This is a genomic window from Pelistega ratti (assembly GCF_009833965.1).
Lineage (GTDB): Bacteria > Pseudomonadota > Gammaproteobacteria > Burkholderiales > Burkholderiaceae_B > Taylorella > Taylorella ratti.
Map to the genome: position 1 here is coordinate 1,441,790 of NZ_CP047165.1, position 115,343 is coordinate 1,557,132.

A 115,343-nucleotide genomic window follows, 5' to 3' on the forward strand; every position below is an offset into this window, starting at 1 on the left:
ATTTCAGTACGTAGGTAATCAATCTTAGCAACAGTCTCTTTAATCTGTGCATTAAGGACAGTAATATCAATTACCTCTCGGTTATCTTTTTGTTCAACATAGGTACTAACCGCAAGGTTGTAGTCATTTTCAGCAATTTGGGTATTTTCAATAGATATACTCAGATGAGGAACATCTTTTTTATCACCAAATAGGCGAATAATTTGTTCTATATGCTCATCAGTAAGGACATTATTATTCGTTTCTTTTTTAAATAATCCTGTTGCATCAATAAACTGTGTTTTATTCTCTACTTTATTTTTAGAGAGAATAAGAATGTTCACCGCAATAGTTGTTCCATAGAATAGATTAGGGGCAAGAGCAATCACGGTTTCTACATAGTTATTATCAACCAAGTATTGACGGATTTTCTGCTCTGCACCGCCTCGGTAGAAAATCCCCGGGAAAGTAACAATTGCAGCTTTTCCTTTAGGGGATAAATAGCTTAATGCGTGTAGGATAAAGGCAAAATCTGCTTTAGATTTTGGGGCAAGTACACCCGCAGGGGCAAATCGTTCATCATTAATCAATGTAGGATCATCTGAACCAATCCATTTCACTGAATAAGGCGGATTAGACACAATGGCATCAAAAGGCTGTTAAAAACTCAAGCGTTGTTTACACTATTTGCAAAATAAATTTCTAAATATTCGTAAGGTGTCAGTGTCCGTTTATGACCAAGTTGATCTTGGTAAACAAGAGCACTATGTGGTTTTACGGTGTTGTAGAAATTAATAAATCGGGTAAGCTCCTGTTTTCTATGCTGGCTATCGGTAAATTCATGTTTATCATGCCACATTTGCATCAAGGTTCTAATTACCCGTTCTGCTTTTCCATTGGTTTTAGGATTGGCGACTTTAGTAAATTTTTGATTGATATGATGTTGATAACAAGCTTTACCAAACTCATGTTCTTTTGTTCCTTTATATTCTGTTCCATTATCTGAGTAAATAACCTCTATGGTATAAGGACAAGGGTCTATCAGATGTTGGGTTAAGAACGTAGCTGCGCTAAAGGCGGTTTTATCTGGCATAATAGCCGCATATAATTCACGCGAGTAATCATCGATAGCCACAAACAGATATTCCCTTTGACTTTGCGTGTGTTGTCCTTTCAGTAAAGGCAAGCGTTTTGTATCGACATGAACCATTTCGCCAGGATAGGATTTATTATAGCGTTTAGCTTGTTTCTTTAATCGTTCTTGGATGGACTTTTCTACTTTAGCTAAGCGCTTAATCCCAAATTTAGCCTGTCTAAACCGATTATTGATACTGGTCTGAGGTTTTAATAATCGACCACGAGCGAGTTTGAGTATCTTATAGATAGTGGGGCGAGAAACCTTGTATTCTTTCGCTAAAGAAGTGACATTTTGTTTGTTTTGAGTATAGGCTAGCCAAATCTCTTCTCTTTGGCGAGGTAATAAGCGAGTGTTTTTGTGTATATTCATCGTACTATTATCTTAAAATAATGTAAACAACGCTAGTTTATTCTACATTTTATCATTTTTTAATCATTGATAATCTTTTATGATATATAACTCAAACTCTACTGAAACCCAAGAGGCAAGTTTAAAGGCAATATCCTTGTGAGCAAAAGTCCCTCCTCCTCTTCCCAATTTTACAATTTCAAAAAAACTATACACACAACCTAAAAACACCCTCACCAATCCACCTTTTCCGCATAATAACAACATAGATAAAAGCTTATGGAAAATACTGATATAAAAGTCCCCCTAAAGAGAGTACAATAATGTTTTCCGACGGTGTATTCTTTAACGTCTAATAGAACGATATTATGAAATTTTTTCAGCTATTTGTTTATGGTACGCTTAAAAAAGGATTTCGCAACCACGCAAAATATTGTAGTACTGCCATTAACATAGAGCTTGCTTATGGATGGGGACGCGTTTATTCACTTGATGAAGGTTATCCTGTCATGGAAGTACCTTCTCAGTCTATTTTAGCAAGAGGTACTGACTCCCCCTCCTCTGATGTTTTTTTACAAAAGCATCAGTATTTTTTTGAATCACCGACAGGCGACTGGGATATGGTACAGGGTGAGCTTATCCTATTTAAATATCCCGACAAAGAGATTCCCCCCATTGATGCACTAGAAGATTTTAACCCTGAAGGGCAAAAAAACCTCTATGAACGTGTTCTCATTACCGTTAAAACAGATAATGGCTTTGTGAATGCGTGGACTTATATTATGAAAGGGTCTCGTCATCTCGGCAAGCGTGTCCCTCTCAATAAGGAAGGGGTTATTGAATGGGGCTATTCGGCTATCTCAAATGAAACACTCTCTTATCATTCTTAGCAGGTAAAACGGGTATTATAGTAGGATAATATTCGCTACAATAATAAGAACAGCTGGTTTTTTATGATGAATGCAAACGATATTCTCTTTTTTGGTGACACTCATGGCGGGTTTTATCATTGTTTAAGTGTAGTTGAGCAGATAAAGCCAAAAGCAATTATTTTCTTGGGTGATTTACAAGCCCAAACACCCTTACATGATATCTTAAAAGATGTCATGACGCTCACCGATGTTTGGTGGATTCATGGTAATCACGATACAGACTCTGTCGATATTTATGATAATTTATTTGAAAGTCAGCTAGCCGATAAGAATCTTCATGGTCGTGTAGTCACTATTGCTGGTTGGCGAATTGCTGGTTTAGGTGGTGTTTTTAGAGGTAAGATTTGGACACCTATTCAACGTGGGTGGAGCTTTTTTTCTCAACAAGAATTATTTGAACAAACCTCTCCTCGTACCCATTTCAGAGGAGGAATAGGGCTTAAACATCGTAGCTCCATTTTCCCTGAAACATATATGGCACTACGAATGCAAAAAAGTGATATTTTAGTTTCTCACGAAGCACCCTCTTGCAATCGATTTGGTTTTTTAGCAATAGACCGCTTAGCACGTCAAATGGAAGTCAAAAAAATTTTTCATGGCCATCACCATGATACTTATGATTATTCAGGGCATTTCTCTCGTATGCATTTTGAAGCCTATGCGGTAGGCTATCGTGGTGTTAGTAATTTAGCAGGAGAAATTATACGTTCAGGAGAAATGGATGGTGAGTTTAGTGACCGAGTAGCGGTTTATCGTTCATAAATCAATTAGAAAATATGACTCTTTCTCTGCATATTTACCTAAGCTCTTTTTAATTCTCTCTATCCATTAAAATACCGCTTTACCCAATCCAGTGTTTGCTGACTTTCAAAATAGCGTTTTTCTTGGGTTATGGGATCAATAAAAGTAATAGATCGTGCTAATAACTGCAAGGGTTGCGTGAAATCATCTTCTGCTCGGGCAGGCAATAGTGTAGGATAAAATTCATCATTTAAAATGGGCAATCCTAAGCCATTCATATGTACACGTAATTGATGCTTCTTCCCACTTAATGGGATTAAGCGATAATGCGCCATACCTTGATAATGCGTAATTACATCAATAATCGTCTGACTATTTAGCGATTTATCTCCCATTAACCTAGCAATAGTTTTTTGTTTAGATGACAATAAAAGTATGTGTTTTTCTTCTTGTGTTAAGGGTGTTTGTCTAGCCATACGCTCTTGCATAGTAAAGTAAGTGGTACTCTTTTCAATATCACTTTCTCTTAATAAAGGAAAGTTTATACTTGAACAAAAAGGTGCAACACATTCATATACTTTATCAATATCTCTACTTTGAAAAAGGGTCTGATACATCCCCCGATAAGCAGGATTCACACAGAATAACAATACCCCTGCAGTATCCCTATCTAAGCGATGCAAGGGGCTAATCTCATCATTACCTAACATTTTGCGTAAACGGATTAATGCCGTCTGCTGCAAATAGCGACCACCAGGAATACTGGCTAAAAAATGCGGTTTATCCACCGCCACCAAGTACTCATCCTGATAGAGAATTGTCAATTTAAACGGCACTTCAACTTCTTGCTCTACTTCTCGATAGTACCATAACCAAGTATCAGCAAGGTAAGGACTATTCAGGGTATAAGCAACACCCTTTTCATTTACCATATCCCCTTTTTGTAATCGTACTTTAATAATATCAGGGGATAAATGGGGAAACCGTTCCAACAAAAAATCTATTAAATATTGCCAATCTCCCTTAGGTAAATATAATCGACTAGCACTCACACCATCTCGGATAGGCAGAGGGCTTTTGATAGGATTACTGTTCATCAACAACCCCTAAATGATTAGCAACAGCTCGTTCAAAAAACATCTGTTGAGAAGGTAGTCGATTAACTCGTTTATTATTAATCACCATCGTTGAGCTTCCCCCTCCATCAAGATTAATCGCATGAGGGACGTTGAGTTGTTTAAATAATTGTGCTAACTGGTTTAGTGTATAGCCCTTAAATTTATCTAATCGTCCTTCCACAACAACAAGATATAAAAAACGCTTATCTTGACTAAGACCAACTGCTGTACGAGGATGACGGCTCTTAGCATTACGATGGCAAATGGCAGGACTACTTGGCGCACAACGATACAGTCCATTTTGTAGGCTTTGCCAACCACTGATAACAATATCCCATTGCTTTTGATAAGGTGTTAATTGGTTAAATGGTTCAATTAAACATTGATTCTCTTTTGTACACGCTAAAAAACTATACTGCTTTTGATCTTTTTTAGACGTACGCCATGTTCTTTGATGTGAATAATTTAAACCTAAAGGATTCCGATTTTCATCAAAAAAAGAAGCATTAATAGCAACAGTGGTTTTATTTTTATAGGCAAAATTACTCGTTGTATCACTATTATGCGGTAATGTTCCAAGCAATCGAATAGAAGGGCAACTCAAATCTATCTTACTAATATGAATATGCCCCTGTTGTCGTGTTTCATAGTGAATACAAGGGGTTATTTCTCGACTGATAGACGGTTCAGCCCTAACAGATACACTACTTATGATCAATATTATTAAACATAATAAGTGCTTTATCATATTTTTCCATTCTTAAATAAATAGTAAAAGGTAGATTATATCGCTTTAACAATAAATTAAGAATTTTAGAATCAATAAATTATTTACTTTTACATAGATTATCTATAAAACAAAATATTCACAAACCCAGTTTCTATACGATATAAATTAAACACCTAATACCGTATATCAGCAGCATGAATAATCTGAATACCATATTCTTGACACAATTGTCGCGTTATTTCATCATGATCAGGTGTCACAGGTGCACATAAATCCCAAATTAAAAACGTATTAAATCCTTGTTCTTTTGCCCCTTGTGCTGTCCATAAGACACATACATCTCGTGCTAAACCCACGGTATAAACATTTTTTACCTCTTTTTCTTTGAGATAGCCTGCTAATCCTGTTGTCGGTCGCTCTCCCTTTTGATTAAAATTTTCTTGGAAAGCACTATAAGAATCAACTTGGGGATGACACCCCTTACGCAAAATTAAATCCATATTATCCCAGTTAATCGTAGGATCAAGTGCCGCCCCTGCAGTCCCTTTTATACAGTGATCAGGCCATAGCACTTGAGGATGTCCATAGAGAGAAATTGTATCAAAAGCCTTTTTCCCCTCATGCTGACTGGCAAAAGAAATATGATGCGCAGGATGCCAGTCTTGTGTAGCGATATGATAGTCAAAATATTGTGCATCAACCAAATCCTTAACCCCTTTCAGAATACTATCCGCTTGATAACACGCTAATGCTCCCCCAGGTAAAAAATCAGTTTGAATATCCACTACAATAAGTGCTGATTTAGCTAAAGACATCATATACTCCTTTTATCTTTGTATAGTTAGGACTTTACTATTAATTAACCTATATAGAACATTAAAATAATAGAGTAATTGACTAAATATAGTATTTCCATCATAAGATACTATTCAATTTAACTGAAATAGTGTAGTAGAAGATACTCTATTTTTTATACAGATAAAAATACTATTATGCTATATTAGGAACAAAGATAAATACTGAAAATAATCATTAATAGAGTGATTTTTATGTATAAAATCTATATTTATACCCTATTTTTCTAATACTATGGCTTCCTCTAACAATATATCCTATTACTCAATACATCTTACTAATTGTTGAATATTAGGTAATTGTGCATCTAATTGAGAAGGATTAACCATCACTTCTTTTCCAAGGACATTTCGCTTCCCTGATGGTAAACAACCAATAGGAATACCCAGTGCACCAGATACAACAGAGGCTGTATTTGCATCTCTTACCTCATATTGGAACATCTTTTTAAAACTAGATTTACTTGTTGGTGTACCAGCCCCTTCAGGATGGATACAAAATAAGTTAGCATTTTTTGTCCATACTTCATAAATCTCATTACCAATTTCCTCTACAACTGTTTTAAAGGCAGTAGCAGATGCTTTTGCCATGGTTGTTAAACGATTTCCCACATACATATAAATCTGAGGTAATGCAAGTTTACTTCTTAGTGCTTCTGTATAAAAATAAGAACTGACATCACCCACATGACGCTTAACTCCATAAACAAGGGATAACACTGATCTTACTGCTCGTTTTGAAGAACCATCAGCCGAAAAAGGAATAATCAATCTATCCGCAGCAGAAAGTGCTAATTCGGTATAAATAGTAAAGCTTGGATTACAGTCAATAAATACAATATTATCCTCATAATTCCATGCTTTTTGAATATCACTAATAAGATCTCTTACCCAAAGATGGACTAGTCGCCAAGCATCGCTCACATTAGGTGCTTGGGTAGCATGTAAAATACCAGAAGCTTGAATTTCTAACTCTTCATCTCCAACAACTAAATATACATTATCAGGTACATAATGATTAATCTGATTGACCTGTGTAATGTATTTGATAGCACTATTAATTTGTTTATAAGGACTGATTAATCTTTCTGAGATATAGCCAGAGATAGTATTCTTATTAGGCTGAGAATGAATTTTTTCAAGCTCTTGTTCTCCTTTCTCAATACCCCCTAATAACATAGAAGAGGAATTAGCTTGTGGACATAAATCAACTACTAATACTTTTTTTGATGGATGTTGCTTAGCATACTCACAAGCAATTTGAAAGGTAAGATAGCTTTTCCCTACACCACCTTTATTATTCCAGATTGCATAAATAGACATCATATTTTCCTATCAAGTGTATTGAGTTGTATTACCTTTTTGTTAAGTGTACTACTTTTTCTGTTTAACATATCATATTTCTCTTAAAGATACTACTTTTTCTAGTTTTTTATTCTTATTATCCATTTAAAATATTACTAGGGTATGTAGATACTAACCCTCATCACTCTCTATACGATTTTTTTCTAATAAAGCCTCTCTCATTTGTCGCAATTGCTTTAAAGCTTCTGCTTTAGATAAAGACACAGAAGGTGTTATACCATTTATTGATAAGGCTTGTCGATGGTCTATCACCGTTGTATCAGGTGATAAATGTGTGATTGCTTGAGGAATAGCTTTTGCATCTACACTATCATCAAGGTAGAAATACAGTGTTTTCTTCGCACGCGTAATGCCAACATAAAAAAGATGTTGAGATAACTCATCCATCATATCAAAACCTTCTTTGGAAACACCATAAAACAGCACTTGATTATATTCACGTCCTTTTGCTTGACTAATAGTGGCAAATCGTAACCCTTCTCGCTCATTCCATCGTTTACTAAGCGCTATCGCTCGCTCTTGCCATTGTGCAAGGGTATAACCATATTGTCGGGCATCTGCTTTTAACCCTTCCCAAGAGGCTCTACTTATTTGATCATATATACGGTGAGTATTCAGCTGCCAAAGTCGGGCACTTTGTTCTAACCATTGCATAACCTCATAGACAGGTGTATTTTCTTGATTTGTTGCACACCAATAAAGTAGTGCTTGCCTAAAATGCTCATCATAGGCTTTCTGACGGTTTTCTTGTAAATGTATATCAAAATACATTCTTATACTTTCCATACTAGGCTTATGCAGTATCTCTTGCTTAGCTGTCTCATCTAATAAGCACTGTGGCAACTGTAAAAATTGGGTTAAATCAAGTGCCAAATTTTTAGAAAAATGAGGAGCTTTAGTATTCAATAAATAGGGGTAACGTAATACCATTAATATATTCAAAATAGCAGGTGCTATAGAATGGTTTATCCCTAAAGCTAGTTTATGGTTCGTTTGACTAAATAAGGTAAAGGCAGCTCTCATCTGTGTTGGAAAATCTTTGGTGATAATAAGCGTTTCTTTACTGATTTTGGTAAGCTCTTTTACAGATAGCGTCTTAATCGTACTACTATGCTCTGCCAAAGATTGGATAGGGCGATGAATAATTGAACTGGCTAAATTAGCAATATTTTGTGCATAGCGATAAGATCGATTGATTTGTTCTGTTTCTGCATTTAATTGACGCACAAACTGATCAAACACAAAACTCGTATTAGTCCCTCGCCAAGCAAAAATATTCTGAAAGCGATCACCCACGGCAATAACGGTTTGTGCTTGTTGGTTAAGCTGTAACAAAAACTTTAATTGTAAAGGGGTAGTATCATGAAACTCATCAATACACTGTAAACGGTATTTTTTACCAATTCGAGCAAGTATTTCACTATCTTCAATTAATTGCAGTAAATCAAAAACTGACTCACTGAGTAAGCGAAACCCCTGTTCACCTTGTTGGTATGAAGAGGAAATCTCATCATGCTCAAAAACAGACTCTGACTGATAAGGTGAAGGTCGCCATGTTTCACGGTAATTATCATACGCATAAAATACTCTTCGTACTAACCGCCAATCATGATGAAGTTTTCCTAATAGAATTTCTTCTAGCATATCATCATCATGATACTCAAAAGCACATGATGCACGGAAAAAATCAATATCACTCATTAGTGCTTGCATTGTACTAGGCGTGATAGGGGCAGGAGGAGCGATATCCATAGAGGAAGAAGTCATTATTTGTGCTACCACTTGTTGATAAAGCAATGGTAAAAGCTCTCGTTCAACCTCTTCACGACGTAGAATAAACCGCGTATCCCCTAACTGCCTGAGAATACGCATAGCAAAGCCATCAATCGTATAAACCGTACTATTTTTAACTTGACGACTTTCAAGATATTGTTGCAGCACGGCATAACCCGTACGGCTAAAAGTCAATAACAACGCATCATTGGGGTTTAATGAGTGTTGCACAGTATCGGCGATATAACTTGTTTTACCACTACCAGCAACACCTTCAACTAATAATGCTTTCATCAACGCTTCCTTTTGGATGGATAATACTGTTATTAACAACCTAATACAGGTAAAGTGCTATTTGTTGCTTAGATTAAGAGAAATATAAGAAGATTCTATTTCCTGCAACAAATAAAAAAGTATCAGTAGCTTATTTTGACTACTGATACTTTATTTTATAATTAAAATGGTTATTGACTCACAAAAGCCCGTTCAATCACAAAATCACCCGGTGTTGAAGTATTACCCTCTTTAAATCCTCGTGCCTCACAAATTGCTTTTAAGTCAGCTAACATAGCAGGACTACCACAAATCATCACACGGTCTTCCGCTGGGTTAAGTGGGGGAACACCTAAATCTTCAAATAATTTACCATTTTCAATTAAGGTTGTCATACGACCTTGGTGATAGAACGGTTCACGCGTAACGGTAGGATAATATTTAAGTTGCTTACTCACCATTTCACCTAAAAACTCATGTTCTTTCAGTGTTTTGGTAAACATATCATAATAAGCTAATTCATTGACTTGACGCACACCATGTACCAGAATCACTTCTTCATAGCGCTCATAGGTTTCAGGATCACGAGCAATACTTAAAAAAGGTGCTAAGCCTGTACCCGTTCCTAGTAAATAAAGTCGTTTGGCTGGTAATAGATAATCCAATACCAATGTACCAGTAGGCTTACGACCAATAATAATCGAATCCCCTTCTTTAATGTGTTGTAAGCGAGAAGTTAGTGGACCATCTGGCACTTTGATACTTAAAAACTCAAGATGCTCTTCATAATTAGGACTTGCAATACTGTATGCACGCAATAATGGTTTACCATCAACCATTAAGCCAATCATCGTAAAATGCCCATTGCTAAAACGTAATGAAGGGTCCCGAGTAGTTGTAAAACTAAATAAACGATCCGTCCAATGGTGAACGCTAAGTACTTTACCTTCTAAAAATGCGGATGCCATAACGCAACTAACCTTTTCGATTAATAAGAATAATTCTCTATTGTAACCAAGAAAACCTTTTTAGGTCTTTGAGATAAGTCAATTGAAAAGAAATAGCCACTTGGTAAAAAGTGGCTGTCTCAATATTCTCCTTTCTAAAATAGTCAATTACTATTTAAAAGAAGAGGTAGATTTAATTACTCTGCTGGATTTTGAAAGCGTTCTACTAACTCATCCCAACGAGATTCAATATCACGTTCTTCCATTAACTTAATAAATTGTCTGCCACGAGTAGTAAGTATTTCTTCAACATCCTCTTTTGTATAAACCTGTTCGTTATAACTTATTTTTTCAACCTGATCAATGGTTTTACCCTCTGGAGCTTGAGCAGTAACAGCAAATAATAAATCGTTATCTTTCATCTGGAAGAACTGACTTTCTATCGCCGACTTGTGCATATCATCAATAATTAAATCAATATCTGCTTTATCCTTATCGGTAGGTAGAGGCATTTTTTCTGATTTAGCCATTACCGTAAGCACATCAAATGTAAATTGTTTTAACCATGCTGGGTTTAGAACGAATTGTAAATCTAATTTTTTGAGTGATTTTAAATAGATTTCCTCTGGAGAAGTCACATTGAGGTCTTTTGGTAAGACAAAATCTAATTCTGCCTTCACACTAGAAGCACCAGCTTTATTACGCAATTGGATAGGCCCATATTGAAGTTTCGGATTTTGATTAAATATCGCAATAGCCTGCATACCTAATTCAAATAGACGTGACTCTAAGAATGGTTCAGGGCTTAATAATTCTTTTTGTGCAATAGCAGCATTAAAATAGTTAAATGCAATTGCATAAATTGTCCGCCCTAATGACTTAATAGCACCTGAATCTAATTGATAGTAACCAGCATCTACTGAATACGATCCCAAATCTACATCATTAATCAGTACTTGCTCTGCTTTTTGTGTAGCCGAAATATCAAGACCTTTACCATCATCTGTTACTTTTTGGGTATCCTTAACACGATGAATAGCAATAGACGTTTCTTTATCGCCAAATCGATAATAATCAGTATCTGATTGCGTTTCTACTGAAAGATTACCCTTTTCATCTAATTTATAATGCATCTCCATATCAATTTTACCCAAGTGATTAAATTCTTGAGGAATGAAGCCACTTGTGTTTAACCAAGCAAACTTACTTGGTTCCATTTCGATATGGAAATAACTATCCGTTAAATCCTTTTTGGCATTAAATGAAATTTTTGTTGCCCCTAACTGTAGATTTTCTTGAGAGATATTAATCGGAGCAATACCAACATAGCCCTTGGCTTTACTGTCATAACCATAAACATACTCAATCACAATAGGTTGTTCTGATTGAGTCACCGTAAAAATAGCTTTTGTTAAATCATTATTGATGAGGGTAATTTTGCTCGCATAATTAACAGGTAAGAAATGTCCTTTTTTAAGGGCATTTGGTGGGAATGGACCATGATCAATACGTTGTTGAAGCAAAGGGATTTCTTTTCCTTCTTCATCTTTAAATTTAATCATATATTGGCTTGTAAAAATACCAGATTGCGTTTGTTCATAAGAGAAACGAACAGACTGTTGAAGCTCTTGCTCAATATACTGATTAAGTTGTTGAATATCGCTATCTAGTCGTGCTTGGATTGTATTACCATGAATATGGCTAGCCACTGGATACGCAATAATAAGGGCAATCGCAAGCCCACCCATAAGATAACGTTTACGCATAATATGTCCACTGAAAATAATTAAAAGATACAGTATTTTACTCTAGTTTTTATTTTAAATTATTTATGTTCTCAGTCAATTAGCGTAATCATGCTATTTTTATAGCAAATACTTTTTGAATCGTTTGAATGAAAATAAAAAAGAAACTGATAAAATATTCAAAGGCTATTTATTACTTATTTTTACTATTTATCAGACAATAATAGGATTCTTTTATATGAAAACCATTTATTTAGCTGGCTTTGATGTTTTCCGCCAAGATGCGGTTGATCATGGTCTTTTTCTTCAGCAGTTATGCCAGCAATATGGATTTAAAGGAAGTTATCCCTTAGATAATACCGCACCAAGCCATTTAACAGGGCAAGCATTAGCTCAATGGATTTATGAGGCAAACATTCAATTAATTCAGCAAGCTGATATAGTCATTGCCAATGTAAACCCTTTTCGAGGATTTGAGCCTGATTCAGGTACTGTTTTTGAAATCGGTTATGCCAAAGCACTCGGCAAAACAGTCTGTATTTATACCGAACAACAGAAAGACCTACGTACGCAAGTCCCCCACAAAAATGGGATTGACCAACAGGGTTTTATCGTAGAGAATTTTGGTTTAAACCTAAACTTAATGATTGCTTGCAGTGTTGATTACCAAGCCCCTACTTTTGAAGCCTGTTTACAATACCTTGCCAAACAATTATTAATCGGTAAATAGTGCCACTAATCGTTATCCTTTCACAAAACGATTCAACTACTTTTTCAATGCCAACATTGTGCCTCGACATTGATGAGAACCACAAAGACAACGGTATTCCTGTTTACGTTTTTGGGTAAGTCGTCCTTCTATACTCAAGCAGTAATCATAAAAAAGCTCTTCCCCTTTTTGAATATCTCTCAAAGCATAGATAAAAACACGTTTACCCTTTTTACTTTCTTGTGTTTCACAATTTGGGTTACAGCTATGATTTATCCATCGAGCATCATTGCCTGCTTGTCCTCCATCAATCACGTTTCCATTTTGAAGAGAGAAGAAAAAGGTATGAAAGGGGTCATCAGGATTAACCGGAAATAAGGCATCCGCTTGTTCTGCAGTAATACGTTTACCACCATATTCCATAATTCGCGTACCCGCAGGAATATCTTTAAGGGCAAAGACCCCTGTTCCATGCAAGGTAGATTGTTTTACCTCATGCCAAGGGTAGCCTTTAATTTTTTTTAGCTTAGGGGTTTTAATCATCTTTTTTTACACCAAAACAATGTGCTAGTGTTGGAAATGTTCCTGCTCGGACTTCTTCAGCATATTGTTTAAAGCCTGCTCGTATGCTGGCTTGTGCATCAGCAAATTGTTTTGCAAATTTAGGAATACGAGGACCACTCAAATTAAGAATATCTTCTGTCACTAAAATTTGACCATCACAATCAGGAGAAGCACCAATACCAATCGTTGGAATAGGCACATTTTCAGTAATACGGCGCGCCAATGGTTCAGCACTCCCTTCAATAAGTAAACCAAAAGCCCCTGCTTGTGTATGTACCATCGCATCATGATAAATACGGTCTGCCATTTCGGGACTTAATCCTTGCGCTTTAAAACCACCCATCGTATTAAAATATTGTGGCATTAATCCAATATGCGCCATAACGGGAATGCCTCGCTCTGTTAAGAACTGTACCGTTTCTGCGAGAAATTCACCCCCTTCCATTTTGACCCCTTGTGCATTACTATGTTTAAGAATGTAAGCGGCATTACGAAAGGCTTGCTCTTTGGATTCTTGGTAGCTACCAAAGGGCATATCCACAATCACACAGGCTTTTTCGGAAGAACGTGTTACCGCTAAGGCATGAGCAGTCATCTGCTCAACGGTAATTGCCAAGGTATTTTCCATGTTATACCCAACCATTGCTGTTGAATCACCAACAAGGATTAAATCGACAAATTCATCCATCATACGAGCAAAGGGGGCGGTATAAGCCGTCAAACAAACAATTTTTTGTTGCCCTTTCATCACTTTAATTTGAGGGATTGTGGTTCGTTGTATTGTGGTATGTGCACTCATCTTTAAACTTCCAATGGATAAGCTAATCAGTCAATAGCATAACGCAATTTGAGGGAATAAGATAGCCCCCATAATACCTGATTCTCAATCATAAGCAAATCGCTCTTTTAGTGCTAATAAATGGTATTGCTCTAAAATGGCTAATTGACGTTCACGAGCGCTTCTTTTAAAACCACCTACTTTTTTGGCAATAATTAGCTCATTTTTCATAGAATGTTCCCAACCAACTAGCTCGGTAACTGTTACTTGATAACCTCTAGCCTCAAGCTGTAAGCACCGTAATACATTTGTTAAGTGTGAACCAAACTCTCGTGTATGAATAGGATGCCGCCATAATTCAGATAGCGGTGTTTTCCCCAGTGTTTGCCCCTTGGTTTTGCGGAAGATAGAAGCAACCTCTGCTTGACAACAAGGAACCAAAACCATATACCGAGCATGACGAGCCAAACCAAAACGAATCGCATCATCTGTCGCTGTATTGCACGCATGTAGTGCAGTTACTATATCAACTTTATCAGGAATATCTTGTGTTGCCATAGATTCTTCTACAGACATGGCTTTAAAAGACATTCCTTGTGCAAAACCTAGTCGCTCTGCAAGATGCTGTGATTTCTTTACCAAATCGGCTCGTGTCTCAATACCATATACATGAACATTCGCTTTATTCTTTAAATATAAATCATAAAGGATAAACCCCAAATAAGATTTACCTGCACCATGATCGACTAAATTAAGGCTATTCTTATGCTCAATAACATCTGCCATTAAGGGCTCAATAAACTGATATAAGTGATAAACCTGTTTGAGTTTGCGGCGAGTATCTTGATTTAATTTTCCCTCACGCGTCAAAATATGGAGTTCTTTTAATAACTCAATGCTTTGCTCTGGTTTAATCTCAGGAATAAGTGCTTGATTCATTGTCATTACTTTATATTTAAACAGTCATTGAGAAAATTCGTGTCTGTGGTTTATCTGCTAGCATACGCAAATCAAATGCCATACAAATATTTCGAGCAAAAACACGCCCTAATTCAGTAATATAGAGGGCATTCTCTTTAATCTCAATTAATCCATCTTGTTGCATTTCTTTTAAGCGATCTAATACTGCTGGTAAAGCCGTAAATTGTTGCTCTGGTTTATCCCAATGGGTTTCTAATAAACACATTAAATTAAGAATATGACGGCGAATAATCAAATCTTCTTCCGTTAAAATATGCCCTCTAAATAAGGGAAGTTCATTGGCTTCTAAACGAGCATAATAGGCTTCGAGCTCTTTTTCATTTTGTGCAAAACCATACCATGAATCACCAATTGCCGACATACCCAACCCTACCATTAACTGTGTAGAAGAAGAGGTATATCCCATAAAATTACGATGGATTTTTTTATTAATCATCGACTGGTATAAATCATCTGTCGGTAATGAAAAGTGATCCATACCAATTTCAATATAGCCAAGCTCTTGTAGCAAGGCTTTACCATTTTCATAAAGGGCACGTTTTTCTTCACCCGAAGGAAGGTCTTTTTCATCAAATCCACGTTGTCCTACCCCTTTAATCCAAGGCACATGGGCATAAGAATAAAAAGCTAGGCGATCAGGTTTTTGTGCAATAGTACGGCGAATGGTACTTTCCATCGATTTCCATGTTTGGAAAGGTAAGCCAAAGACTAAATCATGGCTGATACTAGTATAGCCAATCTCCCTTGCGGCTGATGTTGCACTCTGTACATTCTCAATAGGCTGAATACGGTGAATGGCTCTTTGTACGATAGGATCATAATCTTGCACACCGAAACTAACACGTCTAAACCCTAGATCATATAAGGTTTGTAGGTGTGTTCGTCGCGTATTATTGGGATGCCCTTCAAAGCTAAGCTCAGGTTTTGCATCTATCTCAGCAGATGCAAAAATGGTTGTTAATAAGTGTTTAAGATTTGCTTCACTAAAGAAAGTTGGCGTACCTCCACCAAGGTGTATTTCTTTAATATGGGGTTTACGTCCAAATAGGTTTAAGTACATTTGCCATTCTTTGAGTACGGCTTGGATATAAGGTTCTTCTACCGTATGTTTTTTGGTAATGCGTTTATGACAGGCACAGAAAGTACAAAGGCTTTCACAGAAAGGCAGATGGATATAAAGGCTAATACCTTCTTTATCATTGGATTCATCAAAACTACGTTTAAGTGTTTTTAAATAAGCTTCTGTCGAAAAGCTTTTTTCATCCCAATAAGGTACAGTAGGATAACTCGTATAGCGAGGCCCGGGGATATTGTATTTACGGATTAATGCTGTTTTTTCAGGAAGATTGCTCATAAGTAATCGTATAGACATAAACGGTTTTTTCTTATCTATTTTGATCAAGAAAAATAGGTTTAAGTAAATATTATCAATATGGCGTATTTTAACAGAAGGAAAATTGCAATATAGGGAATATATAAGATAGGTATGGGGATATTAAATAGGTTTTGTTATCAACTATTTTTCTATATGTTAAAAATAGCGCTAATATTACTCTTTTTTAAAAAATATTTATAAAAAAGCGACTTAATAGATATTTACTAAGTCGCTTATAATTAAAACAGATAATGTGTTTATAGGCTATTTTTTACTTGTTGATTGTCGTGTTGTTTTTTTAGCGACTGTTTTTGAAGCCGTTTTACTGACCGTTTTACGAGCAGATTTACTTGCTGTCCCTCTTTCTTCAAACTCAAACCCTATTTTACCTTTAGCATCAAGAACAAGATAGGCCTTAAATTTACGGTTAGTACGGTTAGAAACAAAGTTTTCCAATAAATCTGTTTTGCCTGTTGCTAATAATTTACTCATCTGCTCTTCAGAAATTTCTTGCTGTAGAATCACTTTACTAGATTTAAAATCACACGGTTTTTCTGTATTAGCAGATTGATCACAAATATAATTCATACCTACATCAAAGATATGCCCCTGACCACATTTAGGGCAGCTACCTAATGGACGTAAAGCCGAGAAATCAATATCTTCTTTGCTGTCTTCTTCACTCTGACCAAAATCAAACTCAAGTTTATTATCTTCCGTTAATCGTAAAATAGCAGAAAAGGGTCGTCCTAGTTTACTGATAAAGCCTGATAATGGCCCAATACTTCGTTCATTCAGTAACGTTTCAACCTCTTCTGTTTCAAAATTACGTCCACCTGGATTTTTGGTAATTGAAAAATCACAATGCGTACACGCATAACGGCGATAGTTCTCTTTAACAACATGACCACATACAGGGCAAGGAGTTTTCAGGGTAACATAATCCCCTGGAATCGTATCATGCTCATATTCCTTGGCACGTTTTACAATAATTTGAGTACTCTGTGCAATTTCCTGCATAAAGAGTCGTCTATCTAATGTACCCTGTTCAATTTGTTTCAGCTTATGTTCCCATTCGCCAGTAAGTTCTGGTGAAGTTAATTCCTTGATATTTAAACCATTCAATAAGGTCATTAGTTGTCGCGTTTTAGTCGTAGGGATTAAATCTCGTCCTTCACGGCGTAAATACTGATCGGCAATTAAACCCTCAATAATCGTTGCTCGTGTAGCAGGTGTACCTAAGCCTCGTTCAGACATGGCTTCTCGCAATTCATCATCTTCAACGAGTTTACCCGCTCCCTCCATTGCACTAAGTAAGGTCGCCTCAGTATAGTGTGGTGGTGGTTTGGTGGTAAAGGCTTCAATACGAACTTCTTCTGTTTGTACTTGTTCATGCTCAGCAACAGGAACTAAACTTTCTTCCCCTTCTTGGGTTGTACGTCCATAGACTTCTAACCAACCTGCTGACACCAATACTTTCCCCTCTGTTTTAAAGGGAATTTCTCCTACTGTCGTTATTCGAGTAGTCACTAAATATTCAGCAGGCGGATAAAATATCGCCATAAACCGTTTGGTAATCAAATCATATACTTTCGCTTCAGCATCACTTAATTCTTTAGGTACTTGTGAAGTCGGAATAATCGCAAAGTGATCAGATACTTTTTTATTATCAAAAATACGTTTATTGGGTTTTACCCATGCCTTACTTAAAATTTGTTTTGCAAAACGAATATGCGGTTGGTTAATACTTGAAGTGCTTTCAGCAATTTCATGCAATGTCTGATTCACCGTATTAATATAGTCTTCTGGTAAATAACGTGAATCTGTACGAGGATAGGTAATGACTTTATGTCGTTCGTACAATGCTTGTGCCAATGCCAAAGTTGTTTTAGCAGAAAATCCAAAGCGAGAGTTGGCTTCACGCTGTAACGAAGTTAAATCATATAATAAGGGAGAAGCAGAGGTTTGTGGTTTGGACTCTTCTGTTACGTGTCCTGTTTTATGCTGGCAAGCCATCACTATTGCTTTAGCAGCTACCTCAGACCAAAGACGGTTCTCTTTTTTATCGGGATCATTTGGATCTTTTTTGAAGTTTTTATCAAAATAAACCCCTTCATAAATGCCTGCTTGTGCAACAAAGCTAGCATGGACTTCCCAATAATCTTTGGGTTGGAATTGGCGAATTTTTTGCTCACGACCATAAACAATCGCCAATGTCGGTGTTTGTACTCGCCCAATCGGTGTTTTAAAAAAACCACCATCTTTACTATTAAATGCCGTCATGGCACGTGTACCATTAATACCAACTAGCCAATCGGCTTCAGCTCGAGAACGGGCAGCCGCTTCGAGCGGTTTCATACTTTCATCTGATCGTAAATGATGAAATGCATCCACAATTGCCTGCTTAGTCATTGACTGTAGCCACAATCGTTGAATCGGTTTATTCACCTTGGCATATTGCACAATATAGCGGAAGATTAACTCACCTTCTCGCCCTGCATCACACGCATTAATAATCGCATCAACATCTTTACGTTTAAGTAATTTCACCAACAGCTTTAGTCGATCTTGCGATTTTTTATCAGCAGGTTGAATATCAAAACCATTTTTTGGAATAGCTGGTAAATGGGTAAATGACCACTTACCTCGTACCACATCATCAGGATTAAAGAGCGTTAATAAATGCCCGACACTTGACGATAAAACATATTGATCATTTTCAAAATAACCATCGTGCCGCTCAAAACCACCCAATGCCCTTGAAATATCTTGAGCGACAGAGGGTTTTTCTGCAATAATTAAAGTCTTAGCCATATATGTCCTGCTGAGTGGAAAAAGTTGAGGGTATGCATTAATATGCCTTTTGAGCCTATCTCTCTATACCTTCTCAATACCAAATAATTGGGATAATACGAGAGATAAAATACTTTTGGCAAGTGGAAAAGCATTTTTTAAAAAATAAAGCATTTATTTTTGATAAAAGTTCAACAAAGTAAACTTTTTATCATGGCTCCTCTATACATAATAAGAAAAATCTATACTTCTTAAATTCATTCGCCTATTATCCACTAGGAATAAGAAAAATAGGGTATATCAAAGTAGGTTTTATCAATACAGTGAGAAAGAAGAAAAGCAACTCGTTTCTATTCCTATTATTTTTGATCTGTATATTTTCATCATAAACTTATATGATGATTACTTTTATACACAATCACGCTAAGCGGTTTAAAGACCAAACCGATTTGCCCATTGCAATATAGCCTGTGCCCAAAAATGATCGACAGAATGGCTTTTAAATGACGCAAATCCTAAAGCTAACCATGCTTTCTCTAAACTGCTTAGTGCATTATCTAAACAAATCGCTGGAGCATGATTCTGTTTAGATAGTTTACGCCCTTCATTATCTAAAACAAGTGGTATATGCAAATATTTAAAAGGTTTAAAGTTAAAATAATTTGCTATCACTATCTGTCTTTGTGTGGAATCCAATAAATCCTGCCCTCTGACAATATGGGTGACTCCTTGATCATGATCATCAATCACCACAACAAGTTGATAGGCAAACAAACCATCTGTGCGCTTGATAATAATATCACCAATCTCTTGCTGAACATGTTGCTGTTGTAAGCCTACATAACGATCCTCAAAATGGATATATTCATCAGGCATTATTAATCGCCATGCACGAATCGGCTTATTTGTCCCTACCCGACAAGTCCCCATATAGGGGTATTGCCCTTGCTCATGACGCTGATGCGCTATTGCACTATCGGCAATTTCTTTACGCGTACAGGCACACCCATAGACAAGTCCTTTTTCTTTTAATTGCACAAAACACGCTTCATAACGACTTACTCGTTGAGACTGCCAAATCGGTGATTGATCCCATTGCATCCCTAAACTTTGTAATTGTTGCATAATAATATGATCAGCTCCTTTAACCACTCTAGGCGTATCAATATCCTCTATGCGTAGTAACCATTGCCCGTTATTTGCTCGTGCATCAAGATAACTTGCCATTGCTGCTACTAATGATCCATCATGTAGTGGCCCACTTGGACTAGGTGCAAAACGACCAATATAGGGAGCATATGTATTAGAACTTGTCATAACTATTTTTTAAAATAAGACCGTATATGAATAACCCTGTTAATGTAGCGCTATTATAGTGGTAAATACCCAGACTATTAATAGCTATATACAAAAACTTGTTTTACCATCCACTTTTTTTGAGATGATTAAAAGGAATATCAAGCGAGATATCGTTAAGGGGTTTCTATCGCAACATAATTTCTTTATATTCAGCAAATAGGGGTTTCATTTATATCCCTATTGTATTTCACAACAAAACATTTACAATAAGAAAGGTTATATAGATTATTACACAGGTATAAAGTACTTTATACTTTTATCAGCATATTTTTATAAGGGTTTCCTATGTCATCAACCATCCCATCTACTCATGCATTAATGGATATTACTGCTCGCCCTGATATTATCTTTACCAAGGGAAAGGGTTCTTGGTTAGAAGACCATACTGGCAAGCGTTATTTAGATGTGATTCAAGGTTGGGCAGTTAATTGTTTAGGGCATAATCCCCCTGAAATTATCACTGCCCTTGAAAAACAATCTCACTTATTAATTAACCCCTCCCCTGCTTTTTATAATGAGCCTTCTCTTGCTTTGGCTAATCGCCTTGTGAATGCATCTGTTTTTGATCGTGTCTTTTTTGCTAATAGTGGTGCAGAAGCCAATGAGGGTGCGATTAAATTAGCACGAAAATGGGGACAAAAATATCGTCAAGGGGCTTATAAAATCATCACCATGGATCATGGTTTTCATGGTCGTACACTCGCTACTATGTCAGCCTCAGGAAAAGAGGGTTGGGATAAAAAATTTCCCCCTCAAGTCGATGGTTTCCCTAAAGCAATACTCAATGATATTGCATCAGTACAAGCCTTAATAGATGATAAAACAGTTGCTATTATGCTAGAACCAGTACAGGGAGAGGCGGGTGTTATTCCAGCAACGGTTGAGTTTATGCAAGCCTTACAGACACTGTGTCAAACCCATGGAATATTACTGATAGTTGATGAGGTACAGACAGGCTATGGACGGTGTGGTGAGCTATTTGCCTATCAATATTATGGTATATCACCCGATATCATGACACTGGGTAAAGGTATTGGTGGTGGTGTTCCTCTTTCTGCTCTGCTCGCTAAAGAGTCTGTGGCAGTTTTTGATCATGGTGATCAAGGGGGTACTTATAATGGTAATCCTCTGATGACAGCAGTAGGGGTTGCGGTATTTGATACCCTTATGCAAGAGGGATTTATGTCAACTGTCCGTCAGCGCGCGGAACAATTATCAATAGGATTAATGGCTTTGTCTAAATATCACAGATTACAGGGAGAACGGGGTATCGGTTTATTACGAGCCTTATGTTTAGATGGAAATTATGGCAACGATCTTGTACTAGCCGCCAGAGAAGCGATACCAGAAGGATTGCTTTTAAATGCTCCTCGTCCTAATCTACTACGCTTTATGCCAGCACTTAATATCACTGCAGAAGAAATTGAATTATTACTCAGTCGCTTAGATACATTAATAACCACTATTCGAACTTAACTTAATTATATTTATTACTTAAAAGGATATACCTTATGCAGAACCATCTATCCCCAGCATTCAGTGCCAATGGTTGGCGGCACTTATCTAATGGTCGCTTACAACATATCAGTGGGATTGAGTTTGAAAAAAACTTTAATGAACCCGTACATTGTGTGAAAGAATCTCTACCCGTCTTTTTTCAGAATCTTAAACAAGAAGGGGTTGATGTGGTTATGGCAGAAAAACTCTTTTTTAAACTTAGCCAGCAAGCACAAGAACATTTCATCGGTTTACATTAATAGACATATTAAATTATTTTGAACTTAAATTATTAAAAAGATAAAGTCTGTATTAGACAAATATGACTGTTTATCTAATACAGTCCTAAAATACGCTATCTCTATAGCATAAAGTCGCTATCTTACATTATTTAAGCATACCCTCTTCTCTATTAATAGGTATGAGAGTTTAGGCTATTAAGTATTACTTTTATACTTTTTAATTATAGATAGATATTTGGTATTAAAGACACTTATATATTTTCTCATATATCCTTTGAATTTAAACTTATAAAGCCGTTTTTAAAATACTGTTATACTGAATACATATTTATTCACTTTTTATTAATGATTATGACAACATTACTCACCCAACTTTCCCACCTAGGCACAGCTGTATGTGATGAAAAACACCCAAGAGCGCCTGTTGCCTTACCCGCTATCCGTACAAGCACCGTACGATTCAATGATATTGATACATTACACGATACCTATCGCCGTCAAGCAGCTGGTGAACGTATTGTTGGCTATGGTCGTATGGGGATGGAAACGCATGCTGCTTTTGAGGAGATGATGTGTGCCTTAGAGGGTGGTAAACGTGCTTTTCTTGCACCATCTGGTTTAAATGCCATTGCGATGGTTTTACTCAGCCTTTTAAATGCAGGTGATCATATGCTTGTAGCGGATTGTGTCTATGGCCCTGTTCGCCAGATGGATGAAACCGTTTTAAAACGTATGAATATTAGTAGTACCTTTTGCTCTATGCGAGATATGGTAGAACTAGAATCAAAAATCCAATCGAATACCAAAATTCTTTACCTAGAATCACCGGGTTCTTTATTATTTGAGATGCTTGATTTACCTGCTATTGCCGCTGTGGCTAAAAAGCATAATCTTTTAGTGATTGCTGATAATACCTGGGGATCGGGGCTTGCCTACCGCCCTCTTGATTTAGGGGCTGATGTGAGTATTGTTGCAGTAACTAAGTATATTGGGGGGCATTCTGATTTATTAATGGGAGCAGTGGTTGCCAAAGATGATGCCATTATTAAACGTATTGATACGAATCAATATGCTTTAGGGTTTTCAACCAGTGCTGATGATGTATGGTTAGCTATTCGAGGGGTTCGCACTTTAGATGTACGCATGAAACGTCATGCTGAAAACGCCTTAAAAATTTGTGAATTTTTTGATCAACAAGCAGAAACACTCCAAATCTATCACCCTGCTTTTGAGAAAGATGCACATCACGATTTATGGAAACGTGATGCCCTTGGCTCTAATGGTATGGTATCAGTTGCTTTAAACTTGACAAAAGCACAGACCAAAGTATTTGTCGAATCCCTTAAACTCTTTAGTATTGGCTATTCATGGGGTGGATATGAAAGCCTTATTGATATGGTTAATACGGACTTTCTAAAAAATCATGCCTATTGGAATCCAAACTATCCACATTTAGTACGTATGCATATTGGCTTAGAGTCACCAGAAGATTTAATACAGGATTATCAGCAAGCCTTGGAAAAGGCGAGAAAGGTGTAAGTTGAAAGATAATGCTGAATAGTTACTTATATCATTCAGCATTATTTAGTCTTGGTAATAACACCTTATAAATAGATAGAAATTTATTATAGACAAGTTAAATTCATAGCTGAAGAGTAACACAGTCAAAACTAGATTTTTACTTTAAGAGATGTCTTATAGCTCTAAGCACTTTATGATAGCAATTATTCAAATTGTCCTCTATTACCTAGATCATCTATACCGTTAATTTATCTAATCGTATCCCCTTAGGAAAGAACTAATGGATTAATCAATTAATATTTCCTTTAGTTTCTCCCTCATAAATGGTAAGGATAGGTAATAAATTATTGTATTTAATGTTTAAGCCATTTGTTCATGTAAAGCAAACACCTTTCCAGTATAAAAGTGACGCTATTTTTCTTGAGAAAAAGATTCTACACAATCTTGATATATTTGTATATATTACCTTATTTGCTAATAAAGTTGAAATTTGATATCTTTGTTATTATGTAAGATACATAGAATATTTCATAACGTTTTGATATATTGTCGTTGATGATCAACGTGCAATACTGTACATCTTGTACCATAAACTTATCAAAACATTGCTCTTCTATTTTAAATTTAAGCAACTCAGTAATCCTTAATACTCATAATTATTAGTTTAAATAATGAAAAACTAACACATTATCTTTTTTCATCAAAACATTCATCCCATCTTTCTAACTTCAGGAGTATTTGTTACATGCACAAGAATTTATTGAAGAAGAGTGAATTATTTGTTTAGAAATTATGACTTTAACGGTTTCTTATCCCATACTGTTTTTTCAGTATAAATGAAAAGGGGAGCGAGTAGTTGCCCAATGGTAGCATTTGATGTACGTTATGGACCAAGTGCTACGATTGAAAATGGTTATAACGTTTTTTTAATCGAGTCAAATAATTCAGATACTTTTATTGACAAAATCGTTGAACTACTATTAAACAGTGAAATGAATCAGCTCTTTTCAGAGAATGCCTATGCTAGTATGCAGAAAGTTTAGTGAAAAACAAGTTACACAGCTTTGGCAAGACTTTTTCAAAAAAGAAGAAAGTAAAACATCTATCATTGAATAATATCTACCCTTTATTACAAAAAAATGCCGTCAAAAATAACCGTACTTTTAAGTGATGAATTGTGAAATGATGTAAGAACAGGTTGTGTGTGTCCGTTATTACATAAAAATAGCTATTTTGTGTATTTATTACATCATAAAAAAAACGGTATGGCTTTTAAACCATACCGTTTTAATATCACCATTACCGCCCTTTTTAAGCAGAACGGTAAGGGTTGGATTAGATAACTGCGATAGCGTTATCGATATACACTACATAACCGCCATCATTGCTGTTATAAGCAGTGTAAGTATGGCCTTCAACGCCATTCTCAGCAGAGCCATTTACGGTGTTAGTAGATTTAACAAATCCACCTAGGCTATCAGAGCCGTCTCCACCTAGATCTACTGTATCGCCCGTAGCACCTGAGATGTAAAGCACTTTATCATCATCACTGTTATTCACGAGATCTGCTAATCTCAATTTAACAGTTTGTGCAAGTGACTCTGTCATATCAATGTGTTCAAAACCTCTGATACCTTCATCACTAATGTGATCCTTAATACCATTGCTTGCTAAATCTACGGTAATACCGCCTTTCAACACTAATGTATCTTTGCCTTCACCACCAAGGATAAGACCTTGGTTTTCCCTTTTGCTTGTATCATAGTTTGAATTTAGCTCAACTATATCATCGCCTGCACCAGCCTTAATACTCCATTTATTAGCATTTGACAGGTTTGTCACATCTAAATTACCTAATTTAATGGTGTCATTACCTTCGCCAGTTTGAATATCTTTCAGACCATCGATACTATAACCTTTGGTTTGAGATAAATCAACGATGTCATTACCTGCCCCAGTGTTGAGGGTAACTTCACCAAAATAGCCATCGGAAATGATTGTAATCGTATCATCGCCACTACCTGTGGTGATTGTAGCTTGGCTTAACCATTTTCTCGGATACTGTTTGCTACCGATGTTCAGTACGTTATTACCATCACCTAAGTCGATATTAACATAGGCAGCTGGCACACCATTCACACCCTGATTAAGTGTTACGATATCATCACCGGAACCCGCTTTAATGGATGTTAAGGCATTTGCTGCAGTCGCTAATACCTCTTTCTCTACGGTTAAGGTGTTATTCCCCTCACCTAAGTCGATCTTGCCACCGGTTTGGAGACGACCACGAATAATTACCGTATCATCGCCTTCACCAGTTTTGATATTAGCGTTACTTTGTACATGACCACGGATAGTTACAGTATCATCGCCTTCACCAGTATTGATATTAGTGTTATTTTGTACATGACTGCCCACAACAAGAGTATCATTACCATTACCTGTATCAATTAGGGCCGTATTACCAGTAACAAAACCTGAAACTTTAACAAGGTCATTACCGTCTCCTGACTTGATGGTTGAACGATCCACATTACCACTCACCTGAATTCTATCATCACCGGCACCGCTATCAATGGTAGAAGTTACTAAGTTCATACCACGTGGTAATGCACTTAACTGATCAATCGTATCGTAGTGGCTATTTCTTCCTACAATGATAGTGTCATTACTTTCATCAGTCTTCAACATACCCTTAGTAATTGAGCCTGTTGGTGCACCTGGGTTTTTCTCAACTATTTTCTTAATAAGAGCATCAGACAGAGCACCTGTAAATGTACGACCTGTGATAATGGTATCAGGATAGTTATGCGGTTGATCATCGTCACTCGTATCAATTACCGGTAGCTCTTTATCCTCTAATGCGTCTAAGCAATTTTCAAAATTATCAGCTATAGCTTTTGGTAACTGAGCTTTTGCATCTTCAACTGCTTTTGCCGCATCCGCTTTTGCTTGTTTAGCTTCTGATAACTCTTTATTGAATTTGTTTCTCTCAGCTGGAGGATAAACACCAGTATTATAGTTCACTTTCTCCAATGCGGTATCATAAGCTGCTTCCATCTCCTCATATTCGGCTTCAGCTTTCGCAACTAAATCTTCAAGATCGCTAATAAGTTTTGCGATTGAGTCCTTAATACCATCACTGTCTGCATCGTCCACTGGTGGAACTTCTTCATTTTGGATGGCATCAACACGATCTTGTAGCCCGCCTTTCGCTGATGCAGTATCCGGTAGAGCTTTAACTGCGTCATCTGCGGCTTTTTTAGCTGCTTCAGCTGCATCTCTAAGTCTTGTTAGATTCTCTACTTCAGATGGGTTAATCGCATCATCTGCTTTAGCTGCGTCAAGAGCTGCTTTATAGATCTCAGCCGCTTTTTCTGCTTCCGCAACAAGCTCTTCTGCGTCTTTAAGTGCTTCTGGGGTCGGGTTCACTGCGTCAATCGCGGTTTTACCGTCATCTTTCGCTGTATCTACCGCTTCTGTGCTGTCCGCTTTGTCGATGTTGTCTTTCGCTTTCTCTAACTCAGCGTCTGTGCTTGGTGTCGGGTTAATCGCGTCAATCGCCGCTTTACCGTCATTTTTCGCACTGTCTACTGCGTCTTTATCGGCTGCGTTGTCGATATTCTCTTTCGCTTTGTCCGCTTCTTCATCCACTTTCGCTTTCGCCGTATCTTTCTCTTCTTGAGTTAGATCCGGATTGTTGTCAATTGCGTCTTTCTTCGCTTGAGCAGCATCGTCGATCTCTTGCTTCGCGTCGTCTTTCGCTTTCTCTAACTCAGCGTCTGTGCTTGGCGTCGGGTTAATCGCGTCAATCGCGTCTTTACCATCATTTTTCGCCTGGTCTACCGCGTCTTTGTCGGCTGCGTTGTCGATATTCTCTTTCGCTTTGGTCACTTCGTCTTCAACTTGCTTAATCGCTTCAGCTTTCTCTTCGTCTGAAAGTTTGTCATTGTTGTTAATTTCATCTTTCTTCGCTTGCGCTGCGTCGTCGATCTCTTGCTTCGCGTCTTCTTTCGCTTTCTCTAACTCAGCGTCTGTGCTTGGCGTTGGGTTAATCGCGTCAATCGCCGCTTTACCTTCATCTTTCGCACTGTCTACCGCGTCTTTATCTGCCGCGTTGTCAATAGCGTCTTTCGCTTTGTTCACTTCGTCTTCAACTTGCTTAATCGCCTCGGCTTTCTCTTCGTCTGAAAGTTTGTCATTGTTGTTAATTTCATCTTTCTTCGCTTGCGCTGCGTCGTCGATCTCTTGCTTCGCGTCTTCTTTCGCTTTCTCTAACTCAGCGTCTGTGCTTGGCGTTGGGTTAATCGCGTCAATCGCCGCTTTACCTTCATCTTTCGCACTGTCTACCGCGTCTTTATCTGCCGCGTTGTCAATAGCGTCTTTCGCTTTGTTCACTTCGTCTTCAACTTGCTTAATCGCCTCGGCTTTCTCTTGCTCTGAAAGGTTTGGATTGTTGTTAATCTCGTCTTTCTTCGCTTGCGCAGCATCATCGATCTCTTGCTTCGCGTCGGTTTTCGCTTTCTCTAACTCAGCGGCTTCATCTGTGCTTGGCGTCGGGTTGATCGCGTCAATCGCCGCTTTACCGTCATTTTTCGCTTGATCTACCGTCTCTTTGTCCGTCGCAGCATCAATGGCATCTTTCGCTTTGGTCGCTTCGTCTTCAACTTGCTTAATCGCCTCGGCTTTCTCTTCGTCTGAAAGTTTGTCATTGTTGTTAATTTCATCTTTCTTCGCTTGCGCGGCGTCGTCGATTTCTTGCTTCGCGTCGTCTTTTGCTTTCTCTAACTCAGCGGCTTCATCTGTGCTTGGTGTCGGGTTAATCGCGTCAATGGCGTCTTTACCGTCATTTTTCGCTTGATCTACCGCATCTTTATCCGCAGCGTTGTCGATCGCGTCTTTCGCTTTGGTCGCTTCGTCTTCAACTTGCTTAATCGCCTCGGCTTTCTCTTGCTCTGAAAGGTCTGGATTATTGTTAATCTCGTCTTTCTTCGCTTGCGCGGCATCGTCGATTTCTTGCTTCGCGTCGTCTTTCTCTTCGGCTAATGCTTGATTACTATTATTATCAGTGTTACCGCTGTCACTACCGTTATTATTCGCATCAGGATTTTCTACTGGTTTAACGTTATCAACACGATCTTTTAAGTCACCTTTTTCTGCAACATCATCAGGTAACGCATTCACCGCTTCATCAGCTTTATTTTTAGCTTCTTCTACCGCTTTATTAGCATCTTCGATTGCTTGTTTTTCATCTGGCGTAATTACACCGTCAGACTTAGCATCTTCTAAGACTTTTTCGGCATCTTTTTGGGCTTGCTCTGCCTCTTCTACCGCTTTAGTAGCATCTTCAACTTGCTTGTCAATCGTATCGTCACGACCGTTATTGTTGCTATCGTTCGCTTCCGGTACGTCAACTGGGTTCACGTTATCCACACGCTCTTGTAAACCACCTTTCTCTGTTACAGAATCAGGTAATCCTTTCACTGCTTCATCTGCTGCTTTCTTCGCATCTTCAACCGCTTTGTTCGCTTCTTCGATCTTCGCTTTTTCTTCAGGCGTAATCACACCGTCCGCATTCGCGTCATCTAATATTTGCTTAGCATTTTCAGCAGCTTTTTCAGCTTCTTCTACAGCGCTAGTCGCTTCATTCACTTGTCGATCAATAGCATCATCGCGACCATTATTATTGGTATCATTATTATTACTACCGCTGCCACCGCTACCGCCACCACTACTTGCCGCCGCAGCAATAACACCAGCTAACGGAAGCAATGCTAATAACCACCATGGATTAAATGCCCAAAAAGCGCTCGCTAATTCTTCTCCGCCTAATGCTTGTGGTGCAACGGCTTGATCCGCTAATAAGCTAACAGCATCCGCTTGTGCCCAGACTCTGGCACATACGCATAGATATTACCATTTTCATGCTGACCAACAAGTAAGTTACTTGTTTCGCCCATTTCATCTTGGTAATAATCTTTAATAATAATATCTTCTTTTGAATCACCATCTTCCAAGAAGATTTTTAAATCTTTTCCATCACGTTGTGTGACGATATTTTGAGGGCCTAAGCCTGTTGTATCATCAATCAGTTGATAATTTGAGTTTTCTCTTGCATTAATCACTAACGTCTCACCAGGATTAACTTGATGAGATGCAACTACTTTTTTTGCACTTAATACTTTTAAAGTTGTTGACATAAGTTTTTATTCCTTTTTACTTGTTACCGTAAACTGTAATTTCAACACGGCGATTTGGTTGGTTACACTCTTGTTTAGCCACACCGTTTAAACTGGCACAATGCGTTACCACAGGTTGGTTTTTTCCATAACCTACTGCTTCAATCGGTAAAGTGATACCCGCATTTTGTAATGCTTTTTTAACTGTCTCTGCACGTTGCTGAGATAATCTTTGGTTATAACTTGCTGTACCTTCTGGGTCTGTATGCCCACTTACAACGACTTTAGTTGCTCCAGCAAGCGTAGCAATTTTTGCTGAAAAATCAGCAATTTCTTTTTTACCTTGAGGCAAAATGTCTTGATAGCTAGATTTATTAAACTTAAATAATGCTCCAGCTCCTAACTCTGCATTTGCTAATACCACTTCGCCACAATGCGTTTTCACACGAGAAAGCGTTTGTGTTCCTCTCGGTAATTTCGCAATAACCTGCTCTGCAATTGCTTTTTCAACTCGTACAAAACTTAACTCACCATTAACATCTTGACTCACTTTCACATAGGTCACTTCATTAACGGGTGATGTGTAATATACCCCTTGAGTACGATTACCAAAGCCTGGCAATGTAAAAGATGATGTCATAAGATTTCTTGTAGCACACACTGCTACTGTGCTATAGGCATTTGGTAATAATGATGCTTGGTAATCACCATTAACATAGACATTAACTGCTGGGCCTTGCACATCATCTTGACGATAAAAAACAACCATTGATTGGTTTTCAGCAAGTTGTGGTTGACTTATATTAGGAGCATCAAAATTATGCCAAACCTCTAATGGTTTAGTCATATCTCTTGATGTGGCACACGCTGTTAAGGCTAATGCCAAGCTAGCACCAACAAGGGTTCTTTTCATATAAAAACTCCAATAACTAGTTTTCGATTAGGTTTCAATTATTGATTTACTCTTTATTTATAGAAATCACAGTAATGATTTCTTGCTATTGCCCTTTGTTTACTGTATAAAAACTAAACAGTAAACTGAAAAAACAAAAAGGATAAACCAAAACGGTTAAAACCGCTTTGGTTTATCCTTTTTAAGCATCTATATCGTCTTAATACGCTGTCTGCTGTCTAAAGCCATTATTTCCTTACTTTTTGGATATGTCAATTTTAAGTTTGAAGATTTTAGTAGAAATATTAATTAATATCCAGACATATTGCTTTTTATTATATTTTTATGATTTTATAAATTTTTTGTAGTATTTATAAACAACTATCATAATTAAGTGAATCTCTATTGTTTTATTTTTATCTGTATCATCAACAAAATTTATGATAGAAAGAAACCCTAAGTAAATAGAAGAACTATTGGCTAAATTTTTAATATAAATAGTTATTTTTAGTATAAGCCAAAGAGATAGAATATCCCCATTCTGTAATAAAAAAGTTACTTATGCAAAGTAACTAAATTTCACCTACCCACTACTCCCACTTAACCAAATACTATTTAGTATTAGTAAAATATCCTCTTCTTTTTTACATACGAACTTAAAAGATTTTTACCATAAAATAAAAAAGCCTCACAAAACTGTGAGGCTTTAAATCTTGGTGCCGGCTACAAGAATCGAACTCGTGACCTTCTGATTACAAATCAGCTGCTCTACCTGCTGAGCTAAGCCGGCGATAAAATAGAATTATATAGAGTCTTCTTTTATTTAGCAATACCTTGTGTTAAAAAACAACAAATTTAATCCACTAAACGGAAAGGATTGACTCTTTTTGTTGTTTTTTCGTCTTTTTGAGGTGTTTTTTCTACCTTTTCTTGAGGAGCAGTAGTGTTACCCTCATAACGTGTTACCTCAAACCCCATCCCTTCTTGTGTTTCGCGTGCATAAATAGCTAACACAGCAGTAATAGGAAAACTCACCATTTGGGCAACACCACCAAAACGAGCAGTAAAACCGACCCACTCATTATCCATAAAGAAGTCTTTAGTCGCTAAAGGCCCTACATTTAGGGTAATATCCCCATCACGGACATATTGCATAGGTACACGACAGTGTTCATCTACACGCACAACAATATGCGGTGTATAGTTCTGATCAACACACCAATCATAGATTGCTCGTAGAAGATAAGGCTTCATACTGGGTGGTAGCATAGTCATTTCCCTCAAATAATTATTAGCGACGCATCACTTTTTCTGAAGGAGTCAATGCTTCAATAAAAGCAGGACGAGAGAAAATACGCTCAGCATATTTTTGTAATGGTGCCGCACTCTTAGGTAACTCAATACCATAATAGTCTAAACGCCAAAGCAATGGCGCCATTGTAATATCTAACATTGAAAATTCATCACCCAACATAAAACGATTCTTAATCATTAATGGTGCAATTTGTGATAAACGATCACGGATAATCGCTCGCGTTTTTGTCAATAGTGCTTCATCTGTGCGTTTACTACGATCCTCAAGCACAGAGACATGCACAAAAAGTTCACGCTCAAAATTATGCAAAAATAAACGCGTACGCGCACGCATAATAGGATCAGCAGGCATAAGTTGTGGATGAGGAAAACGCTCATCAATATACTCATTAATAATATTTGACTCATAAAGAATCAAATCTCGCTCAACCAGAATAGGAACAGTACCATACGGATTCATTAAAGCAATATCTTCTGGTTTATTAAATAAATCAATATCTTTGATTTCAAAATCCATGCCTTTTTCATAAAGCACAAATCGGCAACGTTGAGAAAATGGACACGTTGTACCTGAGTAAAGTACCATCATAGTGTAGCAGTTCCTTTCTAAAAAACACTTTTCAGCAAAATCGCTGACAATAACCCTCCTATTCTACAAGAAACACCCCTGCCATTACCACTCAATCTAGAGCATTAAAGAAAATACTCTACCTATCTACAAATATCAGCCATACAATAAGATTATTTATCGATAAAAACCACAAAACCCTACCCAATAAAAGACCATTTCTTATTGCACCATTTAAAACACTATATCGGTTTATATATAAACAACAAAAAAGGGTGAATATAAATATCCACCCTCCGGTCTTCGTCATTGGGTCACCCTAAAAATATTTTTGACAAATAGCCAACAATTCTTGTTGTTCTTTATCCATTTCTAAAAGGACTTTTTGCTTTTGTTTTAAATCAGGAAGCATAATATCAACCTGATACATAGTTTGTGTGATTTCACTTGCCCGTTTTAACGAGAGTGTAGAGTGTTCCTTTTTTAAAACCGTTTCCAATGTTTTACTGATACTATAGGCAGCAAATACTAAAGCAATATGAGCACGAATTCGATGTTCTAAACGGTGGTAAATAGGACGTATCCGTAAATCTGTTTTTGAAATACGGAAGGCTCGTTCTATTTGCCATAACTGTCCATAATGGGCGAGTAATTCTTTAGGGGGTAATGTTGTATTCGTTATAAAACCTTTTAATCCATCCCATCTTTTATCTTGTATAAATTTTTCATAATCAATCTCAATACTGAGTTCTCCTTGCAAGCGTAAGTATTTATTGTATCCTCTCTTATTAAGATGTCCCTTTGTCAATTGTCCTGTTCGGATACGTTTCTCTAAGCGTTCAAGCCCCTTTCGGCGATTATCTGCATCACGATAGGCTCTCTCATGGCTGTAATGCACTATTAAACGCTTTCCCTCTTTATCTAATTCAATGATTTGATTATCATTATAGGGATAGTAAGCAAGCATAGCCTGTTTCAGTTGTTCATTCTCTGATTTAATTCTTGCACCAATAATATATGGATAGCCAAGGGTTTCTAAGTGGATAAGATTGTGTTTGGATAGTAAACCACTATCAGCAACCACTACTGGCTTATGCAGATTAAATTTCTGACGTATTCGCTCAATAAAAGGAATTAACGTACTCCCCTCATAGCTTTTACCCTCATAAATATCATAGGCAATAGGATAACCCTGCTGACCCACCAACAACCCCAGATAAATCTGAGGATGTGTATGTTTGCCTACCTTAGAGAACCCTGTACGACGTAAATCATCCTCATCTTCCGTTTCAAAGTGTAATGTTGTCATATCATAGAACACAATATGAATTTGATTATCTAACATACGTTTTGTATGCATAAAAGAAATTTGCTCTAACTGCTCTTTATATTTGTCTTCTAATTGATCTAAAAAACGATAGATAGCACTAATTTCTAATTGAACCCCTTGGTAACGTTCAAGATAACTGACGGTTTTCAGTTTACTTAAAGGAAAGGTTAGGCGAGCTAAGACAAGATGACGAAATAGGTCATTTTTGATTTGATTAAAACCAATCCAATCATAGATACGTCCAAAAATAAGCTCTGGACCAGCCATACTGACATCACTATTACTGAGTGTTTGAATCATTTTTACAATCTGTTCATCTTGCTCTGTCATCAGTAAGGAGGGTTGGTGTTTGAGTTCATCCATGTAGTGTTGGGCTTGTAATTTTAGGGCTTCTATTTCTGGACGCTTTGTGGCGGAACCCATTGTTTTAAGTAAAACATTACGTCCATTTTCTTTGCTAAGTATTTGAATACTAACACTTCCTGATTTATTTTTCTTCTCTCGAATAAACATGGAATATATCTTGGGTCACCCTAAATCACCCTCTATTTTAACCTAACTTATTGATTTTAAACAAAACTAAATGGGTGACCCGAAAAAAGTGACGAAAACAGGAAAATACTCTACCTATCTACAAATATCAGCCATACAATAAGATTATTTATCGATAAAAACCACAAAACCCTACCCAATAAAAGACCATTTCTTATTGCACCATTTAAAACACTATATCGGTTTATATATAAACAACAAAAAAGGGTGAATATAAATATCCACCCTTTTTACTTACCTTATCGGAAAACTATTTAACATGCTTCCAGTATGATTTATTTAATTGCCACATCACACCGAAGAAGATAAATAAGAAGGCAAGTACCCAAATACCCAATGTTTTACGGAACTCTTGTTGCGGTTCTGCCATCCAACCCATGAAAGCGGTTAAATCAGCAATATCTTTATCGTACTGAGCTTGTTTCTCTTTATCCAAATAGGTTATTTCTGCATGACTAGACGCATGACCTTTAAAGTCTGTTAAGACTTTATCACTCACAACGGATTTATAGCCAGCAGTATCAACCTTAGAAATCGTCTCATGCCATTCCTTAGTACCGTCTTCTTTCTCTACTTCATGTACATCAGTAAAGGTAACTTCTACTGGACCTTGGCGTTCCCATAAAGGATTAGGCATACCTGCATTAGGGAATACAAGGTTATTCCAACCTAAATCACGCGATTTATCACGGTAGAAAGTACGAAGATATGTATAGATATAATCTGTACCGGGTTGACCTAAGTTTTCTGCTTTTGCACGTGCCATTAATGATAAATCAGGAGGTGCAGCACCAAACCATAATTTAGCATCGTTATGACCCATTGCAATCGTCATTTTATCGCCCACTTTTTTACCAGTGAACATGAGATTATCAACGATTTGATTTTCCGTTAAACCAATTTGCGTTAAATTGTTATAGCGCAATAAACTCGCACTATGACAGTTCATACAGTAATTAACGAACAATTTAGCACCGTTTTGTAGTGCTGCTTGGTCATTAATTTTGACAGGGGCGACATCCCAAGGATGACCACCTTCAGAAGCCATTACAGGACTTGCTCCAACAGATACCACAAGAAGTAAGGCACCTAAAATCTTTTTAATCATGATGTTAATTCCTTAAGTATCTTAGTGAGGGCGATAAGTTACACGTTCAGGAACTGTTTTAAATGTACCCAAACGACTCCAAATTGGCATAAAGAAGAAGAATGCCAAGTATAAAATAGTACCCACTTGCGAAATAATATTCAGCATCGGTGATGGTGATTTTGTACCAATAATACCTAAAATCACAAAGTTAATGATAAAAAGACCATAAATCAATTTGTGCCAACCTGGACGATAGCGAATTGACTTAACAGGCGATTTATCTAACCATGGGAGGAAACCAAGGATAACCACTGTACCACCCATCACTACAACACCCCAGAATTTTGCATCAAAAATACGGAGTGCAACAGCCACAACCACTAAAACAGCAGAGAAAATAAATTTCCAAGGCGCTTTAACATTTTTGCTAAAGAAAATACCTACGGCAAAAATTAAAGCAAATGCGACCAATGCCCATGTAAACTCATCAGTTGTTGCACGCAACATTGAATAGAATGGGGTGAAATACCACACAGGGGCAATATGAGGAGGTGTTTTAAATGGGTCTGCTGGTAAGAAGTTATTAGACTCTAAGAAATAACCACCCATTGTCGGCGCAAAGAACATAATCGCTGCAAAGACAATCAAGAAACCTGCCACACCTACCATATCATGGACAGAATAGTATGGATGGAAAGGAATACCGTCTAAAGGACGACCATGTGCATCTTTTTTCGCTTTAATCTCAATACCATCAGGGTTATTAGAACCAACTTCATGAAGCGCAATAATATGTGCTACCACAAGTCCAATTAACACCAATGGAATCGCAATCACATGGAATGCAAAGAAACGGTTTAGGGTTGCATCAGATACCACAAAATCACCACGAATCCATACAGAAAGGCTTTCACCCACAAATGGAATCGCAGAGAATAAGTTTACAATTACTTGTGCACCCCAGAATGACATTTGACCCCAAGGTAAGAGATAACCAAAGAAGGCTTCTGCCATTAAACACAAGAAGATGGCAACACCGAAAATCCACACGAGTTCACGTGGTTTACGGTATGAACCATAGAACATTCCTCGTAGCATATGTAAATACACAACCACAAAGAACATTGACGCACCCGTAGAGTGCATATAACGAATAATCCAACCATAGGGGACTTCGCGCATAATGTACTCAACCGATGCAAACGCTAAATCCGCATCAGGTTTATAGTGCATTACCATAAAAATACCAGTCACGATTTGAATCACTAACACAAGTAGTGCTAATGAACCAAAAAAGTACCAGAAATTAAAATTTTTAGGAGCATAATATTCGCTAAGATGCTCTTTCCAAAGTTTACTTGCAGGGAAACGTTGGTCAATCCAACCTAACAATCCCGTCGTTTCTACAACTTTATCGCCGGCCATGTTAAAGGCTCCTTAGTTAATGAGGCAAAACTAGCCTGCCGCTTGTTCCAAACCTACCATAATTGTATTGTCATCAACAAAATAATATGGAGGGACTAAAAGATTATCAGGGGCAGGTTGGTTTTTGAAAACACGACCCGCTAAATCGAATTGCGAACCATGGCAAGGACATAGGAATCCGCCTTCCCAGTTGGCAGGCATACCTTCTGCGCCACCCATGGCGAAACGAGGAGAGGGTGAACAGCCCAAGTGTGTACAAATCCCCACACAGACGAACCATTGCTCTTTACGAGAACGGTGTGTATTTTTCGCATATTCGGGTGTATAACCTGGACGATCTGAGTTAGGGTCAGCCAAGAACTGATCAATTTTGGATAAACCAGCAATCATTTCTGGTGTGCGATGTAAAATCCACACAGGTTTACCCTGCCATTCTGCAGTGACCATTGTTCCTGCGGGAATAGCACTCAGATTAACAGAAACGGGCGCTCCTGCTGCTTTAGCACGATCTGATGGGTTCATTGACGCAACAAACGGTACAGCAGCAGCTACACCTGCTACGCCACTCACAGCACAGGCTGTGCCTAGCCAAAAACGGCGCGAAGGGTCTTCAGGTAATACGTCTGGAGAAGACTGACCTTCTTGTTGATATAAATTTGAATCCTGACTCATTATCGATCCTTATGATATTGCCAAGGTGTAAAAAAAATAAAATCTTAAAGCAAATTTTAACGCAAAATTTACTTAATTTCTTTTAGAATACTCTGCTATTATATACTTTCAATTCCATTCATAGATACAAAAGGAACAAATTATGAGTAAAGCAAAGGGTTTTCTTAAAGAATTTCAAGAATTTGCTGTTAAAGGAAACATGGTTGATTTAGCAGTTGGTGTCATTATCGGTGCCGCATTTGGCAAGATTATTGACTCACTTGTTAAAGATATTATTATGCCTTTCATCAACTTTATTCTTCAAGGCGATGTTGATTTTTCTAATAAATTCATGGTGTTAAGTCGCCCTGAGGGTTATACTGGCCCTGAAACATTAGCCGCCTTACAAGAAGCAGGAGCAACCGTTCTTGCTTATGGTAACTTCCTCACTATTTTAATTAATTTCATTCTTTTAGCATTTGTTGTATTTTTGCTCGTTAAATCTATTGCTAAAGCACGTGCAAAATTTGAAAGTGAGCAACCACCAGCACCACCCGCACCTGATAGTGATGAGGTCGTATTACTAAGAGAAATTCGTGATGCACTTAAAAAATAAATCACGATTTACCAAAATACAGGGATAAATAGCTTATCCCAAAATGAAAGGGAGGTTAATTTACAACCTCCCTTTCTTATAAAATCTATACAGTTTATTTTAAAATTAAACTATTTATACTCAACAAATAAAATGATTTAAGTTTAAATTTAAACTATCTTATTGGTGCAATAACTGACAATTTGAACCCTAGCATTGCACTCCTTTCATCAAAATATATCCCCCTATTTGATAAAATCTTTTGTATAAAAAACAAAAATCTACTTAGATTGGGTTAGGACAATCTATAAATTCTATTTCAATCGTGGGAAATTGTTGTTTAATAGCAACACCCAATGCTTGTACCCCATACCGTTCTGTCGCATGATGCCCTGCGCCAATAAAAGCGACATCGTATTCATTAGCAATATGGAAAACTTGCTCTGAAGCCTCACCCGTTATAAAGACCTCCGCACCCGCTTGAATCGCCTCTTCAAAATAGCTTTGTGCACCTCCTGTACACCATGCAACACGAGAGACACTTCTTTCTCTGTTGCCTATAAACAACGGTTTTCTATCCAAGCTTGTTTCGATATGTTGTAAAAAAACATCTAACTTTTCTTTCCCCTCAGGTGGTGTACCCAACCAAATTAAATTACCCTGACCACAGGTTTCAGGTACACCATCTTTCTTGTTTACGCCCATTCCTAGCACCTTAGCGAGTTGAGCATTATTCCCCCATTCTGAGTGGGCATCTAGCGGTAAATGGTAGCCAAAAACATTTAATTCGTGTTTAATAGCATAAGCAATACGCTCATATTTCATCTGTACAATACAGGGGTTTTCATTCTTCCAAAACCATCCATGATGTACGATAACAGTATCAGCTTGCGCCTCTACCGCTTTTTCTAGGAATGCTTTAGATGCTGTTACGCCTAAAACTATCTTTTGAATATAGGGTTTACCTTGCAACTGTAAGCCATTAGGGGCATAATCTTTGAAATTATCAGTTTGCAATGACTGATTGAGCCACTGATTTAATGTTTGTCGACTAACTAAACTCATTACTATCACCTTTATGCAACGCTTGTGGTCTATTTTTTCTCAAACTGTCGCTATCTGTCTTGCCATCATTTTTATTGTGGCAACATTAAGACCAGCATGGGTTAATCAATTTTTAACCAAAATGCCTATCATAGCGCATACGCAACCAACCGCTATGGTTAAAATTCAAGACCCTTCCGATGGTAAGGCGAATCTAACCACAACGATTATTACATCTTATGCAGGGGCTGTAGAATTAGCAACCCCTTCTGTGGTTAATATTTATACCACAAAAAAAATAGAATCGCCCTTTAAAAGCTTACCTGACGTACCATCTTTACGTCCATTTATTAATGAGCAACATAATCTTCAAAAACTTAATGAACCAACAGACCTAGGCTCTGGGGTTATAGCAACAAGTGATGGGTACATTCTCACCAACTACCATGTCGTTGAAGCCGCTGATTCTATTGAAGTTGCTTTATATGATGGTCGTAAATTTGAAGGACGATTAATTGGCTCTGATCCTGATACGGATTTAGCTGTCCTCAAAATTCAAGCCGAAGAACTCAAACCAATTGCCTATAATGAAAATGAAAAATTAAATGTGGGGGATGTTGTTCTTGCTATCGGTAATCCCTTTGGCGTAGGACAAACAACGACAATGGGTATTATCTCTGCACTTGGACGCTCTGGTTTGGGTATTAATACTTACGAGAATTTTATTCAAACAGATGCTGCTATTAACCCAGGTAATTCAGGCGGTGCTTTAATCAATGTTAATGGTAATCTTATCGGTATCAATACAGCTATTTATGCTGAAGATGAGGCTGGTGGCTCACTAGGTATTGGTTTTGCAACACCAGCAGGTACTGCCTTAAAAATTATGCAAGAAATTATTGATACGGGTCATGTAACTCGTGGTTGGATCGGTTTAGAACCACAAGAACTGACAACCGATATTGCCAAAGCATTTGAACTGAAAGAAACTCGTGGCGTCATTATTGCCTCTATCGTTCCTAATAGCCCTGCCGAAAAAGCACAACTGGCGGTAGGCGATATTATTTTAGAACTGGATAACAAACCAATTATTAGCGTAAGTCAATTGATGAATGAAGTATCCGATTTAAAACCCGATACACAGCTCTCTCTCAAAATATTACGCTCCGGACAAGAACAAATGATGACTATCACACTAGGTAAACGTGAAGAATCATAAAGTAATTTATTGTCTCTTTATACAAACATAGGGGTGCTTTATATAGCACCCTCTTTTTATTTAATAGCTTCTAATTTTCTTCTTCTGAGCTTACCCGAGTACGTAATACTCTTGCTGCCATAATACCCAATTCATACAACAGAATCAGTGGAACTGCCATCATAAACTGGCTAATTACATCAGGTGGTGTTAATACAGCCGCCACTACAAATGCCCCAACAATAACATAGGGTCTAGCATTTTTTAGTTTTACTATATCCACTATCCCTGTGCTAACCAGTACGATAACAATAACAGGCACTTCAAAGGTAAAACCAAATGCAATAAACATCGTCATGACAAAATCAACATAAGCCTCAATATCAGGAGCAAAATTAATACTATCAGGCGATACGGTTGCAATAAAATGAAAAACGGTATGAAAAACAAAGAAATAGCAAAAAGCCATTCCAATTAAAAAGAGTAAATAACTTGATACTACCAAAGGGAAAATAAGACGCTTTTCATGTTTATACAATCCCGGTGCAATAAAAGCCCATGCTTGATATAACACCAAAGGTAATGCCAGCACTAAAGCACTTAATAGCGTTACTTTGAGTGGCACTAAAAAGGGCGTTACCACACCATAAGCAATCATCTTATCCCCTGTCGGCAACACAGATGCCATAGGACGTGCCAGAAAATCATAGATTTCTTTTGTCCCGGGGTAAATACATAATGCAATAAATACAATTAAAACAGAGACTACTGCCCATAACAATCGTGAACGTAACTCAACAAGATGAGAAACCAGTGTCTCTTCTTTCTCCACTTGGTTTCCTTCCTGATGATTAGGTAATGACTCCATTATACATTTCCCTCTTTTGTGGTATGCCGTTCACTGATTGCTTCCTGTTTTAAAGCCAGTGTTTGTTGATCAAGTAAATCTTCTGCTTTATTTGGATCGGTCGGTTTAAGCGATTCACTTACTTGCTGTTTAGTAGATGTATCCTCTAATAAGGGGGATTCTGGTGATTCACCCTCTTTTGTAGGTCTTAATTGATTTAAATCAGGCAAATCCTGTGTAATTGCCTGTTTAAGTTGCTGCGATGTATCCCCTATTTCATTTTTTAAGTTCAGCAAAGGATCTTTAATATCTGCTACTGCCTTATCAAAATCTTGACGGATCTGATTCGCAGCACCTTTTACATCTTCTTTAATCTTAGACAACTCTTGGATATTCATTTCACGTTGAATATCACTTTTTACATCACTCACATATCGTTGTACTCGTCCCATCAAATGCCCAGCTGTACGTGCAACTTTGGGTAAACGTTCAGGGCCAAGCACGATTAATGCCACAATGCCAATGATAAAAAGCTCACTAAAACTTAAACCAAACATGAATTACATATCCTTTCGAGGATGTCTTATTCCGATTTTTCTTTAGAAGGTGTTTGTACTGTTGAACTATCTGTTTTTTGATGATTTAAAGCAGCTTGTTCATCACCTTCTTGCATCCCTTTTTTGAAGCCTTTGACCGCACCACCTAAGTCTTCACCAACATTACGAAGCTTTTTGGTACCAAAAATCAATACCACCACAAGTAATACAATTAACCAATGCCAAATACTAAAACTACCCATTTTTTTACTCCTAGAGAGAGGGTTACAACGATGTTGAACGAGAAGCTTTTTCTACAAGACCAGAGACACCTTCTCGTCTAACTAACTCTTCCAAAACCTGTTCAGGTCTTAGTCCATAATGAACTAAAGCAACCAAGCTATGAAACCATAAATCTGCTGTTTCCGCCACGATACGGTCATGTTGTTTATCCTTACAAGCCATGACTAATTCAGTTGCTTCTTCTCCAATTTTTTTTAAGAAAGCATCTTCCCCCTTATGGTACAACTTAGCAACATAAGAGGTTTCTGGATTACCACCATGATGAGGTAAACGGCTTTCTAGTGTATCGGCAATATTCGATAATGCCATCAATACGTTTTCTTTATTCATGCGATTGCTGATAAATAGTTTCTGGATCTTTTAAAACAGGATCGACTTCATTCCATTGTAATTCATCTGTTCCCTCTACGGTATCTAAACGTAGATAAAAACAGTTTTCTCGTCCTGTATGACACGCAATGCCACCTACTTGCTCAACTTTAAGCAAAATCACATCTTGATCACAATCTAAGCGAATTTCATGAACAATCTGTGTATGCCCCGATTCCTCACCTTTACGCCATAGTTTTTTACGTGAACGAGACCAATACACACCTATACGATTTTTGACGGTTTCAAGCAAAGCCTCATGATTCATCCATGCCATCATCAATAGGCGATTGGTTTGATAGTCCTGTACAACAACAGGAATTAAACCATTATCATCAAAATGTACTTTTTTTACCCAAGCACTCATTTATATGCTCCTTACTGCAATTCCTTGTTGTGCCAGAAACTGTTTGCACTCTGCTATGGTATATTCACCATAATGAAAAATACTGGCAGCCAATACCGCACTCGCATGCCCTTGTGTAAGACCATCAGCCAGATGCTGTAAATGCCCTACACCGCCAGAGGCAATCACGGGGATAGAAATACTATCTGAAACGGCACGCGTAAGTGCAAGATCAAAGCCAGATTTAGTACCATCTCTATCCATACTGGTTAATAATATTTCACCTGCCCCAAACTGTGCCATTTTTTGTGCCCACGCTACGGCATCAATACCTGTCGGTTTACGTCCACCATGCGTATAAACTTCCCAACGGTCTGGTTCACCATCTACACTCACTTTACGAGCATCAATAGCCACAACAATACATTGTGAACCATAGTACTGGCTAGCTTCCCGTACCAGTTCTGGACGATTGACAGCCGCACTATTCATCGATACTTTATCTGCACCGGCATTCAGTAATCGCTGAATATCTGACACTTCTCTTACGCCCCCCCCTACAGTGAGCGGAATAAATACCTGCGAAGCAACCTGCTCAATAATAGGTAAAATAAGATCTCTACCATCACTCGTTGCCGTAATATCCAAAAATGTTAGCTCATCAGCACCTTGTTCATTATACCGACGAGCAATCTCTACTGGATCACCTGCATCTCGTAATTCAACAAAATTTACCCCTTTAACCACACGTCCTGCGGTTACATCTAAACAAGGAATAATTCGTTTAGTCAGTGTAGAGCCTTGTTCTACTGTATTCAATTATATTTCCTCTAATTCATCTATATAGCGTTGTGCTTCTTCAAAGTCTAAAGTACCTTCATAAATACTTCTACCAAGAATAACACCCTCAATACCTTCTGAATACAAAGGTGCTAGTGTTTTAATATCATTCATATTATGCACCCCTCCAGAAGCAATAATCGGAATATTAACCGCTCTTGCCAATGCAAGGGTTGCTTCCACATTGACCCCAGAGAGCATCCCATCTCGACCAATATCCGTATAAATAATTGCCTCTACTCCAAAATCCTCAAATCGTTGAGCGGTCGCAATCACTTCATGCTTGGTCACTTTACTCCAACCATCTGTTGCAATTCTGCCATCCTTAGCATCTAAACCAACAATAATATGCCCTTGAAAGGCAGAGCAAGCATCTTGCAAAAAGCGAGGATCTTTGACAGCAGCCGTACCAATAATGACATACTCTAACCCCATATCCAAATAGGTCTCAATGGTATCCATATCACGGATTCCCCCACCTATTTGAACGGGAATTTCATCATCAACCGTCTCTAAAATTCGTTGAATCGCTTCTGCATTTTTGGGTTTCCCTGCAAATGCGCCATTTAAATCCACTAAGTGCAATCGTTCTGCACCTTTGTCTAACCACTGTTTTGCCATAGCAGCAGGATCATCCGAAAATACCGTTGCATCATGAAGCTCGCCTTGGCGTAATCGAACACAGCGTCCATCTTTTAGATCAATTGCAGGAATGAGTAACATAAAATTGACTATACAAAAGTTAAAAAATCTCTATGAAAAATGTAAACCATTTCGGTAATTTGTATTTATACCTTATTTTTAGGCAAAATAGCATAAAACCTTAAAAACTTAATTAAGATTTTTCGATACCGTTCTCTTAATGACATCCATCACTTGATAGAAATATTATTATTGACTAAATGCGCCACTCAACAAAATTACGGTATAAACGTAACCCCTGTTCAGCACTCTTTTCAGGGTGAAATTGTGCAGCAAATATATTATCCTTGGCAACAGCACAAGTAAAACGATTCCCATATAAGGTGCTACCAACAGTTAAATCTGTCTCACTTGGTACTACATAATAACTATGGACAAAGTAAAAATAACTATTATCTGGAATACCCTCCCAGATAGGATGTGTTTTTTCTTGCTTAACTTGGCTCCAACCCATATGCGGTACTTTAAGAGGGATTTTTTCACTATCTGGGGTAGTAGAAAATAACGCCCCCTCAAAACGCTTTACTTGTCCCTTAAACAATCCCAGACATTGTGCATCACCCTCTTGGCTTTGCTCAAATAACATCTGCTCACCCACACATACACCCAGTAAAGGCTTTGTCTGTGCGGCTTTTAGTAAGGCATCTTTTAATCCTGACTTTTCTAGGTTCTGCATACAATCACGCATCGCCCCCTGACCGGGGAGAACAACACGATCTGCCTTGTCAAGTAAAGCAACAGTATTCGCTAAATAGACATTCGCCTCAGGAGCCGCATAACGCAAAGCTCTTTCTACCGAATGGATATTCCCCATACCATAATCAACAATAGCAATTGATTTCTTTGCCATTACAATACACCTTTTGTAGAGGGAATAATACCTGCACTGCGAGGATCTAAGGTAGTTGCCATACGCAAGGCACGCCCAAATGCTTTAAAAACAGTTTCTGCCTGATGATGTGCATTTATTCCTCGAAGATTATCAATATGTAGGGTAATCAGAGCATGGTTCACAAACCCTTGAAAAAACTCTCGCACTAAATCTACATCAAAACGTCCGATTAAAGCTCTTGTAAAAGGGACATGAAACTCTAAACCGGGACGACCCGAAAAATCCATCACCACACGAGACAATGCTTCATCAAGGGGAACATAAGCATGACCATAACGATTCATTCCCTTTTTATCCCCAACTGCTTTGGCTACTGCCATACCAAGACTAATACCAATATCCTCTACCGAATGGTGATCATCAATATGTGTATCCCCATCGCATTCAATCTGCATATCAATCATGCCATGACGAGCGATTTGATCTAGCATATGATCTAAAAAAGGCACACCCGTATGGATAGACTGCTGCCCTGTTCCATCTAAGTTAATGGTAACTTTAATTTTGGTTTCATTGGTATGACGAATAATTTCAGCTGTACGCATATTATTTTTCCATTGAATCTAAACGATATTCTGCACTACGGGCATGTGCTTGAAGCCCTTCCCCATACGCAAGTTCACTGGCTATTTTTCCTAATGTTTGCGCCCCTTGATGAGAGACTTGAATGAGACTTGAACGTTTCTGGAAATCATACACCCCTAATGGTGATGAGAATCTAGCCGTTCTGGACGTTGGTAAAACATGATTAGGGCCAGCACAATAATCACCTAACGCCTCTGAACTATATGCTCCCATAAAGATAGCTCCCGCATGACGGATTTTTTCAGATAGCTCTACAGCATTTTGTGTTGAAATCTCTAAATGCTCTGGTGCGATAAAATTGGCTATTTCACACGCTTGCTCCAAATCACGCACATGGATAAGCGCTCCTCTATTTTTAAGACTTGTCGCAATAATCTCATGACGAGGCATAGCTGATAATTGTCGAGCAATAGAGGCTTCCACCGCATCTAAATAAGCTAAGTCAGGGCAAAGTAAAATCGCCTGTGCCAATTCATCATGCTCTGCTTGAGAGAATAAATCCATTGCTATCCAATCTGCTGGTGTATGTCCATCGGCAATAATAAGAATTTCACTAGGACCAGCAATCATATCAATACCGACAAGCCCAAAAACTCGGCGCTTAGCAGCAGCAACAAAGGCATTGCCTGGCCCAACAATCTTATCAACTTGTGCAATTGTCTCTGTTCCATAAGCTAAAGCTGCTACTGCCTGCGCACCACCAATAGCCATTACCCTATCGACACCAGCGACAGCGGCTGCCGCCAACACTAAAGGGTTGCGCTGCCCATTAGGGGTAGGTGTTACCATAACCACCTCTGAAACACCAGCTACTTTTGCAGGAATCGCATTCATTAACACAGAAGAAGGGTATGCTGCTTTTCCACCTGGTACATATAATCCTACTCGATCCATTGGTGTAATTTTTTGACCTAACACCGTACCATCTTCTTCTGTATAATGCCAGGAAGGTGTCTTTTGATGTTCATGATAAAGGCGTACACGTTCAGCCGCTTTCTCTAACGCTTGTCGTTGTGTTACGGGTAAATTATCTAATGCTTTCTGGCAATCGGATAAGGGAATCTCTAATTCCGCCATAGATTGTGCCGTAACATGGTCAAATTGTTGAGAATACGATAATACCGCCTGATCACCTTTTGTTTTTACCGCTTGTAAAATATCTGTAACTGCTTCTTCGATTGCCTTATCTTGGCTAGACTCAAAAGCCAATAAAGTATTTAATCTTGCTTGGAAATCACTATCTGCTGTGCTTAAACGATGAATAAGTGTCATGCTTTATTTCCTTGACTTGCTTTGGCAAAAGCATCAATAAAGGGTTGTAAATATTGAGTACGCGTCTTTAGTGAGGCCTGATTGACTATAAGACGAGAAGAAACGGCCTTTACATACTCCACTTCAACCAAATCATTCGCGCGTAATGTACTACCTGTAGAAACCACATCTAAAATCGCATCCGCTAAACCAACTAAAGGGGCAAGTTCCATAGAACCATAGAGTTTAATAATATCCACATAAACCCCTTTATTGGCAAAATGCTCTCGTGCCACATTGACATACTTAGTCGCTACACGTAAACGAGCGCCTTGCTTAACAGCTGCCTCATAATCAAAGCCCTTACGAACAGCAACCGCTAAATGACACTTAGCAATATCTAAATCGATTGGTTGATAAAGCCCTCCCGGATGCTCTTTCACATGCTCATAAAGAACATCTTTACCTGCAATACCAATATCAGCTGCCCCATACTGCACATAGGTCGGCACATCAGAAGCACGAACCACCAATAAACGTAGGTGGGGATCACTGGTAGGCAAAATCAGTTTTCGAGATGTATCAGGACTTTCTGTTACTTGAATACCCACCTCTGCAAGCAAAGGAACAGTATCATCAAAAATTCGCCCCTTCGATAAGGCTAATGTAATCACCGGTTCTGTTATCTTATTCATGATATATCCATTAGGATTTGATACGTTCTATATTAGCACCTACCGCCTTGAGCTTTTCTTCGATATTAGCATAGCCTCGGTCTAAATGATAAATACGATCAATAATCGTTTCTCCCTGAGCAGCCAATGCCGCAATCACCAAACTCGCTGATGCTCGTAAATCGGTTGCCATCACCTTAGCACCTTGTAATTGAGCCACCCCATTTACAACAGCTGTATGCCCATCTAATGTAATATCAGCACCTAAACGAATCAGTTCAGGGACGTGCATATACCGATTTTCAAAAATATTCTCAACGATAAGCGATGTCCCTTCGGCTAGTGTGCTTAATGCCATCATTTGTGCTTGCATATCCGTTGGAAAACCGGGGTGCTCATGTGTTTTGATACTAACGGCTTTAGGACGTTTAGCCATTTTGGCACGAATCCAATCTTCACCAATTTCAATATCCAAACCTGCTTCAGTTAATTTATCTAACGTTGCACCCATCGTATGAGGGGCGACATGACGCAAGGTAATATCACCACCCGTTGCACCGACTGCACATAAAAAAGTACCTGCTTCAATACGATCAGCCACAACGGTATAGTCCGCCCCATGTAAGCGATCAACACCTTCAATCACGATTCTGTCTGTACCATGCCCTGAAATTTTGGCACCCATGGCAATTAATAATTCGGCTAAATCAACAACTTCTGGTTCTCTGGCAGCATTTTCAAGAATAGTTGTTCCTTCTGCCAATGCCGCTGACATTAAAAATTGCTCTGTCCCACCAACAGTAACCATATCTGTACGGATAGAAGCACCTTTAAGCCGTTCTGCTTTGGCAACAACAAATCCATGCTCAACACGAATATCGGCAGATAAAGTTTCTAAGCCTTTAATATGTTGATCCACAGGTCTTTGCCCAATCGCACAACCACCGGGGAGGCTCACTTTAGCTGAACCAAATCGTGCTAATAAAGGCCCTAACACAAGAATAGATGCTCGCATGGTTTTGACCAACTCATACGGTGCTTCATAAGAGGTAATATGATTTGCTTGTAGCTTGACGACCTCTGGTGCTAACCATTCTACACTTACCCCTAGCTGTTCTAAGACTTTAATGGTTGTACGAACATCATTTAAATCAGGAACATTTCTTAGAATAACAGGTTCATCTGTCAAAATAACCGCACATAAAATCGGTAAGGCTGCATTTTTAGCACCAGATACCGCAATTTCCCCCTGTAAGGGATTACCTCCAATAATCTTTAATTTATCCATTTTTTCGATATTCTTCTGGTGTTAAAGTTGTCATAGACAAAGCATGGATTTCTTCTCGCATACGATCACCCAATGCCTCATAGACTAATTGATGACGAGCAATAGGGCGTTTACCTGCAAAAGCCTCACTCACAATAACGGCTTGAAAATGTGCCCCATCACCGCGTACATCACAATATTCACAGGGAAGGTTCGTTTCAATATATTCTTTAATTTGTTCAGGTGTAGGTAACATAGTTTAGTTCCGTAATTTATAACCACTCTCAAGAATACGAAGTACAAGAGCAGAAACTATTATAAAAGTTAAAAATACCACAAAAAAACTTTGCCATGGTGAAACATCGGAAATACCGAAGAAACCATAACGAAACCCATCAATCATATAGAATACAGGATTGAAATAGGAAAGTTTTTGCCATAAAGACGGTAAACTGTGAATAGAATAAAAAACCCCAGACAAGAATGTCATCGGTATAATTAAAAAACTCTGAAATGCGACTAACTGATCGTACTTTTCAGATAGAAGCCCCGCCATTAATCCTAGTGTTCCCATAATAGCACAGGACAACAAGGCAAACACGAGCATCCATATAAAATGTGTTGGAATCACGACAACAAAAAGTAAACTTACTAGCCACAATACCACACCGACCACTAATCCTCTTATTAAACAGGCTGTTACAAAGGCAGCAAAGATTTCTTTGGGTGTTAAAGGCGGTAAGAGAATGAATACTAAATTACCCGTTAAGCGACTCTGAATAAGTGATGAAGAAGCATTGGCAAAAGCATTCTGCATCATACTCATCATAATCAGCCCAGGAATCAGAAAACTTAAATAGGATAATTGCCCATAAACTTGCATTCGCCCTTCTAATACTTGCGCAAACACGACTAAATACATAACCGAAGTTAGCACAGGTGCGCCTATTGTTTGCAAAGATACTTTATAAAAACGCATAAATTCTTTGCGTAATAGCGTCAAGAACCCTGATCCGAATCTAAGGTTCATTTGTAGGGGGTGGGTTTTAGGCATATTCATGTGTCTTCTCCTCTTGCATAATACGAACAAAAACATCTTCTATCGTATCAGTCTGGTATTTTTTGAGAATATTTTCCGTACCATCTATTTCCATTAACTGACCCTTTTTAATAAAAGCAAGACGTTCACATAAATCCTGTGCTTCTTCCAAATAGTGCGTTGTTAAAATAATGGTATGCCCTTTTTGATTTAAGTGTGAAATAAAATCCCATAAATTACGGCGTAAATCTACATCAACACCAGCAGTAGGTTCATCCAGAATAATCACTGGGGGACGATGAACTAATGCCTGTGCTACCAATACACGCCTTTTCATACCCCCCGATAACTCTCGCATATTCACATCGGCTTTTTCGGTTAAGCCTAGATGACTCAGAATTTCATCAATCCAATCATCATTATGTCTTAATCCAAAATAACCCGATTGATTTCTTAATGTTTCTCGTACCGTAAAAAAAGGATCATAAACAATTTCTTGAGGAACAACACCCAGTGAACGGCGCGCCTGTTTATAGTCTTTTTGTACATCAAACCCCAAAATACTTGCTGTTCCTGTCGTTGGTCGAGACAATCCTGCCAAAATAGAAATAAGTGTTGATTTACCTGCCCCATTAGGGCCTAATAAACCAAAAAATTCTCCTTCTTTAACAGAAAAACTAATATCTGTTAAGGCTTGAAAGCCTGTATTATCTGTTTTACCTAAGAGATACTTTAGTAAGGAATTGCTAGTGGGATATATCTTGCTAAGATGTTCAATTGTAACTGCTGACATAATAAAAGATACCCTCTTTATGGAGGGCAATAGTGTATAGAATAATTTCAGTCAATTATTTAAATAACATTTATTAAATACTTAAAAGACAAGCAAATTATTATAGCCTTTTTTAAAAAGGGTATCGTAAGGTTTTGTTAAAATACATGGTGGATTAAGTATATAAAATACACTATTTTAAAGTAATCATTTTTAAAAAATATATTATTATCAATGTTAAAAACAGCACTCTTATTCATTATTACTGCTTTAGCAGAAATTTTAGGTTGTTGGCTATTCTATGCGTGGCTAAGGCTAGAAAAAAGTATATGGCTTTTAATTCCTTCTCTATTTAGTTTAGTTTTATTTGCTTATTTACTCACCTTACACCCTCAAGCAAGTGGGCGTATCTATGCTAGCTATGGCGGTATTTATATCGCAATTTCTTTACTGTGGTTACGGTATGTTGATAGTATTCCCCTACAAACAAGTGATTGGCTAGGAGCATTGATATGCCTAAGTGGTGCTAGTGTCATTATAATGGGAAGTTCTCAGAGTTAATGAGTACATAGTCGTTATCCACTTTTTTTCTATAGCTTTAAAAGCGTAATTTAATACTTTTATAAAAATAAGTTTAGGTGTTAAGTTTTTAGATATTAAATGGTATTGATTAAAGTACTACAAATAGTGTTAAGTTGAGTGCCTCACTTTACGACAGAAAACTCACTTTATCATCAAACAATAAACCCATCCTTTCTAAAAAGTGATGGGTTTATCACAAGAAAAACTATGCTTTAATTTACTCTTTAAATACTGGTAAATAATTAAACATTGCCATAAAGTGGAAAATAAAGACCAACACACCAAATATCAACACGATATAGAGTAAAGGCGTTCCTCCCCATACTCTAAAGGCACGTTTTCCCTGTGTTTGACGCATTTTATACACCAACATAGCAGGAATAATACACGTCCAAATCGTTGCAATCGCCCCTGCATAACCAATGGCTTTTAAGAAGCCTAAGGGATAGCAAATTGATAAAATTAATGGTGGTAAAAAAGTAATCGCCCATGATTTTGTTCGACCCACACGGGAATTATCAATATGGAAAAAATCAGCTAAAAAATCAAACACCCCTAAACTAACACCAATAAAGGACGATAAAATCGCGAAAGTAGCAAAGAGATTAATTGTTTTTTTTATGGATTCTGATTCAATAATACCACTGAGCGCATTCAATAAATCACCTACTTCACCACCTTTCGCAATAATGGCAGGAAACTGCTCTCGAGGTAAGCTACCAAAGATACCGATAATCCAAATAAGGTAAAAAACCAAGGCAATAAAAGTACCACCTAAAATCGCATATTTTGCTTTATTTTCTTCTTGATAATAGGCACGCATAGAAGCAACAGAATGATGATAACCAAAAGAAGTTAATGCGACAGGAAGCATCGCAATAGCATAAGGAGCATATTGACTATTTTTTGCATGAATATCAAATAAAGTTGTTACATCAATATTACCGACTAAGCCATAACTACTCATAAAAAAAGTCGCTAGCATTAAGAAAATCAATACCACCGAAATACGGTCAACTAAACGTGTAGAATGCCAAACAAAGAAAGAAAATACCAATACAAAAATAGCCGACCAAATACGGCTACCATACTCCCCAAGTGATACGATTGGACTCATTAAATCATTTAAAATACTGCCCGAAGAGGTTGTATAAGCATAGAGCAAAATACTACCGACAAAATAGACTGCCATATTATTAATCCAATTAATCTCTTGCCCAAGTACATTTTTTGTTACGGTACTAAAAGAAACTCTAGGATCAAAATCTTGATAAGCCTCGAGTAATAACCACCCTGAAAAGGTCATCACAACCATTGTTAATATCATGGCAAGACTTGACCAAATAGTCCAAGCCCCTGCTCCTGATGCGGGTAACCCCAACATTCCTGCACCAACACAAACACTGGCAATGATACACGCACCACCAAAGACCGAAGGTTTCTTATGCATAATAAATAATCCTCTCCCATTCATTAAGGGTTATATAAGATTTGTCATATAGTCTATCATGATAACGATAGTTATAGGTAAGCCTTAGACAGAACCCCTATCTTTATTGGGTAATAAAGATAGGGGATACAAAATAGTAATGTTAATATGTTTTACTCTATCGGCTATATTTACTTAAAGCCCCCTTTTTTAGCCACTTGTCGCCAATGATGTAATAAAGGCTCGGTATAACCGTTAGGCTGTTCTTTCCCTTTAAAAATTAAATCACTCGCTGCCAAGAAAGCAGGTGAGGTATCAAATCGCCCAACCATAGGAACATACGCTTTATCACCTGCATTCTGTTGATCCACCACCGCAGCCATTTTTTCTAAAGTGGCTCGCACTTGGTCTTCTGTCACAACACCTTGTAATAACCAATTGGCAATATGCTGGCTAGAGATACGTAAGGTTGCACGGTCTTCCATTAAACCGACATGATGAATATCGGGTACTTTAGAGCAACCCACTCCTTGTTCTACCCAACGCACCACATAGCCTAAAATACCTTGACAATTATTTTCTAGCTCTTGCTGCTTTTCTGCCTCAGACCATGCGGGAGGTGTTGCCAATGGCACGGTTAATAAGTCATCTAATAACTGGACTTCATCATAGTGGGTTAAGTTTTGTTGTACTTGGAAAACATTGACCTTATGATAATGTAAAGCATGTAGGGTTGCCGCTGTTGGTGAGGGAACCCACGCTGTTGTTGCTCCCGATAAAGGATGGGCAATTTTTTGTTTAAGCATTTCTGCCATTAAATCTGGCATTGCCCACATACCTTTACCAATCTGGGCTTTATGAGGTAGTCCTGCTTTAACCCCTACTTGTACATTATTATTTTCATAAGCATTGATCCACTTACTGGTTTTCATATCCGTTTTGCGTATCATCACACCTGCATACATAGAGGTATGGATTTCATCACCCGTACGATCCAAAAAGCCTGTATTAATAAAGACAACACGCTCTTTTGCCTCATAGATACTCGCCGCTAGATTAATAGACATTCGGCGTTCTTCATCCATAATCCCCATTTTGAGGGTATTGTGAGGTAATTTTGTTAATTGCTCAATCGCAGCAAATAATTCATTCGCAAATCGAACCTCTTCAGGGCCATGCATCTTAGGTTTTACAATATACACTGAATTAGCACGACTATTTTTATTCTCAGTCCGTTGAAAATCAAAAGCCGCTATCAATGCCGTCATCACTCCATCTAAAATACCTTCTGGGATTTCTTCACCTTGTGCATTGAGTATCGCAGGAGTGGTCATCAAATGCCCTACATTACGGATAAAGAGTAAAGAGCAACCGGGTAAAACAAGCTCCCCTGAACCATCTGCTTTTTGATAATGACGGTCTTTATTTAAGGTACGGATAAAGCGAGTACCATTTTTCTCAACTTCTTCTTGTAATGTTCCTGTCATTAATCCATACCAATTACGGTAAACTAATGTTTTATCCTCACCATCAACTGCTGCAACAGAATCCTCACAATCCATAATCGTTGATAAGGCAGCTTCTAGGATAATATCTTTAATCCCTGCTTTATCCTGAGCACCAATTGTGCTGGTCTTATCAATCAAGATATCAATATGTAAGCCATTATGTAGGAATAATAAAGCACTCGGCTCTTTAGCTGTACCATTAAACCCAATGAATAATGACGGTTCTTTTAAGTGTGTCTCTGTACCATCTTGTAAGCGGATACTAAGCTGTCCATCAATAATCGTATATTGCACCGCATCTTGATGACTACCTGTCACTAAAGGGATAGATTGATCTAAGAATGTACGTGCAAAGGCAATGACCGCATTACCCCTTTGTGCATTATAAGTTTTCCCAGGAGCAAGCTCACCTTCTTGAGCAATAACATCTGTTCCATATAAGGCATCGTATAAACTTCCCCAACGTGCATTAGCCGCATTTAAAGCATAACGTGCATTATTGATAGGGACAACCAATTGAGGCCCTGCCTGATCAGATAGCTCTACATCAACATTACTCGTTTCAATCTTAAACGAATTAACGGGTGGTAATAGATAGCCAATCTGTTTTAAAAAGGTGTGATACGCTTCTTTATCCGCATTGGGATGCTCACGATAAAATTGGTCAAGCTGTGCTTGAAGATGATCACGTTTTGCCAATAAGGCTTTATTTCGTGGGGTAAATGTCGCCAATAAATGACTTAACCCTTGCCAAAAAGTATCTGCTTTTACAGTAGGGTGTTTGGGTAAAATTTCTTCTTGAATAAACTGGTAAAGATGGTTATCTACCTTTAGGGTAGATACCTCTGTATATTGATAAGACATAAAGCTCTCCTACTTGAATCCTATATGGTATTACTTAGGTAATAGCCCTTATCATTCATCTCATAGATGAAAGGGGTGAAGTGCTTTATTACACTTCACCTATCGCTATTATCTATACATTCATCATTGCTTAAATACTATCTATTAAGCGAATTGATTCATCGTATTATCTTTACCACTTGCTTTTAGCGCAGCTTCGCCAGCAAAGTATTCTTTATGATTATCACCAATATCAGAACCTGCCATATTTTGGTGTTTCACGCAAGCAATACCATTACGGATTTCCTGACGTTGAACATTTTTCACATAGGCTAACATACCGCTTTCAGCAAAGTAACCTTTTGCTAAGGTATCTATTGAAAGCGCTTCGGTATGGTAGGTTGGTAAGGTAATAAGGTGATGGAAAATACCCGCTTGTGCTGCCGCATCTTTTTGGAAGGTACGGATACGATCATCTGCTTCTTTTGCTAAATCAGACTCATCGTATTCAGCACTCATTAGTTTAGTGCGATCATAGGCAGATACATCTTTACCAGCGGCTTGCCATGCATCAAACACTTGTTGTCTAAAGTTAAGTGTCCAGTTAAAGGACGGGCTATTGTTATAGACTAATTTAGCATTTGGCACTTGCTCACGGATTTTATCCACAATTTCTTTAATTTGACCAATATGCGGTTTCTCTGTTTCAATCCAGATCAAATCCGCCCCATTTTTTAGGGAAGTTACACAATCGAGTACTGCACGATCAAATCCTGTCCCTTTACGGAACTGGAATAAATTACTCGGTAAGCGAGTTGGCTTAATGGTTTTCCCATTGGTATTCACAATCACATCACCCGATTGAATTTGGCTTAAATCTGTAATTTCTTCACCCTCTAAGAAGCTGTTATATTGATCACCCAAATCACCCGGTGTCACTGAATACGCAATTTGTTTTGTCAGTCCTGCTCCTAAAGAGTCCGTACGCGCCACAATTACACCATCATCAACACCTAAATCCATAAAGGCATACCGTACTGCATTAATCTTCGCTAAGAAGTCCACATGAGGAACGGTTACTTTACCATCTTGGTGTCCACATTGTTTTTCATCGGATACTTGGTTCTCAATTTGAATGCAGCAAGCACCTGCTTCGATCATTTTCTTAGCAAGTAGATAAGTCGCCTCTGCATTACCAAACCCTGCATCAATATCCGCAATAATAGGCACAACGTGTGTTTGGAAATTATCAATTTGTTGAAGAATATCCTGTTCCTTAGCCTTATCACCTGCCGCACGTGCTTTATCTAATTCAGTGAATAATAAATCTAATTCTCGTGCATCGGCTTGTTTTAAGAAGGTATAAATTTCTTCAATCAAGTCAGATACGGCTGTTTTCTCATGCATAGATTGATCAGGTAAAGGACCAAACTCTGAGCGTAATGCTGCCACCATCCAGCCAGAAAGATAGATATAGCGTTTATCAGTTGTTTTATGGTGCTTTTTAATGGCAATCATTTTTTGTTGTGCCACAAATCCATGCCAGCACCCCAAAGATTGCGTGTAATTGGCTGGATCTTTATCATATTCAGCCATATCTCTGCGCATAATTGCAGCATTATAACGAGCAATATCAAGACCAGTTTTAAAACGGTTTTGTAAACGCATTCTCGCGACATACTCTGGATTAATAGCATGCCAAGTGCTATGTTGTTCAGTTGTCGTACGTGATTGCTGTACAGTTTCTTGATAGTTAGCCATTATCGGTCTCCTAAAAGATAAAAAATAAAAAATCTGTTGATATAACCTATTGTTATCATTATTATTTTTCCTGTTATGCTCATAAAAGCATTATGTAAAAACAGTTAAAATAAAACAACTCTTATATAAGACTTCAATCTATCACAGTTCAACAGGGATAACAAGACAAGGGTTTTCCCTATTTTTGATATTAATCCTTTGGAAAACAAGTATTGACAAGGGTTTCAATCAAAACCTAGTATTTATACTAATAAGCCACACTTTTTTATTAGGGGGAGTTATTTTTTATTCATCTACCAAACAAGCTAATCCCTTTTTTATCTTAGTTTTTAATAAAACATAGGATTTATACGAATAGCCTTCTTGCTTTATCTCTTATACAGTTTAAGGGAACAGATGAGGAGGTCAAATGACAGCATTTAACGCAAGAACCATGGCAGAAGCCATATTAGCAGGATTCAATAAGCATTACCGCTTATTTAAACAAAAATCCGCTGAAGCCAAAACATTATTTGAGCAAGAAAACTGGGAAGGTATTCAACGTATTAGTGCAGAGCGCATCCATATGTACGATCAAAGAGTACAAGAAGCGGTGGCATTTATTCGACAACAAGATGTCAATCTGATTAGTGATGAAACATGGACACAAACCAAGCGCGAATATATTGCCTTACTCGTTAATCACTTACAACCAGAATTGGCAGAGACCTTTTTTAACTCGGTTACGACCAAACTATTGGATAAAGCCTATTACCATAATCAATATATTTTCCTAAAACCTGCTACCAGCACAGAATATATTGATAGTGATACCCCTAGCTTTATATCTTTTTACCCTACCCATCAAAGCCTAAGAGACTGTATTAAAGCGGTATTACTCCACTTTAAATGGACGAAACCCTTTGCTCACCTTAATCAAGATGTTAGCCATATCCTACGAGCAGCACGTCAGTTTTTACAACAGCAAGGCGAATGGCCTCTCTCTGATTTAAATCTACATTTACAGGTGCTAAACTCGCCCTTTTATCGCAATAAATCAAGTTATATTTTTGGACAAATTATCCATGGCAATCATCGCTATCCTTTTGCGCTACCAATCGTCTTTAACAAACAAAGTCAATTAGTTGTTGATGCTGCCTTATTTGATGCCCAACAAATCTCTGTACTCTTCTCATTTGCCCGTGCCTATTTCCTAGTGGATATGGATGTCCCCAGTGCTTATGTCCGCTTTTTACGCGAAATGCTACCCATGAGGGGGAACGGTGATTTTTATACGCTATTAGGTTTACATAAACAAGGAAAAAATATTTTTTGGCGTGAATTTGTACGACATTTAGAACATTCACAAGATCAATTTATACTGGCACCCGGCACAAAAGGGCAAGTCATGAGCGTTTTTACACTCCCCTCTTTCCCTTATGTTTTTAAGGTCATCAAAGATCGTTTTGAACAAACTAAAAGCTGCGATCGTCAGCACGTTATCAGTCGTTATCTACTTGTTAAAAAACATGATAGAGTGGGTCGTATGGCAGATACTCTTGAGTATTCAGGCGTTCCCTTACCTAAACATCGATGCCACCCCGAGTTTTTAGAGGAAATGCGAACATTCGCACCTAGCCAAATAGAAGAAAAAGAAGATGTTATTATCATCAAGCACGTCTATATTGAACACCGTCTTCAACCGCTTAATCTCTTTTTACGTACTGCTAGTACAGAAGAGAAAATCGCCGCTATTATTGATTATGGTTATGCTATTAAAGAGCTAGCATCCGCTAATATTTTCCCGGGAGATATGCTGTATAAGAACTTTGGTATGACGCGATTTGGACGGGTTATCTTTTATGATTATGATGAAATTGAATATATGACCGATTGTCAGTTTCGCCATATTCCACCTGCCCCCAGCTTTGAAGCAGAAATGTCAGATGAGGTATGGTATCCCGTTCATAAAGGTGATGTTTTCCCAGAAGAATTTGCTTATTATTTACTTGGGGATAGCACGATTAAAAATACCTTAATGCAACACCATCATGAGCTGTTTACACCTGAATTTTGGCAAACATGTAAGGATAAAATCCTAAGAGGAGAAATAGAAGATTTCTTCCCCTATCCTCAATCTTTACGCTTTAATCCTAAAAAACTTGCTAAAGGACTTGCTGATTATACGGATGTCTAAAAAATCAGACCCAACAACTAACGTAATGAACAGCGAAAAACGGTAACAAGCAAATACCTTTCTCTATGGTAGAATACGCTATTATCTTTTCTAAAAATAGACAATGAATACAATATCATCTGACACTATTTTGCAGCTGGAGGATGTTTCTCTTGGCTATGGTGATCGCGTTATTCTATCTGATTTGAATATCCGTGTTCGTAAGGGCGAAGTTGTTGCACTCATTGGTGGCTCAGGATCAGGTAAAACCACCTTACTTCGTGCTGCTACAGGACAAATCCCCCCCATGAGAGGCAAAATTACTCTCTATGGTCAGGACATGGCAACCGTCAATGAAAATACATTACGCGACTTACGTCAACGGATGGGCGTTCTTTTTCAACAAGGCGCGCTCTTTACGGATTTAGGCGTTTTTGATAATGTGGCTTTCCCTTTACGAGAACTTACCCATGACAGTGAATCCGTTATTTTTGACAAAGTGCTCAGCAAATTAGATGCTGTAGGCTTACGTTCAGCCGCCCACCTTAAACTTTCTGAAATTTCAGGTGGTATGGCTCGCCGTGTTGCATTAGCAAGGGCGATTGTTTTAGAGCCTGAACTTATTTTATATGATGAGCCTTTTGCTGGATTAGATCCTATTTCATTGGGAATGACCGCCCAATTAATTCGAGAAACTGCCGATCGCCTACACTGCGGATCCGTCTTAATTACACATGATATTGAAGAGTCTTTCAATATTGTTGATTATGTCTATATGGTAGGGCAAGGTAAACTCTTAATGGCAGGAACACCTGATGAATTAAGGGCTTCCGACAATCCCTATGTACAACAATTCTTACATGGAAGTCCTCAAGGCCCTGTCGTCTTTGAATACCCTGATACACCCCATTTTCAACAATGGTATCAACATCGGAAGGAGCATCTCAAATGATTAACCGTATTGCCGCACTCGGTCGCTACGTTATTGATGCTATTGCGAGTATTGGTGTGTTTTTTAAACTTTTTCTACAATTACTCAAGCAGTCTTGGATTATTTGCCAACGACCTCGCCTAGTCTCAGATCAAGTACATTTTATTGGTAATTATTCTTTATCTATTATCGCTGTTTCTGGTTTATTTGTAGGATTTGTACTTGGCTTACAAGGCTATAATACCCTTGCTATGTACGGTTCAGAAGAAGCGCTAGGCTTATTAGTCGCACTTAGTCTTGTACGAGAATTAGGGCCTGTCGTAACCGCACTACTCTTTGCTGGTCGAGCAGGAACTTCTATTACAGCAGAAATTGGTCTTATGAAATCAGGGGAGCAAATTTCTGCTATGGATGTGATGGGGATTAATCCCTTACGGCGAATTCTTGTACCTCGTTTTTGGGGTGGTATTATTGCCATGCCTATATTGGCTGCCATTTTCTCTGCTGTCGGTATTCTGGGAGGATGGTTTGTCGGTGTTGTCTTAATTGACGTAGATACAGGGGCATTTTGGTCACAGATGCAAGCGGGTGTTGATATATTCCAAGACGTTTTAAACGGTGTGATCAAAAGTGCTGTTTTTGGTGTTGCTGTTATGTTGGTTGCACTCTATGAAGGTTGGTATTGTACCCCTACACCCGAAGGTGTTTCTAGAGCAACAACACGTACAGTCGTCAGAGCCTCATTATTTATACTTGGTCTCGATTTTATGATGACCGCTATCATGTTTTAATTCTTTATTAGGTAATAGATATGCAATATAAAAAAACCGATTTCCTTGTAGGTTTATTTGTACTTTTAGGTTTCTTAGCCGTCCTCTTTCTTGCCCTTAAAGCAGGTAATTTAAGTACCTTTTCTTTTGACCCTACCTATCAAGTAAAGGCTAAATTTGATAATGTAGGTTCTCTCAAAATCCGCGCACCCGTTAAGTCTAATGGCGTTGTTGTCGGACGTGTTGGCAGTATCAGCTTTGATAATCAAGAATTCAGAGCAATTGTCACCATTAATATGGATGAAAAATACCAATTTCCTAGCGACTCATCAGCCTCTATCCTAACAGCAGGATTAATTGGTGAACAATATATTGGACTTTCTGCTGGTGCTGAAGAAGAGAATCTTAAAAATGGTAGCGAGATTCTCTATACACAAAGTGCTGTTGTATTGGAAGATTTAATTAGCAAATTCTTATTCTCTACCGCCGAAAAACAAGGCACTGCAACCGAATCAACGGTACAATAAACCACTTTAGGTATCATTTGCCCTTATAGAACAATAGTTATTACCCAAAAGGATTTTTATGTCATACAAAAAATATTCCAGAATGGCTGTCCTAGGAAGTACCCTACTCTTAGGCGCTTGTGCTACAGTTGAGAACCCTAGCCCTGATGATCCTTTAGAAAGCTATAACCGCACCATGTTTAATATCAATGAAAAAATTGATAAAGCCGTACTTCGCCCAATTGCTAAAGGTTATACCGCTGTTGTCCCCAACCCTGTACGTACGTGCGTTAATAATATCTTTGGTAATCTTGGTGATGTTTGGTCTGGGATTAATAGTCTTTTACAGGGACGAGGCTTAGACTTTGTTAATACCTTAGGACGCGTATTAATGAACACCACGGTTGGTGTTGGCGGATGTTTTGATGTTGCCACAGCCAACGGTGCCAAAAAAATCCCTAATGACTTTGGTACTACTTTAGGGGTTTGGGGTTTTGGTGATGGTGCTTATGTTGTTCTACCTGTGCTCGGTGCAAGCTCTATTCGTGATACGGCTGGTTTAGCAGGTGATGGAATTGGTATTTATAATCTATACCTATCTCCTTCTTCTATTGAGAATGTTCCTGTTCGTAATTCAATCATTGGTTTAGAAGTCGTCAATAAACGAGCAAGCCTATTAGATGCAGATGATATTGCAACTGATATTGCCTTAGATAAGTATTCCTTTGTTCGTGATGCGTATAAACAAAATCGTCAAGCCTTACTCCGCTCAAAATTTGCGGATGAGATTACAGACGGCACTCCTCCAACCGCTCACCTAGCCATAGATACTACCGAAAGTGGTAATGTCATCTATGGGCAAGAACGCCGTACGGAATATCGTAAAAAGCTCCGCGAGAAACGCCTAGAAAAATTCCGTTCTTTCGACCAGATTGCGACACCAGAGTATGAAGACCCAGGTGAATAGGTGTAGGACGTAATACGCTGTAACCTTAAATCAAAAGGATTTATCGTTTTTGAACCATAAATCCTTTATAGTATGCCAATAATTGAGTAGTATCCTCAAAACACCTATTATTTTTTAAGGAATATTAATATGAGTCGTTCGATTTTACACACAACAACAAAAACACTACTTGCTAGCACACTCGGTTTAGGCTTAATGCTTTCTGTACAGGCTGCTCAAGACCCTAACCAATTTGTTGAGCAAATTGCTAATAACACCCTTGATGCTGTTAGAAAGAGTAATGCTGCCCGTAATGGTGATATTGCCGCTATTAACAAAATTGTTGATCAATATTTATTGCCTAGTGCTAATCTTGAAAAAACCACTCGTTTAGCAACTGGCGCGCCTTGGCGTCAAGCAACTGCCGAACAAAAACGACAATTAGTGAGTGCGTTTAAAAATACATTAATCCGTACCTATAGTGGTGCATTCAAAAATGTTACGGATAGCACTAAAATCACGCTTCTCCCCTTCCGTGGTGATGCCAATGCAAATGATGTTGTCGTGTATTCACATATCAGTGGCCCCAATGGCCCGGTTGCCGTCAATTATCGCTTAGAAAAATCAGGCAATAGTTGGAAAGTGTACGATTTTAATGTTGAAAATATCTGGATGATCCAAAATTACAAAAACCAATTCTCTGCCGAAATTAATAAAGGCGGTATTGATGGTTTAATTAAGAGTTTACAAAAATAAATCATAAATTTGATTGGCATAAGCTAGATAATAAATAATAAAGCCCCCATTTTATGTTGCAATAATGGGGGCTTTTATTTACCCTTAACATATACCTTTCAGCTCAATCGAAAGCATGCTATTAGGCAAAACAGAGAAAATTCTCTTCCTCCTATAGTGCTGTTATAAACGTAATTGCGCCCAGTATAACGCCCGGAAAGTTTGCTATCGCAATAGGCCAATCACGCTTTTCCTTAAATAGACCATAAATAACCCATAGTGTACAATTAATCGTTGTTGCCAAAGGTTGTAAAGGGCCACCCTTTTGTCCCGATAGGTTTAAATCAATTTGTTGCAAATAGGAAACATACATACAAATAGCCGTAAAAGTAGCTACATAGCCCAAAATAGTGATAAAACGTTGATTTGTCATTATATTCCTCTATATCACGCATAAAAAACACGCTACACTCTGTACTCAATCAAATAACTGGTATATTCTAAATAGAATTTAGTCAATAATACGTAAAATTAATTAACTAATTGTTGACTTGCAATAAATATATTATTCTAAAATAATAAGAACACACCCTTAGCACTATTCCTTAACTAATTCTTTTAAAACAAATATCATTACCCTTCGTTTTATCCTTTCTCTAAGAGAGTACCTAAAAACCTCTATCCCTTCAATACTTCACCTTAAAAGCATCAAAACACTTTAAAAATAAAAGGTTAACCCTTTAATGTTCAGGGTAAACCCTAATATTTTTTTTTATTAAAACATAATACGCTTAGGGTAGTTTTTTATAAGGAAAGCATAATGACCAGTTACACAACATTAGGAATCAAAGTCGATGAAAGCACCAAAGAGCGACTACAAGAGAATGCTCGTCAGCTCAACTGCTCCCCTCATTGGCTACATAAACAAGCACTAACCGCCTATCTTGATCGTATTGAACGAGGCGAACTCCCCTCCGAATTGGCTCATCTAAAAGAAGATGATGCTATTAAAGCCGCCCTCGCTCAAGCAGAAGAGGTTAATGTAACGATTGAAGAACCACAACAATATCCGCCATTCTTCGAGTTTGGTCAAGACGTACAGCCACAGTCTGTTTTACGCTCAGCGATTACCTCTGCTTACCGTAGAGCAGAAACAGAGTGTGTACCCTATCTTTTACAACAAGCCTCTGTTGAAGAACCTGAAAAAACGCGTGAACTGGCATTAAATCTTATTAAAGCCCTTAAAGAAAAAACACCTGCTGGTGGTGTAGAAAGTCTTATTCAAGAGTTCTCCCTATCAAGCCAAGAAGGGATTGCTTTAATGTGCTTAGCAGAAGCCTTATTAAGAATTCCAGATAAGGCTACCCGTGATGCCCTTATCCGTGACAAAATCAGCCGTGGTGACTGGAAATCCCATATGGGTAGTTCACCCTCATTATTTGTGAATGCTACCGCTTGGGGTTTAATGATTACGGGTAAACTGGTTACCGTTAATAGTGAAAACAATCTATCAAGTGCCTTAACACGTATGATTGCCAAAGGCGGTGAACCGCTTATCCGTAAAGGGGTAAATATGGCAATGCGTCTCATGGGTGAGCAATTTGTAACAGGTGAAACAATCGCTGATGCACTTGCCAATAGTCGTAAGTACGAAGCACAAGGTTTCCGTTATAGCTATGATATGCTCGGTGAAGCCGCTACCACCGAAGAAGATGCCGATCGCTATTACCGTGATTACGAACAAGCCATTCATGCCATTGGTAAAGCCTCTGCTGGACGTGGTATTTATGAAGGCCCCGGGATTTCGATTAAACTCTCTGCCCTACACCCACGCTACTCTCGCGCACAATACGATCGTGTGATGAGTGAACTCCTTCCTCGTGTCATCAAATTAACGCAATTATGTCGCCAATACGATATTGGGCTTAATATTGATGCGGAAGAAGCCGATCGATTAGAAATCTCACTAGATTTACTTGAGGCACTTTGCCATGAACCCTCGCTTCAAGGTTGGAATGGGATTGGTTTTGTGATTCAGGCATACCAAAAACGTGCACCTTTTGTGATTGACTTTGTGATTGATTTAGCACGCCGCACGAATCACCGTCTCATGATCCGCCTAGTAAAAGGGGCTTATTGGGATAGTGAAATCAAACGTGCACAATTAGATGGTCTTGAGGGATACCCTGTTTATACTCGTAAAATCTATACCGATATCTCTTATCTTGCTTGTGCTAAAAAACTCTTAGCCGTTCCAGAGGTTATTTACCCACAATTTGCCACCCATAATGCCTTAACCCTTTCAAGCATTTATTACCTTGCAGGTAATAACTACTACCGCGGACAATATGAATTCCAATGCTTACATGGTATGGGTGAGCCTTTATATGAAGAAGTGGTTGGTGCGAAAAAACTTAACCGTCCTTGCCGTGTTTATGCACCTGTTGGTACACATGAAACCCTTTTAGCTTACTTAGTTCGCCGCTTATTAGAAAACGGGGCAAATACCTCCTTTGTTAATCAAGTAGCTAATAACAATATCGATATTAATAAACTCGTTAAAAGCCCAATCGATCTTGCCAAAGAGATTACACCACTTGGTGCACCACATGAGAAAATTCCATTACCACGTGACCTCTACAAAACCAGTACCAGCACTCGTGAAAACTCACATGGTATTGACCTCAGCAATGAACACCGCTTAGGTTCATTAGCCGCCTCTTTACTCAATAGCGGTAATACGACATGGCAAGCCGCACCTAGCACACTCAAAGAATGGGATGATAGCCGTGCAGTCGCGGTGATAAATCCAGCCGATCATCGTGATCAAGTCGGTGCTGTCATTGAGGCTTCCGAAGAAGAAGTACGTATCGCCCTTGAAAAAGCCAAAAAAATGGCACCTATTTGGCAATCTACCCCTATTGCGGATCGTGCTGCCTTACTCTATCGTGCAGCTGATTTATTAGAAGCTCAAATGCAAAATCTACTCGGTCTTATTACACGAGAAGCAGGGAAATCCTTTACCAATGGGATTGCTGAAGTCCGTGAGGCAGTAGATTTCTTACGTTACTATGCAGAGCAAATTCAAACCCATTTTGATGCAGAACAACACCGCCCACTCGGTACAGTAGTATGTATCAGCCCATGGAATTTCCCACTCGCAATTTTTATGGGACAAATCGCCGCTGCACTAGCCGCAGGTAACACCGTTATTGCTAAACCTGCTGAACAAACACCACTTATTGCTGCACAAGGTATTGCTATCTTACATGCAGCAGGTATTCCTGCTGATGCCGTACAGCTATTACCCGGTCAAGGTGAGACAGTAGGTAATCAATTAATTTCAAGCGATGATGTTGATGGTGTGATGTTCACCGGTTCAACAGAGGTTGCTCGCCTTATTGCTGGTAAATTATCTAGCCGCTTAGATAAACATGGTCATCCAATTCCTCTGATTGCAGAAACAGGCGGACAAAATGCCATGATTATTGACTCATCAGCATTAGCGGAACAAGTGGTTGCGGATGTACTTAACTCTGCCTTTGACTCAGCTGGTCAGCGTTGCTCAGCGCTTCGTATTCTTTGCTTACAAGAAGATAGTGCTGATCGTGTACTTGCGATGATTAAAGGGGCAATGCGTGAACTCCGTGTTGGCAATCCACACGTTTTATCTACCGATATTGGCCCTGTGATTGATGCAGCCGCTAAAGAAGTCATTGATAAACATATTGAAAAAATGCGTGCTAAAGGATTAACTATCACACAAACTAAAGTGCTTGATAGTGCTGATAATGGTACATTTGTACCACCAACCCTAATAGAAATTAACAGCATCAAAGATTTAGAACGAGAAGTCTTTGGGCCTGTATTGCACGTTATTCGCTATAACCGTGAAAACATTGATCAGTTAATTAAAGATGTGAATGCAACTGGTTATGGATTAACCTTTGGTGTTCATTCTCGTATTGATGAGACCATTCAACATATTACGGATAGTATTCATACAGGTAATATTTATGTTAATCGTAATATTGTTGGTGCGGTTGTGGGTGTTCAACCATTTGGTGGACAAGGTTTATCAGGTACAGGGCCTAAAGCAGGTGGACCATTATACCTATTCCGTTTATTAAGTACAGGTAATCAATCGCTACCAGCTCCCTTTAACCTTAAAGATAAAAATAGCTTACACGCTATTCTTCCCGGCCCTACAGGTGAGAATAACGCCTACCGTATTATCCCTCGAGGAACTGTACTCGCTATTCCATCAACGGCACTTGGTTTAGTCAATCAACTGACTCAACTACAACAAAGTGGTAATAAAGTGCTATTAGTCGATACGCCAACTATCCGTGAATGGATGGACGATATTAAAGACAATCTACGCGAACAAATCCGCTTTATTAAAGAAGAGGAAATTGATACCGCTCACTTTGATGGTGCTGTCTTTGAAGGGGATAGCGATAAATTGCGTGCCTTAAATCTACGCTTAAGCAAACGTAATGGTCCTATTGTTATCGCACAAGGTCTGACAAGCAATGAGCTTCGTGATGGTGCAAGCTATCCAGAAATCACACTTGTTCATGAACAATCTATCAGTACCAATACAGCAGCAGCAGGTGGTAATGCTAGCTTGATGACAATTATTTAAACGATATGGTATTAAGAAAGTATTTGGAATAACAGATACTTTCTTATACTGATAAAAGGACGAAGGGAAACCAGATGGTTTCCCTTTTTAATTATACTTAAAAGTGTAGAAAAAATATTTTATTTAAATACTTTAGTAACCTCACATACATTACCATTATCAAAAATTAATTTATTATCATAAGAATATTGTTCATAAGATAAAACAGCATCTTCTCTATTAGCATACTCATAGCAAAATTTTGTTTCTATATATACTTTATCACTAGTACGATATAGATTATTATCTATACGAGTTACTTCTACTTTATAAAATTCAGCAGACACACTCCCAGACATAATTACACCTAAAAAAATAAATAACTTTCTCATTAATAGACCTCTTAATAAATTCTATTACCATATTTGTTAATAAAAAATGATTCTCCATTTATTTGCACTTTAGATTTCCCCTTTCTAAAAGCTTGAGCATCATCATAGATAGGAGGAATAACCATTTCTCCATTTATATTAATAAAACCCCATTTACCTCCAATACATCTTTTTTCATTTAAATCAATATAATCTCTTACATATACTCCAGCTAATCCATCATGAAATCGACCAGTACATACAAACTGGGGAGAAACAATATAATTACCCTTTTTATCAATAAATCCCCATAGCCCATTTTCAGCAACAGTAGCTCTACCATTTACAAATCTTCCTACCTCATCAAACCGTGGTGATATAACAATATTCCCCTGTTTATCTATATATCCCCATTTACCATTTTGTTCAAATTTAGCTAAACCATCATAAAACTCAGATGAAACCATATTCCTAGTAGATTTAGAAGAATCTGAAGAGCTAGCTATATCATTCAAGTCTATCCAACTAGCTTGCTTATTAATATAGCCCGTCCGACCCTGATAAATAATTTTTGCTAATCCATTTCTAAAGGGGGTAAGTACTTCATCTAAAATCGGATTAATTATCCAATTTCCAGATTTATCAATAAAGCCCCATTTTCCTCCTATACAATTATCACCATAACCAGATACGGCTACTGCAGCAGCATTTTCATTAAAATATGTTGCACAATTAAACCGTGGCGTTATCTGATATTTACCTAATTTATCAATATATCCCCACTGTCCCTCTATAGTTTTCACTGCAGACAAACCGTTATAAAAATCAGCTGCATAAGCAAACTGAACTGGGATAACAATCTCTCCTTTCTGATTTATATGTCCCCATAAATCACCTTCTTTATATTTTGCTAAACCTTCATAAAACTTACGATTACCAACCCTTTTTTTTAACTCAGCCTCTTCTTTACGCTTATCTTCCGTCTCTTTTACCAAACGAGCCTCCTTAGCTGACTCATACTCTACTTGTTTTTTAGCAATTTCTTGTGTAAGGATTTCTACTTTAGCCTTTTCTAGAGCCAATTCTTTTTCTGCATTAATTCTTGCTAACGCTAACTCTTTCTCTAATTTAACCTTCTCAAAAGCTAACTCTCTCTCTGCTTTTTCTCTATCTCTAAGTACAAGTAAACTTTCTCTTCGCTCACAAGCCTTAATTTCATTTGATTGACAACTTTGATCATAATAAAAGAAAGCTTTATCTTGATCTTTTTCTACATCTGTTCCTTTCTCATAAAGTTGAGCCAACATTAATTGTGCAGTAGCATTTTTTTGATTCGCTGCTTTTTCTAAAAAAGTAACTGCTTGATTACTCTCTTTTTTTTCAAATAGTAATCTAGCAAAATTAACCTGTGACTTAGCATCCCCTTTTTCAGCTGCTTTCTTACAAACATCAAAAGCAAGAGAGTGCTTATTTTCATCATATATTAATGACTCACATTTTGATATATCTTGATCAAAACAAGCAGTTAGGCATAATGGTAATATAAGGAGAGAATAGGTTATTTTGATTTTTTTATTTTTTGGCATGATGTTTTATCATTCCCTTTAAATTCTTGACAAAAATTATGAATTGCTATTTCAACGCGTTGATCCACTTCTGCTTGCGTAAAACCTTTTGTTTTTTGTTTCTCTTCCTCTAGCTGTTTTTCTAATTGTGTTATTTTCTCAGATTTTTTATTTAAATCATCATACACTTTATCCGATAAACTACTATTAGGCAAAATTCCAAAGCCCATTAATATTAATAGAATAAGAATAAATAAAGCAGAAATACCACTTATAGTCAGAATCCATAGTTGATAATTTTTTTGATTCTCCTCTTCACTTGCTATAACAATCTCTGGAGAATACTTATCTAGTTTTGAATTAAGATTATGAATAGATTTACTTATAGAGGATAATTCTGATTTTATAACCTGCTCTATATCATTATGAGCATAAGGTAATTGAGATACTGTTTCATAGGCATTACCAAGTTGAGAAGCTTTTTCCCTTACTTTATCCAGTATAGTTAGACCAAAATCTGCAAATTCTTTAATATCATTTGCTTCTTTTATTTTTTTGTCTGCTTCTGTTTTGGTCATCGTAGCTTGCTCAATATAAACTTTTAAACGTTCTTCGACCTTTTCACTAATGATTAGTTCTTGATTATCAATAACTTCTTTATACTTTTCTTCTATTTCTTGCTTACCCTCATTTAAACTATTAATATGTTCATATAAAGAACTAATCTCTTCTTTATAGGGTTCTGTAAAAAAAGAAAGTTTCTGTAGTTGACTGGATGAAACCCAATCGACTTTCTTTTCCTTCATTTTATTAGAAATATGTGTACTTTCAGAAAATAAAATATGCTTGTACAGTTGGTATAGTCCAGTTTGGAAAATAATTTTGAGCACATTACTTAACTCATTTTGTTCACAATAAATATATAAATCTTTTTCTTGTTTTTTAGATATATATTGAGAAGGAAGTCTTTGTAATTCACTTGCTAATCTATTTAGTTCAGGAATATCTGGTACTGTTTTACCTACTATACTTTCTATATATTCTTTAGCTTTTTCATCAATAAAATTATTAAACTGATACTTATTTAATTCATATAATGTACCTAATAAATTATTTTGAATATTCTCTTTATCAGAACTAAATATCGCATTCACAACTTCAACAAAAGCACCAAAATAAGTTCCTGCTCTCTTTTGTCCTTGTTCATAAATAGAGTAGTATTCTGCAATACCTAATATATGAGTATCACCTATTTGACGACTTAATAAGCAATATAAAGGACTATCTTCTTTAGAAGGAGATAGCAAACATTCTCCATATCGTTGGTCCAAATCAAAATTTTTAGCAAAATGAATTTGCTTATCAATACCAGCACTACTTTGCTGGCGTCCTTTGGGTGTTCCTACAATCCCCCAACCTAAAAGTTCTTTATTTTCCATTATTTACTCTCTCCCTTAAACCATGCTTTAAATTTATCCCAGCATGTAGGCTCATTCACAATAGATACCTTTGTACCTTCTTTATATAACCAACGAAAGAGTCTTTCTGGACACTCTTTATCAAAATCCAAAATCAAATCAGAATTTGAAGAAAAGGTACCCATTCTATAAAAAATAGTTTTATTTTCAGGAGATTCATTAAAGAAACTATTAGCAAAAGCAGGAATTTTCTCTAAAGCATAGTTCATAGGATCATAACCATTTCGTTCAACAGTAGAATAATCATTTGTAAAAATTCTATCTGCCTTAGAAAGTAAAAGAGCTTTAGGAAAAAACTTTTTCTGATTATTCTGAATATTTTGAATATGTGTAAAAACAGCATTCAATACATTAACTTGAGGAATTCCTCCCTTTTCATCCTGTAAGGATTGATCATAGACAAACGTAAGTTTTGTATTCACTTTAGACTCTAAAATCGCCATCAGATAATTAGGTAATTTACCCGAATCCACTCTGTGACGAGACCAAAATCCTCCTTCAGAATGTTCCCCTGATGCATCAATAAAAACGATATTCATTGGGGGCTTAGATGAGTCCCTTGGTGTAAAAGAAATATGTAATTCAAAGTATTGTTTTGTATCTGTACTTGTTAAGGTCTTTGCTCCAATAACTCCATTAAAACAATCTTGTAGTTGATAAAAAAGTTCTTCTTCACTCTCTGTAGTTTTTTCTGCATCTAAATAAACCATACCTTCTAAATAGTTTTTCATATAATGCAGAATACTACCAATAATCCATGTCTTTCCAGATGCAGGTTGTCCAAAGAATAAAACATAATGTTTATTTTCTGCATTTATATTTAATTCTGTTAACCGCTCATGATATTGATCTTGCGTTAATTCTTCAGAAACATCTCTCTTCTCTAATCTCACCTTATGAGACCGTGCTTTATATTTAGAATCCTTAATTTGTGTAAACTCTGGTATATCAACTTTTTTAGGTAACGATATTTCAGGCAATACCTTACCTTCTGTCGATAGGGTAGAAACAGTATCTTTTTCTACTTCTAACTCAGCTCTAGTGTCAACACTATCTATCGAATCATTACCCTCTTCATTAGATTTAAGTTTTTCTATTTTCTGATTTTTATAGGGATTTTTTAACATTTCCCTCTCCTTATAGCTCACGGTTTGACTTAATTACTTTGATAGGTTCTTTCTCATTTCTCCCAAAGAAAACCAATAGACTCAACATTACAGCCCAGTCAATAAATAAACAAAGGATAGTAAATAAAAAAGCAACAAAAGGATGTTGAGTAAAAGCTGATTTGAAAGAGAAGGCAATTTTACCAATTTCTTGACTTTCAAATTGCACCTTATTAAACTTGAATTTCGCCGTATCATTGATAAACTCTTGCGTCGTTGAACCAATTTCATTAATGGCATTTACTGCTCTTAAATTAGTTTCAAAACCATATTCTTTTACATCAGTTGTCGTTTGTAGTACATTATCAATTAAGTTAGTAATTTCTTTTTGTTTTTTCTGAATTTCTTCACGAATATCTTCAATCTTTTCATAGTCCTTATTAGTAAGTTTACGACGAACTATTTGATCAATATTATCACGATAACGTTCTGCAATCTCTACCCAATTACTCCCTCGCGTACCAAACTCAGTCAAATTTTCCCCTAAAATAGCTTCAATCTCTGAAATTAATTCTAATGCTCTTTTACCTAATCCAGGACGATTAGGATCAGTAATTTGACTAACTAACTGCTCCGTTAAACTTTCAACTCGATTACGTTGCTCTGTAATTTCAGGTTTAAAATTATTTAGAGCCTTATTAGATGCGCTAACTACATCATCTAATTGTTGTTTATGCTTTAATAACTCATCTCGAAAGAGCTGTTCTTTCTGATAAGATGTATAAATAGCATTAAAATTACCAGCAAAGGAAAATAAAGAAAAGAAAAAATAAGCTATCATAAAACCTATTACTGGTAAATGATTAATACGGCGATATCCCACTAGAATAGTAAAACCATAAAGCAGCATAGTAATCGCAGCAGAAAACGCAAAAGCAAGCTCAGTGCCAAACATATCACGAAAACCTACTGCCGTTTCATAAAAGCTAATTGCCATAAAAATAGCAAGAGGAATATGTACCCACCCTGGTAATTTTTTAGTTACTGGTTTCATTTTTTTACCTTAATTTTCAAATATAAATTATCAAATTTTAGCAAAAATTTATATCAAAAAAAAAAAAAAAAAAAAAAAAAAAAAATAGGAAAATTTTTATAAAACTTATTGTTTTTTAAGATTTTTTTATCCTATGTTTAAGATTTTTTGAGTATCTTTACCTAAGAAAACACCCATAAGAAAAAACATTAACAACCATTTGTACTATATAATGAACCCCATTAAAATAATACACACCCTATTCCATTAAAATTACTTATCCCTATACGACAATGACTAGCTTTGATACTCTTCCCCTCAGTCCAGCACAACTACAAAACCTTAAAACATTGGGCTATACACAGATGCGTCCTATTCAAGCGCAGAGCCTACCCGCAATCTTAGAAGGCAAAGATGTAAGAGGACAAGCAGAAACAGGTAGCGGCAAAACCCTTGCCTTTGGTTTAGGGATTATGCAGAAAATTAATCCTGCATTCTTTGGGGCACAGGGTATTGTTTTATGTCCTACCAGAGAATTAGCCGATCAAGTCGCTCAACAATTACGCAAACTGGCACGAGCACTTAACAATATCAAAGTCCTTACCCTCTGCGGAGGCAGTGCTTTACGTCCACAAATCGAGTCCCTTAAACATGGGGCACATATTATTGTTGGTACACCCGGTCGTGTATTAGACCTCGTCAGAGGGCAACACCTTAACCTGAGCCATATTAAAGTGTTTGTTTTAGATGAAGCCGATCGTATGATGGATATGGGTTTTTTTGATGATATTGGTGAAATCTCACAAGCCACCCCTTTACGAAAACAAACCCTCTTTTTCTCAGCTACTTTTCCAGAGCATATTCTTAAAATCAGTGAAGGTTTTCAGCGTAATCCTGTTACGGTTGAAACTAGCCCCGAAGCCGTAAACCACAATCTTGATCACCTCTTTTTCCAAACAACAGCAGAAACCCGATTTCAAGATTGTGCCGTCTTATTAAAACATTTCCGCCCTACCTCTACACTGGCTTTTTGCAATACCAAAATCCAATGTGAAGAACTCGCCGATTACCTGAATGATCAAGGGATTATCAGTCTTGTTTTACATGGCGATATGGATCAACGTGATAGAGAAGATGTCTTAGTGCAGTTTATCAATCGTTCATGCTCCGTACTCGTTGCAACAGATGTTGCTGCTCGAGGACTCGATATTGACACCTTAGATGCCATTATCAATGTAGAACTAACCCCCAATGTCGCTACCCATATTCACCGCATTGGACGTACAGGACGGAAAGAAGCAAAAGGCTTAGCCCTCAATCTCGTTACCGAAAAAGAAATGTACCGAGCAGAGCGTATTGAAAAAAATATCGACCTTCCACTCACATGGCAAACCATACCCAAAGGCAATAAACAAAAACCCCTTATTCCACCCATGAAAACTATTTGCCTACGCGGTGGTAAAAAAGACAAACTTCGTGCAGGGGATATTTTAGGGACACTAACCAAAGACCTTGGATTACCCAGTAGTGCAGTCGGCAAAATTAATATTTTTGATTTTGTGAGCTTTGTGGCAATTGAACGTCCTCTTGCTGAAGAGACAATTACCCGTCTAAGAAAAACTAAAATTAAAGGTAAAGAATGGTTAATGCGGTTTATGGATACCTAAACTATTCATCCATTTACTTTAATAATCCGCAGAGAAGTAAGTAATTTTTGTAAACACAAGAAGAATCTTAATCCACCACTATGTATCATGCCTTTATATATTTCATTAAAAATACTTTATGATTAAACTATTTTTAATGATTTATAAATGTAGATTATCTCTTTAAAAGCACGGGGAAATAGTAAAAAAGCAAGTTTTCTGATACAGCACAAAAGAACGGTTCGAGTAACTTATCACTATTTGCAGTGCTTTGATAACTAACTACTAAATCTTTATTAAAAATAATTAACACATAAACTATTTTCTAAAATATAGCGATAACCCCATCACTCACGCCCATATTTTGCTTCCCATTCTTTCTTCATTTCCTCAGGACAGGAAGAATATGGCGTAGATTTATAACGGTTATAACTCCATAAATACTGTGTAGGTGCAAGGCGGATTAAATCCTCTAGGGCAGTATTCATTGCCTGTGCCTGTGCCTCATTATCTAAGTCTTGCAAATCAGGGCCATCTCTAAACACAAGCTCCCACCCCTGACCATTGGGAAGACGAATACCCGCAACCATTACCACCTTAGCCCCCGTTTGCTTGGCTAATTTCCCTGGTAAAGTAATCGTATAGGCAGGACGATCAAAAAACTTTACCCATACCCCATCAGGATTAGAAGGTGCTTGATCAGGCAATAAACCAATATCCCCTCCTTGACGTAAAGTTTTCAAAAAACCTCGTACCCCAGAAAAATCTGCTGGTAATGCAACCAATCCCGAAGCATCACGCGCATTTTTCATCACAGGTTCAAAAAAATCACGTCTTGCCTTACGATACATTACCGTAATCGGTTTTTGTTGGGCTAAATAGCGTGCACAGATCTCAAAACAGCCCAGATGAGGGGTAATGAAAATAACACTTTGCGCTTTATTTTCCCGTAACTGTGCTAAATAATCAGGATTGGCTACCCGAACCTTTTGTAAGCATTCCTTCCCCCTAAACCAAACCTTGGGAATTTCCGCAAACATCTGACCAATTTGCTTTGCTGCCTCACGATGAAAAGCCGCCTCAGCATATCCTGCCTGTATCGCATGTTCACGAATACGATTCCCATAGCGAGGAGAAAGATAAAACACCAATAAACCCAAAGCCGATCCCATTCCTTGCAATAATCGTAAAGGGATAAGACTCCATATTTTTAATAAAAAAATCATTTACTTCTCCGACGAGGTCGTCCTCTTGCGATAGGGCTAACACGGCGATTAGCCACTATCGCTATCTGTGCAATAAAATCATCACTTCCTAATGCCCATTGCCCCATCAATGCTGTTTGTATTTTTTGATACATACCTGCACTGATCCCCTCTTCACATAATTGTCGATATTTTACTTGACGTTCTAGAGGTGTATTCCCCAACTGCCTGTATGCTTCATGTAGATGAATCCAAGTATCTTTTTCCGTACAATGCCCTGTATGCCAGCCAATAGAAGACCACGGTAATATATCCTGAATACTCATCCCCTCTTGTTGATACACCTGACTTTCTAACCATACCATACAGGCAAGCGTATATTCACCTGATTCAACCAGACAAGAACGATAGCGCGACATGAATACTGCTCCCACTCTTAGTGTAGAGGCAAGGTGCCGTCCTACTGCTTGCACAACAGAAGAAATTATTCGAGGGGAAGATGGTGTACAAAATAAGAAAATACTCTCTTGCGTTACTGACCATGCATGTACCACCAATCCATAATGCCTACTGGTTTGCTCAATCCACGTTAATAATCGAAATCTCACCTCAAGCATCTCAGGCAATACCTGAGAAGATAATTGTACCTGAATTAATTGACTCGTATCAGGTGCATAAAGCCGTGCTAATCGTGCCATAAAGAAAAATGTATCAACGTTTAACTTGAAAAACGATATTATCACCCTTTTCTAAGAAAAAAGCTTGAAAACCACTGATTTTACTATACCTTTTAAAACCCGAGTATTTTAGTCAAGTTTTAGTGTTACAGCCTGATACCAAATACCCTCTCTTTCCCTCTCCAAAAATTAGCGAAATATATATAAGAGTGGTAGAATATAGATAACTTAAATATATATTGGGAAACCAAGGAATTACTATGACAAATCAATCTATCGCCTTACAGCAAAATGTTTCTATGGCATTGGTTCACCCCGGTGCTATGGGTACTATTGAAGCGTATATTAGTGCCGTCAATCGTATTCCAGTTCTTACACCTGAGCAAGAAAGAGATTTTGCCGAAAAATTACAAAAAGACGGGGACTTAGATGCTGCTCGTGCATTAATTCTTTCTCATTTACGTTTGGTTGTTTCTATTTCTCGTCAATACCTCGGTTACGGCATCGCACACGCAGACTTAATCCAAGAGGGAAATATCGGTTTAATGAAAGCCGTTAAACGCTTTAACCTCTCTCATGGAGTTCGTCTTGTATCCTTTGCTGTTCACTGGATTAAAGCAGAAATTAATGAATATATTATTCGCAACTGGCGTTTAGTAAAAGTAGCTACCACTAAGGCTCAACGTAAATTATTCTTTAATCTACGCAGTATGCGTCCTGACGGTCAAACATTGGATAGAGAACAGATTGAGGGTATTGCTCAAAAACTCAACGTTCGCCCTGAAGATGTTGCCGAAATGGAAGTTCGCCTTTCTGGTCGTGATATGGCACTTGAATCCTCTCAAGATGATGAAGATGATTTTGCGCCTATTGCCTACCTTTCTGATGAAGGAGCATTAGAACCCGGTCATCTACTTGCACAACGTAACCGTCTTGAATTACAGACAGATGGTATCGCTAATGCTTTAGAGAAACTTGATGATCGCTCACGCCATATCATTGAATCACGTTGGTTACAAGATGATGGTGAGGGTAAAACCTTACACGAATTGGCAAGTGAGTACGGTGTTTCTGCAGAACGTGTTCGCCAAATTGAAAATGCAGCCATTAAGAAAATGCGTAAATTCTTGGAAGCACAAGAAGCGTAGAGTATATGTCCTTCTTTAAGGTAGCGATAACCTTATAATAAGAGAGTGATTGAGTTTTATCAGTCACTCTTTTTTCTTGAGGGGAGCAAGTAAACTAGGCACTATTAGATGAGTCATTATATTAGTCCATAAAAGTAAAGATAAATAATAATTGGAAGTATGAGTATAGAGGATATCAATGAATAACGTTGAACAAAAAAAGAGAAGTGTTTTTCTAAAGCCTGAATGCTATCAAAAGATAGTTGAGTTTTATAATAAACATTATAAATATCGGAATATTTTTTCCATAACACCGCCTAAATATATTCAAGAAAGAGGGGCAGAAGATATAAATTATTATTATAAGGGGCTCAGCTGGGATTTAAGTTCCCACAAAATGGAATATATGCAGATCCAATACTCTGCAGGCATTGATATGAACGAGATTGCAGAAGAAACAAAATCTATGTTAGCTTGTTTCAAACAACATTTTAGTCAAGATTTCCCCCGGGAGAAATTATATCTATGGGAGGCAGACAGTTATATTTATATTCTTTGGCTATTAAGTTTAGCCGTGTTATCAGATAGTCCAGAATATCTTCAAATTATTCCTACATGGATTGGTTCGGAAAATGAGCATACTGATTTGCCTTTTGTGGATAAACCGATGAAAGCCTTTTTAGATTTAGTCGGTTATCAAGGGCAAGTGCAGGTTGAAGAAAAAGCCCTTTTCCCGAAATCTGTTTATCCTTTAATTCCCGAAATAATTGAAGCAGATGCACATAAAAAAGGCGAATTGCTGAAAAAGTATCTTAAAGGTTGGTATAAGAGTAATAAAGATACCTATTGGTATGATTACCATCGAAGTAATAAGGGGAAATTATTTTTCGGCTATTGGTCATTTGAAAGTGCGGTATTGGCATTGCTACTTAATATTGACGTAAGTATTGAGGAAATTAACCAGATGAGTGTTTTTCCAAAGGATTATTTTGATTGGTCGAATACAGCTGGTAGGATAAGAACACTTTGCGCTTGACCCTACACATAACCTTATTGAGCAGGAAAGTGAACGGAGATTATCAAGAGGGAAAATTCAAACGTACTGCTACAATGTGAAAGACTAATTTATCAAATAAGGAAAAAACTAAAAGGAAAAATAATGAACTTTACATTTAACCCAAGATAAGTATTTATTAGACAAGCCAATGCGGAAAGAACAATTGATTATGGAATTGAAGGTATTCAATTTTATAATGACAAATTGAAGTTAGAAGATCCGAATGAAAAATATCTTTATACGGGGCTAGTTGATAATTTATGGATGTTATTACGCATATATTATACGGTTGGGGAGGATATTGAAAAGTTACCGCCTTTACTGGAACAAATGATAGAAAGTGCGGAAATTGGCACAAAAGTGTGGCAAGAGAATAAACATTTTTTAACTAAAGAAGAACAAAATACCCCACCTTATGAGTGGCACAATGGATTAAATTACCTTAATACGTTAGGTTATGTCTGTATGTGTTATTTATTACATCGGGAAAATTTATTAGAACGGCTATTAAAAGTGATTACTGATAACAGCGTTTATACTGAATTAGATGCCGCAATTGAAGATTTATGTTACTATCATTTAAAAGACCGCCCTGAACGGGATTGGAACAAATATGTCTATATTGTGAAATTTACCGATGCAATGCGTTCAAAAGGCGAAGAACAATTAGCCTTACTTCATCAATATATGAAGGACTGGTATAAAGAGATGGTCGGATTAAATGATATTGAATATAACACCCATTTAACCGAAGAGCAGTATGGCTATTATGGTTACTGGGCATTTGAAGTGGCAGCGGTGATTTATTTAGAAGATTTAGATGACAGCGATTTTAGACAATATCCGTATTACCCGAAAGATTTGGTAGATTGGGCAAGGGCGAAAAAACGAGAAAATGAAGCGAGTCAAAAGAAGCCTTAATCTAAACCAAAAGGAAGAAAATAATGAACATTAAATTTAACCCAAGACAAGTATTTATTAGACAAACCAATGCGGAAAGAATGCTCAAACAAGCCTTAGATGAAGTCCCATATTGGAATGATAAATTAAAAGATAAAAACCCTGAAGAAAAATATCTATATTATCTTCAGGTTGATAACTATTGGATGTTAATAAAACTCTATTATACCATTGGGGAAGATATTGATAAATTACCGCCTTTACTGGAACAAATGATAGAGAGTGTAGAAATAGGCACAAAAGTGTGGCAAGAAAATAAACATTTATTAAGTAAGGAACGACAAAACACCCCACCTTATGAATGGCACAATGGATTAAATTACCTCAACACGCTAGGTTATATCAGTATGTGCTATTTATTACATCGGGAAGATTTATTAGAACGGCTGTTAAAAGTGATTATTGATAATAGTGTTTATACTGAATTAGATGCTGCGATTGAAGATTTATTTTACTACCATTTAAAAGACCGCCCTGAAAGAGATTGGAATAAATATGTCTATATTGTGAAATTTACCGATGCAATACGTTCAGAAGGCGAAGAACAATTAGCTTTACTTCATCAATATATGAAGGACTGGTATAAAGAGATGGTCGGATTAAATGATATTGAATATAACACCCATTTAACCGAAGAGCAGTATGGCTATTATGGTTACTGGGCATTTGAAGTAGCCGCAGTGATTTATTTAGAAGATTTAGATGACAGCGATTTTAGACAATATCCGTATTACCCGAAAGATTTGGTAGATTGGGCAAGGGCGAAAAAACGAGAAAATGAAGCGAGTCAACAAAAGCCTTAATCTAAACCAAAAGGAGAAATAATGAACGTTACATTTAACCCAAGACAAGTATTTATTAGGCAAGCCAATGCAGAAAGAACGATTGATTATGGAATTGAAGGTATTCAATTTTATAATGACAAATTGAAGTTAGAAGATCCGAATGAAAAATATCTTTATACGGGGCTAGTTGATAATTTATGGATGTTATTACGCATATATTATACGGTTGGGGAAGATATTGAAAAATTACCGCCTTTACTGGAACAAATGATAGAAAGTGCGGAAATTGGCACAAAAGTGTGGCAAGAGAATAAACATTTATTAAGTAAGGAACAGCAAAACCTTCCCCCCTATGCTTGGTATACTTCTTTGAATTATCTCAATACCTTAGGCTACATTAGTATGTGCTATTTATTACATCGGGAAGATTTATTGGAGAGGCTTTTAAATGTAATTTTGGCAAATGAAAATGTAGATGGTTCATTAGATGGATTAATTGAAGATTTATTCTATTATCATTTAAAAGATCATCCGGAGGAGAATTGGGTAAAATATAAATATGCTATTCCTTTTGCTGATGCCATCAATTCAAAAGGCGAAGAACAATTAGCCTTACTTCATCAATATATGAAGGACTGGTATAAAGAGATGATGGGGTTGAATGATATTGAATATAACACCCATTTAACCGAAGAGCAGTATGGCTATTATGGTTACTGGGCATTTGAAGTGGCAGCGGTGATTTATTTAGAAGATTTAGATGACAGCGATTTTAGAAAGTATCCATATTATCCGAAAGATTTGGTAGATTGGGCAAGGGAGAAAAAACGGGAAAAAGAAGCAAGTCAAAAAAAGAGCTAAACAACTATTTTGACGACCTACTCCACTAATACCCCATATTTCCTATGATAAAATACCCTTTTCCCATCTAAGCATTCACAATGAAAAAAGCACTTGATATTTTAAAAAAAGAGCTTCAATCCACTATCAACCAAGCCCCTATTACAGGCTCACTCCCCCTATATATTAACCAAATCCTTACGGGTACAATTCACCCACTCACCATACAAGCCACCAAAGGATACGATTACTTTCAACATCATTCCCAATTTGTTAATATCCAATTACCCTTTGATTCACTCACTGAAAAAAGCCATTTTTTTAATACACTTGCCCTTTACCTGCGCGAACAAAATTGCTTACCCTTTTGGCGAGATGAACAAGTCTTTGTCTGGCAAAATAATACCGTTTTTGCCCATATAGAACGCACGGCTACTCGCCCTCTTGGCTTATTAACACAAGCCATTCATCTCAATGCTCGTACACCAGATGGCAGAATTTATCTTTCGTTAAGATCTCCCACTAAACAAACCGATCCCAATAAATGGGATACCCTAGCAGGCGGTTTACTGAATGCACAAGATACACCAGAAGAAGGTCTCGCACGAGAAGCCTACGAAGAAGCAGGTATTCCTAAATGGGTAATACAACAATGTACGCCTATTCACTCTATAGGCTATATTAATCGTCCTCTTCCCGAAGGGTATCAATACGAAGAAATGCTCAGTAGCGACTGTATTTTACCAAGCAATATTAAACCCCAAAATACCGATGGCGAAGTTAGTCAAATCGAAACCTTTACCCCTCAAGAAGTATTAACACTCATGCAAGACGGTATGGTCACAACAGAAGCCATGATCGTGCTGATTGATAGTATTGAGAAAAATAATCTTATCTAAAAAATTTTATATATAAAGCCTTATACTACCATAAAATATAGCTGTCTAACTCAATCACCATATGTGCACCTAATAGGAATTTCAATAAGATTTTAATTACCTAGTGGCATCTTCCTAATGATGATAGCCTTTCCTTTAGCAGTACCGTACAAAAAAGAGTAAAATGGGCTTTATATGACACAAGAAGGGGTTTGCTAATAGAGGAATAATAACAATCTATTTACATCAACCCTTTACTTTATACTAACCTCACCTTTTTAGAGTATTTATATGGCATTAAATATTGTTATTCTAGCGGCTGGCATGGGTAAGCGTATGCAGTCTGATCTTCCTAAGGTACTACACCCTATTGCAGGAAAACCCATGCTATCTCATGTTATTGATACGGCACGAAAATTACAACCCAACCGTATTATTGTGGTTGTGGGGCATGGTGCAGAAATAGTCAAAACACATTATGCACAAGATAATGATTTAGGTTTTGCCCTGCAAATGCCACAGAAAGGAACAGCACACGCGGTACAACAAGCAGTCGATCAATTAGTTGGCGGAGATAGCCCACAAGATATGACGCTTATCCTCTATGGTGATGTACCCCTTGTACAAAAAGAGACCCTCCAGACTCTTATCCAAAATGCAAGACAAGGTGTAGGTGTTCTTACTGAAATACTCACCGATCCGACAGGATATGGACGTATTGTACGAGATACCCACGGGCAGATTAATCGTATTGTTGAACATAAAGATGCTTCAACAGAAGAATTACAGATTACAGAAGTAAATACAGGTATTTTATGCGTCCCTACTGCTTTATTAAAAAACTGGCTTACACGCATTGATAATCATAATGCACAAGGTGAATACTACCTAACCGATATTATTGGATTAGCCGTTCAAGACCAAGTTACCGTCAATGCAGCTCACCCCCATGCCGCTTGGGAGACACTAGGGGTTAATAGCCGTATTCAGCAAGCCCAACTAGAACGTTTATGGCAAGCAGAACAAGCACGTCGCCTACTTGAACAAGGGGTAACATTAGCCGATCCATCACATTTTGATTTACGTGGTGAACTGATTTGTGGAAAAGATGTCTTTATTGATACGGGATGTATTTTTGAAGGAAAAGTTGTTCTTGCCGATGGTGTACATATTGGGGCTCACTGTGTCTTGCGTGATGTTTCTCTCGGACAAGGTACACGGGTAGAAGCTTTTAGCCATCTTGAGCAAGCCAGTGCTGATGATCATGCGGTCATTGGTCCTTATGCTCGCTTACGCCCTGCCACCCATCTTGGCTCACATAGCCACGTGGGTAATTTTGTCGAATTGAAAAAAACACAGCTAGGTGCATACAGTAAAGCCAATCATTTAAGTTATTTGGGTGATGCAACTATTGGTCAATATGTCAATATTGGTGCAGGTACAATTACATGTAATTATGATGGGGTCAATAAATTCCAAACGATTATTGAAGATGGTGCTTTTATCGGTTCTGACTCTCAGCTTATTGCGCCTGTTAAAGTTGGCACTAATGCAACACTCGGTGCAGGCACAACATTAGCAAATGATGCTCCTGCTGAACAGTTAACCATTTCTCGTGTCAAACAATTGACGATTTCACACTGGAAACGACCTACGAAACAAAAAACATCTTAATAAAGCTATTTTAATCTCCTTGATAGCGTTTATCATTAAACGCTATCTAAAAAATTGATATGGCTATCACAGAAAAGATAACAGCAACAAATGCTCCATTATCACAAGAACCTGATGGGCTTCCTACACCCCAGCGATATTGGGCAGCACTTACCCTACTACTTACAATAGCGATGGGGGTTGTCGATAGTAGTATTACCAATATTGCACTACCAACCATTAGCCGTTCTTTAAACGTTCCTCCTGCTTCTATTGTATGGGTAATTAATGCCTATACCATTGCTATTATTGCTTTACTTCTACCCTTTTCTGCTCTGGCTGAACAGATTGGTATGCGCCGCCTATTACGAATCGGTTTAGTTATTTTTATGCTAGGTGCAGTTGGTAGTATGTTTGCTAACTCATTAACACATCTGCTGATCACTCGTATTATACAAGGAATTGGTTGCTCCGCTTGTATGGCTTTATTTGGTGGATTAGTCCGACATATTTATCCTCGTCATGCACTAGCAACGGGCATTAGTTTAAATGCCATGGTAGTCGGTGCCTCTGCTCTTATTAGTCCATCATTAGGGGCATTTATTATTGAAATTGCCTCATGGCATTGGATTTATGGTTTTTCTATTCCTTTAAGTATTATTGCATTAGTATTTACTATCTATATCCCTCGCATTCATCGTATAAAAAAACCTTTTGACTATAGTAGTGCCATACTGAATGCATTAGCACTTGGCTGTTTTGTAGCTGCATTAGACATTGCTTTTTATAAACCCTCCATTGCACTACTCTTTGTCTTTATTTCAATATTATCTGGTTACCTACTCTACCAACGCTGTATCCGCCAGACAGCACCATTAGTTCCTCTTGATTTATTAAAAATTATTGCTTTTAGAGATGCCATTATTGTTTCCTCTTTAAGTTTTGCGACAGCTTCTCTCACTATGATTTCTGCGCCCTTTTATTTCCAGACAGCATTACATATGTCCACAAAAACAGTAGGTTTACTCTTTAGTGCATGGCCAGTTGCAAGCCTATTAATCGCCCCTATTGCCGCCCATCTCTCGAATAAATACCCTACCTCTGTCCTTGCTGGTACGGGTAGTGTGATAATTAGTATGAGTTTACTTTCTTTATTGTTATTACCCAAAGATGCTCCTACACTTTATTTTGGACTTTGTTTATTTTTTGCAGGTTTAGGTTTTGGTTTTTTTCAAACGCCCAATAATAAAGCCATTTTATTATCTGCTCCTTCTCACCGTGCCAGTGCTACAGGAGGAATGCAATCAACAGCAAGGCTATTTGGGCAATGTATAGGAGCCGCTTTAGTCGGACTTTCATTTAGTATGAGTGCAGAACATGGTCATTACTATGGACTTATCCTAGGATTTATCATGATTACCATAGCAAGTGCTGTTAATCTGAGTCGTTATATCAGAAAAACAGATATTGCGGTATATTAACAATAGATACTAACTTCTACACAATTATCTACCTTAATACACCATAATAAGCAAAGAGCTATACCGATTTCGATATAGCTCTTTCTTTTAGTTAATATGTAAAATAAATACCCAATCTCCTGATTTCATCTATTGAAACAGATAGACAGGTCATAACAAAATTACCCTTCTACACCTGCATTATGGGCTTGTTGATCAGCATGGTAAGACGAGCGAACCATTGCCCCCACTGCCGCATGAGAAAAGCCCATTTTATAAGCGGCTTCTTCATACATCTTAAAGGTATCTGGTGTCACATAACGCATCACGGGTAAATGGTGATCGGATGGTTGTAAATACTGACCAATGGTAAGCATCTCAATATCATGATCACGCATATCTTGCATCACTTGTAGGATTTCTTCATCCGTTTCACCTAAACCCACCATTAAGCCAGATTTAGTTGGGATATGTGGATAGCGTGCTTTAAAATCTTTGAGAAGTTTTAAAGAATGTAGATAATCTGCCCCTGGACGTGCTTGTTTATATAGGCGAGGCACTGTTTCTAAATTATGGTTCATCACATCAGGTAAACCATGCTCAAAAATAGCTAATGCTTTATCGGCACGACCACGAAAATCAGGAACAAGCACCTCAATTTTTGTTATAGGCGCTCTTTCACGAATCTCATTGATACAATCTACATAATGCTGAGCACCACCATCACGCAAGTCATCACGGTCAACAGAAGTAATGACTGCATAGCGGAGCTTCATTGCAGCAATAGATTTAGCAAGATTTATGGGTTCATTCGTATCAAGAGGATCTGGACGACCATGCCCTACATCACAGAAAGGGCAACGGCGAGTACACTTATCACCCATAATCATAAAGGTTGCTGTACCACGACCAAAACACTCACCAATATTAGGACAAGACGCTTCTTCACAAACCGTTACCATATTGTTTTCACGAAGAATACGTTTAATATCACCATATTTAGAGTTAGCTGGTGCTGCTTTAACACGAATCCAATCTGGTTTTTTCAGCTTCTCAATGGGAATAATTTTAATAGGAATACGAGAGGTTTTTTCAAAAGACTTTTGCTTTTTGGTCGCATCATACGCCGTATCTTTATCGGCTGGGGTTTGTGTGATTGTACTCATAACTCTACTTAGGGCTGGTCATAAATTTTATATGGAAAATAACTTTTTTCCGACAAAATAATTTATCACGAAACCCATAAAAAAGATAATCAAAAGAGCATTTTAACCCGATTAAGGCAAGATGAAAAGAAAACCTATTTTTTCTTTATGACAATTTATTTATTCCCTTATGTTTAACGTAATGATTCGGAAAATATAAATAAGATAATCCTTTTCTTTAACCTTATAAAATACCGATAAAAACTTTTTAGGTATTTTTATGCGATGGCTTCTTTTTTGATCCTAATTTTCTTAGATAACATCAAAACTATCATGGTTTCATTAAGGTATTAGGAATAAATATTAATCTATATGAATCCAGTCAAAATTCTCAAAAAACTATTACCTCATTTCAAGCCATTTCAATATGCTAAATAAGCATTATCTTTTCTTAACCCCCTATTTTCTATTTGTAACGCATTAATTTTCTACTTTCACTCCAAAAATATCTTCACTATAATAATATCTATTAAACATTTTTATTTATTTTTCAAAATACGGATGGTTTATTCTGCATTACTTATTCAGACTACGGTTTCAGACCTTTTATTTGCTAAAAAATTAGCTCAGATACTCGTTAAAGAGCATCTTGCTGCTTGTGTGCATATTGCACCGCAAGGATTATCTCTTTATCAATGGGAGAATACCTTAGAGCGTAATGAAGAACTGACCCTCAGTATTAAAACGTCTCAAAAGGCAGCTAAAGCCTGTATGGCACGTATCCAAGCCCTTCATCCCTATGAAGTTCCAGAAATCATCTGCTTACCTATTATTGATGGGTTGCCCGACTATCTTTCGTGGATAGAGGATCAAACACGAGAGTATTGATATGCGCAAAAATCTTTTTCATTTTTTTCTTATTTTTTCCCTCATTATTCAGGGATTATTATCTCCTACGCTGAGTCATGCAGCAGAGGATTTTTTAGAACCTGATAGGGCATTTCAACTCACGGCTAGCCTAACACAGGATAATCAAGTTGATTTACAATTTACCATTGCTCCGGGTTACTATATGTACAGAGAGCAGTTTACTTTTACCCCAATTGTTGCCAATAAAGCGGACTTTTCTTTACTGAATCCTGCTTCTATTCAATATATGCAAGGGGAAGAGAAATTTGATGCCACATTTGACAAAAAAATGGAAGTTTATCACGATGCAACTCGTGTGACGATACCACTCAAACTTCCACCACAAATGCATACATTAGAAATTGTGGCACAAGGGTGTGCAGATGCAGGTCTTTGCTACCCTCCTATGTATTACTATCTTCCTCTATCACCCACTAGTCAAGGTTATGAGATTGCATTACCCGATGCTCAACAAGGTGTCTTATTAGTATCTCAAGACCAGATAACCTTGGATGAAGAAGCGGTACAAACAGCAACAGGTGGTACCTTACCAGAAACAAGTCATCAAGGGATTACGATTAATACCAGTGATACACAAATTGCGAATTGGTTAAATCAAGCCAGTCTATGGCATATGTTAGCCATTGCATTCTTACTCGGTTTAGCCCTATCTTTTACGCCTTGCGTATTACCCATGCTGCCCATCTTATTATCCTTAGTCGTTGGCTCTTCTCAGCAAGAACGCCCTTCTAAAGCACATAGCCTAAAGCTAACCCTCTTCTATGTACTGGGGACATCAATTGTTTATAGCTTACTAGGTATTGCAGCCGCCTCTATTGGTGCCGTATTAGCTAACTGGATTCAAAACCCTTGGGTACTCAGTATCTTTGCTATCTGCCTTGTTTTATTTGGTATAGCCATGTTCGGTGCTTATACTATTCAAATGCCTGCAGGTATTCAAAGTCGCTTAAACAACTTGGCAAACCGTATCCCTGCAGGGCAATCAGTAGGGGCTTTATTAATGGGCATGATATCATCACTTATTTGTGGCCCATGCGTAGCGGCTCCTTTAGCAGGCATTCTCCTCTTTATTTCCCAAACAGGCGATATACTTACAGGCGGATTAATCCTGTTTGTCTTAGCATGGGGACAAGGGGTTTCGCTCATTATTCTAGGGACAGGCTCTGGTATGCTTCTACCTAAAGTAGGTATGTGGATGGAAACCGTTAAAAAAGTATGTGGTCTCTTATTGTTTGCCGCTGCTTTATGGATGACTGCTCCTCTAATGCCAACTTGGCTACCCATGATATTATGGGCAATCCTTGCACTTGCTTTTGCTTATATTATTGGAACATTCAAAGGGTATAAACCCTTTCCTCGTTTTATACCTCTTTTAGTAAAACTAATCGGCTGGATAGCCACTGTCTGGGCAATTAGCTTATTAATTGGTGTTTCTTTAGGTGCTCGTAGTGTATTAGCGCCTTTTAACTATCAGGCACAATCCACTGAACACGTTCAATTTACCCGTGTACAGTCATTAGAAGAACTACAAAACTTCCTCAAGACAACGGATAAACCTGTTTTATTAGACTTCTATGCTGACTGGTGTATTTCATGTAAAGAGATGGAAAACTTTACCTTTACTGATAAAACGGTTCAGGATTTAATGGGACAGATGCATCTTCTCCAAGCTGATGTGACTAAAAACACACCTCAGGATAGAGAGCTATTAAAAGCCTTTAATCTATTTGGACCACCAGGGATTATTTTCTTTGATAAAAATGGTCAAGAAAATAGTGATGTTCGTGTCATCGGCTTCCAAAATGCTGAAAAATTTGCACAGCAATTAAGAAAAGCATTAGAAAAATAAAAGTATCAAAAAAACACCCCCATCATTGTTTTGCAATATGGGGGTTTCTTTATGGGATAGTCTTTTAGCAATTAAATCTACCTATAAGCCTATATATTTATAAGTTTATATTACCCCAATATTAATCCTCTTGGATATTTATAACTTCCATCTTTGCTTAGCAAAAACCAGTCAGTATGACAAAATACTTACAGCCCTATATATCTAATTCAATTGTTGTACCGGGCTTACCACGGGATACACAAATCATCATACAGTCTTGCGCTTGCTTTTCATCTTCCATTAAATAGGTATCCTGATGAAGAATTTCTCCACTTAGTACGGTAGTATAACAAGTGCCACAAACACCATATTCACAGGAAGTATTTACCTTAATATTATGTTCTCTTAAAGTATCTGAAATACTCATACCTTCAGGTATCGCAATTGTTACTCCTGTACGAGCTAATTTGACGTAAAAATCAATATCATCACTACGTACTTCTTCATTAAATGGTGAGGTAATCTCAATTAATTCGTCAGGTTCAAATATTTTAAACATACTCTTTGTTCCTTCTGAATCATCTGATGATGATATTTGAATCACTACTTCATATTGCGCTTCATTCACAGAAATAATCGGATAGTGGCAAACAAAACCAGAGGGTGTCTTTACATCAATAAAAACACCTGTAGGCGATAAACCCATAAATCGGGTAAATGAAGGTAAGAATAATCTTAGCTCCCTACCCCCTTCCTCACAGAAAGACACCTCCCGAATATGAGCAGGAATCCAACGTAATTGATGATGAAGCATAGATTATTCTCCTTATGATACAACAATATTATTTTACTATTGACATTACCTTATACCACTAGTTAGTTATTAACGATAAGGTTATATCGTAAAACACGTTATTTTACGCTATAAAAAGTAAGAATACAGCTTTTTAACCTAAACAACACATGAGAAAATATTATGGCAAAAGTGTAGAATAAAATACTCACTCTTTAAGAAAAGCCTACATTATAAATAAATGCGAGCATTCATCACCGTTTAGATAACACTACCAATATACAATACCCCATCATACCATTCACCTTATTATTTTTCTATTGATGTCTATTTTGAATTCAGCAGTATTATTGCAAAATCTTTATTTTTATAACGAATACTAGCATAAAGTAATCTATGATTCGTTTAAATTTATTTTGACTGATACCTAATCTGTATATAGATAAAAAAACACGCTTAATTCAAATAAGACTAAGCGTGTTTATTTTTTCTTTTATGAGGATATAAAAGACTTTTATTCAGCAGATTCTGTCACTTCAGGACGATCCACTAATTCCATATAGGCCATAGGAGCATTGTCCCCTTGACGGAAACCCATCTTAAGGATACGAGTGTAACCACCATTACGAGCTTTAAAACGAGGACCTAAATCTTCAAATAATTTAGTCACAGCATCACGATCGCGTAAGCGAGCAAATGCTAAACGTCTGTTTGCAAGAGTTGGTTCTTTTGCTAGGGTGATTAATGGTTCAACCACACGGCGCAATTCTTTAGCTTTTGGCAATGTTGTTTTGATCGCCTCATGCTGAATCAATGATACAGACATATTGCGGAACATTGCTAAACGATGACTACTTGTACGATTTAATTTACGAAGACCACTACGGTGACGCATAATAATTTCCTTTGAATCTAAATAAATGATAAGTCATAAAACCTATCGTTGTTAACCAGATCTTCTATCCATAAATATGGCGGTCCGGTGAGGATACTCATTGCTGAGTTATTAAAGGTGATGTAAAAATAATACATCACCTAAAATTCATCATTAAGGGTGCTCTAAGCCAATAGGAGGCCAGTTTTCTAGCTTCATACCTAATGATAGACCACGAGCGGTAAGCACATCTTTAATCTCATTGAGTGACTTACGACCCAAGTTAGGTGTTTTGAGTAACTCATTTTCTGTTTTCTGAATTAAGTCACCAATGTAGTAAACATTTTCAGCTTTTAAGCAGTTAGCAGAACGAACGGTTAGCTCTAAATCATCAACTGAACGCAATAATACAGGGTCAATCTGTGGTGTACCGCGAGCAGGAGTTTCATAAGATTCTGTTGCTCCTTCAAGAGCGGCAAAGACAGAAATCTGATCCATTAAAATACGAGCAGATTGACGTACTGCCTCTTCTGGAGAAATAACACCGTTTGTTTCAATATCTAATATTAATTTATCCAAATCTGTACGTTGTTCAACACGTGCATTTTCTACTTCATAGCTTACACGGCGAACTGGGCTATATGATGCATCTAAGATAATACGACCGATTGTGTGCTGACGATCTTCACGTAAAGCACGCACATTACCCGCTACATAACCACGACCTTGCTCTACTTTGATATGCATTTCTAGCTTACCATTACCTTGTAGATGAGCGATAACATGGTCAGGATTCACAATTTCTACATCATGAGGAAGTGCAATATCACTCGCTAATACAGGACCCTCACCTTCTTTATTAAGCACTAAGGTTACTTCTTCACGACCGTGTAATTTGAATACAACACCTTTTAAATTTAAAAGAATATCTACAACATCTTCCTGTACACCAGGAATAGTCGAATACTCATGCACAACACCTGTAATTTGTACTTCTGTTGGTGCAAAACCTGTCATAGAAGACAATAAGATACGGCGTAAAGCATTACCTAGGGTGTGACCAAAACCACGCTCAAAGGGTTCCATAACTACTTTGGCATGATGCTCTGTAATAGGTTGCACAGTAATTGTGCGAGGCTTTAAGAAAGCTTGTGACATTATCAATTCCTTTTCAATACCCTCGGCTCGTTACACCGATAAGGCTGATGGATAAGAAAAAAAGTAAAGTTATAAAACTTCACTCATATAAAAGAACTACTCTATTTTTCTGAAAAGTTCTATAACACTATCTTGATTTAATAGAAAGACACATAATAGGGTTAGTTATTGTATCTTTGTAGCGTATATTGGATAAACTCTTTTTAGAAAAATAGTTAAAAATCACTTATTGATAAGCAGTGACAGCGTATTATTTTAGCATAAAACTATGCTTATCTTCAAAAAATACCACTGAAAATAAGCATATTGTAATGAAAGAAAAACACAGCAAGAAAACCCCTGCTGTGTTTTGTTCTTTTAAGATTAGCGAGAATACAATTCCACAATCATTGATTCGTTAATGTCGCGAGCAACATCTGAACGATCAGGTGTTTGTTTGAAAGTACCTTCTAATTTAGAAGCATCTACTTCAACCCATTGAGGTAAGCCAATGCTTGTTGCTAATTCCATAGCTTCTTTAATACGTGCTTGACCTTTTGATTTTTCACGTACAGAAATTTTATCACCAGCTTTCACTAGGATAGATGGAATATCTGCTTTATGACCATTTAACTCAATTGCACCATGGCTCACTAATTGGCGAGCTTCTGCGCGAGTTGAACCAAACCCCATACGATACACAACGTTATCTAAGCGAGATTCTAGAAGTTGAATCAGGGTCTCGCCTGTGTTACCACGGCGACGCTCAGCTTCTGCAAAGTATTTACGGAATTGTTTTTCTAAAACACCGTACATACGTTTGAGCTTCTGTTTCTCACGTAATTGTGTACCATAGTCAGATGTACGAGCACCAGAAGTGCGACCATGCTGACCAGGTTTACTTTCAAATTTACATTTAGAATCTAAAGGACGGCGTGCGCTCTTTAGAAATAAATCAATACCTTCACGGCGTGAAAGTTTACATTTTGGACCAGTATATCGTGCCATTATGTATGTTCCCTATAAAATTAGATACGGCGGCGTTTTGGTGGGCGGCAACCGTTGTGCGGAACTGGCGTGATATCTGAAATACTTGTAATTTTGATACCAAGCGCATTCAATGCACGGATTGAAGATTCACGGCCTGGGCCTGGACCTTTTACACGTACATCAAGTGTTTTGATACCGTATTCCAATGCTACACGTCCCGCTGACTCGGCTGCAACCTGAGCTGCAAAAGGCGTCGATTTACGAGAGCCTTTGAAGCCCGCGCCACCCGACGTCGCCCATGACAAGGCATTGCCTTGACGGTCAGTAATCGTGATGATTGTGTTGTTAAAGGAAGCATGAACGTGTGCAATACCGTCTGTTACTACCTTTCTGATTTTTTTACGTGCGCGTGCTGCGCTACTAGAAGCTTTCGCCATAATTAGCTACTCCGATTATTTCTTCAATGATTGAGCTGCACGACGCGGTCCTTTACGGGTACGCGCATTCGTACGAGTGCGCTGACCGCGCACTGGCAGTCCACGTCTGTGGCGCATGCCACGATAGGTTCCCAAGTCGATTAAACGTTTAATCGAAAGTTGTACTTCGCGTCGCAAATCACCCTCGACCGTGAACGAACCCACTTGCTCACGAATTTTTTCGAGTTCTGCGTCTGTTAAATCTTTAACTTTTTTATCGAATGGTACACCTGCTGCTTCGCAAATTAAGCGAGCGCGTGGGCGACCAATACCATAAATTGCTGTTAAACCGATTTCAGCGTGCTGATGCGGCGGAATGTTAATGCCTGCGATACGGGCCATGACTGTTCCTCGTTATATCTAAAACGTAGGGGATTAACCCTGACGTTGCTTGTGTCGTGGATCTGTACAAATTACTCGTACAATTCCGTGACGTTTAATGATCTTGCAATTACGGCAGATCCTCTTAACCGATGCCATTACCTTCATTGGTAGACTCCTAATAGTTCCGCTTATTTAGAGCGGAATACGATTCTAGCACGATTTAGGTCATATGGGGTTAATTCCACAGTAACCTTATCTCCTGGAAGAATCCGAATATAATGCATACGCATCTTGCCAGAAATATGTCCAAGTACGACATGACCATTTTCTAACTTGACACGAAACGTTGCGTTTGGGAGGTTTTCAATTACCTCACCTTGCATCTGAATGACGTCGTCCTTTGCCATTGTTTATTACCTCATTGGAAGATTATTACCGCGGAAATTTACTTTCTTGAGTAATGAATCATACTGGTTCGACATCATATAGGCTTGTACTTGTGCCATAAAATCCATGGTAACTACTACAACAATGAGTAGCGAAGTACCACCGAAATAGAACGGTACATTACTCCATTGCATACGTAAGAATTCTGGTACTAAAGCTACAAGAGCCATATATATCGCACCAACTAATGTCAAACGCATTAGAATCTTATCTAAATATTTAGCAGTTTGTTGTCCTGGACGAATACCCGGAACAAAAGCACCACTTCTTTTTAGGTTATCCGCTGTTTCTCGACTATTGAAAATCAATGCCGTATAGAAAAAGCTAAAGAAGATAATTAAAGCAGTAAGTACAGTACCATAAAGCGGTTGACCAGGTTGCAATGCAGCAGATAAATCGCTTAACCAACGAATTTGGTTAGCATTAGAAAACCAATTTGCAATAGTTGCTGGGAATAAAATCACTGAAGAAGCAAAGATTGCGGGAATAACACCTGCCATATTTACTTTTAGTGGTAGATGAGAACTCTGTCCACCATAGATTTTATTGCCAACCTGACGTTTAGCATAATTGACCGTAATGCGACGTTGTCCACGTTCTACAAAAACAACCAATGCTGTAACGACAACAACTAAGGCAAAAATAACAATCGCTGCAAATGCACCAATTTGGTTTTGAGTGACCAATTCAAACATACCACCAAGGGCAGCAGGTAATCCTGCAATAATACCAGTACAGATAAGGATAGAAATACCATTACCGATACCACGTTCTGTAATTTGTTCACCCAACCACATCACAAACATTGTACCTGTCACTAATGTTACCACTGTTGTAAAAACAAACATTGGACCTGGACTAAAAATCAATCCAGGATAAGCTGACATATATGCCTGTAATGTAGATGCAATACCAAAGGCCTGTAATGAAGCTAAAACAACTGTCCCGTAGCGAGTGTACTGGGTAATCTTACGACGACCAGCCTCACCCTCTTTTTTAAGTGCTTCTAGTGATGGAACAACGGCTGCCATCATTTGCATAATAATGGATGCTGTAATATACGGCATAATCCCTAATGCAAAGACAGAGAAACGCTCTAATGCACCACCAGAGAACATGTTAAAAAAGCCTACAATCCCTTCCGCTTGTGAAGCAAAAAGTTGCTTCATCACTTCAGGGTTAATGCCTGGCACTGGAATATGCGTACCAAAACGATACACGACCAATGCCAAGAGTAGGAACACAAGACGCTGTCTTAAGTCGCTGTATTTATTACCGCCACCTTGACTTGTTGTCTGCGCTTTAGCCACATTTACCCCTTAATTTATTTAAGCAATTGAACCACCTGCTGCTTCGATTGCAGCACGTGCACCCGCAGTTGCATTGATACCTTTTAGGGTTACTTTGCGAGTAAGTTCACCTGATTTGATTACCTTAACATAGCAAACAGCTTGGGCAATCACTCCAGCTTGCTTGAGAACTTGTACGTCGATTTCTTCCGCAGTTAAACGCTCTAAATCAGACAAACGAATTTGATCGTATAAGTGTTGATTGAGTGTTGTGAAACCACGTTTTGGTAAACGACGATGTAAAGGCATTTGACCACCTTCAAAACCGACTTTATGGAAGCCGCCTGAACGTGATTTTTGACCTTTGTGACCACGACCTGCAGTTTTACCTAAACCTGAACCAATACCGCGACCAACGCGACGCTTGGCATGCTTACTACCTGCAGCTGGTGATAAAGTGTTGAGTTGCATTTCAGACATCTTTATTCCTTTAGGCTTCTGAAACTGACACGAGATAATCCACTTTACGAATCATCCCACGCACTTCAGGTGTATCGAGTAACACACGACTGCTATTAACTTTACCTAAACCTAAACCACGAATAGTGGCACGGTGATCAGATTTTGTACCAATAACAGAACGAACTAATGTTACTTTAATTTGTTTTTGTGCCATGATCTTATCCTAGGATTTCTTCAACCGTTTTACCGCGTTTTGCAGCAACCTCAGAAGGTGTCATGCAAGCGTTTAAACCGTTAAGTGTTGCACGTACTAAGTTGTATGGATTGCTAGAACCTAAGCTCTTAGCGACCACATTACGTACACCCATTACTTCAAAAATAGCACGCATTGGACCACCGGCGATTACACCAGTACCTTCAGCAGCTGGAGAAATAAGTACAGTTGATGCACCATGCTTACCAACAACAGTGTGATGTAATGTACCATTGTTTAAAGCAATTTTCTTCATACCGCGACGAGCTTGTTCCATTGCTTTTTGAACTGCAACAGGAACTTCACGTGCTTTACCTTTGCCCATGCCGATGCGACCATCGCCATCACCAACCACGGTTAACGCTGCAAAACTCATGGTGCGACCACCTTTTACTGTTTTGCTGACGCGGTTAACCGCGATCATTTTTTCACGAAAACCGTCATCGCGCTCTTGTTCAGGGGCTTGTTTTTGTGCTTTTGCCATTTGACAATCCTTCCTTAGAACTTAAGACCGGCTTCACGCGCAGCTTCAGCTAACGCTTTAACACGGCCATGATAACGGAAACCCGAACGGTCAAATGCGACCGATTCGATACCAGCTGCTTTAGCTTTTTCAGCAACACGTTTACCTACTAATGTAGCAGCAACAACATTGCCACCGTTTGTTTTGCTATCAGCTAACTCTTTGCGCACTTCTGCTTCAAGAGTAGAGGCAGCGACCAATACTTTATCGCCTTCAGGCGAAATAATGTTCGCGTAAATGTGCAGATTGGTACGGTGCACTGATAAACGGTGTACGCGTAATTGAGCAATCTTGCGGCGAGTAGCCACTGCACGACGCAAACGAGATAATTTCTTGTCCATAGTAATTCCTTGTCTGCGTTATTATTTTTTCTTAACTTCTTTGATGATAACAGTTTCATCAGAGTAGCGAACGCCTTTACCTTTATAAGGCTCTGGTGGACGATATGCGCGAATTTTCGCTGCAACTTGACCTACCGCTTGTTTGTCATAGCCTTTGAGAACAATCTCAGTTTGGCTTGGACATTCTGCTTTTACGCCTTTTGGTAATGGATGAACCACATCATGTGAGAAGCCTAACTCTAGTTTTAATGCTTCGCCTTGTACTGCAGCACGGTAACCCACGCCAACAAGTGTTAAACGACGCTCAAAACCTTTGCTCACGCCAACAACCATGTTGTTAACAAGAGCACGTAGAGTGCCAGACATCGCTTTAGCATGACGAGAGTCATTAGCAACAGCAAAGCTTACTTTACCATCATCTAATGTAACTGCAACATCACCTGTTAAAGCTTGATTTAATTCACCTAATGGACCTTTTACATTGATGTTATCAGCAGCAATTTTGACTTCAACACCACTAGGTACAATAACTGGATTCTTAGCAATACGTGACATATTTCTTCTCCTTATGCCACATAGCATAGTACTTCACCACCTACGCCAACTGAACGTGCTTTACGATCAGTCATAACACCGCGTGAGGTAGATACGATTGCTACACCAAGACCATTCATTACTTGAGGGATACTTGCACGACCTTTGTAAATACGTAAACCAGGACGTGATACGCGTTCAATACGCTCAATCACAGGTTGGTTATTGTAGTATTTAAGTTCGATTTCAAGTTCTGGTTTAGCCTTGTCACCTTTAACTTGGAAGTTTTCGATATAGCCTTCTTCTTTCAGCACAGTAGCGATAGCTACTTTAAGCTTTGAGGACGGCATAGATACAGAAACCTTCTCGACTTGTTGACCATTACGGATACGAGTCAACATGTCTGCGATTGGATCGCTCATGCTCATAATTCTTTCTCCTACCAGCTTGCTTTCGTCATTCCAGGCACTTCACCACGCATTGCCATTTCGCGTAGTTTGTGACGAGTAAGACCAAATTTGCTGAAAACGCCACGAGGACGGCCAGTGATTACACAACGATTACGTACGCGTGTTGGATTTGCATTGCGTGGTAATTGTTGTAACTTCAAGCGCGCTTGATAACGCTCTTCATCTGATTTTGATTGATCGTTGATAATCGCTACAAGTGCTGCACGTTTAGCAGAGAATTTTTCTACTAATTTAGCACGTTTGATATCACGATTGATGAGTGATAATTTTGCCACGTCATCGCCCCTTAATTACGAAACGGGAAACCAAACGCTTTTAATAACGCTTTAGCTTCATCGTCAGTCTTAGCAGTTGTTGTGATGCTAATGTTTAAACCACGTAATGCATCAATTTTGTCGTACTCAATTTCAGGGAAAATGATTTGCTCTTTAACCCCTACATTGTAGTTACCACGACCATCGAATGCACGACCAGAAATACCACGGAAGTCACGTACACGTGGTAATGCGATAGTGATTAAACGATCTAAGAACTCATACATACGTTGACCGCGTAGAGTTACCATACAACCGATAGGATAGTTTTCACGAATTTTAAAACCCGCAATCGCTTTGCGTGTTTTAGTGATTACTGGTTTTTGACCTGCAATTTTGGTTAAATCAGAAACAGCGTGTTCGATAACTTTTTTATCAGCTACTGCTTCAGACACACCCATATTTAAAGTGATTTTGGTAATGCGAGGCACTTCCATATCACTAGAGTAACCAAATTGTTGTTTGATTTCACCAGCAATTTTATTGTTGTATAAATCTTGTAAACGAGCCATTGTTACGTTGCTCCTTAAGCTTTAACGCCAACGACTTCACCGTTGGAGCGATAAACACGAACTTTATGACCGTCAACTTCTTTGATACCTACACGATCAGCTTTACCTGTCGCTGGATTGAAGATTGCCACGTTAGAGATATGGATAGGCATAGCCTTATCAACGATACCCCCTTGTGTACCAGCCATTGGATTTGGTTTCTGATGTTTTTTAGCAACATTCACGCCTTCCACGATTACGTGATCAGCATCAACTCGTGCTAAAACAACACCACGACGTTTTTTGTCGCGACCAGTAATAACGATAACTTCGTCACCTTTACGAATTTTATTCATTGCCTGCCCCTTAGATTACTTCTGGTGCCAATGAAACGATCTTCATAAAGCGCTCAGTACGTAATTCACGTGTTACTGGCCCGAAGATACGAGTACCAATTGGCTCTAATTTAGCATTAAGCAATACAGCTGCATTACCACCGAAGCGGATTAATGAGCCATCTTTACGGCGAACACCTTTCGCAGTACGCACTACTACTGCATTGTAAACTTCGCCTTTTTTGACGCGACCGCGCGGTGATGCATCTTTGACACTTACTTTGATAATGTCACCGATAGCAGCATAACGGCGCTTAGAACCGCCAAGCACTTTAATGCACATTACTCGGCGTGCACCAGTGTTGTCAGCCACGTCTAGCGTGCTTTGCATTTGGATCATGATTATTCCTGTTCCAACTTAGTTACATTAATGACTCAAAATGAGCCATTTCCCATTAAGACATATAACCAGTTTTGGGCCCGTATAAGCCAAGTTTAGCCTGTAAAAAAGCCTCACCCAGCTTTGGGATTGATTCTGTTTATTTACCTTCACTTCTTTTTTGACAAGTGAAGACTAGCATTCTATCCTTTTTTTCTAAGTTATTCAAGCCCTTACTCCATATTTTTAAAAAAACGTATAAAAAGCAACACTATTTAATACGTTTTAAATCAATCAATACATCTTTCTTTTAATAAAAATGACATATTCATTCATATATTCTTTGTTATTCACTATTTTTGTCTCTTTCATGCAAATGAATATATCGCCACTAAACATAAATTTTTTGATAACTACTCTCAAAATATAAATAGTAGATTTACCACGATCATATTTTCTATTAAGTGAAAATAAGGCTTATCCTCAAAAAGAAAGGCGGATTATTTTATTCCGCCCTCTTTTATTCTAAATGGAGATAAGAACAACTTATTTAGAACTATTCTTTGATAAGTTCCCCTTGCTGTAGTCCCACGGGGATAATCGTACCCTTATATTTTTCTTCAATGAATTGAACAGTAGCTGGACTATGCCATTCTTTCATTAATTTAGCGACTAAAGGTGAATCCTGATACGCTGGATCAGTTGCGCATAAATTAGCATACAATGAACCTGCATCCTCTAAGACTAAAGCATCCTTTTTAGGGTTAAGTTTAGCTTCTAAGGCATAATTTGTATTGATAACCGCCAAATCGACATCATCAACAACACGGGGTAATGTTGCCGCCTCTAACTCTTTAAAGACCAATTTTTTAGGATTTTCTGTAATATCTAAAACAGTTGCGGTAATATCGGTTGGGTCTTTTAGTTTAATTAAACCTCCTTTTTCTAATAGCAATAAAGCACGGGTACTATTAGTCGTATCATTTGGTATCGCGACAGAAGCACCCTCAGGTAAATCAGATAGTGTTTTCACCTTATGTGAATACGCTCCTAATGGCGGTACATAAACATAACCTACTGGCACAAGTTTAGCCCCTGTTTGTTTATTAAAAGTATCTAAATGAGGTTTATGCTGGAAGCAATTCATCATAATATTTTTCTGAGCGACCTGTTGATTAGGTTGAATATAATCCGTAAAAACAACAACCTCTAAATCAACACCTTCTTTAGCAAGTGCTGGTTTCATAAACTCTAAAATTTCAGCAGCAGGTACTGGCGTAGCCGCTACACTTAGTTTTTCACCCGCAAAAACGGCTTGCATACACCCTAATGCTACAAGAGCAGATACAAATAATTTTTTGTTATACATATAACTTCCTTTATATAAAATATGCTATATATAAGAGCATAACAAAATCTTTCTTTATCACACTATACTTTTTAGTGATAAGCATATAACTAATCCAAATTATGCATTGACATTAATTTTCACTTACTCTTACAATGGCTAATGACTATTGATTATCTTAAAAGGTCTATTCTCCATCTATATTATGAGTACCTCTAAACACCAACTTCCCTCTACCCCTTGGTCTGCTCAATCACACTGGAAACCCTCTTGGCTTTCACTTTGTGTTCTTATTCCTTCACTATTTTTATTTGGTGTCGGCGAAGGCTTACTCGTTAATGCTAGCTTAGGCTCTGCACCATGGGCTGTACTTGCACAAGGCATATCACTCAAAACGGGTAGTAATATCGGGTGGGTTACGTTAGGGATTAGTATTATCGTTATGTTAGGTTGGATACCCCTAAAACAAAAACCCGGTCTTGGTACTATCCTTAATATGACATTAATTGCACTCGGTCTGGGCTTAACAGTTCACTATCTACCCATACCAGAATCGCTTACACTTCGTCTATTATCCATTATTTTCGCTATTGTACTCATTGGGGTTTGCTCATCTTTTTACCTTACCTGCAAAATGGGTTCTGGCCCAAGAGATGGATTAATGGTAGGTATTTTTCAAAATACAGGCTGGAAAATAGGTAAAATCCGTATTTGTATTGAAATTATTGTTTGCCTTCTAGGTTGGCTACTAGGGGGGATTATTGGTATAGGCACGCTATTATTTGCCTTTGGTGTAGGCTGGGTTATTCAATTTTGCCTATCTTTAATGGCTAAGTATTACTAGACTTAACCCTCTTTATAAATCGTTTATGGTATTCGTTTCACTAAACCATTCTTTTATACATCAATCCATTTTATTATTTGAGGAGAGAAAATGAACGCTGTTGTTATTGCAGTTGTTGTCATGCTGGTACTATCACTGGCACGTATGCATGTTGTTCTTAGTTTAATTTTAGGGGCTATTGCTGGTGGTTTATCAGCTGGTTTAGGAATAGAAGTAACTATGCAAGCCTTTAAAACTGGGCTTTCTAACGGCGCAGAAACCGCTTTAAACTATGCATTACTGGGTGCTTTTGCAGTGGCTATTGCTCACTCTGGCTTACCCCAAATGCTTGCCAATGCCATTATTTCTCGGTTAAACAATACGAATAAAAAGGGTGCTACGATTAAATGGGGAATTTTAGGTTTAATTCTTATCATGAGTGTGATGAGTCAAAATATTATCCCTATTCATATTGCTTTTATTCCCCTTATTATCCCACCACTTTTATTAGTATTTAATCGTATGCAAGTGGATCGCCGTCTCCTCGGTTGTATTATGACCTTTGGTTTAGTGACAACCTATATGTGGGTACCTTATGGTTTTGGTGAAATTTTCCTTGAAAAAATCCTACTGGCTAATATTAGTAAAGAAGGTCTTAATATTGATAATATCAATATCTTTAGTGTTATGAGTATCCCTGCCCTTGGTATGATTGCTGGGTTATTGATTGCCGTTTTTATTAGTTACCGTAAACCTCGCCAATATACGACAACCGATATTGATATTGAAAATAATGAAAAGGGAAATCAACCTGTTGTATCACGCTATCGTAGCTTTGTGGCACTCTTTGCTATTATTGTCTCTTTTGGTGTTCAGCTAGCCACCGACTCTCTATTACTCGGCGCAATGATTGGTTTTGCCGTCTTTATGGCACTAGGTGTTGTTCGATTAAAAGAAGCTGATAATGTTTTTAATGATGGCATCAAAATGATGGCAATGATTGGTTTTATTATGATTTCTGCACAAGGTTTTGCCGAAGTGATGAAAGCAACGGGTGAAATTGAACCTCTTGTCAAAGCCTCTACCTCCTTATTTGGTGACAGCAAGGGGATTGCTGCATTTGCTATGCTATTAGTCGGTTTACTCGTCACAATGGGGATTGGCAGTTCTTTCTCAACCCTACCTATTATTGCCAGTATTTATGTTCCTCTTTGCATACAGATGGGGTTTTCGCCTGCCGCTACAGTGGCATTAATTGGAACAGCAGGCGCTTTAGGTGATGCAGGCTCTCCTGCCTCTGACTCTACCTTAGGCCCTACAGCGGGTCTGAATGTTGATGGTCAGCACGATCATATTCGTGATACCGTTATCCCTACCTTTCTTCACTATAATATTCCGCTTATGATCTCGGGTTGGGTAGCAGCTATGCTATTATAATAATTATTTTCTATTTTTTATATTTAGTAAAATATTAACCATTTGCTCTTTTTAATGCTCTGCTATATCCTTTTATAGCAGAGTTTTTTTTATGTTGTTTTTATGATGAATAATATTGCTACACTTAATATCCACGCTCTATTCATGGGTATTTTGAGCGAGATAGATAAGTTTGTTTTTTAAAGGTTTTTCTCTACTATATGCCCTCATTAAAAATAGCTATTTTGCCTATTAAAAAAAGCTACGGTCAAAATCTTGACTTTTATCATTTGATTCTATGATAATTGCGTTTACATTATCCCAAACATAAAACACATTCTTTCTTTTCCTTACTTAGAGGAGTAAATTTAAAATGAGCAAAAAGTTTGTCGTATCCGCAATTTGTGCGGCTTTATTAGGTGCTAGTGCTTATGCAGCAGACCCTGTTGTGTCAACTACTGGTGGTTTACCTGGTTATGAAGTTATCAAAGCTTCTGATGAAATCGCTAAATTACCTCGTGTTAAACAAACATTAGTAGCACCTCCTAATGTGCCTGAGCATACTTTAGAAGCACCAGCAACACCACGTGTCGTTGAAGTTGAAATGTTTATCGAAGAAAAAGAAATCGAGGTAGAACCTGGTGTCTTTATGTGGGCATTTACTTTCAACGGTTCTGTTCCTGGTCCACTAATTGTTGTACATGAAGGGGATTATGTAGAACTAACACTTAAAAACCTTTCAAAAAATGTTCTCGTTCATAACATTGACTTCCATGCCTCTACTGGTGCATTAGGTGGTGGCGAATTAACTCACGTTGCTCCTGGTGAAGAAGTTAAACTTCGTTGGAAAGCGATCAAACCGGGCGTTCATATTTACCACTGCGCTCCTGGCGGTGCAATGATTCCTTGGCACGTTGTTCACGGTATGAATGGTGCAGTTGTTGTTCTACCTAAAGATGGTCTAAAAGACAAAAACGGTAATAAACTCACTTATGATAAAGCGATTTATATTGGTGAGCAAGACTTCTACATTCCAAAAGATGAAAACGGTAACTACAAACGTTATGCAAATGCCGCTGAATCTTATGCAGATGACAAAAAAGTCATGGATGGTCTTATCCCAACACATATCGTTTTCGGTGAACGCAAAGGTCATTACACAGGCGATAACTCTCCAACCGCTAAAGTTGGCGAAACATTAATGATTTATCACTCTCAAGCTAACCGCTTTACTTACCCACACCTTATCGGTGGTCATGGTGAGTATGTTTGGGAACGTGGTAACTTAGCTGATGTTCCTGCACAAGACCTTGAAACTTGGTCAATTGCAGCAGGTTCTGCTGGTGCAGCAATGTACACCTTCAAACAACCAGGTACTTATGTTTACTTAAATCATAACTTAATTGAAGCACTTAACTTAGGTGCACTAGCAACAATTAAAGTAGATGGTAAATGGGATAATAACTTAATGGAACAATTAGTAGCTCCACGTAAGTTCAAAGAATAATCCACGATACCTTACATTCTTTTTACCTCGGCTACTAGTCAGATATGGTTAGTAGCCGCTTTTTTCATAAGGAGACTATTATTATGTTTACTCGTATCATCTCACACTTTGTTTTGGCTTTCCTTGTTAGCTTAATGGCATTAGGTCAAGCGGCTTATGCTCGCTCCATTTCCTTTAATCTAGAAGACAACAAAGGCAAGGTGACAGAGAAAAGTTATCCCGGTAAATATCTATTAGTCTCTATCGGCTATTCATCATGCCCAGATATTTGCCCAACCACATTATCTGAATATGCCTTAACATTAGAAAACCTCAAAAATCCAGAAGCAATTGCACCTATCTTTGTTTCTATTGATCCTGTACACGATACACCTGAAATTTTACACACCTATGTAACACAGTTTGATGAGCGTATTATCGGTTTATCGGGTGATTTACCTCGTATCAAAGCATTAACGGATCAATTAGGCGCATCTTTTGGTTATCGTTTAGATGGTAAACGCATAGAAGTACCCCAAAAAGGCACTGACTATACCGTTTATCACTCATCGCTTATCTATCTTATTAATCCAGAGCATCAATTACTAGATGTATTTGATTATCAAATTGGTGCAGAAGATCTTGCTCAGTCGATTGATGCTATCTTAGCCAAAGAGTCTACTCAGCAAAAAACACAATAAACATACATTTCGGTATAAAGAGTTACATGGTACAAGTGACTCTTTATGCTTACTCTTAACAGAAAGAGACTATCATTATCTTAAAGCCACTATCCGTCTATCAATGACATGGTTTTAAATCTCAAAGGAAATTTTGATGAAAAGACGAGATTTTTTATCGCTCGCCACTGCTACAGGTATCAGCTCATCGTTGCCTTTTCTTTCAGCAAAGGCGGCAAATAATAACTCACCAGTTAATGGGGCTACTCAATCACTCTATGCCCCTACCCGTTATCTATTTATTGCTGATATTAGTACATACTACATCTCTGTCTATGATACCGTTACGATGGAGCAAGTTGCTCATCTTAATTTTAATATTAAACCAAAAGTAATGGAAATAGCCCGTGATGATAGTATGCTAGCATTCGGCAATCCTGAGGTTTCCTCTCTCTATTTATACAATCTTATTTCACGAGAGATTAAAGTTATTGATATGCCCTCCCCTGTTTATCAAATTTTCTTTGTTCCTCAGTCCAAATTACTCGCCGTTGGTTTACGAGATCAAGTTGGTATGGTCAATTACGATACAGGAGAAGTCACTATTTTCCCTGAAAAATTTGATTCTCCACAACGTGAAACGGTTCTCTATGCCTACTATACCTTACTCTTTAGCTCTTTCAGCCAATCTTTTTGGGTATTAGATAAAACCAAACCCGTCATCTACCGCAAACATGGGTATGATCCCATCAAAAAACCTTGGGAAGTGTTAGATTTTACAAAACGTATTCGTCCTACCGTTGGTTTTGATAAAGGGGTTGCAAGTCCCGAAGACTATATGGTGGCATTTAATACGCTCGATGGCTCTGAGGGTTTATTATATTTCCCTGAAACAGATAAACTACTCAGTACAGGTCCTATGTACACGGCAGGAACAACCTATCGCCCAATGGTTTCCCCTTATATTGATGCCTATTCTCAACGCGTATTATTCTCAGACGTATCAGGACATCTCGCTTACTTTAACCTTGAACAAGGTGATGAAAAACCGATTCGTTATGAAGTCGATTTTTCTCCTCGTATTATTCGTAGCGGTTGGTTAGAAAGTACATGGGTTATTGGTGGTGATAAGGGGCTTATGTTCCAATCATTTGATAATCCTGATGATCATAAGATCTACCGTTTCCCCTACGAAGTTGTTGATATGTGGGTAACAGGTGATAGCAAAACCCTCTATATGACCCTTGATGAAGGTCCTCCACAAATCTTCCGTTACGATATTCGTACACGAGAAATGTTAGATCCTATTCGCATCAAAGGTGTTGTGATGGGTGGCTTACTCCGCATGGGAAGTAATAATAGTATCTGTTATTAATAGCGTTTAATTCATCCTATATCTGGTTTTTTAAAAAAGAGAACAGCATTGCTTGCTTCTCTTTTTTTATAAACAATAACCATAAAGTATTTATCATAAAAAGGGGGCTACTCCCTATAGCCCCTCTTATATTTACATGAAAAACACCAATCAACAATGCTTATTAATCAATCTTAATATATTTTAATCTTAACGCATTACTTAATACAGAAACAGAACTTAATGCCATCGCTGCCCCAGCAATAATTGGATTTAAGAAACCCAATGCCGCTAATGGAATACCAATAATGTTGTAGATAAAGGCAAAGAATAAGTTTTGTTTAATATTTTTTAACGTTGCTCGAGAGACCAATAAAGCATCCACCATCTGATTCACCGATTGTTGCATCAATGTAGCAGATGCCGTATTTTCCGCTACATCAGCCCCCCCTTTCATCGCAAAGCTAACATTTGCAGCGGCGAGTGCGGGCGCATCATTAACACCATCACCCACCATAGCAACAACTTTACCCTCAGCCTTTAGCGACTGGATTTTTTCCGCTTTATCACGAGGACTCATATTACCAAAAGCATATTGAATACCCAATGCATTAGCAACATAGCTTACCACCTGTTGATGATCGCCACTCATCACATACACATCAATATGATGTGCTTGTAAACGAGCAATTGCCTTAGCGGTATCCTCTTTCAATGCATCAGCTAAGGCAAAAGCACCAACCGCCTTGCCATCAACAGAGACCGCTACCACACTCGCAATAGACCATATCTCACCTGATACTTGTTGCATATCAAAGTGACAAAAACTTGGTTTACCAACATGGACTACGCCTATGCCATCAATAACGGCACGAATACCCTCACCCGTAACACTCTCTACTTGCTGGGGTTCTATAAGCGCCAAAGACTGTGCTTGTGCCGCATTTACAATCGCTCTTGCTAAAGGATGTGTCGCACTTTGTTCAACACTGGCAGCAATACGAAGTAATTCACTTTCTGAATACGTACCTGTTGAAAATATCGCATTAACAGTAGGTTTACCCTCCGTTAATGTACCTGTTTTATCCAAAACAACAGCATTAACATGAGCCGCCTCTTCAATCACTGTTGCATCTTTAAACCAGATACCACGTTTAACAGCCTGTCCCATACCCACCATAATAGCAGCAGGGGTTGCTAAGCCTAATGCACAAGGGCAGGCAATTACTAATACTGCCACCGCATTCATCAAGGCAACCGTCCAATCAGCACGCACCATACCTGTTACGATAAAGGTGATTAATGCAATCAATACCACCACCGGCACAAAAATCCCAGAGACTTTATCCGCTATACGGGCAATAGGAGCTTTACTACCTTGTGCCTCTGATAAAGCAGACATCATATCCCCTAATAACGTTTGACTACCTAATTGCTCCGCTTGATAAATCAGGCTACCATCACTGACTAAAGAGCCAGCCAATACCTTACTACCGGCTTTTTTCTCTTCTGGTTGAGATTCTCCCGTTAAATGACTTTCATCTGTCCAGCCCGTACCACTGATTACCATACCATCCGCCGCAATACGCTCACCATGATTAGCACGGATAATTTCACCAAGCTGTACTTGATCAATAGGGATAGAATACCATTGATCTTCTCGTTTTACATTCACTTGAGAGGGGCGTAATTTCAAAAGCATACCTAAGCTATTAAGGCTATTTTTCTTTGCACTTTCTTCTAAGAATTTACCAAAGCTAACAAATCCTATCACCATCACACTTGCCTCAAAGTACACATGGGGCATACCGCCTTCATGCCCTGTATGAGGGTAGAAAAAAAGCATATAGGTAGAATATAGATAAATAGCGATCGTACCAATGGTGACTAAGACATCCATATTAGCAAGCCCCCCTTTAATAGAGCCCCACGCACTCTTATAAAAAGGAATCGCTAAAAATAATTGCACAATACTTGCTAATACCCATTGCCAAATCGGAGGAAGCATCCAGTCATGTCGCCCGATAAGCATGCCTGCCATGCCGATTAAAAAGGGAATATTAATTACCAATAACAACCATAGGCGCCATGACATATGTTTCACCGTAATTTGAGGAATCTCACCCTCTTTTTTCAGTGAAGCACGATAGCCCGTTTTTTGAATAAACCCAATAATATCCTGTGCAGACAATTTATGATCACTAACAAGCACTTGTGCTTCTTCACTCGCAAAATTAACCTGTGCTTGCACTACACCATCTTTTTTATTTAAAACTTTTTCAATACGCGTTGCGCATGCTTGGCAAGTCATACCATCAATTGCAAAACTAAGTTTTTCTGGTGTATTGCTCATTATGAGTACCTCTTTGTTTAAATATCTTACCTAAAATAGACAACACCACTAGCCCCTAATGGGGCTTATTAGTATAAGAATGCAGAAAGGAAGATACTTGGTAATTTACTACGATATAGAGTCATAAAAGACCCTATTAATTCCTTAGGGGGAAAGGTTACCCTTTCCCGAGATATTATCCACTATCCCTAGCGGTATTCACCTGATTTGATGATGAAATCTACCCATACATATGGGGATAATTTTTACATAATCAAGGGGCGACTATTGATCCACCACATCATAGCCAGCATCTTCGATCACTTCTTTAAGCTGCGATACTGATACAGCACTTTCATCAAAAGTGATAACAGCCTGCTTATTTTCTAAGCTAACTTCTGCTTTTTGTACACCGGCTTGTTCTGTTAAAACACGAGTGACACTTTTCACACAACCACCGCAAGTCATTCCCTCAATATGAAGTGTTACTGTTTGCATCTCTAATCTCCTATTAATACAACAAAGAATTTATATCATCATAACTGCTGAACGTATAGTTTACTACGCTATCAACCATGTTCAGCTAAATTACCCTAAAGCATACGCCTTTCTATACCATTTCTTTTAAATAGTCATGATGTCATCAGGGTTTTAGCGGATTTGGTTAAATCTATCATCTATGACAACACCACTCTACAAATATTATTATTTTACATCTATTGTCAAGATAGACCTATTACTAAATAAATAGGTATTACCAACACGTATATACCTACCATTCTTAATATACCTCAGGCATTAAATAAACCGTTGCTGTCACTACCTGTGCAGGTTTCATATCCATCCCCCCAATCTGCTCTCGAGGGAACCGCTGACGTAGATTAAAACTATCCGTAATATTCCCAAATGGTTCAGCACAAAACCATTCTTTACCACGAGGGTTATACAGCACCAGAAAATCAAAGGGACTACTCACTTCATACCGTAATTGGCGATCCGCCCATTGAATGAATACCTGTTTATCCCACCCTGTCAGAATAATATCCCATGGCGTATCTTGCACTCGAAAACCTTGAGATAGCTGATGAACTAAGGGATGATCACCTAAATGCGTTGGCATTAATTCTTCATCGCTATACCATGCTTTCTGTACATTGGCATAGAGGCGAGTTTCACTATCACAAGGAAAAAAGGGATGATAACCCATACTAAAAGGCATCACCGTATCCCCTGTATTTTCGACCATAACCTGTATAGATAAGCCCTTATCCGTTAATGTATAAATTTGTTCAATCTTAAAAGAAAATGGCCATTCTTGTGTTTTTTGATAATGCAATTTTAAATGTGCGGTATGTGAACAGTGATCAATAACTATCCACTCCATATCTCGTGCAAACCCATGCATACTATGTGCAAAGTCTTTTATTTTACTGGGATAATGAATATGTTTACCTTCATAAGTAAATTGCCCATTTTGAATACGTCCCGCCCAAGGTGCCATCAGAAAATTAGCCGTCTCTTCAATGTTGTTTTGTAAAAGTGCTTTTTCAGGAGTTGGGCGTAAAAAATGATATACCTTACCTTGAATCTCCATATAGTAGCAAGCAGTTGCTGCACCTAATGATGGGTAAAGATCTAATCGCTGATGTTGATAAGAAAGGCTAATTTTTTGCATAGTAAGCTTGTACTGTTGTAAAGAGTTTATATTGTAAAACTTTTAGATAGATTTTTATTTAGGTATTTCTTTCATTTATATCTTATGGATAATAAAAGCAGAAATTTTTCTTATCAAGAATACATTATGCCTATTTAACCTCTCCTGTTTCAAAATTGTTTTGAAATAAGATTTTAGTTTAGGTTTATACTATTTATATTTAAGTTAAATACTGATAAACAATATAAGCCGCTAACTTTGCTGTACGATTATCAATATCATAATGTGGATTACACTCTGCAATATCTAATAGACAGATTTTTTGTGATTGTTTAATCTGCTGAAATAAAGTCTCAAAGCACACTAAATCTACCCCTCGCACCGCAGGAGCACTTACTCCTGGAGCAATAGCACTATGGAAAACATCTAAATCTACTGTTACATAAAGCATATCCATAGCATCGATAAAATCCGCTAATTTCTTTTGTATAGCAGAAAGATTCTGGTGATTTATTTCATAATCATAGACATATTGACACCCCAACTGATCCGCAGTATCAAATAAAACTTTTGTATTACCATGCTTTGCAATACCCAAGCAAAAATAATGAAATGGAGATTGATGCGCAAGGCTATATTTTGCTGCCTGTAAAAATGGCGTTCCTGATGTTGATCTATCTGCCTGTCGTAAATCAAAATGTGCATCAAAGTTAATAATACCTAATTTTGCCTTAGGGCTTATTTGTTGTAGATAATGAAATACACCCATAAAGCTACCATAAGCCACCTCATGTCCTCCTCCTAACACGATAGGACGACTTGTAGATAACAAGGTTGCTGTTATTTTTTGTGCTAACTCTGTTTGCGCTTGTTCTAACTTACCTTCTTGACAGATGATATTACCCCCATCTTTGATACTAATTGCTTGGTGAATAGGCAATGAAGCTAATTGTTGCCGTATCGTATTAGGCGCTAGTGCTGCACCTTGTCTTCCCTTATTTCTGATTACACCTTCATCACTACAGAAGCCTAGTAAAGTATATTCTGCTTGCTCGGATTGATTAATAACTTGGTGAAAACGGAGATGTTCTGGGGTAGTCCCATCAACTCGTCCTGTCCATGTATAGGTTGATTGCATCATTTACTCCTTATTCCTTTAGTGATATATGATCGATATTATTTGATAAATAAACCTTTTATCCACTTTCAACAAGCATATTTATACTATCTCTCATTAGAATAATAGATACAAGTCGCTTTTTATCTGTTTTTACACCTAAAATATACTATCCTATAATATATCGTACGCTTTATTATTTGTCTATACATTTAATACGTTTTAATAAAATAGGAATATACAAATGAAGCATTTTAATCAGCACGCTATTCCACTATATAAACAAATTCAAGAATATATTATGCAGCAAATTACTAGCAATGCATGGAAAGCAGGAGAAAAAATTCCTACAGAAATAGATATTGCCGTACAATTTAAAGTCAGCCGTATGACAGTGAATAAAGCCATTTCTTTACTTAGCGAACAAGGTATTTTATTTCGTGTTGCAGGAAAAGGCACTTTTGTTAAACACCATCAAGCTGAAATGCCCCTCACGACAATTGTTGATTTATCACAAGAGATTCAACAGCGTGGTAGCACCTATTCATCTAAGGTTTTAGCCCAAAAACAGCTTATTCCAGCAGAAGATATCGCTTGGCATTTAGGTGTTAAAACAGGTACAAAAGTCAGTTATGTAGAAATACTACACTTAGAAAATAATTTTCCTACTATGCTAGAAAGACGGTACGTTAATCCCCTACACGCCCCCGATTTTATTACACAAGATTTTCAGAAAATAACACCGACTGCTTATTTGTTAAAACATTTCCCTCTTAGCGAAATAGAACAATATATAGAAGCTATTAATGCCTTACCCGAATGGGAATCTATTTTAAATATCCCTCCTCAAACAGCCTGCTTACAAATGTTCCGCCGTACATGGTCAAATAATATTCTCATTAGCTATACTTGTTTAGTTGCAGTAGGTTCTCGATATAAGCTACATTCTCGTTATACACCCTATGAATAAAACACTATTTACCTTATCATAAATCAGTTGTTTAAAAAAAATCCATTAAAAAACGTTTTTTAAATCTTCTACTCATACAAAACCTCTTTCAGTATTTCACATACCATCAATATAGTTAAATAATATTCTTCTTATCCTTTCTACAACACCAGCATACCCCCATTACAATTATTTTATTGACATTATTTTATATTTTATTGTATATATATGTATATACATTTAAAAAGGAGATAAAAATTGTTAATAAAAAGAGTATTACAAAACGCAAATATTGCCACTAGTCTTCCTACAGGAGACTATCACGCTCCTTTTCAATATTTTCCCCTGCATGATATTGTGATTGAGGGTGCTTATATCAAAGCCGTACTACCTCATCAACCAGCATCTACTTATAATTGTGAAATAGAAGATTTACAAGGAGCGCTTGTTACGGCAGGTTTAATTGATTGCCATACACACCTCATTTTTGCAGGAAATCGTGCACATGAATGGGAACGCCGTCAACAAGGCATACCTTATAGTCAAATAGCAAAAGAAGGTGGTGGGATCAATCAAACCGTCAAGGCTACTCGTCAAGCATCTATGGAAGAATTAGCTTCCTTAGCACAACCTCGATTACAACGATTGATACAAGAGGGCGTTACAACCATAGAATGTAAAACAGGGTATGGGCTTAATTTAGAAGATGAAAGAAAACAACTACTTGTCGCTGATCAATTAGCACAACATTATCCTATTGAAATAATTAAAACCTTACTTTCTGCTCATACTATCCCTTCAGAGTTTAAAAATAATCCTGATGACTACGTCAATTTAATTTGTCAAAAAATCATACCAACCCTTTGGCAAGAAAAAGCATTTTCAGCAATAGATATTTTTTGTGAAACAGTTGGGTTTTCTATAGCACAATCAACAAAAATTCTACAGACAGCAAAAGCATTAGGTATTCCAATCAAAGGTCATACCGAACAACTTTCTAATCTAGGGGGATCTGCCCTAATCGCCTCTTTTAATGGCTTATCTGTTGATCATATCGAATACTTAGATGAGCAAGGTATTCAAGCAATTAAACAAAGCAATACAACCGCCGTATTACTTCCCTTCGCCTATTATTTCTTACGAGAAAAGCAATGCCCCCCTATTGACTTATTACGACAATATCAAGTACCTATCGCCATTTCTACTGACTTTAATCCCGGTACTGCACCATTTACCAGTATTCATTGGGCAATGAATATGGCTTGTGTACAGTTCGGTTTAACGATTGAAGAAGCATGGGCTGGCGTCACATGGAATGCAGCTAAAGCACTGGGATTAACTCATTCACATGGTTGTATTGCTCCTGGTTATCTTGCTGATTTATTAGTTTGGGATGCTGAGAGACCTGTTGATATTATCTATGAAGTTGGTAGTAACCCTTTAGTACAGCGTATATTCAGAGGAAAGAATACGCTTTAATTCTCCCTTTTTATTTCTTTATAGGAGACAGTTATGTTAGATAGAACCGATACCACACGTATCATTAAATCCCCCAAAGGATCAACACTACAGTGTAAAAGTTGGCTAACAGAAGCCCCTTTTCGTATGTTGCAAAATAATCTAGATCCTGAGGTAGCAGAACACCCTCAAAGCCTTGTTGTCTATGGTGGAATTGGTCGAGCAACAAGAAATTGGGAATGTTATGACAAAATTCTAGAAGTATTAAAACAACTTAATGATGATGAAACACTGCTTGTGCAATCAGGAAAACCTGTAGGTGTTTTTCCTACCCATAAAGACGCACCAAGAGTATTAATTGCTAACTCAAACCTCGTTCCTCACTGGGCAACATGGGATCATTTTAATGAACTTGATCGTAAAGGCTTGATGATGTATGGGCAAATGACTGCAGGTTCATGGATTTATATTGGTTCTCAAGGTATTGTTCAAGGCACCTATGAAACCTTTGTTGCTGTTGCCAAAAAACATTTTAATGGTAATACTCATGGTCGTTGGATTCTGACAGGTGGTTTAGGGGGTATGGGTGGTGCACAACCACTTGCCGCAACCATGGCTGGTTTTAGTATGATTGCCGTAGAATGCGATGAAAGTCGTATTGATTTTCGTATTCAAACACGCTATTGTGATAAGAAAGCCTATTCGCTTGATGAAGCCCTCAATCTTATTAA

Annotated in this window: 113 protein-coding genes and 1 tRNA gene (2 of these 114 running past the window's edge); 36 read left to right on the top strand and 78 right to left on the bottom strand. The window is 37.8% G+C overall.

The genetic code is table 11. The features are described from left to right. The 3 genes from F9B76_RS06205 to F9B76_RS10535 form a co-directional block, all read right to left on the bottom strand. Nucleotides 1–620, bottom strand: the 5' portion of a protein-coding gene (locus F9B76_RS06205; protein WP_243140618.1) for a type I restriction-modification system subunit M. It extends 34 nt beyond the left edge of the window; the window shows 620 of its 654 coding nt (coding positions 1–620); it begins with the start codon at nt 618–620; the stop codon falls past the left edge of the window. 26 nt (nt 621–646) lie between these two features. Next, the gene (locus F9B76_RS06210; protein WP_159990754.1) at nt 647–1,486 is read right to left on the bottom strand and encodes an integrase core domain-containing protein; all 840 of its coding nucleotides are present in this window, start codon (nt 1,484–1,486) and stop codon (nt 647–649) included. Nucleotides 1,487–1,549: 63 nt separating this feature from the next. Further along, nucleotides 1,550–1,732, bottom strand: a complete 183-nt coding sequence (locus F9B76_RS10535) for a KilA-N domain-containing protein (protein ID WP_201289287.1) — start codon at nt 1,730–1,732, stop codon at nt 1,550–1,552. Nucleotides 1,733–1,833: 101 nt separating this feature from the next. Between F9B76_RS10535 and F9B76_RS06220 the strand changes: the two genes are divergently transcribed. Together F9B76_RS06220 and F9B76_RS06225 are read left to right on the top strand one after the other, a co-directional pair. Then, nucleotides 1,834–2,355 (top strand): gamma-glutamylcyclotransferase family protein, encoded by a 522-nt coding sequence (locus F9B76_RS06220; protein WP_159991327.1) that lies wholly within the window; start codon nt 1,834–1,836, stop codon nt 2,353–2,355. A gap of 63 nt (nt 2,356–2,418) precedes the next feature. Further along, a complete protein-coding gene (locus F9B76_RS06225; RefSeq protein WP_243140619.1) occupies nt 2,419–3,159 on the top strand; it encodes a metallophosphoesterase family protein in 741 nt (246 codons plus the stop codon). A gap of 59 nt (nt 3,160–3,218) precedes the next feature. Here F9B76_RS06225 and F9B76_RS06230 read toward each other — a convergent pair whose 3' ends face one another. From F9B76_RS06230 to F9B76_RS06260, 7 genes are all read right to left on the bottom strand, one after another. Then, nucleotides 3,219–4,235, bottom strand: coding sequence for a pseudouridine synthase (locus tag F9B76_RS06230; RefSeq protein WP_159991328.1), 1,017 nt, complete (start codon nt 4,233–4,235; stop codon nt 3,219–3,221). Continuing rightward, nucleotides 4,225–5,004 carry a phosphodiester glycosidase family protein gene (locus F9B76_RS06235; RefSeq protein ID WP_159991329.1) on the bottom strand — a complete coding sequence of 260 codons (780 nt, stop codon included), beginning with the start codon at nt 5,002–5,004 and terminating at the stop codon, nt 4,225–4,227. Before F9B76_RS06235 ends, F9B76_RS06230 begins: the two co-directional genes overlap by 11 nt. A 155-nt stretch (nt 5,005–5,159) precedes the next feature. Next, nucleotides 5,160–5,804, bottom strand: a complete 645-nt coding sequence (locus F9B76_RS06240; protein ID WP_159991330.1) for a nicotinamidase — start codon at nt 5,802–5,804, stop codon at nt 5,160–5,162. 297 nt (nt 5,805–6,101) lie between these two features. Then, entirely contained in the window at nt 6,102–7,166 is a 1,065-nt protein-coding gene (locus F9B76_RS06245) for a ParA family protein (protein WP_243140620.1), read from the bottom strand. Nucleotides 7,167–7,316: 150 nt separating this feature from the next. Then, entirely contained in the window at nt 7,317–9,272 is a 1,956-nt protein-coding gene (locus tag F9B76_RS06250; RefSeq protein ID WP_159991331.1) for a UvrD-helicase domain-containing protein, read from the bottom strand. 170 nt (nt 9,273–9,442) lie between these two features. Then, nucleotides 9,443–10,219, bottom strand: a complete 777-nt coding sequence (locus F9B76_RS06255; protein WP_159991332.1) for a ferredoxin--NADP reductase — start codon at nt 10,217–10,219, stop codon at nt 9,443–9,445. A 176-nt stretch (nt 10,220–10,395) separates the two neighbouring features. Continuing rightward, nucleotides 10,396–11,964, bottom strand: a complete 1,569-nt coding sequence (locus F9B76_RS06260) for a DUF945 family protein (RefSeq protein ID WP_159991333.1) — start codon at nt 11,962–11,964, stop codon at nt 10,396–10,398. A gap of 217 nt (nt 11,965–12,181) precedes the next feature. On the opposite strand from F9B76_RS06260, the gene F9B76_RS06265 reads away from it, so the two are divergent. After that, nucleotides 12,182–12,673 (top strand): nucleoside 2-deoxyribosyltransferase, encoded by a 492-nt coding sequence (locus tag F9B76_RS06265; RefSeq protein ID WP_159991334.1) that lies wholly within the window; start codon nt 12,182–12,184, stop codon nt 12,671–12,673. A 36-nt stretch (nt 12,674–12,709) separates the two neighbouring features. Here the strand turns inward: F9B76_RS06265 and F9B76_RS06270 are convergent, their stop codons facing one another. The 6 genes from F9B76_RS06270 to gluQRS all read right to left on the bottom strand — a co-directional run bounded on the left by F9B76_RS06270 (nt 12,710) and on the right by gluQRS (nt 20,460). Then, nucleotides 12,710–13,195 carry an SET domain-containing protein gene (locus tag F9B76_RS06270; RefSeq protein ID WP_159991335.1) on the bottom strand — a complete coding sequence of 162 codons (486 nt, stop codon included), beginning with the start codon at nt 13,193–13,195 and terminating at the stop codon, nt 12,710–12,712. Further along, complete coding sequence (panB, locus tag F9B76_RS06275; RefSeq protein WP_159991336.1) at nt 13,188–14,015, bottom strand: 3-methyl-2-oxobutanoate hydroxymethyltransferase; 828 nt, start codon at nt 14,013–14,015, stop codon at nt 13,188–13,190. Before panB ends, F9B76_RS06270 begins: the two co-directional genes overlap by 8 nt. 84 nt (nt 14,016–14,099) lie before the next feature. After that, the gene (locus tag F9B76_RS06280) at nt 14,100–14,933 is read right to left on the bottom strand and encodes a class I SAM-dependent methyltransferase (RefSeq protein ID WP_159991337.1); all 834 of its coding nucleotides are present in this window, start codon (nt 14,931–14,933) and stop codon (nt 14,100–14,102) included. A 16-nt stretch (nt 14,934–14,949) separates the two neighbouring features. Continuing rightward, complete coding sequence (gene hemN / locus F9B76_RS06285) at nt 14,950–16,329, bottom strand: oxygen-independent coproporphyrinogen III oxidase (protein ID WP_159991338.1); 1,380 nt, start codon at nt 16,327–16,329, stop codon at nt 14,950–14,952. Between the two features lie 285 nt (nt 16,330–16,614). Continuing rightward, nucleotides 16,615–19,164: a DNA topoisomerase III gene (locus tag F9B76_RS06290; RefSeq protein ID WP_159991339.1), complete on the bottom strand. Its 2,550-nt coding sequence runs from the start codon at nt 19,162–19,164 to the stop codon at nt 16,615–16,617. A gap of 411 nt (nt 19,165–19,575) precedes the next feature. After that, nucleotides 19,576–20,460, bottom strand: a complete 885-nt coding sequence (gene gluQRS, locus F9B76_RS06295; protein ID WP_159991340.1) for a tRNA glutamyl-Q(34) synthetase GluQRS — start codon at nt 20,458–20,460, stop codon at nt 19,576–19,578. A gap of 327 nt (nt 20,461–20,787) precedes the next feature. Here gluQRS and F9B76_RS06300 point away from each other — a divergent pair, with 327 nt between their 5' ends. From F9B76_RS06300 to F9B76_RS06315, 4 genes are all read left to right on the top strand, one after another. Continuing rightward, nucleotides 20,788–21,978 (top strand): acetylornithine transaminase, encoded by a 1,191-nt coding sequence (locus F9B76_RS06300; RefSeq protein WP_159991341.1) that lies wholly within the window; start codon nt 20,788–20,790, stop codon nt 21,976–21,978. A 35-nt stretch (nt 21,979–22,013) separates the two neighbouring features. After that, complete coding sequence (locus tag F9B76_RS06305; protein ID WP_159991342.1) at nt 22,014–22,259, top strand: hypothetical protein; 246 nt, start codon at nt 22,014–22,016, stop codon at nt 22,257–22,259. Between the two features lie 333 nt (nt 22,260–22,592). Then, nucleotides 22,593–23,780, top strand: a complete 1,188-nt coding sequence (locus F9B76_RS06310) for a trans-sulfuration enzyme family protein (protein ID WP_341477955.1) — start codon at nt 22,593–22,595, stop codon at nt 23,778–23,780. A gap of 845 nt (nt 23,781–24,625) precedes the next feature. Further along, nucleotides 24,626–24,805 carry a glycosyltransferase gene (locus tag F9B76_RS06315; RefSeq protein WP_159991344.1) on the top strand — a complete coding sequence of 60 codons (180 nt, stop codon included), beginning with the start codon at nt 24,626–24,628 and terminating at the stop codon, nt 24,803–24,805. A 292-nt stretch (nt 24,806–25,097) separates the two neighbouring features. Here F9B76_RS06315 and F9B76_RS06320 read toward each other — a convergent pair whose 3' ends face one another. The 10 genes from F9B76_RS06320 to petA form a co-directional block, all read right to left on the bottom strand. Then, nucleotides 25,098–29,534, bottom strand: a complete 4,437-nt coding sequence (locus tag F9B76_RS06320) for a DUF1542 domain-containing protein (RefSeq protein WP_159991345.1) — start codon at nt 29,532–29,534, stop codon at nt 25,098–25,100. A gap of 86 nt (nt 29,535–29,620) precedes the next feature. Then, the gene (locus F9B76_RS06325) at nt 29,621–29,962 is read right to left on the bottom strand and encodes a hypothetical protein (RefSeq protein ID WP_159991346.1); all 342 of its coding nucleotides are present in this window, start codon (nt 29,960–29,962) and stop codon (nt 29,621–29,623) included. Nucleotides 29,963–29,978: 16 nt separating this feature from the next. Further along, a complete protein-coding gene (locus F9B76_RS06330) occupies nt 29,979–30,854 on the bottom strand; it encodes an OmpA family protein (RefSeq protein WP_159991347.1) in 876 nt (291 codons plus the stop codon). Nucleotides 30,855–31,547: 693 nt separating this feature from the next. Beyond that, nucleotides 31,548–31,623: transfer RNA gene (locus F9B76_RS06335), tRNA-Thr, on the bottom strand. Between the two features lie 65 nt (nt 31,624–31,688). Then, nucleotides 31,689–32,102, bottom strand: a complete 414-nt coding sequence (locus F9B76_RS06340; protein ID WP_159991348.1) for a ClpXP protease specificity-enhancing factor — start codon at nt 32,100–32,102, stop codon at nt 31,689–31,691. 22 nt (nt 32,103–32,124) lie between these two features. Beyond that, complete coding sequence (locus F9B76_RS06345; RefSeq protein ID WP_159991349.1) at nt 32,125–32,736, bottom strand: glutathione S-transferase N-terminal domain-containing protein; 612 nt, start codon at nt 32,734–32,736, stop codon at nt 32,125–32,127. A gap of 298 nt (nt 32,737–33,034) precedes the next feature. Next, a complete protein-coding gene (locus F9B76_RS06350; protein ID WP_159991350.1) occupies nt 33,035–34,558 on the bottom strand; it encodes an IS1634 family transposase in 1,524 nt (507 codons plus the stop codon). A gap of 289 nt (nt 34,559–34,847) precedes the next feature. Continuing rightward, nucleotides 34,848–35,705, bottom strand: a complete 858-nt coding sequence (locus F9B76_RS06355; RefSeq protein ID WP_159991351.1) for a cytochrome c1 — start codon at nt 35,703–35,705, stop codon at nt 34,848–34,850. Between the two features lie 21 nt (nt 35,706–35,726). Then, on the bottom strand, nt 35,727–37,112 hold the full coding sequence (locus F9B76_RS06360) for a cytochrome b (RefSeq protein WP_159991352.1): 1,386 nt from the start codon (nt 37,110–37,112) through the stop codon (nt 35,727–35,729). Between the two features lie 30 nt (nt 37,113–37,142). Then, nucleotides 37,143–37,784, bottom strand: coding sequence for a ubiquinol-cytochrome c reductase iron-sulfur subunit (petA, locus tag F9B76_RS06365; protein ID WP_159991353.1), 642 nt, complete (start codon nt 37,782–37,784; stop codon nt 37,143–37,145). A 142-nt stretch (nt 37,785–37,926) separates the two neighbouring features. Here petA and mscL point away from each other — a divergent pair, with 142 nt between their 5' ends. After that, the gene (mscL, locus tag F9B76_RS06370) at nt 37,927–38,379 is read left to right on the top strand and encodes a large conductance mechanosensitive channel protein MscL (protein WP_159991354.1); all 453 of its coding nucleotides are present in this window, start codon (nt 37,927–37,929) and stop codon (nt 38,377–38,379) included. A 264-nt stretch (nt 38,380–38,643) separates the two neighbouring features. Here the strand turns inward: mscL and F9B76_RS06375 are convergent, their stop codons facing one another. Further along, on the bottom strand, nt 38,644–39,423 hold the full coding sequence (locus F9B76_RS06375; protein WP_159991355.1) for a Nif3-like dinuclear metal center hexameric protein: 780 nt from the start codon (nt 39,421–39,423) through the stop codon (nt 38,644–38,646). Between the two features lie 13 nt (nt 39,424–39,436). Between F9B76_RS06375 and F9B76_RS06380 the strand changes: the two genes are divergently transcribed. Next, on the top strand, nt 39,437–40,621 hold the full coding sequence (locus F9B76_RS06380; protein ID WP_159991356.1) for a trypsin-like peptidase domain-containing protein: 1,185 nt from the start codon (nt 39,437–39,439) through the stop codon (nt 40,619–40,621). Between the two features lie 70 nt (nt 40,622–40,691). Here F9B76_RS06380 and tatC read toward each other — a convergent pair whose 3' ends face one another. The 15 genes from tatC to F9B76_RS06455 form a co-directional block, all read right to left on the bottom strand. Then, nucleotides 40,692–41,468 (bottom strand): twin-arginine translocase subunit TatC, encoded by a 777-nt coding sequence (gene tatC / locus F9B76_RS06385; protein ID WP_159991357.1) that lies wholly within the window; start codon nt 41,466–41,468, stop codon nt 40,692–40,694. Next, complete coding sequence (tatB, locus tag F9B76_RS06390; protein ID WP_159991358.1) at nt 41,468–42,004, bottom strand: Sec-independent protein translocase protein TatB; 537 nt, start codon at nt 42,002–42,004, stop codon at nt 41,468–41,470. Before tatB ends, tatC begins: the two co-directional genes overlap by 1 nt. A gap of 26 nt (nt 42,005–42,030) precedes the next feature. After that, a complete protein-coding gene (gene tatA, locus F9B76_RS06395; protein ID WP_159991359.1) occupies nt 42,031–42,246 on the bottom strand; it encodes a Sec-independent protein translocase subunit TatA in 216 nt (71 codons plus the stop codon). 22 nt (nt 42,247–42,268) lie between these two features. Then, the gene (locus tag F9B76_RS06400; protein WP_163764876.1) at nt 42,269–42,616 is read right to left on the bottom strand and encodes a phosphoribosyl-ATP diphosphatase; all 348 of its coding nucleotides are present in this window, start codon (nt 42,614–42,616) and stop codon (nt 42,269–42,271) included. Next, complete coding sequence (gene hisI / locus F9B76_RS06405; RefSeq protein WP_159991360.1) at nt 42,609–43,022, bottom strand: phosphoribosyl-AMP cyclohydrolase; 414 nt, start codon at nt 43,020–43,022, stop codon at nt 42,609–42,611. The genes F9B76_RS06400 and hisI overlap by 8 nt, the downstream gene beginning before the upstream one ends. After that, nucleotides 43,023–43,820: an imidazole glycerol phosphate synthase subunit HisF gene (gene hisF / locus F9B76_RS06410; protein ID WP_159991361.1), complete on the bottom strand. Its 798-nt coding sequence runs from the start codon at nt 43,818–43,820 to the stop codon at nt 43,023–43,025. Then, a complete protein-coding gene (gene hisA, locus F9B76_RS06415) occupies nt 43,821–44,564 on the bottom strand; it encodes a 1-(5-phosphoribosyl)-5-[(5-phosphoribosylamino)methylideneamino]imidazole-4-carboxamide isomerase (protein ID WP_159991362.1) in 744 nt (247 codons plus the stop codon). It lies immediately after the preceding gene. Between the two features lie 175 nt (nt 44,565–44,739). Then, complete coding sequence (hisH, locus tag F9B76_RS06420) at nt 44,740–45,393, bottom strand: imidazole glycerol phosphate synthase subunit HisH (protein WP_159991363.1); 654 nt, start codon at nt 45,391–45,393, stop codon at nt 44,740–44,742. Beyond that, entirely contained in the window at nt 45,393–45,980 is a 588-nt protein-coding gene (hisB, locus tag F9B76_RS06425) for an imidazoleglycerol-phosphate dehydratase HisB (RefSeq protein ID WP_159991364.1), read from the bottom strand. Before hisB ends, hisH begins: the two co-directional genes overlap by 1 nt. 1 nt (nt 45,981) lies before the next feature. Next, nucleotides 45,982–47,292 carry a histidinol dehydrogenase gene (gene hisD / locus F9B76_RS06430; protein ID WP_159991365.1) on the bottom strand — a complete coding sequence of 437 codons (1,311 nt, stop codon included), beginning with the start codon at nt 47,290–47,292 and terminating at the stop codon, nt 45,982–45,984. Further along, nucleotides 47,289–47,966 (bottom strand): ATP phosphoribosyltransferase, encoded by a 678-nt coding sequence (hisG, locus tag F9B76_RS06435; RefSeq protein WP_159991366.1) that lies wholly within the window; start codon nt 47,964–47,966, stop codon nt 47,289–47,291. Before hisG ends, hisD begins: the two co-directional genes overlap by 4 nt. Nucleotides 47,967–47,976: 10 nt before the next feature. Continuing rightward, entirely contained in the window at nt 47,977–49,233 is a 1,257-nt protein-coding gene (murA, locus tag F9B76_RS06440) for a UDP-N-acetylglucosamine 1-carboxyvinyltransferase (RefSeq protein WP_159991367.1), read from the bottom strand. Next, nucleotides 49,226–49,468 carry a BolA family protein gene (locus F9B76_RS06445; protein ID WP_159991368.1) on the bottom strand — a complete coding sequence of 81 codons (243 nt, stop codon included), beginning with the start codon at nt 49,466–49,468 and terminating at the stop codon, nt 49,226–49,228. The genes murA and F9B76_RS06445 overlap by 8 nt, the downstream gene beginning before the upstream one ends. Nucleotides 49,469–49,471: 3 nt before the next feature. Beyond that, the gene (locus F9B76_RS06450; RefSeq protein ID WP_159992139.1) at nt 49,472–50,266 is read right to left on the bottom strand and encodes an ABC transporter permease; all 795 of its coding nucleotides are present in this window, start codon (nt 50,264–50,266) and stop codon (nt 49,472–49,474) included. Then, complete coding sequence (locus tag F9B76_RS06455) at nt 50,259–51,044, bottom strand: ABC transporter ATP-binding protein (RefSeq protein ID WP_159991369.1); 786 nt, start codon at nt 51,042–51,044, stop codon at nt 50,259–50,261. Before F9B76_RS06455 ends, F9B76_RS06450 begins: the two co-directional genes overlap by 8 nt. Before the next feature lie 213 nt (nt 51,045–51,257). Between F9B76_RS06455 and F9B76_RS06460 the strand changes: the two genes are divergently transcribed. Continuing rightward, nucleotides 51,258–51,584, top strand: a complete 327-nt coding sequence (locus F9B76_RS06460; RefSeq protein ID WP_159991370.1) for a YnfA family protein — start codon at nt 51,258–51,260, stop codon at nt 51,582–51,584. A gap of 238 nt (nt 51,585–51,822) precedes the next feature. Here the strand turns inward: F9B76_RS06460 and F9B76_RS06465 are convergent, their stop codons facing one another. The 3 genes from F9B76_RS06465 to F9B76_RS06475 all read right to left on the bottom strand — a co-directional run bounded on the left by F9B76_RS06465 (nt 51,823) and on the right by F9B76_RS06475 (nt 57,146). Next, the gene (locus F9B76_RS06465; protein WP_159991371.1) at nt 51,823–53,055 is read right to left on the bottom strand and encodes an aromatic amino acid transporter; all 1,233 of its coding nucleotides are present in this window, start codon (nt 53,053–53,055) and stop codon (nt 51,823–51,825) included. Between the two features lie 170 nt (nt 53,056–53,225). Further along, a complete protein-coding gene (locus F9B76_RS06470) occupies nt 53,226–55,406 on the bottom strand; it encodes a malate synthase G (RefSeq protein ID WP_159991372.1) in 2,181 nt (726 codons plus the stop codon). 144 nt (nt 55,407–55,550) lie between these two features. Beyond that, on the bottom strand, nt 55,551–57,146 hold the full coding sequence (locus tag F9B76_RS06475) for an isocitrate lyase (RefSeq protein ID WP_159991373.1): 1,596 nt from the start codon (nt 57,144–57,146) through the stop codon (nt 55,551–55,553). A gap of 409 nt (nt 57,147–57,555) precedes the next feature. Between F9B76_RS06475 and aceK the strand changes: the two genes are divergently transcribed. From aceK to F9B76_RS06505, 6 genes are all read left to right on the top strand, one after another. Then, nucleotides 57,556–59,322, top strand: coding sequence for a bifunctional isocitrate dehydrogenase kinase/phosphatase (gene aceK, locus F9B76_RS06480; protein WP_159991374.1), 1,767 nt, complete (start codon nt 57,556–57,558; stop codon nt 59,320–59,322). 103 nt (nt 59,323–59,425) lie between these two features. Continuing rightward, nucleotides 59,426–60,253: an ABC transporter ATP-binding protein gene (locus F9B76_RS06485; RefSeq protein WP_159991375.1), complete on the top strand. Its 828-nt coding sequence runs from the start codon at nt 59,426–59,428 to the stop codon at nt 60,251–60,253. Beyond that, a complete protein-coding gene (mlaE, locus tag F9B76_RS06490) occupies nt 60,250–61,023 on the top strand; it encodes a lipid asymmetry maintenance ABC transporter permease subunit MlaE (protein WP_159991376.1) in 774 nt (257 codons plus the stop codon). Before F9B76_RS06485 ends, mlaE begins: the two co-directional genes overlap by 4 nt. 20 nt (nt 61,024–61,043) lie before the next feature. After that, the gene (mlaD, locus tag F9B76_RS06495; protein ID WP_159991377.1) at nt 61,044–61,529 is read left to right on the top strand and encodes an outer membrane lipid asymmetry maintenance protein MlaD; all 486 of its coding nucleotides are present in this window, start codon (nt 61,044–61,046) and stop codon (nt 61,527–61,529) included. A 58-nt stretch (nt 61,530–61,587) separates the two neighbouring features. Further along, nucleotides 61,588–62,475 (top strand): MlaA family lipoprotein, encoded by an 888-nt coding sequence (locus F9B76_RS06500; RefSeq protein WP_159991378.1) that lies wholly within the window; start codon nt 61,588–61,590, stop codon nt 62,473–62,475. Between the two features lie 129 nt (nt 62,476–62,604). Beyond that, nucleotides 62,605–63,210 carry an MlaC/ttg2D family ABC transporter substrate-binding protein gene (locus F9B76_RS06505; RefSeq protein WP_159991379.1) on the top strand — a complete coding sequence of 202 codons (606 nt, stop codon included), beginning with the start codon at nt 62,605–62,607 and terminating at the stop codon, nt 63,208–63,210. Nucleotides 63,211–63,361: 151 nt separating this feature from the next. On the opposite strand, the gene F9B76_RS06510 is transcribed toward F9B76_RS06505, so the two are convergent. Beyond that, nucleotides 63,362–63,622 carry a SemiSWEET family transporter gene (locus tag F9B76_RS06510; protein ID WP_159991380.1) on the bottom strand — a complete coding sequence of 87 codons (261 nt, stop codon included), beginning with the start codon at nt 63,620–63,622 and terminating at the stop codon, nt 63,362–63,364. Nucleotides 63,623–64,009: 387 nt separating this feature from the next. Between F9B76_RS06510 and putA the strand changes: the two genes are divergently transcribed. Further along, nucleotides 64,010–67,837 (top strand): trifunctional transcriptional regulator/proline dehydrogenase/L-glutamate gamma-semialdehyde dehydrogenase, encoded by a 3,828-nt coding sequence (gene putA / locus F9B76_RS06515; protein ID WP_159991381.1) that lies wholly within the window; start codon nt 64,010–64,012, stop codon nt 67,835–67,837. Nucleotides 67,838–67,956: 119 nt separating this feature from the next. On the opposite strand, the gene F9B76_RS06520 is transcribed toward putA, so the two are convergent. From F9B76_RS06520 to F9B76_RS06540, 5 genes are read right to left on the bottom strand one after another with little or no spacing between them, the layout of a single operon-like run. Continuing rightward, nucleotides 67,957–68,208, bottom strand: a complete 252-nt coding sequence (locus F9B76_RS06520) for a hypothetical protein (RefSeq protein WP_159991382.1) — start codon at nt 68,206–68,208, stop codon at nt 67,957–67,959. Between the two features lie 11 nt (nt 68,209–68,219). Then, the gene (locus F9B76_RS06525) at nt 68,220–69,773 is read right to left on the bottom strand and encodes a WG repeat-containing protein (protein ID WP_159991383.1); all 1,554 of its coding nucleotides are present in this window, start codon (nt 69,771–69,773) and stop codon (nt 68,220–68,222) included. Then, nucleotides 69,746–71,191 (bottom strand): hypothetical protein, encoded by a 1,446-nt coding sequence (locus tag F9B76_RS06530; protein ID WP_159991384.1) that lies wholly within the window; start codon nt 71,189–71,191, stop codon nt 69,746–69,748. The genes F9B76_RS06525 and F9B76_RS06530 overlap by 28 nt, the downstream gene beginning before the upstream one ends. After that, nucleotides 71,191–72,357 (bottom strand): ribonucleoside-triphosphate reductase, encoded by a 1,167-nt coding sequence (locus F9B76_RS06535; protein ID WP_159991385.1) that lies wholly within the window; start codon nt 72,355–72,357, stop codon nt 71,191–71,193. Before F9B76_RS06535 ends, F9B76_RS06530 begins: the two co-directional genes overlap by 1 nt. Before the next feature lie 10 nt (nt 72,358–72,367). Further along, nucleotides 72,368–73,390, bottom strand: a complete 1,023-nt coding sequence (locus F9B76_RS06540; RefSeq protein WP_159991386.1) for a coiled-coil domain-containing protein — start codon at nt 73,388–73,390, stop codon at nt 72,368–72,370. A 272-nt stretch (nt 73,391–73,662) separates the two neighbouring features. On the opposite strand from F9B76_RS06540, the gene dbpA reads away from it, so the two are divergent. Continuing rightward, nucleotides 73,663–75,036: an ATP-dependent RNA helicase DbpA gene (gene dbpA / locus F9B76_RS06545; protein WP_159991387.1), complete on the top strand. Its 1,374-nt coding sequence runs from the start codon at nt 73,663–73,665 to the stop codon at nt 75,034–75,036. A 326-nt stretch (nt 75,037–75,362) separates the two neighbouring features. Here the strand turns inward: dbpA and F9B76_RS06550 are convergent, their stop codons facing one another. Next, a complete protein-coding gene (locus tag F9B76_RS06550) occupies nt 75,363–76,241 on the bottom strand; it encodes a lysophospholipid acyltransferase family protein (protein ID WP_159991388.1) in 879 nt (292 codons plus the stop codon). Beyond that, nucleotides 76,238–76,918 (bottom strand): hypothetical protein, encoded by a 681-nt coding sequence (locus F9B76_RS06555; protein WP_159991389.1) that lies wholly within the window; start codon nt 76,916–76,918, stop codon nt 76,238–76,240. Before F9B76_RS06555 ends, F9B76_RS06550 begins: the two co-directional genes overlap by 4 nt. 239 nt (nt 76,919–77,157) lie before the next feature. On the opposite strand from F9B76_RS06555, the gene rpoH reads away from it, so the two are divergent. The 8 genes from rpoH to F9B76_RS06595 all read left to right on the top strand — a co-directional run bounded on the left by rpoH (nt 77,158) and on the right by F9B76_RS06595 (nt 85,678). Next, entirely contained in the window at nt 77,158–78,045 is an 888-nt protein-coding gene (rpoH, locus tag F9B76_RS06560) for an RNA polymerase sigma factor RpoH (protein WP_159991390.1), read from the top strand. A gap of 178 nt (nt 78,046–78,223) precedes the next feature. Then, complete coding sequence (locus F9B76_RS06565) at nt 78,224–79,060, top strand: PoNe immunity protein domain-containing protein (RefSeq protein WP_159991391.1); 837 nt, start codon at nt 78,224–78,226, stop codon at nt 79,058–79,060. A gap of 225 nt (nt 79,061–79,285) precedes the next feature. Continuing rightward, nucleotides 79,286–80,002 (top strand): PoNe immunity protein domain-containing protein, encoded by a 717-nt coding sequence (locus F9B76_RS06570; protein ID WP_159991392.1) that lies wholly within the window; start codon nt 79,286–79,288, stop codon nt 80,000–80,002. 23 nt (nt 80,003–80,025) lie between these two features. Further along, nucleotides 80,026–80,844 carry a PoNe immunity protein domain-containing protein gene (locus tag F9B76_RS06575; protein ID WP_159991393.1) on the top strand — a complete coding sequence of 273 codons (819 nt, stop codon included), beginning with the start codon at nt 80,026–80,028 and terminating at the stop codon, nt 80,842–80,844. Nucleotides 80,845–80,865: 21 nt separating this feature from the next. After that, nucleotides 80,866–81,687, top strand: coding sequence for a PoNe immunity protein domain-containing protein (locus F9B76_RS06580; RefSeq protein WP_159991394.1), 822 nt, complete (start codon nt 80,866–80,868; stop codon nt 81,685–81,687). An 80-nt stretch (nt 81,688–81,767) separates the two neighbouring features. Beyond that, entirely contained in the window at nt 81,768–82,565 is a 798-nt protein-coding gene (locus tag F9B76_RS06585) for an NUDIX hydrolase (RefSeq protein ID WP_159991395.1), read from the top strand. A gap of 270 nt (nt 82,566–82,835) precedes the next feature. Next, nucleotides 82,836–84,218, top strand: a complete 1,383-nt coding sequence (glmU, locus tag F9B76_RS06590; protein ID WP_159991396.1) for a bifunctional UDP-N-acetylglucosamine diphosphorylase/glucosamine-1-phosphate N-acetyltransferase GlmU — start codon at nt 82,836–82,838, stop codon at nt 84,216–84,218. Between the two features lie 59 nt (nt 84,219–84,277). Then, nucleotides 84,278–85,678, top strand: a complete 1,401-nt coding sequence (locus tag F9B76_RS06595) for an MFS transporter (protein ID WP_159991397.1) — start codon at nt 84,278–84,280, stop codon at nt 85,676–85,678. 161 nt (nt 85,679–85,839) lie between these two features. On the opposite strand, the gene lipA is transcribed toward F9B76_RS06595, so the two are convergent. Continuing rightward, nucleotides 85,840–86,823: a lipoyl synthase gene (gene lipA / locus F9B76_RS06600; protein WP_159991398.1), complete on the bottom strand. Its 984-nt coding sequence runs from the start codon at nt 86,821–86,823 to the stop codon at nt 85,840–85,842. A 540-nt stretch (nt 86,824–87,363) separates the two neighbouring features. Here lipA and cutA point away from each other — a divergent pair. Beyond that, nucleotides 87,364–87,690, top strand: a complete 327-nt coding sequence (gene cutA, locus F9B76_RS06605; RefSeq protein WP_159991399.1) for a divalent-cation tolerance protein CutA — start codon at nt 87,364–87,366, stop codon at nt 87,688–87,690. Nucleotide 87,691: 1 nt separating this feature from the next. Next, nucleotides 87,692–89,581, top strand: coding sequence for a protein-disulfide reductase DsbD (gene dsbD, locus F9B76_RS06610; protein ID WP_159991400.1), 1,890 nt, complete (start codon nt 87,692–87,694; stop codon nt 89,579–89,581). Nucleotides 89,582–89,777: 196 nt separating this feature from the next. Here dsbD and F9B76_RS06615 read toward each other — a convergent pair whose 3' ends face one another. From F9B76_RS06615 to F9B76_RS06710, 20 genes are all read right to left on the bottom strand, one after another. After that, complete coding sequence (locus F9B76_RS06615) at nt 89,778–90,377, bottom strand: 2Fe-2S iron-sulfur cluster-binding protein (RefSeq protein WP_159991401.1); 600 nt, start codon at nt 90,375–90,377, stop codon at nt 89,778–89,780. Between the two features lie 493 nt (nt 90,378–90,870). Continuing rightward, the gene (gene rplQ, locus F9B76_RS06620; protein WP_159991402.1) at nt 90,871–91,251 is read right to left on the bottom strand and encodes a 50S ribosomal protein L17; all 381 of its coding nucleotides are present in this window, start codon (nt 91,249–91,251) and stop codon (nt 90,871–90,873) included. 153 nt (nt 91,252–91,404) lie between these two features. Then, the gene (locus F9B76_RS06625; RefSeq protein WP_159992140.1) at nt 91,405–92,391 is read right to left on the bottom strand and encodes a DNA-directed RNA polymerase subunit alpha; all 987 of its coding nucleotides are present in this window, start codon (nt 92,389–92,391) and stop codon (nt 91,405–91,407) included. A 360-nt stretch (nt 92,392–92,751) separates the two neighbouring features. Further along, nucleotides 92,752–93,375, bottom strand: a complete 624-nt coding sequence (gene rpsD / locus F9B76_RS06630; RefSeq protein WP_159991403.1) for a 30S ribosomal protein S4 — start codon at nt 93,373–93,375, stop codon at nt 92,752–92,754. 20 nt (nt 93,376–93,395) lie between these two features. Next, on the bottom strand, nt 93,396–93,794 hold the full coding sequence (rpsK, locus tag F9B76_RS06635) for a 30S ribosomal protein S11 (protein WP_023949353.1): 399 nt from the start codon (nt 93,792–93,794) through the stop codon (nt 93,396–93,398). Nucleotides 93,795–93,809: 15 nt separating this feature from the next. Then, nucleotides 93,810–94,175, bottom strand: a complete 366-nt coding sequence (rpsM, locus tag F9B76_RS06640; RefSeq protein WP_159991404.1) for a 30S ribosomal protein S13 — start codon at nt 94,173–94,175, stop codon at nt 93,810–93,812. A 33-nt stretch (nt 94,176–94,208) separates the two neighbouring features. Next, nucleotides 94,209–94,322: a 50S ribosomal protein L36 gene (gene rpmJ, locus F9B76_RS06645; RefSeq protein ID WP_159991405.1), complete on the bottom strand. Its 114-nt coding sequence runs from the start codon at nt 94,320–94,322 to the stop codon at nt 94,209–94,211. Nucleotides 94,323–94,345: 23 nt separating this feature from the next. Beyond that, complete coding sequence (gene infA / locus F9B76_RS06650) at nt 94,346–94,564, bottom strand: translation initiation factor IF-1 (protein ID WP_159991406.1); 219 nt, start codon at nt 94,562–94,564, stop codon at nt 94,346–94,348. 6 nt (nt 94,565–94,570) lie between these two features. Continuing rightward, nucleotides 94,571–95,914 (bottom strand): preprotein translocase subunit SecY, encoded by a 1,344-nt coding sequence (secY, locus tag F9B76_RS06655; RefSeq protein WP_159991407.1) that lies wholly within the window; start codon nt 95,912–95,914, stop codon nt 94,571–94,573. A gap of 18 nt (nt 95,915–95,932) precedes the next feature. Beyond that, nucleotides 95,933–96,373, bottom strand: a complete 441-nt coding sequence (rplO, locus tag F9B76_RS06660) for a 50S ribosomal protein L15 (RefSeq protein WP_159991408.1) — start codon at nt 96,371–96,373, stop codon at nt 95,933–95,935. Between the two features lie 10 nt (nt 96,374–96,383). Further along, on the bottom strand, nt 96,384–96,569 hold the full coding sequence (rpmD, locus tag F9B76_RS06665) for a 50S ribosomal protein L30 (protein WP_159991409.1): 186 nt from the start codon (nt 96,567–96,569) through the stop codon (nt 96,384–96,386). 4 nt (nt 96,570–96,573) lie between these two features. Then, nucleotides 96,574–97,092, bottom strand: coding sequence for a 30S ribosomal protein S5 (gene rpsE / locus F9B76_RS06670; RefSeq protein WP_159991410.1), 519 nt, complete (start codon nt 97,090–97,092; stop codon nt 96,574–96,576). A 14-nt stretch (nt 97,093–97,106) separates the two neighbouring features. Next, nucleotides 97,107–97,472 (bottom strand): 50S ribosomal protein L18, encoded by a 366-nt coding sequence (gene rplR / locus F9B76_RS06675; RefSeq protein ID WP_159991411.1) that lies wholly within the window; start codon nt 97,470–97,472, stop codon nt 97,107–97,109. Between the two features lie 21 nt (nt 97,473–97,493). Further along, nucleotides 97,494–98,027 (bottom strand): 50S ribosomal protein L6, encoded by a 534-nt coding sequence (gene rplF / locus F9B76_RS06680; RefSeq protein ID WP_159991412.1) that lies wholly within the window; start codon nt 98,025–98,027, stop codon nt 97,494–97,496. Between the two features lie 11 nt (nt 98,028–98,038). After that, nucleotides 98,039–98,434 carry a 30S ribosomal protein S8 gene (gene rpsH, locus F9B76_RS06685; RefSeq protein WP_159991413.1) on the bottom strand — a complete coding sequence of 132 codons (396 nt, stop codon included), beginning with the start codon at nt 98,432–98,434 and terminating at the stop codon, nt 98,039–98,041. Between the two features lie 11 nt (nt 98,435–98,445). Further along, a complete protein-coding gene (gene rpsN, locus F9B76_RS06690) occupies nt 98,446–98,751 on the bottom strand; it encodes a 30S ribosomal protein S14 (protein ID WP_023949373.1) in 306 nt (101 codons plus the stop codon). A gap of 11 nt (nt 98,752–98,762) precedes the next feature. Next, a complete protein-coding gene (rplE, locus tag F9B76_RS06695; RefSeq protein WP_159991414.1) occupies nt 98,763–99,302 on the bottom strand; it encodes a 50S ribosomal protein L5 in 540 nt (179 codons plus the stop codon). Nucleotides 99,303–99,316: 14 nt separating this feature from the next. After that, the gene (gene rplX, locus F9B76_RS06700; RefSeq protein WP_159991415.1) at nt 99,317–99,637 is read right to left on the bottom strand and encodes a 50S ribosomal protein L24; all 321 of its coding nucleotides are present in this window, start codon (nt 99,635–99,637) and stop codon (nt 99,317–99,319) included. A 10-nt stretch (nt 99,638–99,647) separates the two neighbouring features. After that, nucleotides 99,648–100,016 carry a 50S ribosomal protein L14 gene (gene rplN, locus F9B76_RS06705; RefSeq protein ID WP_159991416.1) on the bottom strand — a complete coding sequence of 123 codons (369 nt, stop codon included), beginning with the start codon at nt 100,014–100,016 and terminating at the stop codon, nt 99,648–99,650. 535 nt (nt 100,017–100,551) lie between these two features. Next, nucleotides 100,552–101,364, bottom strand: a complete 813-nt coding sequence (locus F9B76_RS06710) for a MetQ/NlpA family ABC transporter substrate-binding protein (protein WP_159991417.1) — start codon at nt 101,362–101,364, stop codon at nt 100,552–100,554. A 184-nt stretch (nt 101,365–101,548) separates the two neighbouring features. Here F9B76_RS06710 and yczE point away from each other — a divergent pair, with 184 nt between their 5' ends. The 5 genes from yczE to F9B76_RS06735 all read left to right on the top strand — a co-directional run bounded on the left by yczE (nt 101,549) and on the right by F9B76_RS06735 (nt 107,123). Further along, entirely contained in the window at nt 101,549–102,187 is a 639-nt protein-coding gene (gene yczE, locus F9B76_RS06715; RefSeq protein ID WP_159991418.1) for a membrane protein YczE, read from the top strand. 90 nt (nt 102,188–102,277) lie between these two features. After that, on the top strand, nt 102,278–103,603 hold the full coding sequence (locus F9B76_RS06720) for a Na+/H+ antiporter family protein (RefSeq protein WP_159991419.1): 1,326 nt from the start codon (nt 102,278–102,280) through the stop codon (nt 103,601–103,603). 352 nt (nt 103,604–103,955) lie between these two features. After that, nucleotides 103,956–105,089 (top strand): copper-containing nitrite reductase, encoded by a 1,134-nt coding sequence (nirK, locus tag F9B76_RS06725; protein WP_159991420.1) that lies wholly within the window; start codon nt 103,956–103,958, stop codon nt 105,087–105,089. A gap of 83 nt (nt 105,090–105,172) precedes the next feature. Next, nucleotides 105,173–105,769 (top strand): SCO family protein, encoded by a 597-nt coding sequence (locus F9B76_RS06730; RefSeq protein WP_159991421.1) that lies wholly within the window; start codon nt 105,173–105,175, stop codon nt 105,767–105,769. 136 nt (nt 105,770–105,905) lie between these two features. Then, entirely contained in the window at nt 105,906–107,123 is a 1,218-nt protein-coding gene (locus tag F9B76_RS06735; RefSeq protein WP_159991422.1) for a YncE family protein, read from the top strand. Nucleotides 107,124–107,286: 163 nt separating this feature from the next. Here the strand turns inward: F9B76_RS06735 and F9B76_RS06740 are convergent, their stop codons facing one another. The 4 genes from F9B76_RS06740 to hutG form a co-directional block, all read right to left on the bottom strand. Continuing rightward, nucleotides 107,287–109,455 (bottom strand): heavy metal translocating P-type ATPase, encoded by a 2,169-nt coding sequence (locus F9B76_RS06740; protein ID WP_159991423.1) that lies wholly within the window; start codon nt 109,453–109,455, stop codon nt 107,287–107,289. A 264-nt stretch (nt 109,456–109,719) separates the two neighbouring features. After that, nucleotides 109,720–109,932 (bottom strand): heavy-metal-associated domain-containing protein, encoded by a 213-nt coding sequence (locus F9B76_RS06745; RefSeq protein WP_159991424.1) that lies wholly within the window; start codon nt 109,930–109,932, stop codon nt 109,720–109,722. Nucleotides 109,933–110,215: 283 nt separating this feature from the next. Next, a complete protein-coding gene (locus tag F9B76_RS06750; RefSeq protein WP_159991425.1) occupies nt 110,216–111,109 on the bottom strand; it encodes an aldose epimerase family protein in 894 nt (297 codons plus the stop codon). A 199-nt stretch (nt 111,110–111,308) separates the two neighbouring features. Next, complete coding sequence (gene hutG, locus F9B76_RS06755; RefSeq protein ID WP_201289289.1) at nt 111,309–112,229, bottom strand: formimidoylglutamase; 921 nt, start codon at nt 112,227–112,229, stop codon at nt 111,309–111,311. 220 nt (nt 112,230–112,449) lie between these two features. Between hutG and F9B76_RS06760 the strand changes: the two genes are divergently transcribed. The 3 genes from F9B76_RS06760 to hutU form a co-directional block, all read left to right on the top strand. Beyond that, nucleotides 112,450–113,175: a UTRA domain-containing protein gene (locus F9B76_RS06760; protein ID WP_159991426.1), complete on the top strand. Its 726-nt coding sequence runs from the start codon at nt 112,450–112,452 to the stop codon at nt 113,173–113,175. A gap of 237 nt (nt 113,176–113,412) precedes the next feature. Further along, nucleotides 113,413–114,633, top strand: coding sequence for an imidazolonepropionase (gene hutI / locus F9B76_RS06765; RefSeq protein ID WP_159991427.1), 1,221 nt, complete (start codon nt 113,413–113,415; stop codon nt 114,631–114,633). 33 nt (nt 114,634–114,666) lie between these two features. After that, nucleotides 114,667–115,343, top strand: the 5' portion of a protein-coding gene (gene hutU / locus F9B76_RS06770; protein WP_159991428.1) for a urocanate hydratase. Its footprint extends 982 nt past the window's final position; the window shows 677 of its 1,659 coding nt (coding positions 1–677); its start codon is at nt 114,667–114,669; its stop codon lies off the right edge, out of view.

Coding starts and splice junctions, on each gene's coding strand:
- infA (WP_159991406.1), bottom strand. CDS start 94,564: ATGGCAAAGGACGACGTCATTCAGATGCAAGGTGAGGTAATTGAAAAC.
- F9B76_RS06220 (WP_159991327.1), top strand. CDS start 1,834: ATGAAATTTTTTCAGCTATTTGTTTATGGTACGCTTAAAAAAGGATTT.
- hisA (WP_159991362.1), bottom strand. CDS start 44,564: ATGTTACTCATTCCTGCAATTGATCTAAAAGATGGACGCTGTGTTCGA.
- rplN (WP_159991416.1), bottom strand. CDS start 100,016: ATGATCCAAATGCAAAGCACGCTAGACGTGGCTGACAACACTGGTGCA.
- F9B76_RS06455 (WP_159991369.1), bottom strand. CDS start 51,044: ATGTCAGCAGTTACAATTGAACATCTTAGCAAGATATATCCCACTAGC.
- rpmD (WP_159991409.1), bottom strand. CDS start 96,569: ATGGCACAAAAACAAATTAAAGTAACATTAGTTCGTTCTGTTATTGGT.
- F9B76_RS06210 (WP_159990754.1), bottom strand. CDS start 1,486: ATGAATATACACAAAAACACTCGCTTATTACCTCGCCAAAGAGAAGAG.
- rpsM (WP_159991404.1), bottom strand. CDS start 94,175: ATGGCCCGTATCGCAGGCATTAACATTCCGCCGCATCAGCACGCTGAA.
- cutA (WP_159991399.1), top strand. CDS start 87,364: ATGGTTTATTCTGCATTACTTATTCAGACTACGGTTTCAGACCTTTTA.
- F9B76_RS06280 (WP_159991337.1), bottom strand. CDS start 14,933: ATGAATCAAGCACTTATTCCTGAGATTAAACCAGAGCAAAGCATTGAG.
- F9B76_RS06225 (WP_243140619.1), top strand. CDS start 2,419: ATGATGAATGCAAACGATATTCTCTTTTTTGGTGACACTCATGGCGGG.
- putA (WP_159991381.1), top strand. CDS start 64,010: ATGACCAGTTACACAACATTAGGAATCAAAGTCGATGAAAGCACCAAA.
- rpsD (WP_159991403.1), bottom strand. CDS start 93,375: ATGGCACGATATACTGGTCCAAAATGTAAACTTTCACGCCGTGAAGGT.
- mlaD (WP_159991377.1), top strand. CDS start 61,044: ATGCAATATAAAAAAACCGATTTCCTTGTAGGTTTATTTGTACTTTTA.
- F9B76_RS06555 (WP_159991389.1), bottom strand. CDS start 76,918: ATGGCACGATTAGCACGGCTTTATGCACCTGATACGAGTCAATTAATT.
- F9B76_RS06505 (WP_159991379.1), top strand. CDS start 62,605: ATGAGTCGTTCGATTTTACACACAACAACAAAAACACTACTTGCTAGC.
- F9B76_RS06325 (WP_159991346.1), bottom strand. CDS start 29,962: ATGTCAACAACTTTAAAAGTATTAAGTGCAAAAAAAGTAGTTGCATCT.
- F9B76_RS06360 (WP_159991352.1), bottom strand. CDS start 37,112: ATGGCCGGCGATAAAGTTGTAGAAACGACGGGATTGTTAGGTTGGATT.
- rpsH (WP_159991413.1), bottom strand. CDS start 98,434: ATGAGCATGAGCGATCCAATCGCAGACATGTTGACTCGTATCCGTAAT.
- F9B76_RS06445 (WP_159991368.1), bottom strand. CDS start 49,468: ATGTTACCTACACCTGAACAAATTAAAGAATATATTGAAACGAACCTT.
- F9B76_RS06230 (WP_159991328.1), bottom strand. CDS start 4,235: ATGAACAGTAATCCTATCAAAAGCCCTCTGCCTATCCGAGATGGTGTG.
- F9B76_RS06550 (WP_159991388.1), bottom strand. CDS start 76,241: ATGATTTTTTTATTAAAAATATGGAGTCTTATCCCTTTACGATTATTG.
- F9B76_RS06235 (WP_159991329.1), bottom strand. CDS start 5,004: ATGATAAAGCACTTATTATGTTTAATAATATTGATCATAAGTAGTGTA.
- rpoH (WP_159991390.1), top strand. CDS start 77,158: ATGACAAATCAATCTATCGCCTTACAGCAAAATGTTTCTATGGCATTG.
- glmU (WP_159991396.1), top strand. CDS start 82,836: ATGGCATTAAATATTGTTATTCTAGCGGCTGGCATGGGTAAGCGTATG.
- F9B76_RS06485 (WP_159991375.1), top strand. CDS start 59,426: ATGAATACAATATCATCTGACACTATTTTGCAGCTGGAGGATGTTTCT.
- F9B76_RS06375 (WP_159991355.1), bottom strand. CDS start 39,423: ATGAGTTTAGTTAGTCGACAAACATTAAATCAGTGGCTCAATCAGTCA.
- F9B76_RS06585 (WP_159991395.1), top strand. CDS start 81,768: ATGAAAAAAGCACTTGATATTTTAAAAAAAGAGCTTCAATCCACTATC.
- F9B76_RS06470 (WP_159991372.1), bottom strand. CDS start 55,406: ATGTCTTATCAATATACAGAGGTATCTACCCTAAAGGTAGATAACCAT.
- F9B76_RS06340 (WP_159991348.1), bottom strand. CDS start 32,102: ATGCTACCACCCAGTATGAAGCCTTATCTTCTACGAGCAATCTATGAT.
- rpsE (WP_159991410.1), bottom strand. CDS start 97,092: ATGGCAAAAGCACAAAAACAAGCCCCTGAACAAGAGCGCGATGACGGT.
- F9B76_RS06355 (WP_159991351.1), bottom strand. CDS start 35,705: ATGATTAAAAAGATTTTAGGTGCCTTACTTCTTGTGGTATCTGTTGGA.
- murA (WP_159991367.1), bottom strand. CDS start 49,233: ATGGATAAATTAAAGATTATTGGAGGTAATCCCTTACAGGGGGAAATT.
- F9B76_RS06460 (WP_159991370.1), top strand. CDS start 51,258: ATGTTAAAAACAGCACTCTTATTCATTATTACTGCTTTAGCAGAAATT.
- F9B76_RS06345 (WP_159991349.1), bottom strand. CDS start 32,736: ATGATGGTACTTTACTCAGGTACAACGTGTCCATTTTCTCAACGTTGC.
- F9B76_RS06750 (WP_159991425.1), bottom strand. CDS start 111,109: ATGCAAAAAATTAGCCTTTCTTATCAACATCAGCGATTAGATCTTTAC.
- hemN (WP_159991338.1), bottom strand. CDS start 16,329: ATGAGCAATCTTCCTGAAAAAACAGCATTAATCCGTAAATACAATATC.
- mscL (WP_159991354.1), top strand. CDS start 37,927: ATGAGTAAAGCAAAGGGTTTTCTTAAAGAATTTCAAGAATTTGCTGTT.
- F9B76_RS10535 (WP_201289287.1), bottom strand. CDS start 1,732: ATGTTGTTATTATGCGGAAAAGGTGGATTGGTGAGGGTGTTTTTAGGT.
- F9B76_RS06735 (WP_159991422.1), top strand. CDS start 105,906: ATGAAAAGACGAGATTTTTTATCGCTCGCCACTGCTACAGGTATCAGC.
- rplR (WP_159991411.1), bottom strand. CDS start 97,472: ATGGACAAGAAATTATCTCGTTTGCGTCGTGCAGTGGCTACTCGCCGC.
- F9B76_RS06400 (WP_163764876.1), bottom strand. CDS start 42,616: ATGAATAAAGAAAACGTATTGATGGCATTATCGAATATTGCCGATACA.
- F9B76_RS06330 (WP_159991347.1), bottom strand. CDS start 30,854: ATGAAAAGAACCCTTGTTGGTGCTAGCTTGGCATTAGCCTTAACAGCG.
- F9B76_RS06565 (WP_159991391.1), top strand. CDS start 78,224: ATGAATAACGTTGAACAAAAAAAGAGAAGTGTTTTTCTAAAGCCTGAA.
- tatA (WP_159991359.1), bottom strand. CDS start 42,246: ATGGGTAGTTTTAGTATTTGGCATTGGTTAATTGTATTACTTGTGGTG.
- F9B76_RS06510 (WP_159991380.1), bottom strand. CDS start 63,622: ATGACAAATCAACGTTTTATCACTATTTTGGGCTATGTAGCTACTTTT.
- tatC (WP_159991357.1), bottom strand. CDS start 41,468: ATGGAGTCATTACCTAATCATCAGGAAGGAAACCAAGTGGAGAAAGAA.
- hisI (WP_159991360.1), bottom strand. CDS start 43,022: ATGAGTGCTTGGGTAAAAAAAGTACATTTTGATGATAATGGTTTAATT.
- F9B76_RS06760 (WP_159991426.1), top strand. CDS start 112,450: ATGAAGCATTTTAATCAGCACGCTATTCCACTATATAAACAAATTCAA.
- rpsK (WP_023949353.1), bottom strand. CDS start 93,794: ATGGCGAAAGCTTCTAGTAGCGCAGCACGCGCACGTAAAAAAATCAGA.
- F9B76_RS06465 (WP_159991371.1), bottom strand. CDS start 53,055: ATGCATAAGAAACCTTCGGTCTTTGGTGGTGCGTGTATCATTGCCAGT.
- rpmJ (WP_159991405.1), bottom strand. CDS start 94,322: ATGAAGGTAATGGCATCGGTTAAGAGGATCTGCCGTAATTGCAAGATC.
- rplX (WP_159991415.1), bottom strand. CDS start 99,637: ATGAATAAAATTCGTAAAGGTGACGAAGTTATCGTTATTACTGGTCGC.
- rplO (WP_159991408.1), bottom strand. CDS start 96,373: ATGTCTGAAATGCAACTCAACACTTTATCACCAGCTGCAGGTAGTAAG.
- dbpA (WP_159991387.1), top strand. CDS start 73,663: ATGACTAGCTTTGATACTCTTCCCCTCAGTCCAGCACAACTACAAAAC.
- F9B76_RS06595 (WP_159991397.1), top strand. CDS start 84,278: ATGGCTATCACAGAAAAGATAACAGCAACAAATGCTCCATTATCACAA.
- petA (WP_159991353.1), bottom strand. CDS start 37,784: ATGAGTCAGGATTCAAATTTATATCAACAAGAAGGTCAGTCTTCTCCA.
- F9B76_RS06290 (WP_159991339.1), bottom strand. CDS start 19,164: ATGGCTAAGACTTTAATTATTGCAGAAAAACCCTCTGTCGCTCAAGAT.
- lipA (WP_159991398.1), bottom strand. CDS start 86,823: ATGAGTACAATCACACAAACCCCAGCCGATAAAGATACGGCGTATGAT.
- hisG (WP_159991366.1), bottom strand. CDS start 47,966: ATGAATAAGATAACAGAACCGGTGATTACATTAGCCTTATCGAAGGGG.
- F9B76_RS06740 (WP_159991423.1), bottom strand. CDS start 109,455: ATGAGCAATACACCAGAAAAACTTAGTTTTGCAATTGATGGTATGACT.
- F9B76_RS06525 (WP_159991383.1), bottom strand. CDS start 69,773: ATGCCAAAAAATAAAAAAATCAAAATAACCTATTCTCTCCTTATATTA.
- aceK (WP_159991374.1), top strand. CDS start 57,556: ATGACAGCATTTAACGCAAGAACCATGGCAGAAGCCATATTAGCAGGA.
- F9B76_RS06615 (WP_159991401.1), bottom strand. CDS start 90,377: ATGCTTCATCATCAATTACGTTGGATTCCTGCTCATATTCGGGAGGTG.
- gluQRS (WP_159991340.1), bottom strand. CDS start 20,460: ATGACAAGTTCTAATACATATGCTCCCTATATTGGTCGTTTTGCACCT.
- F9B76_RS06580 (WP_159991394.1), top strand. CDS start 80,866: ATGAACGTTACATTTAACCCAAGACAAGTATTTATTAGGCAAGCCAAT.
- hisD (WP_159991365.1), bottom strand. CDS start 47,292: ATGACACTTATTCATCGTTTAAGCACAGCAGATAGTGATTTCCAAGCA.
- mlaE (WP_159991376.1), top strand. CDS start 60,250: ATGATTAACCGTATTGCCGCACTCGGTCGCTACGTTATTGATGCTATT.
- F9B76_RS06450 (WP_159992139.1), bottom strand. CDS start 50,266: ATGCCTAAAACCCACCCCCTACAAATGAACCTTAGATTCGGATCAGGG.
- F9B76_RS06310 (WP_341477955.1), top strand. CDS start 22,593: ATGACAACATTACTCACCCAACTTTCCCACCTAGGCACAGCTGTATGT.
- F9B76_RS06745 (WP_159991424.1), bottom strand. CDS start 109,932: ATGCAAACAGTAACACTTCATATTGAGGGAATGACTTGCGGTGGTTGT.
- tatB (WP_159991358.1), bottom strand. CDS start 42,004: ATGTTTGGTTTAAGTTTTAGTGAGCTTTTTATCATTGGCATTGTGGCA.
- rplF (WP_159991412.1), bottom strand. CDS start 98,027: ATGTCACGTATTGCTAAGAATCCAGTTATTGTACCTAGTGGTGTTGAA.
- F9B76_RS06350 (WP_159991350.1), bottom strand. CDS start 34,558: ATGTTTATTCGAGAGAAGAAAAATAAATCAGGAAGTGTTAGTATTCAA.
- hisH (WP_159991363.1), bottom strand. CDS start 45,393: ATGGCAAAGAAATCAATTGCTATTGTTGATTATGGTATGGGGAATATC.
- F9B76_RS06240 (WP_159991330.1), bottom strand. CDS start 5,804: ATGATGTCTTTAGCTAAATCAGCACTTATTGTAGTGGATATTCAAACT.
- F9B76_RS06475 (WP_159991373.1), bottom strand. CDS start 57,146: ATGGCTAACTATCAAGAAACTGTACAGCAATCACGTACGACAACTGAA.
- F9B76_RS06540 (WP_159991386.1), bottom strand. CDS start 73,390: ATGAAACCAGTAACTAAAAAATTACCAGGGTGGGTACATATTCCTCTT.
- F9B76_RS06315 (WP_159991344.1), top strand. CDS start 24,626: ATGGTAGCATTTGATGTACGTTATGGACCAAGTGCTACGATTGAAAAT.
- F9B76_RS06305 (WP_159991342.1), top strand. CDS start 22,014: ATGCAGAACCATCTATCCCCAGCATTCAGTGCCAATGGTTGGCGGCAC.
- F9B76_RS06710 (WP_159991417.1), bottom strand. CDS start 101,364: ATGTATAACAAAAAATTATTTGTATCTGCTCTTGTAGCATTAGGGTGT.
- F9B76_RS06500 (WP_159991378.1), top strand. CDS start 61,588: ATGTCATACAAAAAATATTCCAGAATGGCTGTCCTAGGAAGTACCCTA.
- F9B76_RS06270 (WP_159991335.1), bottom strand. CDS start 13,195: ATGATTAAAACCCCTAAGCTAAAAAAAATTAAAGGCTACCCTTGGCAT.
- F9B76_RS06265 (WP_159991334.1), top strand. CDS start 12,182: ATGAAAACCATTTATTTAGCTGGCTTTGATGTTTTCCGCCAAGATGCG.
- rplQ (WP_159991402.1), bottom strand. CDS start 91,251: ATGCGTCACCGTAGTGGTCTTCGTAAATTAAATCGTACAAGTAGTCAT.
- F9B76_RS06380 (WP_159991356.1), top strand. CDS start 39,437: ATGCAACGCTTGTGGTCTATTTTTTCTCAAACTGTCGCTATCTGTCTT.
- panB (WP_159991336.1), bottom strand. CDS start 14,015: ATGAGTGCACATACCACAATACAACGAACCACAATCCCTCAAATTAAA.
- rplE (WP_159991414.1), bottom strand. CDS start 99,302: ATGGCTCGTTTACAAGATTTATACAACAATAAAATTGCTGGTGAAATC.
- F9B76_RS06730 (WP_159991421.1), top strand. CDS start 105,173: ATGTTTACTCGTATCATCTCACACTTTGTTTTGGCTTTCCTTGTTAGC.
- dsbD (WP_159991400.1), top strand. CDS start 87,692: ATGCGCAAAAATCTTTTTCATTTTTTTCTTATTTTTTCCCTCATTATT.
- F9B76_RS06520 (WP_159991382.1), bottom strand. CDS start 68,208: ATGAGAAAGTTATTTATTTTTTTAGGTGTAATTATGTCTGGGAGTGTG.
- F9B76_RS06300 (WP_159991341.1), top strand. CDS start 20,788: ATGTCATCAACCATCCCATCTACTCATGCATTAATGGATATTACTGCT.
- F9B76_RS06260 (WP_159991333.1), bottom strand. CDS start 11,964: ATGCGTAAACGTTATCTTATGGGTGGGCTTGCGATTGCCCTTATTATT.
- hisB (WP_159991364.1), bottom strand. CDS start 45,980: ATGCGTACAGCTGAAATTATTCGTCATACCAATGAAACCAAAATTAAA.
- yczE (WP_159991418.1), top strand. CDS start 101,549: ATGAGTACCTCTAAACACCAACTTCCCTCTACCCCTTGGTCTGCTCAA.
- nirK (WP_159991420.1), top strand. CDS start 103,956: ATGAGCAAAAAGTTTGTCGTATCCGCAATTTGTGCGGCTTTATTAGGT.
- F9B76_RS06535 (WP_159991385.1), bottom strand. CDS start 72,357: ATGTTAAAAAATCCCTATAAAAATCAGAAAATAGAAAAACTTAAATCT.
- F9B76_RS06250 (WP_159991331.1), bottom strand. CDS start 9,272: ATGAAAGCATTATTAGTTGAAGGTGTTGCTGGTAGTGGTAAAACAAGT.
- F9B76_RS06245 (WP_243140620.1), bottom strand. CDS start 7,166: ATGATGTCTATTTATGCAATCTGGAATAATAAAGGTGGTGTAGGGAAA.
- F9B76_RS06530 (WP_159991384.1), bottom strand. CDS start 71,191: ATGGAAAATAAAGAACTTTTAGGTTGGGGGATTGTAGGAACACCCAAA.
- hutG (WP_201289289.1), bottom strand. CDS start 112,229: ATGATGCAATCAACCTATACATGGACAGGACGAGTTGATGGGACTACC.
- F9B76_RS06255 (WP_159991332.1), bottom strand. CDS start 10,219: ATGGCATCCGCATTTTTAGAAGGTAAAGTACTTAGCGTTCACCATTGG.
- F9B76_RS06720 (WP_159991419.1), top strand. CDS start 102,278: ATGAACGCTGTTGTTATTGCAGTTGTTGTCATGCTGGTACTATCACTG.
- F9B76_RS06575 (WP_159991393.1), top strand. CDS start 80,026: ATGAACATTAAATTTAACCCAAGACAAGTATTTATTAGACAAACCAAT.